A 90,341-nucleotide genomic window follows, 5' to 3' on the forward strand; every position below is an offset into this window, starting at 1 on the left:
GGCGGCAACCCCCTGCATTACCACGACGACTTCGCTGAAGAATTTACCTGTCTGGAAGGCGAGTTGAGCCTTCAGGTCGGTAATCAGATCCTACGACTCAACCCCGGTGAGAGCGCCACCGCGCCCATCGGTAGTAAACACCGGTTCTTCAACCAGAGCAGTCAGTCGTGCCGTTTTCAGTGCCGGATCGCTCCGGGCTGCCCAGGTTTCGAGCAGACGCTTCAGATTACGTACGGACTGGCGCGCGATGGTCAGTCCAATGCGCAGGGTATGCCCAAGAGTTTGTATGCTCTGGGCTACACGGTTATGATTAGTGGCACCTACCTGACCGGCTGGATGGCGGTGATGCAGCCTCTACTGAACTGGCTGGGTCGTCAGGCCATTAAAAAAGGCATAGCTGCTGAACTGCAACGCCGATACTGCACCATCTGGTAAAGGAACCGTAAATTTTTCCTCGATTCGGCGTCTGTCGCATTTCTTCAATACTGGGCGTATCGCTTGCTCTACTTTTGTCCAGGCGTTCGGAAAGCGCTTAACGACAAATATCTCTCTTAAAAACTAAGAACAATGCAAAAATCAATGATCAACCCCTGGCAGTGGCAAGACCAGTTAGGGTACGCCCAGGCCGTTGAAGTATCACAGTCAACTCACACACTCTACTGCGCCGGGCAGGCCGCAATGGACGCCGAAGGCCGCCCCGTTTCCGCGGACATGAGCGAGCAAATCAAGCTAAGCTTCGACAATCTGGAAACGGTATTGACGCAGGCCGGCTATGCGATAGCCAACGTAGTACGGCTCAATTTTTACACCACTTCAGTCGCGGAATTCTTTGCTGCCTATGGGCAGGTACTGGCTCGGGTGAGTACAGCGAATGGAGTACCCGCTGGTACGCTTGTAGAAGTGAAGGCTTTGGCATTTCCGGAGCTTATGGTCGAAATTGAAGCGATAGCCGTTAAATAAATCTCTCTAAAAATCATGCAGGAGCAACGCTATAACGTGTTTAATCAGATTCACAAAGGGTTACGGAGTATGCTGTATGATACAGCACTTCGATTGCAGCGCACCGACTTCGGGCAGTCCGACGAAGCGAACGCAGCCGTTGAGCAACTCGAACAGATACTCCATTTGTTCGATGAGCACGCCGAAAATGAAGATCAGTTCATTCTGCCGCATATCCGGAAGCATAACGCGCAGCTTATCGACGAACTCGAAAGCGATCATGAGATCGACCACCGCCTGACGCAGACCCTTTTCGGCCATATTCAGGAATGGAAAACCGCCGACCGTACGGCACAGAAAGAAGCGATTGGGCAACGTATCTTTTTTGCCTTCAACGAGTTTATCGCTTTTAACCTGTACCACATGAACAAGGAGGAGAACGTATTGATGTACCTGCTCTGGACGCATTATACCGATGCGGAAATCCGGCAGATGGAAGGCGGGATTCTCCAATCGATTCCCCCGCAAACGTTGCTGATCGAGAGCCGCTGGATGATGCGCTCAATTAACAACAAGGAAGTGGTCGGGTGGCTCTCGGGCGTAAAACAGGGTGCCCCAGCGGAGGTATTTAACCAGTTCCTACAACTGGCTGAAGACGAGTTGCCTGCCGACCGGCTGACTAAAGTTCGTACCTCGTTAGCGCTTGCATGACCGTTTGCGCAGATGTCGCTTTTTTTCAATATAAGCCAGTAGAGTCGTTTTACTTTTACGTACCATTCACAACGTGCTACTGAACACTAATGAACACGAGTTATCAGGAATTTAAGCCTTCTGCGGCACTCCAACCTTTTGTTGAGTGCTACTGGCTGCACCATTTCAAGACCAGCGGTCAGGAAGAATCACCCGTCCAGCGCTGTCTGCCGTTTGGAACCCTGGAGCTTATCATCCATTTAGACGATAACCGCGCCCATGTGTGTTTCAACGACACCTGGCATAAACTTCCCCAGGCGTTTTTTGCAGGGCTTTATCAGGATGCAGTGCACTGGAAGTCAATAGGAACGGTACGTAAGTTCGGGATTCAGCTCAAACCCGAATGCCTGCCTCAGCTGTTTAAAGTACCAGTAGCGTCGCTGTTCAACAACTTTACCGATTTGGAAAGCCTGTTCGGTAAGAACATCAACCGGCTGGTGGAGGACGTATATGGGAGAGAGGATATTAACCAGGTGGTCAGAATGGCCGAGTCGTTTTTGCTGGCACAGCTCCGGAACGTAAGCAACGAACGGAACTACGTATTCGAGGCATCGCGCCTGATCCGGGAGTCGAAAGGCAGTCTGTCTATTGAAGCGCTAAGCGAACATTTGTTTATCAGCAAGCGCCAGCTGGAGCGTAGTTTTAAGGACAACTACGGCACTACGCCTAAGATGTATCAGCGTATCATTCGCTTTCGGAACGCGTTTGAAGCTTTGCAGGAAAAGCCAATTACGCCTAACTGGCTGGATGTTTCGTATAGTTTTGGTTACTCCGATCAGGCGCACTTCATCCGTGACTTCAGGCAGTTTGCCAGTGACGCGCCGACCTCGGTGTTCCAGAAAAATGCCCACTATTACCGGACACCCAGCAAGCAACTGATCAGGATGCACGCCTGAGCCATATCTCTTTTTCTTTCCGTTTAATTCATGAAGTACGGTACGCCAGGCTAACGCAAGTGTACCGCAGGGAACCCCTTTTACTAAAAAACAACAATTGCAACATGACGAAATGGATGTATCTGGCGGCTACGGCCGCCATCGGGCTAACGTGTGCCTTTACAATTCCCCAGAACACACCGAAACAGGTGAGCCATCCGGGTCCGGTCCGGAAGTACGCCCATCAGGACCCTATGATCAAACGCGGAGAGTACCTGGTCACGATTATGGGCTGCGCCGATTGCCATGCGCCCAAAAAGATTACTCCACAGGGGCCGGCCCCCGATATGGACCGCTTTTTATCGGGCTACAACAGCGCCGAGCCGTTGGGCGATTACGATAAGAACCTGGTCAAAACCGGCCAATGGATAGTATTCAACGGGCAGAACACGGCTTTTATGGGTCCCTGGGGCGTATCGTTTGCCGCTAACCTGACACCCGACGCAACGGGTATTGGCAACTGGTCGTTCGAGCAGTTTAACAAGGCCATGCGGAAAGGAAAGTTTAAGGGATTAGACAATAGTCGGCCTTTGCTACCGCCCATGCCGTGGCCGAACTACACCAATATGGCAGATGCCGACATGAAGGCGGTGTTCGCCTACCTGAAATCGCTCAAGCCCGTGAATAACGCCGTGCCTGCCAACATTCCACCTGCTCCCTGATACGTAGTGTTCATGGGTGAAAGGCAAACAGTCCTCTAGTCATATAAATCAAAACCTCTTTTTAATCATGGCAATACGCCAAATTTTATGAAAAACGTAACCCTGTTTAGTGCCATTGCTTTAGCAACATTATTGTGGAATTGTAAACACGACCCGGTCGATCCTACGGTTGATGCCTATAAACTGGATGATAAAAAGTCAGTAGCGGAATGGAAAGGCAGCCTGCGTACCGGTTATTTTAACGAAGGTGCGATTACGGTAAAAAGCGATCAGTTGCTGGTACAAGACGGCAAGGTGACCGGTGGGTCGTTTACCATTCCGGTTTCGTCGATCGTTAACTTCAACCTGCCCACCGAAGAGGTGAAAGAGCAGTTGATCCACCATCTGCAAAGTGCTGATTTTTTCAATATGGCTTTGCATCCCAACATTACGTATGCCATTACCAGCATTACGCCCTATACCGGCAAGGAGGGCGTTGCCGGAGCGAATTACCAGGTGAACGGAGAACTGACGATGCTGGGCAAGACGAATGCCGTAGCTTTTCCGGCCAAAATTCAGGTGGAAAACGGCCAGTTGTCGGTTGAGGCAACACTCGAAGTTGACCGAACCAAGTGGGGCATAAACTACGCTACCGATCCTGAGCTGCCCGACGAAGGGTACATCATGCCTGCCATTGGAATCCACCTGAAACTGGCCGGTAATAAACAGTAGATGAGGCTAACGTAACAGCCGCCTAACGCTGACTTCGCCGGTCGAGTGTTGGGCGGCTGTTACGTTTATGGGCTGATTCTGTGGCAGATCAGTGCGGTGTTGTTTCAGGAATAGACCGCCTACTAAAGCGGCTATCAATTTAAGATATGTTCATTGGGCCACTCAGGAATAATTGTGGATATTCGTAGTTGTCGTCAACCGTACAGACTGAAACCAGTCGGTTTTCATCAAGCTTATGGCTCAATTGTTTCGCCGGTCGTTTCAAGGCCTTTCGCTCAGGCTACCGACCCAGAGTATCTGGATTTTGCTCGGCCTGGTGTCCTGGACGGTTCCGCTGGGGAACTACGTTTGGCTCGGCGACCGCTATTTTTCCGACTGGCGCGTGTTCCTGATCGCGTCGGCGAACTCCTATACGGTTTGCACCCTTCTCCTGGTGCTTCAAACAGCCATAATCCAGCGGATTATGAAGCGGTACCCGGAGTTATCTCAAACGCCGTTGCGGATGGTACTCGAATTTCCGGTGTTCTTCGTTCTGACGCTGGCTACTTCGGTCATCTCGTTCGTTGTATACAGCTTCATTCCGTTTTTCAATTTCGAAGCGTCCCACACCAGTAAGGTCATTATTTTCTGGATAGGAGCAGGCTCAAACATCATTTCTCTGTGCATGTACGAACTGTACTATACGCTGACGAAGTGGCGGGAGAACAGCATAGCCACCGAAATGTACAAGCAGGAAGCCTTACTGAACCAGCTCAACGTATTGAAAACGCAGGTTAATCCGCACTTTTTGTTCAACAGCCTGAATTCGCTGATTACCCTGATCGGCGATAACCCAAAACAGGCCGAGGTATTTGTGGAGGAACTGAGTTCGGTATACCGGTATATTCTTCGGGCCAATGAGCAGGACTTGACTCAATTGGATACCGAGCTGGACTTTATTCACTCCTACGCGCATCTGCTTAAAACGCGGTACGGTGCGGGGTTTCGACTGGTTACGCATATTGATCCTCAGTTCAGTCGGTACCAGCTTCCCTCACTGACGCTGCAACTGCTGGTCGAGAACGCCGTCAAGCATAACGTCGTGATGGCCAGCAAGCCGCTGACCGTAGAGATTCGCACCGATGAATTGGCCAATTTGCACGTAATCAATAACCTCCAGCAGAAAAAACACGGCGTCATTTCCAACGGTGTAGGGCTTACCAACATCATCACTAAATACGAAATGCTGGGCCAGCCTCAACCTATCGTGCGCGAAGAAGCCGGGCAGTTCAGAGTGGCCCTGCCGCTGATGCCGGCTCAACCGCTTTAGAGATCAATACGGACGAAAGCATACCATGAAAAAGCGTTCATTTTATCTTGCCTTATGAAACAGTGGGCCAAATTCGATCGCTACGATGTGCTGATCTACCTGCTCAATTATCCGGCATTGATCATTGCCAACTACGTGATTTTCGGAGCGGTGTATTTTCAGGATCGGTCGTTGTTTGTACCCACCACCCTGATTGCCAACGCCTGGGGGCTGTTTGTATTTGTGACGCTGACGATGTGGATGAAGTACATGCGATTCCGTTACGGTGCGCCCGATGAGTTTGGTCAGCGGCTGCTGTACTCCATGCTGGGATACGTCTTCGTTCTGATGTCCGTGATTTTAGTGATCTACTGGACGTATGACCAGTTGGGTTATCCCTATAAACCGGAGACCATCCCCTGGGTACTGATGATTGGCTTTGTCACGAACGTTACGTCGGCGGGGAGTCACGAGTCCATCTTTACGTACAATCAGTTGCGGGAAAGCACCCGGCGCGAGTATGAGTTGAAGCAATTGCACATGCAGCAACAGATGGACGTATTGAAGCAGCAGGTCAATCCGCACTTTCTGTTCAATAGCCTCAACTCGCTGATTGCGCTGATCAGCGAAAACCCCCAGCAGGCCGAAACGTTCGCCGAAGAGCTGAGCTCAGTGTATCGTTACGTGCTTCGGGCCAACGAGCAGAATCTAACCGATCTGGATACCGAACTGGAATTCATTCGCTCCTACGCGCATCTGCTGCGTACACGCTATGGCGATGGCTTTCGCCTGGTTACGCAGATCGGCAAACAGTTTGGCCGCTATCAGCTTCCGTCGCTAACGCTGCAACTGTTGGTCGAGAACGCCGTCAAGCATAACGTCGTGATGGCCAGCAGGCCATTGACGGTCGAGATTCGGACCGATGGGCTGGCTAATCTGTACGTACGTAATAACCTTCAGCAGAAAAAACAGGGCGTCGTGTCCAATGGCGTCGGATTAAACAATATCATTGCTAAATACGAGATGCTGGGTCAGCCTCGCCCGACAGTACGTGAAGAAGCCGGTCAGTTTGTGGTGGCGCTTCCGCTTATTACAGCCTGAATGCGTAAAATCGGGTGCCGGATTAGGCGTTGTTTTAACGGGTTCAGGCAACGTATTGCTGGTTCGAGTCACGATGCTGTTGAACGAGCCAGCATAGCGTAGTTACTTTAAGGTTATAATGCGTGAGCCCCTTAGCCGCGAATGAATTCTATGAATGTCTTACTTATCGAAGATGAAGAGTTGGCCGCCCGCCGACTCAGTAAGCTGCTGGTTGAGATTGATCCTAATATAGAGATCGTCAATACGTTGGCCAGTGTGGAAACAGCGGTTGATTACTTAAAAACGAACCCCGCCTTGGATTTGATTTTCATGGATATTGAACTGGCCGACGGGCAGAGTTTCGAGATCTTTGAGCAGACAACGGTATCGGCCCCGGTCATCTTTACTACGTCCTACGACGAATACGCCATCAAAGCGTTTAAAGTCAACAGCATCGACTACCTGCTGAAGCCTATTAAGCAGCCTGAACTGGCGGCCAGTTTGCAAAAACATCACCAACTCAACCGGAAACCCGAAGCGCCACCGATTCAGGTCGTAGCCATCGATGCTCTTGTGCATCAGTTGCGGCAGCAGTCGCAGGCAACGGAATACAGAAGCCGGTTTCTGGTACGTTACTTATCGCAGTGGCTACCCATCGAGGTCACGGATATTGCGTACTTCCAGGCTGAGGAACGCGTTACGTTGTTTCGCACGCGCTCGGGGCAACGGTACACAGTTGATTACAAACTGGATGAGTTAGAGACCATGCTCGATCCGGCGCTCTTTTTTCGCATCAATCGGCAGTTTCTGACGAACATCAACTCCATTCAGCAAATCCATTCGTATTTCAACCACAAGCTTAAGCTGACCCTGCAACCAGCCCCAACCGGTGAGGTGCTGGTGAGTCGGGAGCGGGCTACTGATTTCAAAAAATGGATGGGTAAGTAAACCCAGCCTCATAAAGCGCTCGACTCTTGTGAGCGCTTTTTTTGTATCATTGCGGCATAACCGCCCGAGTCATGCGCCTGATTTCTGTTTTCAGTACGTTGTTGATGTTGGTATTGAGCAGTTGCTCTACCACGACTGTGTACATCGTTCGCCATGCCGAAAAAGTGGATGAGACCGACTCGACCGACTTAAGTCCGGCTGGGCATCAGCGGGCGCAGGCGCTGGCCGATACACTTGCCAACCGGGGTATTGACTCTATTTTTACAACGCCCTACCGACGCACCCGACAAACGGCCGAACCACTGGCTAAACGCATCAAGGTTCCTTCGGTTGACTATGCGCCCAAGCCGCTGGACGCGATCAGCAAACGAGTCAGTGGGCTTAAAAACAAAACTGTTCTGGTCGTTGGCCATAGCAACACCATTCTGGAAATTGCTCGCGGATTAGGCGCTACGCCAAGCCTGGCGAAAATCGAATCAGGTGATTTCGATAATCTGCTGCGGGTGCGCATTCAGCGTCGCGTGTTTGGTACGTCAGTCGACATTTCGCAAACCACCTACGGTCAGCCCACCCCTCCCTGATCGTTGCTCTAGTTGCTTTCGGGTTCTCTAACCCGGTTTGGCAGCAAACCGGTCGACGTTTGCTATCCGGTTGACGCTGGTTAAATGACGGTCAAGGCCCTGCTTTTTACAAATCATACAAATAGCGTATTGATGGGCCTGGGCGTGGCCTATACATTTGTTCCGGCGTACTTATCAAACGTATCCGGAATGAACGCACGTTGTATCTCCATTACCCTGCTGGTTCTGTTGCTGAATCAGGTCTTGGCACCGGCACAAACGCCCATTGCTTCGGCTGACCGCGTGCCGGCGGGTCGTAAAACAGCTTCTGCCGTGACTCCCGCTACGTATACCGGTCGCCAGGTTATGGTCGGGAGCGGGGGCGGATTTACGGGCGCTTCCACTACGTATTACCTGCTTGACAATGGCCAGCTCTTCGGCCGTCGCAGCAGCGATTCTCTGTACACATCCCTCGGCCGCCAAACCGCAACGGCCACGAAACGGGTATTTACAACCGTCGAAAAGACCTGCAAAATCAAGACAACGAAGTTCAACAAGCCCGGCAACCTCTACACCTTTGTGCAGTGGCGCAAGGGCAAAGAAACCTACAGGGTGGCCTGGGGCGCACCGGGAACAACGGTTCCTGAGCGCTATCCAACATTCTATAGGTCGTTCCTGAAAATGATTCCGGTTTCGGTTCAGCTTAAATAAGTCTTCTATCCAAATGAAAACACCTCTTCTTTTTTTAAGTCTGTGCGTGGCCAGTGCCACATGGGCGCAGCAACCCGGAGCGGGGTTCAGGCAAAAGCTCAAAACGACGGCTCCTACGCCGGGTTTAGCCGAGAAACTCAATGCCACGATTATCAACAACGCGAAATCTTCCGCCAACAGCCAGGCCCGGCTGGCAGCGGCTCCTTTAGCGTTGTCTGTGCATCCAACGCAGGTTAAAGTTGTGCGGGATTCATTAACGAATTTGCCCGTCTTTATTGAACGCAACGTAGTCAGGTCGGGCACGGCTACTTCCGCAAATAATCGGGGGGCACGGCTATCGGCAGCGGCAATTACGTCGTCGACGTATCAGTTTATGAACCAGGTGCGGGGCTTGCTTAAAGTGAACAACCCCGAGTCTAATTTCACCGTTGCCCGCACCGAGCAGGATGAACTTGGGCAGACGCACGTTCGGCTGACGCAAAGGCACCGGGGTATTCCCGTCCTGAACTCTGAATTGGTCGCCCACCTGACCGATGGCGAAGTGACGCTGCTGAACGGCCGGTACAAGCTGGTGCCGGAAAACCTGTCGACTACGCCAAGACTGACCCTTACCCAGGCATCAGCCCTGGCGTTGAAAGACGTCAACAAAACATCGCCGGTACGTTCGTTTGGCGATAACCTCTTCAAGTTGAACCAAGCAAAAGGTGATCTCTGCATTTTTCCGACCAGGCAGGGGGCAACCCGGTTAGCCTATCGGCTCACCGTGCGGCCGAACCTGATGGAGCGCTGGGAATACGTAGTCGATGCGCAAACGGGCGAAATCCTCAATAAATACGATAACACTTGTACGTTCGTTGGACCCGGCAGCGTGAAAGCGTCAGCTAAGGACCTGAACGGCGTGATGCGCTCGTTTCAGACGTACCAGCAAGGCAGCAAATATTACATGATCGACGTATCGCGGCCGATGTTTAATGCCGACAAGTCGATCATGCCCAACAGTCCGGTAGGAGCGATTATAACCGTTGATGCCAGCAACAGTAAGGAAACCGACGCTAAGATTAAACGCAATCAGATTGTATCAACGACCAATACGGACTGGAGCCCAACGGCTGTATCGGCGCATTACAACGCCACTGTTGCCTATGAGTATTATAACAAAACCTTCAAGCGAAATGCGCTGGACGGTTCGGGCAGTACCATGTTTTCGGTCATCAACATCACCGATAAAAACGGGAAAGGGCTCGACAACGCTTTCTGGAACGGGGAGATAATGGGCTACGGGAACGGAAATCTGCTGAAACCACTAGCCGGTGGATTAGACGTAGCGGGCCATGAAATGACGCACGGTGTGATCGAGAAAACGGCGGGGCTGGTGTATCAGGGCCAGTCGGGGGCGCTCAACGAATCGTTTGCGGATATTTTCGGCGTGATGATCGATCGGGCGAACTGGACATTAGGCGAAGCCGTAACGCCAACCAGCGTTATTTCGACGGGTGCACTCCGCGATATATCAAATCCGAACCAAGGCAAAGCACCTAAGGCCAGAGGGTATCAACCCGCCACCATGGATCAGTTTGAGCAGCGCGAGGATGACGACGACAACGGTGGGGTGCATAGTAACAGCGGTATCGCCAACTTTGCGTTCTACAAGTTTGCAACGGCCGTTGGCAAAGAAAAAGCCGAGCAGGTGTATTACCGTGCGCTGACCACGTACCTGGTTGCTTCGTCGCAATTTCTGGATCTGCGGCTGGCCGTCATTAAAGCCGCGGGCGACCTGTACGGGGCTAACGGAACCGAAGTGGCTGCGGCCAAACAAGCCTTCGACGCCGTTGGCATCACGGAAGATACCCAGACAACGCCGGGTAAGCAGCCCGATTTACCGGTAGCGTCGGGGCAGGACCTGATGCTGTTGACCGATCTGAAGGGGTCGAATCTGTATTCAACCAATATAACGCAGCCCAACGCTACGTTCGATCAGAAAACAAAGACGGCTTTACAACACCGGCCGAGCGTTACGGATGATGGAAAAGTGGCGTATTACGTATCGTCCGATAAACGCATTCGCTCGGTTAATCTGACAGGAGCGCCCGAAGAATTTATCGTCTCCGACAAAACGATCTGGGATAACGTAGCGATTTCGAAGGATGGTACGAAACTAGCCGCTTTGACGGCTGACCGTGATGCGTCGATTTACGTCTATAGTTTCGCGAAAAAGAAATGGGCAGAGTTTAAACTGTATAACCCTACATACACAGAAGGTGTCGTAACAAATAACGTACAGTTTGCCGATTCATTTGAGTGGGACTACTCGGGGGAGCAGCTCGTGTACGATGCGTATAACTCGACCGGCGACGAGACGGGGTACTGGAACGTTAGCTTCATCAACGTTTGGGACAACAAAGCGGATGATTTCGCGGACGGCAAAATTCAGGGGTTGTTCTCAAGTTTACCCGAAGGCATTAGCATCGGTAATCCCTCGTATGCGAAAAACTCCCCCGGCATTATCGCGTTCGATTATTTCGATCAGGATAACGACGAGTATTTTATTGTTGCCGCCGACCGGAGTATTGGGAAAGCCTATGAAGTGTTCGAAAACAATACATTAGGCTTTCCCAGCTACTCACGCCTGGATGATAAATTGGTGTTCAGCCACGAAGTCGACGGAAACGAAGGGATTTCGGGCGTCGTTCTGGGGGCCGACAAGGTATCGTCTTCCGGGAAAGCCGTTGAGCTGTACACCGGTGCCAAGTGGCCGGTCTGGTACACGCAGGCAACACGGACTGCACCCGCCAAAACCGCGCAGACCATTACGTTCGGTGCGATTGCTGACCGGTACACAAATCAGGGCGATATGACTTTAAAAGCGACGTCGTCGTCGAACCTGCCGGTGAGTTTTCAGGTACGTAGCGGACCGGCGAAGCTCACCGGCTCGAAGTTAACGTTTACCGGGGCAGGAACGGTTACGGTTCGGGCTATTCAGGAAGGCAACATGCAGTTTGGCGCGGCTGTTCCTGTCGATCGAACCTTCAAAGTCGTGGCGGTTACGGGCCTGGAGCCAACCTGGTCAGACGCGCTGCTGGTGTACCCCAACCCGGTTCAAACCACGTTGACGGTTGAAGTACCCGCGAGTGAAGTTATTCAGAACGTATCGCTTAAGACGCTGACCGGCGCTACTATACTGCAGCCCGCTATACCGGCTCGCCAGCACGCAGCAACGCTTGATGTTAGTGAACTGCCAACGGGCGTGTATCTCCTGCACATTCAAACGCCGAGCGGTGTTGCCAATCGAAAAGTCGTGAAAGAGTAATACTTACACAGGTGTGTAGCCCTCCCAGCCTCCCCTACAAGGGGAAGCCGGGAGGGCTACTTTCATTAGTTCGTCGTGACCGCAACGGTTGCCGTGCCGTTGTCTTTACTAACATCGACACGGCTGATCTTATTAGTTGGTATGGCCTCGACCTGTGCTTTAGTCGCCGTTTTGCCATTGATAGTAAAGGATTTTACCTTGTCAAGGCTCGATGATTGAGTCTGGCTGCTGGGAACCGGTGGTGGCGGAGGGGGAGCGATCGCTTCGTTGGTTTGATTCCCCGGATCGTTCAGGGTGAAGTTGATGGGTAGGTTAAACTGGGTATTCACCGTATGGCCATTCTGTAGCCCTGGCTTCCAGCGGGGCATCAGGCTGACCACCCGAATCGCTTCTTCATCAGCACCAAACCCAATTCCCTTCAGAATGTTGACGTCTTTGACGTCTCCGTCCTTTGTCACGATAAAACGGACAAACACCCTACCCTCAACCTGTGCTTTTTGAGCCTTTCTCGGATAGCGTAAATTTTGCATGATGAACTTACCTAGTTCGCTCATGCCACCTGGAAACTCGGGCTGCTGCTCAACAACCATGAAAATTTCACCGTTGATACCGGCTTGACGTAACGGCTGATGAACGGTAGGTCGTCTCCCTTCGGTTACAGCTTGGTCGGGCTGAGTGCACATAACCAGAAGCCCGGCTAATGGCAGTACAAGGGCGTAGCTTACCAGCGCCCAAGGTTTGGATTGGGGTTTTTGAAGCATAACGATACGTTGTTTTAGGGTTGATACAGAAGCAAAGGGCGTAGTAAGGGCCGTTGACGGGACGTTGAGCGCGTAAGCCACTAACTGACGGGCGTAGTCGGGTTGGGGAGTTTTCAGCACTGCCCGATCCGCTAAAAATTCATGAACTTCCTGGATCGACTGTTTATACAGCCACAGCACCGGATTGAACCAGAATCCGGCACGTACCAACTCAATAAATAGCACATCGCTGGTGTGGCGCTGGCGAATGTGTGCTTCTTCGTGCCGGATGAGAGCATCCGGTTGGCTACCGGCGTCGCTCTGGTTTAGCACCAGATAGTGTCCAAACGAAAACGACGGAGTTGAGTCGTTGGGTAAGCAGACGAGCGTGTAGTTGCGACGAACTTCCTGCCTGCCCTTTTTAACGAGTCGTAATACCGCCAGCAGGTTTATGATAAGTCGCACGAGCATAACCGAAACGCCCAAGCCATACAAGAGCCAAAGCCATTGGTCCACCGTTACGTCATCGGTTTGACGAGTGGCCGTTGTGCCAACACCAAAAGTTGGCAGGCTGATGGTGCTGATCGGTAACGACTCGGCAGCGCGATCAGGCAAATCAACTAGTGGAAGCAGCAGCGACATGCCTACGGAGAAGAGTAAGTAAGCCCGATTGAGCGCGAAAAACGTAGTTCGGCGCAGGAGCAGCCTGTAGCAACCGTAGAACAACAGGAGGAAGAGACTCACAGTGAGCAGGTAAGATAAGCCGTTCATGATTTCTTCGTGGTTATGATAACGACTCCATACTTGCCTTTTTCGCCATAGATCGCCTGTGCCGATGCATCTTTCAATACGTCGATGGATTGAATGTTTCTGCCATTAAGGTCTTTAACCACTTTGTCAGAAACTTCTGCCCCATCAAGAATATAAAGAGGGCTCTCGCCTAATGGCCCCAGCGGACCTACACCACGTATACTTACCGTAGAAGGTCGCTTCCATACTGAATCAATCGCTGGGTACGACTTGGCTTTTGTGTCACCGTACAAGGTGTATTTAGCGTTTTTAGTGTTGTCCAAGATGATATTGAAACCTTGTTTCGCACCTGAATCTGGTTTCGCAGCTGGGGCGCTTTCTTCCAGGGAAAACAGCACTGGCAAAACGTACTGTGCTGATACCGGCTTTCCATTTTGCTGGCCTGGAATCCACTTAGGCATTTGCTTCACTACACGCATAGCTTCTTCATCACACCCGCTGCCAATGCCTTTTCTTACTTGTACAGGACCAATTTTTCCGCTTGGAAGCACCACAAACTGGACAAAGACAGTTCCTTCTACACCCGCCTTCTGGGCACTAGCAGGGTAGCGTAGCGTCTGCGCTACATACTGCATCAAGCCTGGTATACCCGTCGGAAAAACAGGGGGCTCCTCTACCGCTGTGTACACCCTACCGTTAATTATTTCAGAAGAGGGCGGTGTCCTGACGGGCATGTTCGGATTTGGTTTGATGGCTTTGTAGACAGCCGTAGAACCCATTGCTGGCAGTTCAGGAGCCTCTTGAGGAGCTAAGGCTACATTAACGACAGACTGTTTATCAATCGGAACAATTACTGTCTCAAAGCCGACGAAGCTGATCGATAGCCTATGCGAGGATAAGACGTTCTTTAATTGGTATCGCCCGTTGGCGTCGGTTGGTATACCCTTACCGGTGTTGGCGTCTGTCACAATAGCCCCCGGCAAAGGTTTGCCATCAACAGCACTGACAACCCGGCCTGTTACGGTCTTTACGGGATCATCCTGTTGGGTGAAAGCCGTTGTAATCTCCTCCCGAGCCGTTGTCATCGCCAGCAGCCCGAGCGCTAAAGGCAATACCAGGACGTATTTGCTCAGTGCCCAGCGGGTTGTAGCGGTTTGGTGCAGCATCTGAATGCGTTGCTTCAGCAGTGACGGGGTGAAAAAGCCGTTGGCAATGGGATAGTGTCCAGCTTCAGTGGGTTGTAAACCAAAGGCGTAGGCGACCAGGAATTGAGCGTAGTTGTTTGGCTGGTTCGCTTCCCGATCGGCCAGAAATTCATGGACCTGACGTAGCGCCCGTTCGAGTAGCCATAAGGCCGGGCACAGCCAGAAGACAGCTTTGAGCAAAGCCAACGCCAAGACATCGAAACTGTGAAGCTGACGAATGTGCACGAGTTCGTGCTGGATAATTAACTCGTTTCGGCGGTCGGCGGGATTGGCAACCAGATATCGAAAGAACGAAAACGTCTGTACGGCTCGATCACTGGATTCGACCAGTACATAACCATCCTGAACGTATTGGGTCGATTGCCGGATCAGGCGCAGCAACCGGCCGATTTGCCGCCCTAACCGAATCAGTAAGACCACCGCCACCAGGCCATACGCCCACTGGCCGATCAGCATCCAGTCCAGACTCGTTTCAATGGGTGCGGGGGCGGCCGCTATTGCCGTTGTGGGTAGAGCGATAACGCCTACTGGTAGGGGGAGCGTTTCGGCAGTCTTGGTGGGCAGGCTTAGTAGCGGTAACATCAGCGTCAGCATGACCGATACTAGTAAATACGCCCGGTTCAGTCCAAAAAACGTATGCCGACGTAGTAACAACCCGTAGCAGCCCACAAACAGCAGACCATAGAGGTTAGCTTTCAGGAAATAGTCAAGGGCGTTCATTGGTCTTTCTTTTTGTTTAGGAGGGTAATGATCTCGTCGGCTTCAGAAAGGCTGATGTTTTTCTCCTGTACGAAAAACGAAACCAGCTTTTTCAGCGATCCATCGAAGTAATTCGTCATCAGTTGCTCGGTCTGGTACCGGCGGTACTGCTCTTCAGTGATGAGCGGGTAGTACTCATGCGTTTTGCCGTAGGCCGTATAACCCACCAGTTCCTTTTTCTCCAAAATCCGAATGATGGTCGACACGGTATTGTAGGCGGGCTTAGGCTCTGGCAGCTCGGCCAGTACGTCTTTGACAAATCCTTTCTGAAGTTGCCAGAGTACGCGCATAATCTCTTCTTCGGCTTTGGTCAGTTCACGCAGTTGCATAAAATTAAGTACGAAGGCTGATGATATTCGAAAGGTATGACTAATGATTTAGTTTTACAACTAATATATTAGTTGTTTGTTTCAATTGTTCGCTTACTCGGGTAGTATTATAGCTACGCTTTATTGAATGGATGTAGTGTATTTGTGATTTGCCCGAAGCGGTAATTGAGCCATAAAAACAAGTCTGCCTGCGTCGGAGAGCCACACTTTATCCCGAATCTGGTCTGCAGGGACTTGATCGGCTTTTTGTTGCGTAGTGAAATCGCCAGATGAAGCGGTATAGAATTTTTAGGAAAGAGAATAGCATTTCGCCCTGTTCGAACAACTGACCTAATTTACTTTATCCTTATTTTTGGGGTTGTAAATCATGGGTATGCCTTCTCAATTTCCTATTCTTCTGATCGATGACGATCCTAATGTGGCGGATATTCTCATTCGGGCCGGTGAACAAGCTTTCCCTGAAGCTATATTTATGCACGTGAGCAGTTTTGCTGAGGCTGCTACGTATCTGGATGATTTAACGGGTAGAGGCCCGCGGCTAATTCTGTTGGATATTGATTTACAAACGGGTCCCAACGGGTTTGAGTTTTTGTCGTTGATTCGGGGGCACGCGCAGGGGAGCTTACTTCCAGTAATTATTCTTTCGTCAAGCCAGGAAGAACGCGACACCTGGGAAGCGTATCAGCGGGGCGCTACAGCGTATACTCAAAAACCGTTCGATTACAAAGAATGGAAAACGTACATCAAACAAATCCGCAGCTATTGGTACGAGACGGTTACGTTGCCCCAACTCTGGTTTAACAAAGAAGCCTAATCCTCGCTGTCGGGAGAATCAGATTAATAAGCTGGGTTTGTTGCTTAGACCCAGGCTGAGCCAGTAAGTTATTGACTGCTGGAGTGGGGGAGTCATGCTGGCTAAGAGCTGGAACCCGATGCCAGATACAACCTGATCTGCGCTTTATAAACCAGTTCATGGATAGCTCTTGTGTGCTCAATCAACTTCCGGCAATGCAGTTTATAAGCTGCAGGATTGCTTTCATCCAGTCGGTCAATGTCGGTCAGCAGGGTTTTTAATTCAGTCTGTATGGTTGTCGCCAGTGATACAAGTGCCTCGGCCGGACACTGCCCTGCATACGGAACTGTAGTTATCGAGCTCGTTTTCAACTTGTTCTTATACCGGGTTAAGTCGGTATAAACGGTATGCAGAGCTGACATAGCCTTATGCCACTGAGCAAGAATGGATTCCAGATTGTACTCATCATCAGATGGATGATTTTGTGGTGAGTAGTCATCCATGATTTCGTTTTGTTTAATCTTTACATTGATATCAGCAGTTTATCCTCTACAAAAATCGTACTCAATTTTTGCTTTATAGGAAAAAAGTGAACTAAAAGACCTATTCAATTAGACTACTTCTCTGAATTGGCGAAGATGACTCAGTTTCATAAGCATCATCCATCAGACCGTATGATTAGAATAAAACGATAACTATATCAAACTAATAGGCTATAAGGTTTACTAGTGAATCATCTTAGTAAATCAGATAGTCACATGAAAAAGGCAATAATGACCGTCGCTTTGGGCGTAGCCATCGCCACGGGAAGTGCAATGGCCCAATCCGGATCAGGAAAATCAGGGGGCATGAGTCCAGCTCAAAAATCAAACACAGCTACGAACAGCCAGTCGAAGACTGGACCAAGCAATGGTCTTCAGCAGTCGAACAAAGGTGGCTCTACGTCGGGGCGGACAACGAACGGGATGGGCAGTATTGGCGATCAGCGGGGGAGTACCACCCAACAGGGATCATCGAACAGCAAATCAGGGAGTTCCACTAAGAAATCAACGACCAGCTCCGGATCTAAAACCGGAAATCAGTAGGACGATACGTTCCCCTGAGAAATTTGGGTGATTTATCGCACCCTGGCAAAAGGTACCCAAAGATATGCCTGTTCGTTTGTACACGCGGCTCTTTGGGTACCTTTTGCTGTTTTGTCAATGCATATCCTTCAGGTTCAGGGCGTACAGGCCGATGAACATCAAACTGAAAAATACGCCGAAGGACGTATTCAGGGCCCCAAATCCGGCTAACGTAATGGGTAAGATGATGCCAACGAGAACACCCACGACGTATATCCAGAAACCCATCCGACGAAGCCGGAACATCAGTACGGCTCCTATCAGCGTCAGCAGAGAGTAGGCGAACTGCGCGATGGACAACGCCCTGATTTCGTTGGTATCACCCGGCATCGGCTCGTCGCCCGACGCGCGGTCTTCGAAGTATTGCTTGGGTAGCGTCTTTTGCTGTTCGGGGGTGTAGGTACGCTTGATGTATTGCGTTTGGGATACGGCGTCCGTGTGCATAAACGAGACAACGGCATCGACCAGGCCCACCGCGCAGCTAAGAAAGGTGAGAATACAGAGTACGGTTAAAAACTGAGAACGCATTAAGGAGATGCGGGCGGGCCCGCTTTTTGTCGTTTTTAGGATAAGCAAACTGGCTTGTTTGTGCAGGCTGACCCCTTGAACTTAAAAACCTTATTTTCGCGGCAGAGTTTCCTTACCAACTAACGAAATCACAACAACATGACTTTGCAAGAACTAACCGAACAAATTCGGAATAAAGCCACTCACGCCGACAGCCTGAATGCCAGCGCAAAAATCGTTACGGATCAGGGCGTTGTGTACATTGATGCGAAGCAGTCGCCCGTGACTGTCACCAACGAAGATAAACCTGCTGACTGCGATCTGCACGTCAGTATAAACGATCTGATTAAAATGGGAACGGGTGATCTGAATCCCATGATGGCCTTTATGTCGGGAAAGCTAAAAGTAAAAGGCGATATGAGCGTGGCTATGAAAATGGGTCAGCTAATGGCGTAAATAGCTGTTTATCTGTTTGGTTGTTTGCGTGTTTGTCCGTTGATTGCACGTACCTAAATACCCGAACAACCAAACAGATACCAAACATGGCTAAGCCCTCTCGTCGTAAATTTTTGCAAAGCAGCGCGCTGTCGGCGGCTGCTTTTTACATTGTGCCCCGCCACGTATTAGGTGGTAAAGGATTTGTGGCACCGAGCGACAAGCTCAACATAGCCGCCGTCGGCTGTGGCGGTAAGGCCGATGTCAACATCCGGCTGGCCTATAACAAGGGCTCCGATAACATTGTCGCCCTGTGCGATGTCGATGATCGGCAGGCCAAAAAATACCGGGCTCAGTTTTCCAGCGCTCCTTACTTCCAAGACTACCGCGAGCTGTTCGACAAGGCCGGAAAGACCTTTGACGCCGTGATTGTGTCGACACCGGACCATATGCACGCGCCAATTGCTATGGCAGCTATGCAGCTTGGTAAGCATGTGTACGTCGAAAAGCCCCTGACGCACGACATTTATGAGGCTCGTATGCTCACCGAAGCCGCCCGTAACTACAAAGTCGTTACGCAGATGGGTAATCAGGGCAGTTCGGGCGACGCGACCCGGATCATTGAAACGGCGATCAAGAACAAGATGATTGGTCATGTGCATACGGTCTATTGCTGGACTAACCGTCCCGTATGGCCCCAGGGCGTTCGGTCGCCCAAAGACAAAGGCGAATCGCAGCCGGTACCCCCCGAAGTTAACTGGCCGCTCTGGCTGGGTACTGCCCCCGCCCGCGACTATCACGAAGCGTATATGCCGACCCGTTGGCGCGGATATTGGGATTTCGGTACCGGTGCGTTAGGCGATATGGGCTGTCATTTTATGGACGTACCGTTTCGGGCGCTCAATCTGAAGTACCCAACCTCCGTTGAGTGTAGTGTCGGGTCCGTCTATTCCGATTTCTTCAAGGAAGCGTTCTACGACGATGTTTGTCCGCCATCGTCGGCTATTCATTTGACCTTCCCGTCGGAAGATCGGAAAGTAAAGGAAATCAGATTCTCCTGGTTCGATGGCGGTATCCGGCCTCAGTTGCCCGAGGGAGTGGAGTATGACGAAGTCTTTCGGGAGATTGACGGCGGGATGCTGTTCATTGGCACGAAAGGCATGCTTACCGGTGGCCTGTTCGGGAACAACCCGAAGCTATTACCCTCATCTAAATTTGCCGATAAAGCGTTACCTACCCCCGAAAAACCCCTGGTTGACGGCAAAACCGAAGGGCACCAGCAACAGTGGGTAAAAGCGTGCAAAGAAGGGTACGGTACCTATACATCGTCGTCATTCGATCAGTCGGGGCCCCTGACCGAAACGGTGCTGATGGGTAATCTGGCCACGCGTTCGTATCTGGCACGCGAAGGCGGAAAGTTTACCGGTCGGAAAAAGCTGTTCTGGGATGGAGTGAACATGAAAATAACAAACTATGACTACGCCAATCAATTTGTTCGTCGTCAATATCAGGGCGGCTATACGCTGTAAATCAGCGACTAAAAAAGGAGTAGGGCCGCTTATGTCCGGTCTTACTCCGTATACCAACCTTGCTTGAGAAGCAATTCCGGTCTACTTTAGTGGGATACCTGACCCCCAATGAAACCGCTTGCCCGACTTATATTCGTCCTGTTGAGTAGTTGGTTGCTGGTGATCCAGCTGGCGACTCAGCCCCTGAGTGCGCAGTCGGTTGTTATTTTATCCGCGGATCAGGACCGAATTTCGCTGGAAGGCAAATTAGCGTATTACGTTGATTCTACGCGATTTAGAACCTTCGCCGATATTAGCCGTGTCACCATCCAGGCGGCCTTTCAGCCCGTCACTACGCCCGTCCCCAATTTTGGCTACATTACCGGCCTGAAAGCCGCCCGCCCGGTGTGGTTGCGGTTCAATGCCATAAATCCCAGTGGTCAGGATCAGACGTTGCTGGCTGAAATTGACTTCTGGTGCTTTGATGAGTTGCAGCTTACTGTGGTCGATAAGCAAAATCGAACCTTGTCTGTATCGCCGGTTATTGGGTGGAAAACGCCCGTATCGCAACGTATTAAACAGCATCGCTATTACTGGTTTCCGTTTACGGTGCCCGCCAATCAGGAGGTAACGGTGTACCTGCGGATGCTAAAACGGCGGGGTACGCAGATTGTGCCGATCGAGCTTGTTCATGAATCGGCTTATGAATCCATTGTTCAGAAAGGGTACCTGTTCTGGGGGGGCATTCTGTTCACGCTGACGTTTGTCGGCATCATGAGTTTATTCTTCTTTCTGGCAACGCTCGATCGAATTTATTCAAAATACATCTTCTGCCTGCTCGGTCTGCTGGGATTCTTCTTTATCAACGACGGTTTCATGAACCAGTTTGCGTTCAACGAGCAGTTCTGGTTGCCGGGACAGAACGTTTATTTTTTGTTTCCGCTCGTGCTTTTTTATTCGCAGTTGACGTTTGTCCGGTCATTTTTGTCGCTGGAGCGGACACCTTCCCACCGCTGGCACACCATCGGAACCATCGTGTTGTGGTCGGGGCTGTTGTGCCTGCTGACGCTGACGGCCGAGTGGATTGCTCCGCTTACGCCCACAACGGAACTGGTTTTAATGCGCATCTTCTCGGTCATTTACTGGTTTCCCATGCCCGTGATTGTTGCTTACATCATCATCAGCATCGTTCGGCGGTACCACATCCGCGAAGCCTGCCTGTACTTCGTAGCGGTGACGCCTTTTTTCGTACTGAATCTGGGGCAGGTGTTCGGCAACTTCAGGGTTATACCGACCTACCAGCCCGTTGCTGATTTTACGGATTATGCGTTAGCGGGTCTGTTTGAGGTATTGGTATTGACGTTTGGTCTGGCGTACCGGTATAAAATGGACCGGGATCAAACCGAACAACTAATCAACGAGCGCACGCTCCAGCAGCAGCGTACCTACGAAGCTGAAGTACAAACCCTGGCGATGAAAAATAGCCTGTTGGTCGAAAAGGAACGTATCGCCCGCGATCTGCACGACAATGTAGGGGCGCATCTGGCCTTCGTAGTGACGAACCTCACGCACATCAGCGATCAGGCCGAAAAAAAGACGGTAACTGACAGTCGGCAGTGGGCGAGCCAGCTCCGCGTGATTGTGACACATACGCGTGAGGCTGTTAAACTGCTGCGGGAAACCATCTGGGCGATTCATCGGGAAAGCTTCACGGTGGAGGAGTTTGCCGAACGCCTGAATCAGTACATCAACCGCTATTTTCAGGAAACCAACGGGCTGCATGTCGACGTGCAGGTGACGGGGGTATTGAGTCAGCCGTTGTCATCTAATCAGGTGCTAAACCTGTTCAGAATTGTACAGGAGGCTCTGAACAACGTAGTGAAACATTCCCTGGCCACCCGGGCCGTCGTGCAGTTAGAGGTTCAGTCGGCCGGTCATATCCGGCTTCGTATTGAAGATAACGGGCGGGGCTTTACGTGGGCGGACGGAGCGGTATCGGAGCAACATTACGGTATGAAAAACATGCAGAGCCGGGCCGAAGAGCTGGGCGGTACGTTCCGCGTATTTGCCGAAGAGGGCACCACGGTAGAAGTAAACGTCGGGGAGTGAGCGAGAGCGTATCGATTCTAGCTTGACTACGAGATAGATCTTTTAAACAGAAAATCCCGGAGATACGCAACTTTCTTAGGTCGCATCTCCGGGATTTTTTGATGTCATACCTTTGACTTACTCCATTGACATCTCTACATGGGCGGGTGTTTCAATCTTCTTGCCGATAAACAGCAGCAGCAGTGGCACGCAGATCATGAAGAAAGCGCCGATCACCAGAAACGCATCCGCATACGTCATAACGAGCGCCTGCTTGATCACGGCACCCTGCATAACCCCGTAGGCCTTACCCGTCGCGGTAATCAGGGCGTCGCCTTTCGACAGAAACAGGTTGGTATATTGCCGTAGCCGCTCGGCTGATAAGGGATTGTAGGTTGAGATATTGTCGGCTAAGCGGGAACTGTGAAACACGGTACGGGTCGAAATGTAGGTCGTCATGATGGCCGTACCGAACGTACCACCTAACTGGCGGATCATACCGGTCAAAGCTGATCCTTGTGGGATTTCGATATTATCCAGATCAGCTAACGTAACGGTGGTCAGCGGGATAAAGATCAGTCCCATTCCAACACCCCGAACAATGAGTGGCCAGAAGAAGTAATCCGGGCCAGCTTCGAGGCTAATTGCCGACAGATCGAAGCAGAAACCGAAAAATAACACGAAACCGATGGCCGCGTACCAGATTGGCGAAACGTAATTCTTACGTAACAAACCGCCAACGATTGGCATCATAAACCCGGTCATAATCGAACCTGGCATTAATAACAAACCGGTTTGGCTGGCCGTGAAACCCAGAATCGTCTGGCAAAAAACGGGGATAATGAACACGGATGCAAACAGCCCGAAACCCAGAATGAAGTTAAACAAGGTACCCACCGCGTAACGACGCCGACGCAACAACCGCAGATCAAGAATCGGCAGTTTAACGGCTAATTGACGCCAGATAAAGCCAACCAAACCTACCCCGGCGGCAAGCGACATGCCGACGATAAAGCCTGAATCGAACCAATCTTTTTCCTGACCTTTTTCCAGGATGATCTGTAAACCACCGATCCCCATAATCAGCAGAATCAAGGCCAGCCAGTCCATCTTACCCGCTATCATTTTTTCGGCGGGTTCTTTAATGTAGGCGTAAGTCAGTATGGTTGCTATAATACCGAATGGTATATTGATGTAGAACACCCAGTTCCAGGACAGGTTATCGGTAATATAACCGCCCAGCGTTGGACCAATCGATGGCCCGATGATGACCCCCACCCCGAAAATGGCGTTGGCGATACCCAGATCTTCTTTGGGAAATGTTTGAATCAGAATGGATTGGGCAGTTGTCAGTAAACCACCGCCCCCAATACCCTGCACCACCCGGAAAAACACCAGTTCCCAGACGTTGGTCGACGTACCGCAGAAGATCGACGCGATGGTGAACAGAATGATCGACGCGGCAAAGTAATTCCGGCGGCCGAGTTTGGCCGTAAGCCAGCCCGACATCGTAATCATAACTGCACTGGCGGCAGCGTAGCCCGTTACGACCCAGCTTATATCGCCCAGCGACGCGCCTAGGTTACCCATCATCTGGTTCAACGTAACGTTGACGATCGACGAGTCGATGGTTTGGAGCAGGGCCGCCGTTGTTACGGTGATCACCACAATCCATTTATCAAAGCCTAATTTCATAGTTTTATTAAGAGATAGGCGTTAGGAGCGGGAAGCGAGCAAACTTTATGCGGAACCTACTCACTTCTCGCTCCTAACTCCTGACTACTTAGTTCTTATTTCCCCTGTAAATCAACCGCTACGTTAGCACTTAGGCCGGGACGTAGTTTGGCGTACAACGGACTGTTTTTGTCGATTTCGATACGTACTGGTACGCGTTGTACCACTTTCACGTAGTTACCCGTCGCGTTGTCGGGAGGCAGCAGCGAGAATTTCGCGCCGGTAGCGCCAGCGAATGAACTGACATGGCCCGTCAGTTTCTCGTCGCCGAAAGCGTCGACATCAATGGTAACTTGCTGACCAATCTGCATTTGGTTCAGCTGCGTTTCTTTGAAGTTGGCCGTTACCCACAGATTCGAGTTGCCAACAACCGAGCAGAGTGCCTGGCCGGGCTGAATAAGCTGACCGACTTGTACCGACCGCTTGGAAACAACGCCCGAAGCGGGCGCACGAACAATCGTATACGAAAGTTGCAGGTTCGCCAGATCAAGTTCGGTCTGCCGCTGCTTCACGGTGGCCTGCGCTACGGAAATCTGACTTTCGGTGGTCCGGCGCTGCGAACTCGTTACGCCCGTTTGGCTGCTAGCTGCGTTTACCTGCGACTGAGCCGTTTGAAGCTGCGCCTGAGCGGCCTGTAACTGTGCCTGAGCCGCATCGCGCTCTGCCTGAATCGCATCAAACTGCTGCTGCGGAACGGTTTTCTCGGCCAGCAGACGCTGATAGCGCTCAAAATCCTGGTTGGCCCGACGCGCCCGAGCCTGAGCGGCCACTACGTTCGCCTGCGCCGTTACCACTTGGTTGCGGGCGGTTTGCACGCTCGCCTGCGAACTCTGGATGGTCGCTGCAGCCACGCTCACGTTCGTCCGGCTTACGCCCGCTGCCGCCTGGGCACTTTGTAAAGCGGCTTCGGCCTGGGCAACCCGGATGCGGTAATCGGCATCGTCGATCACAAATAACGTATCGCCTTCTTTTACCGATTGATTGTCTTTAAAGCGAATCGCTTTAACATAACCGCCAACTTTCGGCGTAACGGGGTCAACGTCACCGTCGATCTGAGCATCGTCGGTCGTCTCGTAACGTTGCAGGTACCGGAACTCGGTAAAGCCAAAATAGAGCGCAGCGACTAGAACAATAAGGCCACCTACGCGAAGTAACATCTTGGTATTCATGGGAACTGTTTGATAAGAAGTCGTATGTGATTAAAGGTTTGTGCCCGTAGCTCTCAACAGGCGCTGATACGCCAATTGCGCATCGACCGTAGCATTGATAACGTTCAGCTGAGCCTGAATCAAGAAGCTGTTCGCTTCCAGAAAATCCGTTGAGCCAACCAGACCATTGCGGAACCGCGACTCAGTTAATCGGTAGTTTTCCTGCGCTTGTCCGAGAGCGGTGCGGATAACGTTTTGCTGTTCAAGGGCTAGCTGATAGTTGTGATAGGCCGTAACAACTTCGGAGCGAATCTGATCGGTTTGCTGCGCGCCCTGCAGATTGGCCTGGTCGATGGCAGTTTTGGCCGTATTCAACCGACCCTTCAGGTTGTAAAGCGAGCCAATGTTGTAGCTTAAACCGGCGCCCACATTCCAGGCCGAGATGAACGAGTTGCCCTCCGGAATCAGACTGGCGGTTGGGTTGATGTAATTGTAGCCCAGCGATACGCCCAGGTGCGGATACTTACTGCTCTTTACGTTCTTCAACTGCGCGTCGGCGGCTTGCACCCGTAGGACGTTTGCCTGCACTTCGGGGCGTACCCGAACCGACTGATTTAGAAAACTTTCCAGGGGCTCCAGCGTTGTAGCCGGGTTGCTTAACGTCGTATCGACAGCTACCACCTGATTGTCGGGCAGGCCAATGAGCAGATTGAAATTATAGAGCGCCGTCTGACGAGCTTTATCGGCCTGTAGGCGGCTGAGTTGAAGGTTGTTTTTCTGCAACTGAATCTTCAGCACCTCGTTGGCGGTTACAATCCCTTCCTTCTCCAGATTTCTGGCTTCCCGTTCGCGTTCGTCGAACTGCCGGATGTTCTGGTCAATGACGCGGGTCGACCGGATCAACTTAACAATGTTGTAATACGCATCAGTAACGGTATACACGAGTTCCTGCCGGTTGCGCTGGGCGTCTAACTGGCTGGCTCGTGCCAACAGATCGGCCGATAACCGGGCCGACTTTTCGGCAAAACCACCGAATACTTCCTTACTGACGGTTGCCCCGCCCATGGTCGTATTAAAGGCACCAGCGGGGATGCCGAAGAGCGGTTTACCGTCTGTACCTTCACCAAACGCAAACGGTCCCGTTAAGCTGTAGCGTGAGTACGCCAACGATGCATTCGCCTGCGGCAGGCCACGATCTTTCGTTTCCTGAGCGCGGGCTTCAGCGGCCAGCGTACGTGAATCGGCCAGTTTAATGCCTTTGTTGTTTTTCAAGGCCAGTTGAATGGCCTGATCCAGGGGCAGGTTCGTAGGGATAGTCTGAGCGGATACTCCACCGAAACTGAGACCCCACAAGGCAAGCCCTACCAGAGACTTTTTCATTTTATTTGGTTCTGATTTTATCCAGGAGTGTATTCAATGTTCGTACTTCGCCTTCGGTCAGGTGACTAACGATGGATTCAAAGTCGTTGAACTCAACCGCCACCGTTTCCACAAACCGATTCGATTCTTCGGTCAGTCGCAGGTTCACACGCCGTCGGTTCTGCGGGTCAACTTCGCGCACGATCAACTGCTTCGCTACCAGACGATCCACGAGCCGGGTTAAGTCTGGATTTATATCCGTCATCTTCTCTTTCAGTTGCCCCGCCGTGAGGCTGTCGGGGTATACTTTTGATAACAGACGAAGGACAATGTATTGTTGAACGGATAAATCGAACGGCGCTAGCTTCTGGCCGAAGTAATTGAAAATGTAGCCATCCGTTTTGTGCAGATTAGCGATCAAATAGTGGTACTCGTTGCGAAATTGCTTTTCCATAGCCGTACAGAGGCATCTAAAGAGAAAACTAATATTTGTTTAAACGAATTTCGTTTAAACGAAATTTAATCATCTTTTAACCCGGCTAGGGTGACTTAGTTTGTTATGAATTTTCGTCAGGGGAGGAAGTTTGCCAGCGCCTTAACGTATTGATCGGGTACCTGAATGTGAGGAATGTGCCCGACACCGGGCAGCTCAACCAGCCTGCTTCCTTTGATCTGCTGAGCGGTACGTTTGCCCAGAGTGGGATACTGGCCATATTGATTTTGTTGTTCTTTGGACAGCAGCGCTTTACCGACCAGCGTTCGGTCGGCCTGCCCGATAATGAGTAGAGTCGGGACGGTAATCCGGTTGAACTCGTAACAGACGGGCTGCTCATAAATCATCTGATACGTAACAGCATTCGCCCAGGCTATGTCGTTAAAATCCGGCTTTTGTAAGTCGCTGGCCTGAACCTTTACGAGGGCCTCGTATTCTGGCTTCCAGACGGGGTAATAACTCTCTTGGTACTGCTTGTAGGAGGCATACGTCGCCTTCCGTTCCTTTTGGTACTGCTGCTCGATGGTCTGGTAGGGGACAAAGGTCTTGTAATCTTCAAGACCAATTGGGTTTTCGAGAACCAAACGATTTACCCGTTCGGGATACATGAGCGTGAAGCGGGTGGCCAGCATACCACCCATCGAATGCGCCAGCACGAAAACCTGCTTAATGCCCAACGTATCGAGCAGATGCTTTGTGTTGGCCGCCAACTGGTGAAAACTATAGTGTACGTTCGGGTGCGACGATTTGCCCCAGCCAACCTGATCGGGTACAATCACGCGGTAGCCGCGTTTGCTCAGCCATTGAATGACATTCGTCCAGTAATAGCCGTTGAAGTTCTTGCCGTGTAGTAATAGGGCCGTATAGCCATTCGGTTTGGCCGGTTTTACGTCCATGTACGCCATCTGCACTGGCTTCGCTTCAAGTGTTAACCCAAGATACTGAACCGGATACAGATACTGGATTGAGTCTGCATCCTGAGCCGTGGCGGGCCGTAGGCAGGTCGCCCAACCCAGCAATAAACACCCAATCAGCTGATAGAATCGCATGAGTACGTAACGAAAGCTTCGTTAACGCAACTCAAAACGCCAGTGATTGTTGATCTTACTGATTAGTAGGGCAGATTGTAGTACTACGTTACTCTAAAAGGGGACCAGCCCGTTCTGCGGCTGGTCCCCTTAGTTGGTTATTCGTCCCGGATCAACCCTTTGAGTTGGCCAGCCATTTCCGGGGTGACCGTTACACCGTGAACAGTCTGGGCATGCTCTGCGGCCTGCGTTAATACGTCGTCGTCGGTGGTGGCCCGGATGACGCCTTCGCAGTCAAAACCGGCGTCACGGCAGTGGAGCGTTTTCATGAATCAGAAGAGGGTTTAGTGTTTGTCTTAACTAGTAAATAGTACTGATACACAAGGTAATAAAGGAATTAACTAGCTTTGTTAACGAATGAGTTATCGGTCAAGGCTGCCTCGTTGGTGATTATAGTACGTACAGAACGAAACATGAGTAAGCTTAAGAAGATAGTGACGACATTAGTGATGGTCCTGGTCTGGGGCGTTACGTTAACCCTTGCCCTTGGTACGTCGAACTCCAGAGGTTTATGGTCAATACTGGGTACCGGCATTGCGGTTAATGTTCTGCTTGCCATGTACTACAGCTGCATCGACCGCCAGCCAACCAGCTTTCGGGAGTGGTTGAGCCGGTGAAGGCATTTCCTGTTTGCAGAAGAATCGGATTTGGGCTAGAAAGGAGCGTAACGGCCTAACGGCGGTTGAGGTTGCCTGATCTTGCCCGGCACCGTATATTGCAAATAGGTTTGTGCTTCTGGTTTACGCCTAATTGTCTCCCTACTTGGAACGCCCGAATGACATATGGCTTCGTGCAATTTTCTTGCCGCTGGTAATTCTGGTGGTCAACCTGCTTTTTCTTGCCGATGAACACTTTACGCTGGCTAGGTATCTGATCTGGTCGGGAGTTGGGATTGCTTATGGGCTACTGATGTGGGAGATTTCGATGCGGTGGCTGCTCTACGTCCGGCGACGATATACGGAGATTCAGCAAACCCGCCGACGTGTGTTGATTACGTTTGTCGGCTACTTACTCATTACGTCCTCATTGCAGGCATTTATCATCTGGTTTGCCGATATCACCCGTGCCAATTCGATTCCGATTACCGGGGCTGTATACATTAAACTCATAGCGGTTGGTTTTTTCAGTGTGCTCATTATGGGTGCCGTTTTTGAAATTATCTATTATTTTCAGAAATACCGCGAGGCCGTTCAGGAATCCGAAGCAGTCAAGAAAATAGGCTTACAGAACCAGTACAACACCCTCAAGAATCAGGTTAATCCGCACTTTCTGTTTAACGCACTCAACTGCCTGTCGGCGCTGATCGCCGAGGATCGTCGGAAAGCCGGTATGTTCTTAGATGAGTTGTCGACGGTATATCGGTACCTACTGCAGGCAGGGCAGCGCCCGTTAGTGACCATAGCCGATGAAATCGCTTTTCTGCACGCCTACCGCTACCTGCTCGATACGCGCTTCGGTCAGGCTCTGCACTGGTACATTGCCGTTGACGATTCGTTCATGAATTACTCGCTGCCCCCACTGACCTTCCAGACGCTTGTCGAAAACGCGTTACGTCATAACAGTTTGCTGGCCGACGAGCCCTTAACGCTGTCTATAACGGCTCGTCGTGACGGAATGCTGGAGGTGAGCAACAATATTCAGCGCAAAAAAGCCGCTGCCCTGCCTCATCAGCCCGGCGGGTTGGCCATGCTGGCGAGCCGCTTTAAGTCCCTGGGCTTACCATCGCCCATTATTGAGGATAACGGTGAGCAGTTTACCGTGCGGCTGCCATTGGGGCAGAACCAGCCAGTGCATGCAGTGGCATCGCTACCCAATACATCCAGATCTGATCTATGAAAGCTTTCCGCTACTCAAATCAGGATGAAGCCATGCAGCTAGTATCCATCCCGGTTTACATAGGTATTCTGAATTCTATTCTGCTGGGGAGGACGTACTGGAGCAACTGGCGCGTATTTCTGTTTGCAACGGCGCTGACGCTGGTTGTTGCGTATGTCAACTGGTTAATTAACAACAGTGTTGGTTTATTCATTAGCCGACAGTACCCTCTTGTTCGGCAGACGGGTATTCGGCTTCTGTATTTGTTCATTTGGTGCTTATTCATGGGGGGCGTAGCCTGCACGTCAATTTATCTAGCCTACACTCAGGTTTCGTCGCCCACGTTGCCACTCAATCCGGGTCGGCTGCCGTGGGCGTGGCTTTTCAATGGGTTAACAGTTGTGTCCATTATTTCGTTGTACGAAGGGATTTTGGCGTTCGAACGCTGGGAGCGGACACTTCGCGAAACGGAGCAGCTTAAAAAGGCGAATCTGCAAAATCAGTTTGAGAGTCTTAAAAGCCAGATTAATCCCCATTTTCTGTTCAATAGCCTTAATACACTCTCATCGTTGATTGAAGAAGATTCGCAGCAGGCTGAGCAGTTTGTGGAAGAGATGGCCAGTGTGTACCGGTACCTGCTTCGCAGCAACGAAACTCAGTTGGCTACACTGGCCGACGAACTGGCGTTTGCCCATTCGTATTTTCATTTGTTACGTACCCGTTACGGTGAACACATTCAACTGGAGCAGACCGTCGATCCGCACTATCAGCATTATCTACTGCCCCCGCTGACGCTGCAACTCCTATTGGAAAACACCGTCAAGCACAATGTCATTCTGCCCGAGCAACCGCTGCACATTGCCATCGCGACTCAACCCGACGGGCGCCTGATGGTCCGCAACAATCTACAGCGGAAGAACAGCCGGGTGCTGTCGAATCAGGTGGGGCTGGCTAACATCGCGACGCAGTATGAATTGTTAGGTGGGGGCCAACTGAACGTAGAGGATGATGCTCAATATTTTACCGTTACGTTGCCCCTGCTTCGGCAGCCGTAATGTTACGTGACCGGGTTTGGTCTGTTCATTTCCGGACGATGGCCGTTTGATCGGTTGTTTCTTCCGTTTCGTAGGGATACTATTTGGAATAGCCTGTAGGCACCCGGCAACTTTATCGGGTAAACAACACACTACGCTATGGCTTTCCAGAACAAATTCATTCGCAACACTTTAACTGGCCAGTCGTTCCGGTTTTTGAAAACGGCTCAGGATACCAACGGACAACTGCTGGAAATAGAGTCGGCCTACCGGCCAAACAGCAGCGAGCCTGCGCCCCACTTTCACCCGCAGCAGTCCGAAGATTTCACCATTCTGTCTGGCGAATTAACGGTTCGTATAGACGGCCGTGTAACGGTTTTCAGAACCGGTGATAAGCTGCACGTACCGCCTAATACAGTGCATTCGATGTGGAATGCATCGAGAGCAGAGACGGTCGTAAACTGGCAGGTTAGACCGGCGATGGATACGGAATTCTTCTTTGAAACGCTTACTGGACTGGCTAATGATGGAAAAGCGGGGTCTACGGGCGTACCACCTCTACTACAAACGGCACTGACGGCCCGACGTTTCTCGCAAGTTTTCCGATTGGCTAAACCGTCCCCTGTCGTTCAAAATGTCTTGTTTGGCGTCCTGTCGCCCATAGCCCGGCTGGTAGGTTACCGACCCACGTACGACAAGTACCTGAACTGACATGAATTGTAAAAGGCTGGCACATAGCTCCGCTACACGTCAGCAATACACACGGAGTTAACTGACCGGCTTGTGAGCAATCCATACTATATGTGAAAACCTTCTGATTGATTGTCGGTGCCACAAGAAACCGAAACAGTAAGTTGAGCTAGTAAAGTAATTTTTAGTCTGTCTCTAGCTATCTTGCTGATGGAACGGCCCGGTAGGGCACTAGTCAGCAAATAGTTTGTGTTTCATGCTTCGATTTATTCTTATTCTTCTCGTTTTATCGGGTAATACGCTGGTGTCGGCGCAACGGTTGCGCGCCGTTCGCTGGACGGATAACGGGAACAGTTACCTCTCCATCAAGGACGGCAGCCTGGTGCAGACGGCTATGGTCAGCGGCCAAACAACCGTTGTTGTACCGAAAGAGATACTCATCAATCCGACGACGAGCCAACCCATTCAAATTGCCAACTATGAGCTGTCGGCGGATCGGTCGGTAATGCTGGTCTATACGAACACGGCCCGCGTCTGGCGACAAAATACTCGTGGCGATTATTACGTCGTGCGAATGAGCGACAAACAGGTGCGGCAGGTAGGAAAAGATCGGCCAGCGAAGTCGCTCATGTTCGCCAAGCTTTCGCCCGATGGTCGGCAGGTGGCGTATGTCAGTGAACACAACGTATTCGTTGAGGACGTAGCGACTGGCCAGGCCCGGCAACTAACAACTGACGGAACCCGCAAGCGGATCAACGGTACGTTCGACTGGGCGTACGAAGAAGAATTTGGCTGCCGCGATGGGTTCCGGTGGAGCCCCGACAGTAAACAGATTGCGTACTGGCAGGTCGATGCAACGGGTATCCGGGATTATTTGATGTTGAATAACACCGATTCTACGTACTCGTTTACAATACCCGTAGAGTACCCCAAAGTAGGCGAAGCACCATCCCCGGCCCGTCTTGGCGTGGTTAACGTAGCGGGCGGGGCAACGACCTGGTTACCTATACCGGGCGATCCGCAGCAGCATTACCTGGTTCGGATGGAGTGGTTGCCTAATTCGCCGGAGGTGATTGTGCAGCAACTGAACCGGAAGCAGAACCAAAGCATCATCTTTGTTTGTCCCGCCAACGGTGCGGCTCCGCGCTCCATTCATACCGAAACCGACAAGGCCTGGGTTGACTGTAAGGATACGTGGAACGGGGGCGACCCGTCCGGCTGGGAGTGGGTCAACGGTGGAAAAGCGTTTCTGTGGGTATCGGAAAAAGACGGCTGGCGACATGTATATCGCATAAGTTTGGATGGTCGCGAGACCCTGTTAACGCCCGGTCAATACGACATCGCCAACATAGAGCTAATTGACGAGAAGGGCGGATACGTCTATTTCCTGGCTTCGCCCCAGAATCCCACGCAGCGCTATCTGCACCGCGTTCGCATGGATGGCAAGGGCAAACTGGAACGTATCACGCCAACGGAACAGGTGGGCACGCACGACTACGACCTGTCGCCAAACGGTCAGTGGGCGCTGCATTCATTGACCAGCCATACTATACCGACCTCGCGGGAGTGGCTTCGGCTTCCCGATCATAAAGCGGCCGCGGTAACGGACGGAGCCGTTGCGGCTAAACCCGCCAACCGGCCGAATCTACAATTTTTCACCGTCACTACCGACGAGGGCGTAACGCTGGACGCGTGGATGGCGAAACCAACCGATTTCGACAGTACCAAAAAGTACCCGGTTTTATTCTACGTATACGGCGAACCTGCCAGCACGACGACAAACGACGTCTTTTCCGCTGGCAGCAATAACCTATTCGCTGGCGACATGGCTAAAGCCGGATACTGTTACGTTGCTGTTGACAATCGGGGAACCCCAACGCTGAAAGGAGCGGCATGGCGTAAGTCGATTTACCGTCAGATTGGTCGACTGAATGTTCGTGATCAGGCCATGGCCGCGAAAAAACTGATGCAGCAACGTAGCTATCTCGATACGAGCCGTGTGGCCGTTTGGGGATGGAGCGGGGGCGGTGCTACTACCCTACATTTGCTGTTCCAGTATCCGGATATTTACAAGACGGGTATTGCCGTTGCTGCTGTCGGTAATCAGTTACTGTACGATAACATTTATCAGGAGCGATACATGGGCTTGCCGCAGGAAAACCGGGAAGATTTTGTGGCTGGTTCTCCGATTACCTACGCTAAAAATCTCCGGGGTAACTTACTCTACATCCACGGTACCGGCGATGATAATGTGCATTATGCCAATGCCGAGCAGCTTATCAACGAGTTGATTAAGCACAATAAGCAGTTTCAGGTAATGCCCTATCCAAACCGCAGTCACGGCATTTCGGAAGGGGCCGGTACGACAGAACATCTACGTACGTTGTACACAAAATACCTGACGCAGCACTGTCCTCCCGGTGCCCGATAGAGATTGGTCCCATGGTTTCGAGCTTATCATTAGTTACCCTGCATGAATCGTATTCTTTGCTTTGCGCTTGTTTTTTTGCTGCCATACGTTGTTCGGGCCCAACGGTACGAGTTTACGCATGACGATACGTTGCGGGGTTCTATTACTCCCGAGCGGGTATGGTGGGATCTAACCTTTTACCACCTGAGCGTTCGGGTTAAACCCGCTGATAGTACAATCAGTGGCAGTACAGCCATTACGTATAAGGTGCTGAAACCGAGTCAAGTACTCCAAGTGGATTTGCAACGACCACTACGGGTGTCAAAAATTGAGCAGGACGGTCAGTCACTGACCTTTCGGCAAGATGGGGATGCGTATTTTGTTACGTTAAAAAAGAAACAGCAACCCGGCGCAACCGAACGCGTAACGGTTCATTACAACGGTAAACCTCGTGTCGCGAAAAACCCGCCCTGGAACGGGGGTTTCGTCTGGGCGCGGGATACGACGAAACAATGGTTTATTGCCACAGCTTGCCAGGGGTTGGGCGCAAGCTCGTGGTGGCCCTGTAAGGATCACATGTACGACGAACCCGACAGTATGCTCATCAGCATAACCGTGCCGGAGCCGCTGATGGACGTTTCGAATGGGATGTTACGCCGAACGGTGAAAAACGATGACGGTACGCGAACCTTCGACTGGTTTGTCGCCAACCCCATTAACAACTACGGGGTCAACATAAATGCCGCCCAGTACGTCCACTGGTCCGATTCTTACGTGGGTGAGAAAGGAAAACTTGCCTTAAACTTCTATGCGTTGCCGCAGGATGAAGAACGGGCGCGCGCTCAGTTTAAGCAGGTTCCGCTGATGCTAAAAGCGTTTGAGCATTGGTTTGGCCCGTATCCATTTTACGAAGATGGCTACAAACTCGTGCAGACACCGTACCTAGGGATGGAGCACCAGAGTTCGGTTACGTACGGGAACAAATTCAGAAATGGGTATTTAGGACGCGATTTGTCCAAAACCGGCTGGGGACTTCTGTGGGACTTTATCATTGTGCACGAATCGGGACACGAGTGGTTTGCCAATAACATTACGTACCGCGATGTGGCCGACATGTGGATTCACGAAAGTTTTACCAACTACTCGGAGAATCTGTTCGTGGAGTACTATTATGGTAAGGAGGCTGGCGCGCAGTACGTGATTGGATGCCGCAATAACATTCGCAACGACAGCCCGATTATTGGCTATTACAACGTCAATAAGTCGGGCTCGGGGGATATGTACTATAAAGGTGGCAATATGCTGCACACCATCCGGCAGATCGTGAACGACGATGCGAAGTGGCGTCAATTACTGCGGGGGATGAACAAGACATTCTATCACCAGACTGTCACGACCCAGCAGATCGAAACGTACATGAGCCGACAGGCGAGACGGAATCTGGTTAAAATTTTCGATCAGTACCTACGCGATGTGCGCATTCCAACCTTAGAATACCGGCTGAAAGACGGCGTGGCTCAGTACCGCTGGGCTAATTGCGTTGCGGGATTCGATATGCCCGTGCGGGTTTGTCTGGATGAATCCGCTACGTATCAAAACCTGCAGCCGACCACTTCCTGGCGTACATTTCCCGCTAAAGGAGCTACTTCGCTGAACGTCGACGCCAACTATTACGTCAACGTCCGGCAGCTACCTTAGGCGTCTGATTAGAGCTCAGGCAATTCGTATGAAAAAATCATATCTGGTATTACACGTTGCTGTAATACTGGCTGGGTTCACCGGCGTCTTTGGGAAATTAATCTCTTTGAATGAAGGTCTTCTTGTCTGGTATCGCGTATTCTTTTCCGCAATCTGGCTCTTTCTCATTCTAAAACTGTTCAAGGAAAGTACGCGAATTTCCCTCCGAGAGAAGTTTGACATTGCGAAGGTTGGACTTTTTATAACCGTCCACTGGGTATTTTTCTATGCAAGCATAAAGTACTCGAACATTTCGATTGGGGTGGTTTGCTACTGCCTGACGAGCTTCTTCACAGCGGTCTTTGGGTCATTCATCCGGAAGAAGGTTGCCGTTACCGAACTGTTATTAAGCATGCTCACCCTATTTGGCATCGGCTTGATCTTCCATTTCGATACCTCATATCAGCTAGGCATCGCGCTGGGTACGATCTCGTCGGCCTTTGCCGCTCTGTACACGATTTATAATGAGCGCCTAGTACGACGGTATGATAGTACGCGTATCAATTACTATCAGATGATCGGCGGTACTATCGGACTAGGCATCCTACTACCTGTCTATCTGCATTATTTCCCGGTTGCCAGCCTGATTCCGAGTTTGCAAGACACCTTCTACCTGGTGTTATTGTCCCTGTTTTGTACAGTAGGCCTGTATATTTTATTTGCTGAGTCCCTAAAGAGAATACCTGCCTTTACGGTGAACCTGAGTTTCAATCTTGAGCCGATTTATGCGATCAGTATGGCCTTTCTCTTCTTCGGCGAAAGCAAGACGGTGAATGCATCATTCTACGTCGGCCTGCTGTTTGTCATGTCGTCGGTTGCGTTTCAGAGTTTTATTTCCATCCGAAAGGCTGTGCCGCAAGTAGCCGGAAAAAGCTGATTGGGTATTACGTATAGCTGACGCTCGGTAAACTAAGCTAACCCAATACTAAAACCGATTTGGACTAAAGGCCGCAATGTCCAGGCTGGAGACGTTCTGGTCAATCACTTCGCTGACCAGTTTGCCCGTGGCAGGTCCCAAACTCAAACCCATCATGCCGTGGCCGGTAGCCAGTACTACGTTGTCGAAGCGATCAGAGCGACCAATGTAGGGCAGGCCATCGGGTGAGCATGGTCGCAAACCACGCCAGACCTTGTCCACCGTTGGCAGCTCAACGGGTAGCTCTGGATAGTATTGGTTGATCGACTGAGCAATGCCGCGAACCCGGTTCATGTTGATGGTCATATCCGTACCGGCTACTTCGAGCGTACCAGCGAAGCGTAAATCCTGGCCCATGGGCGTAGCGGTGGCCCGCGCTTCGAGCATGATGGCGGGTACACGGATGTTGTTCGTTACGTTCCGAAGCATAAAGCTGTAGCCCTTGCCACCCTGCAACGACAGATTCAACCCCAGTTGTTGCGCAATGACGGGTGACCAGGCTCCTCCGGCAATCACCACCGCGTCGACCGGGTAAGCGCCTTGAGCCGTTTCGACGGCTGTAAGGTGAGCACCTGATTTGCTAAACCCCGTAACCGAATGATTTTCCAGGATCGTTACGTCATTCCTGCGGAGATAACCTACTAGTGAGCGGACCAGCTCGCCGGGATTGACATGTGCATCACCCGGATATAACACACCCCCGCGTACGTCGACTCGTGTGGCTGGTTCCAGGTCCTGAACCTGCTGGCCAGTCAACACCTGCGCTTCGACCCCGGCTCGGTTGGCTACCGTGGCTTCTTCGGCCATCTCGTGTTCAGCCGAAGCGGTTTTGTAGAGCATCAGCAGGCCGCGTTCCTGCCATTCGAACGATAAATCACCATTGGCGGCTAAATCCTGAAAAAGTCGTTTGCTGAGCAAACTAAGGTCGCGCAGGACCGGTATTGACCGTTCGACGTGTTCGGCGGTAGCATGACGATAGAATAACCAGCCCCACCGCATAAGGTCCATATTGAGTCGCGGTTTAACGTAAAATGGACTGGTCGATTTCAGCATCCACCGCATGCCTTTGGCGATCATACCAGGCTGCGCTAGAGGAATGATGTGGCTGGGCACGATCATACCGGCGTTACCAAACGAACAACCGTCGGCAATAGGCCCCTGATCGAACACGGTTACCCGATGCCCCGCTCTGTGCAGATAGTACGCCGAACACAGTCCGACAATGCCCCCGCCAACAATACCAATGTGTGCCATTTTGCTAAAGAGCGAATGAGTGAATGAGCGAATTGGTTTTCAACCATTCCCACCTCCTCGATCTGGGTTTCTAGACGATAGGCGCAGGAGTGAATTGGTTTTAAACAAGTCTCCAGCTCGTTTATATGACTTGAAAGCCGTGGACGTAAGGGTCTTCTTCGTCCAGTACGATGTGGTTGTAACCGTAGATGCGGGCCCACCCTTCAATGCTGGGAATAATGGCCGGTTTGCCTGCCAACTCCGTCTCCGCTTCAATACGTCCGTTGAAGATCGAACCAATGATGCTCTCGTGGACAAACACATCGCCCGGCTTCAGCCTGCCTTTGGCGTACCATTGTGCCAGACGTGCCGATGTACCCGTACCACAGGGGGAGCGGTCGATGGCTTTATCGCCGTAGAACACCGCGTTACGTGCCGTTGAGGTCTCGTTCAGCGGTTTCCCCGTCCAGAGGATATGGCTTAAGCCATTAATGGTCGGGTTTTCGGGATGCACAAAACTGTAGTGTTCATTGAGTCGTTGGCGCATCACCCGTGCCCAACCAATGAGCTGTTCGGCTTTATAATGCTCCAATCCCGGAAAGTTTGGCTGTGGATCTACGATCGCGTAGAAGTTACCGCCATACGCTACGTCTACGGTGAGCGTTCCTAGGTCAGGGCAGTCGACGGTCAGATTTTCCGCTGCCAGGTATGACTTGATGTTCGTGATCTTAACCGACGTAACTTTCTTTCCCTCCTGTACGTATTCGGCCCGAACCAGTCCCGCAGGCACTTCCAGGTTTAAGACGCCCGGCGTTTTAGGACGAATCAGGTTTTGCTCAATGGCTACCGTAACGGTGCCGATGGTACCGTGGCCGCACATGGGCAGGCAGCCCGATGTTTCAATGAACAACACCCCCGCGTCGTTGGCCGGGTCGGTAGGAGGATACAAAATACTGCCCGACATCATGTCGTGCCCACGTGGCTCGAACATCAGGCCAGTCCGGATCCAGTCGTATTCGCGGAGGAAATGCTGACGCTTTTCGCTCATGTTGGCCCCCTGCAAAAACGGAATACTACCGCCCGTTACAACCCGTACCGGGTTTCCGCAGGTGTGGGCATCTATACAAAAGAAATGATATTCAGCCATAACGTAACGCGGGTAGAAACCCGCACGTATGCGTTTAAAAAGCGCGGGTTTCCACCCGCGTTACACCAACCGGCCGTTTTGCTAATGCCGTTTCAATGATATTTAGCACCTGTTCGCGTTCTGCACCCACGAGTGGCAGACGAGGTGCGCGTACATACTCTGAACCAAGACCCGTTGCCGTGGCGGCTAGTTTGATGTATTGTACCAGTTTAGGATGAATATCCAACTCAAGTAGTGGCATAAACCAGCGATAGATGTCCAGCGCTTCGGCAACCTGACCGGCTTTAGCCAGCTCATAAATAGCAACCGTTTCCTGCGGAAAGGCGTCTACCAAACCGCCAACCCAGCCGTCGCAACCCAGCAGAAGACATTCTAACGCCAATGTGTCAACACCACCCAGTAGCTTGAAGCGATCGCCAAAGGCGTTGCGCATACGCGTTACGTTAGTTATGTCACGGGTTGACTCCTTCACTGCCTGAATATTGGGTAGTTCGGCCAGTTCCTCGAACATGGCAACGGTCGTCATGATCTTGTAATCGTACGGATTATTATAAATCATGACTGGCAGTGAGGTTTCGCTGGCTACCGCCTTAAAGAACGTAACCGTTTCGCGGGCGTCGGCTGGATAGCGCATGGGCGGCAACAACATCAGGCCGTCGGCACCGTTAGCTTCAGCCTCCTGAGCACCGGCAATCGCTTGTTTAGTCGCCTGCTCGGCAATGTTGACCAGGACGGGTACGTTACCGGCCGAAACCGCCAGCGCTGAGGTGAGCAACTGAATCTTCTCCTGATTGAGCAAGGTGCTGGCTTCACCTAAAGAGCCGCCAATAATGAATCCGTGCACACCCGCGTCGAGCTGGGCACGGAGGTTTTTCTCAAAAAGTGGGATGTCAAGCGCATCATTAGCGGTAAACGGAGTCAACAGCGCCGGGTAAACGCCCTCCCATTTGACGGGTACATGCATAGCTTTTGCCTTTATATGATCTGCCAATTTTTCGTCAAAGGTACTCGTTATGAGCATCCTCGAGTTACTCATAATTAGTGAAAACTGACACTATTTTCACTTCAATGAGGATTAGCGTTGCAGATCATCAGCTAGCCGATAAGGCGCCGGGAAAGCAGGAAGCAATAGCGGTATTATTAGATTATTTCAAAGTACATGCGCTATGTCACCCTCTCGACCTCCCCTGCAGGGAAGGCTAAGAGGGTGACAGTAGCGCAATACGTATCAGAAACCGGCTTTACAACAGCTTGTTGAGTTGAATCGGCAGTTCGCGTACCCGTTTCCCGGTGGCGTGGTAAATGGCGTTGGCAATGGCGGCAGGCATGCCCACAATACCAATTTCACCTACTCCCTTAATGCCGAGCGGATTTACAATGTCGTCGTATTCTTCTACGAAGATGACGTCCAGATCGTGAATATCGGCACAAACCGGTACGTGGTATTCGGCCAGGTTATGGTTCATGATCCGGCCGAAGCGGTGGTCCATAACACTTTCTTCTTCCAGGGCTTTGCTGATACCCCATACCATACCGCCGATGATCTGACTGCGGGCCGTTTTAGGGTTCAGGATGCGTCCGGCCGCTACGGACGTAACGGCTCTCGTTACTTCCACCGTTCCCAGGTCTTCGTCGACCTGAACTTCAACAAACACCGCCGAATGCGCGTAACGGGTATACTTGGCCTGTTTCAGCGTATTGGTAAACGAGGTCGCCGTTTCCGTAATCGCCCGCCCACCGTTTTGATCGACGATTGTCTGTACCGGAATCGATACCGACGGGTTTTGCTTCAGGCGAATCTGTTTGTCAATGAAAAGAACGTCCTCGAAGCTGGCTTTGGCAAACGGCGAGCCGGGCATTTTCTGTGCCAGCTTCAGCAACGTTTTGCCTAACTCTTCGCAAACGATTTTCACCGCTGAACCGACCGTACCGGCTGTGAGCGACCCACCCTGGAACGGTGCCAACGGCATCTCGGTATCGCCCAGCCGGAATATGACGTCTTCTAGTGGGAAGCCGAGTGTTTGCGCAGCTATCTGCGTCATGATCGTGTACGTACCGGTACCAATATCGGCGGTCGCGCTGCTTACGCGTAGTTTGCCATTTACCGTCAGCACGGCTTCGGCCCGGGCGGGTAGCTGGTTCGCATCCCATACCCCGGTAGCCATGCCCCATCCGATCAGATTGTGGCCATTACGCATTGAACGCGGCTCTGGATTCCGGGTCGACCAGCCAAACCGTTCGGCGGCCTGCCGGTAGCATTCGCGTAGCTGTTTGCTGGAGAACGGACGCTTTTCGTCGGGATCGGTTTCGGTGTAATTTTTTAAGCGAAGTTCGAGTGGGTCGATACCGAGCTTATACGACAGCTCGTCCATAGCACACTCAATGGCCGATACTCCCGTTACGCCCCCCGGTGCTCGCATGTCGAGCGGAGTGTGTACATCTAAGGGAACGACTTTATAACCGGTCAGCGTATTTGGCGAATAGTATAAGCCCGTCGACCAGTTAACTACCGTTTCGATATAATCCTCAAACCGCGAGGTCTCGCCAATGGCGTTATGGTGCATGGCATCGAGTGAACCATCCGGCTGAGCGCCAAGCTCCACCGTTTGAAGCGTGGCCGGGCGATGGCCAAACGAAAACATCTGCTGCCGCGTTAGCGATACCCGAACTGAGCGTTTGAGCTCCCGAGCCGCCATTACGGCCATAAATAGCTGATACTGCGGCCGCAGGCCCGATCCAAAGCCTCCCCCGACGTAAGGCGAGATGACCCGTACATCGTTGAAAGGTATGCCAAATACCTGCGCTACGTAAAGCTGGCTGTTGGGGGCACCCTGGGTTTTGTCGTAGATGGTGAGTTTGCCATCCGGCTCATACACGACCGTGGAGGCAAACAGTTCCATTGGATTGTGGTGTTCAAACCCGTGGTTATACGCGACCGAAAGCTTGACGGGGGATTTGGCGAAGGCTTCTTTAAAATCACCCCGTGGCTTCGGTGGCGGTGGTTTCAGGAGCGTTGCCAAACCAATGGCTGGTTTCCGGGCTTTGTCGACGTGTTTTTGCAAATCGGTTTCGTGTTCGACTTCCTCGTACTCAACCCGAACTAAGGTCGATGCGTAGCGGGCCAGTTCGAACGTATCGGCCACGACCAGCGCTACTGGCTGGCCGTTGTATTTGATTTTGGCGTCGTGCAGCGGTCGAAACGGCGAGCCTGGCGGGGCGTCCAGGTCTTTGTAGTTCATGTCGAACCAGGCCAGATTCGGGCGATTCTCATGCGTAAAGACTTGTAATACACCATCCAGCGCCAGCGCTTTGCTCGCATCAATGTTGGTGATCCTGCCTTTGGTGATAGTACCTGAAATAACTACGCCGTACACCAGATCGGGTACGTTAAACTCAGCGGCATATTTCGCTTCGCCCGTTACTTTCGCCCGGCCGTCGACGCGGTTAATGGGTTTTCCTACTACGTTGCTCATACCGTTGAGTTTATTCGGTTGGTTCGAGTTTAGCCGCCTGGCCCAAAGCCCGGACAATTGCCCGTTTAGCCAGTTCAATCTTGAAATCGTTGTGCCCATAGCCGCGCGCGCCTTCCAGCAGGGCGTCGGCGGCTAGTTGAAAGGTTTCTTTCGTGGCGGGTTTATCAATTAGTAGAGCTTCGGCTTCGGGTTTACGCCAGGGTTTGTGCGCTACTCCCCCCAGCGCGATCCGGGCGTCGGTGACTACTTTATTGTCATCTAACTCCAGGGCCGCGGCCACCGATACGAGCGCAAAGGCGTAAGAAGCCCGGTCGCGAATTTTGAGGTACATGTGGTAATCCGGAAAGCCTTTCGCGGGCAGGTCAATAGCGGTTACCAGTTCGCCCGGTCTTAACGTATTATCATACTGTGGTTGATCGCCGGGCAGCCGGTGAAAGTCCGCAATGGGTACGGTACGTTCGCCATCCGGACCAGTCACCCGTATAACCGCTTCGAGGGCCGCCAGCGCCACAGCCATGTCGGAGGGATGCGTAGCGATGCAGTGGTTGCTGGTACCCAGAATGGCGTGAATGCGATTATAGCCGCCAATGGCCCCACAGCCCGAACCGGGTTGACGTTTATTGCAGGGCATAGCGGTATCATAAAAATAATAACAACGCGTGCGCTGAAACAGATTACCCCCGTTGGTTGCCATGTTACGTAGCTGGGCCGATGCTCCCGCCAGAATGGTTTGTGACAGTAACGGGTAGCGCTGTTGAACGAGTGGGTGATAAGCCGTATCGGCATTGGTGACTAACGCGCCAAGCCGCAGGCCTCCATTCTCCAGTTCATCAACGGTCGTTAACGGCAACCGATTTATGTCGACAAGTTTGCTCGGCCGCTCCACGTTTTCCTTCATCAAATCGATGAGGTTGGTACCCCCGGCGATGATTCTGACTTGTCCATCGTGCTCCATCGACTCGGTAACGAGCTCGCTAACGGCAGCGTCGACTCCTTTCGGACGAGTATAGGCGAATGGATTCATGGCTTGGGTGGGGTCTGGTTTAGTTGCATTACTTCACAAATGGCGTCGACAATGTGCGGATAAGCTCCACAGCGACAGATGTTGCCGCTCATCAATTCACGCACATCAGCCACTGTTTTCACCTGCCCCTCCTGGATCATGCCCACCGCCGAGCAGATCTGCCCTGGGGTGCAATACCCACACTGAAACGCGTCGTGGTCGATAAACGCCTGTTGCATAGGATGAAGCGGTCCACCATCAATCGGAGCCAGGCCCTCTATGGTCGTGATTTCGTAATCTTCCTGCATAATGGCCAGCGTCATACAGGAATTAATACGTTTGCCATTCACCAGCACCGTACAGGCTCCGCATTGCCCATGATCACAGCCTTTCTTGGTGCCGGTCAGGTTGCAGTATTCCCGTAAGGCATCGAGCAGGGTTGTCCAGGGCGCAACAGTAAGTTGCTTTTGTTGACCGTTAATGGTTAACGTAATGGATTGGGATGGCGGCAGCGGGTTGGTTCGCTCGGCGCGGGGAGGGGCATCGATTAGCATAGTTTAACGCTGAGGTTGAAAGAGTTCTATACGTAAACTATTACCTGCCTGTTTGTCTGCGTAAAACGAGCGTATGTTATTTTATGGGCATACTCCTGGACTTTATTACGGAATTGGACGGGTTTGCAGTGCCCTGAATTGTAAAATTCCTGCTACATTATACCCGCAAAAAGTACACGAATGGAGAACGTAGAAAAAGCAAAGAAAGAAAAGAAGGAAAAACCCAGCCGAACCATCGAGACCATGTTTCGCACCACGCTGTCGAGCCATGTTCAACTGAGCGGAATGGCCGATAAGAAAGCGGGACTGATGATTTCGATCAATTCGATTGTGCTTTCGGTCATGACTTCGTTTCTGGTGAATAAGTTTACCGAAATTCCTTATCTGATTATTCCGACCAGCTTGATGGTGATTGTGTGTCTGGTAACGATCACGTTTGCGCTGCTGGCCACCAAACCAACGACGCGGTCGCAGAAGAACCTCCAGGTACCCGTTGATCAAAGTCAGATTGACCCGCTCTTTTTTGGGGATTACCTGACAATATCCGCCGATAGCTACCGGGCTCACATGAAAGAACTAATCGCTGACGATGAGTTGATGTATAACACGATGCTCGACAACATCTACGCGCAGGGGCGGGTGCTTTCTAAGAAATACCGAATGCTGACCATTGCTTACACCATTTTCATGTACGGCTTTCCGGTAGTTATCCTGAGTTATCTGATTACGTTGGTTCTGTACTCGTGGCATTAATTCAGTCCCCGGATGGTAATGACGTGCTGCGTGTTTCGTTTACCCTGTTCGATGAACTGCGCCTGAATCCGTTCCTTATCCGTGATCTGCCGGTAAAAATCATCCAGATACGCGATTGTCCGCCTTACGTAGGTTTTGTCGAGGTATTTGTTCTGCTGGTACAAAGCATAAATGGCTGACTTCTGGGCAATGAACCGGTCAAACACCTGCTGAAATACCGCTTCCGGATAGACGTAACCCCGATACAGCCGCTCCCGAACGGACTCAATATTCAGTTGCTCGGCAGGCTGGGCATAAGGCGCTTCGACAATACCGGCGTGGTCGAAATCGTATGGGATGGGAATGGGTAACAAAACGCCTGGCTTTCTAACCAGCTTAATATTGTGCAGAAACGGCACGGACCAGTCGGTGTTGCCGATCATGTATTCGAAGACAGCAACGGTAGCCATATTGACCGAGTCGATATTGGCCATGTTGAGCTTTTTTATTTCGACAGGGGTCGTGCCATTTCGTTTCGCCACCGACGTAGCATCTTCGAGCAGGAACGCGAATTTGGTTTGAGGAGACCGTTTGCCGGTCGAGTCTTCGTAGGTGACCTGCGCCAGACGTGCCTTGAAGCTGTGGTTGGTCAGGAGGTTATACACCTGATAGAGTACGTATTCACGAACAACAAAGTCTTCGTTCTGGCAGTGCGTAACGAGCTTTACTCTGTTCTGATTCGCAAATAGGGTACTTTTTCCTTTTTTCTTGGGAAAGTCGATCAGCAGGGGCGGAAACGAACAGTTGTTAACGTTGCGCCGGAAATTTCCGCGCACTTTTAGCTTAACCGGCAAACTGGCTGCAGCTGCATCGCGACCATGCACCAATACGCCCGAATGGTTGACGGGTGTATCCCCCCGGTCTTTCAGTAGCACCCGCATGTTCGCTCGCAGAGTGAGTTGTATCAGCTCGTCGCTCTCGAAAAGTGGCTCCCGCTTCGCCTTGGTTGAGTCGGCTGCCGAATGAATCAGCTTATCCGGATTGGATCGGGTGGTAGGTATTGGAGCGGTTGGGTTGATGGTCAAAATGCCGCTCGTCCAAACGCTTAGGACAAAGGTGGCCAACGAAAAAAGGTGCATAGCGGAAGATCCGAATGGTCAGCAGTTCAGGATGGTTAAAGATACACAGGGGAAGCGAAACGGCCACAGCGCGGTCATCGACCCAATCAAATTTAAGGGGACGTAATGAATGGCGAAATCCAGACCCTCGACTTCTCGTAATGTCCATCACTCCTAGTATAGCCAGGCTTACTATAGCGCGTTAAGCGGCCTGCCACAGTTGTTTCAGTTTATTGAGGTCCCGTTTCATGGCCTCAAAAACGATCTTTTTATCAACGGTAATGTTCGTCGCTCCGTTTTCGGCTCCGCCCAGTGGATACTCCAGGTGGACCGATATAGGCACCTGAATCTGATATTTCTTCAGCAGTTGAAAGTAGGTGGTAAAGTCAATCATACCCTCACCGATGGGCGTGTTTTCGACTTCCCACCGCCCGTTTTTCTTTGTCCATCGGAAGTCTTTCAGGGCAATGGTTTTAACGCGGGACTCGAGCAAACGTAAGCCGTTTTTCCAGGAAAGACCCCCTTCAACGGTCGCATGACGAATGTCATATTGCACACCCGTATGCTGCGGATCGGCATTCTTCAGCATCTCCCAAATTTCCCAGACCGAGCCGCCGACCAATTCGCCGGAGTGGTTCTGATAACATCCAACTAAGTTCAGTTCTTTGTTCAGTTTGCCCAGGCCAATCATTTTTTGGGCGTACGCCTGTAGCGTTTCCGGCATCGGCTTATCAGGTAAATACCGGTACCAGTTCATGCGGTAATACCGGAAGCCTAACCCGGCTGCTGTCTTGAGCAGCCGCCGGTCGGTAGCATCATTGCTATCGCCCACCGCCGTTGTCATCATACTCGTTGACAAACCGGCTTTTTTAACGGCGTCGACCATTTTAGGTAGATCAGTCTCGACTCGGTCGGGCAGTACGTGCCCATTCGGACGTACCGTCCAGTCTAATCCGTCAAAACCAAGCTCCGCAGCCACCGATGCCGCTTCGGTGTAATTCAGGAATTGCAAGTGTTTCGAGAAGATGCTGAATTTGGGCATCTCAGCCGTGGGGGTACTCAAGGCAGCCGCTTGGTCAACGGGTATGAAGGGTAGCGCAGCGGCTACCGCAGATTGCTTTATAAATTGTCGGCGGGAAGGGTTCATGATCAAATGCAGTTTAGCCGGATATATGCGCTTATTTCCAGTCAAGCCATACTTTCATGCGGCCCGGCTGGCGGTTATCCCAGGCGTAGTATGGAATCAGGGTATACGTACCGGCCTGGTTTGTGGCCTGAATGGCGGTTATACCGTTTAGCATGTCAGGGCGGTTCTGCGTAACAAAGGTCGTTTGCGTCGACAGGGTCGCCTGATCAAACGCAGCGCCGTTGTTATCCGCTTCTTCCAGACAATACACCAACGGGCCGCGCTGGATGGCTCGCTTACCTATATCCGCTTTCACACGTGGGTCAGCGGCAACTATCTCTATCGGCATATCAAGCGATAACGTAACGACATCGCCTTTCTTCCATTTCCGGTTTAGGGTCAAATACCCTTTATCAACGTTTGCATTTACGGTTTGTCCGTTCACCATGGCTGTATACGTTTTGCACCAGCCCGGAATACGCATTTTCACGTCAAAGTTGGTGGCCTTGTCTGGGTTGACAGTCAGTTTGATGGTGCCGTCCCAGGGATAGTTCGACTGCTGCGAAATCTGAACAGAACGTCGGTTAACCTTGGCGGTAGTTTCGCTGCTGACGTACAGGTTTACCCACAAGGCATCTTTGGAGGTGTTGTAGACGTAGCCGCCCAGCGAGGGGAGCAATCGCGATACGTTACTGGGGCAGCAGGCCGTACCGTACCAGGGTTTGCGGTGGTGCGACCCGGCAGACGCCAGCGGGTTAACATAGAAGAATGATTCGCCCGATAGCTGCACCCCAGCCAGCGCTGCGTTGTAAAGCGAGCGTTCCAGCACGTCGATGTAGCGGGCGTCGCCGGAGTACAGATTCATCCGCTGATTCCAGAGCACCATCCCGACCGACGCGCAGGTTTCGCAGTAAGCCGATTCGTTGGGGAGGTCGTAATCTTCGGTAAAGCCTTCGTTATGCACCGACGAGCCAATGCCGCCCGTTATGTACATGTTACGTCCTACAACGTCGTCCCAGACCCGGCTCGTAGCGTCCATGTACCCGCGATCGCCGGTCTCGGCGGCTACATCGGCTATGCCGGTATACAAATACATGGCCCGCACGGCATGGCCTTTGATGTCGGTGATCTGGCGAACCGGTACGTCGTCCTGGCAGTAACGAGGTCCCCACGCCTTATTATCCCAGATGGCCCCTTTGCCAAAGCCTTTGCCGCGTTGCTCTAGGTACCAGTCCGCAAGCTTCAGATAACGGTCATTGTGCGTAGCGTGGTAGAGTTTAACCAGCGCTAGTTCGATCTCCTGGTGCCCCGACACCCAGGGGCGGTTGGCTAACCGAAACGTACTGTCGATGTGATTGGCGAACCGAATGGCTACGTCCAGCAGCTTACGCTTGCCGGTTGCGTCGTAATAGGCGATGGCGGCTTCGAAGAGATGTCCGGCATTGTAGTCCTCGTGCTTTTCCATGTCGGTCCAGCGTTTGCTGAGGTCGCCGAGGGTGTAATACGTATTGAGGTACCCGTCGGGCAGTTGGGCTGCGGCAATTTTATCAATCCATTCGTCGGCTTTCTGTTCGAGGCTAGGGTTGCGGTTCGTCTTGAGCGTATACGCCATGCCTTCGATGACCTTATACACATCGGAATCGTCGAAGTAAATGCCTTCGTGTTTACCCGAGTGGGCAGCGGCTCTCTCGAAGTTCCGGATTCGGGCGGTTTTTACTTCGGTCTGTTCGATACAAACGGGCAGCGTTGCCGTTTGCACTCGCTCGATCCGAGGTCGCCAGAACTGGTCGGAGATCGTGACCTGCGAAAAGTTTATTGGCCGGATGCCCCGTTGCGCTTCCGCTGATCCGGCTACCAGCAGCAGGCTTGTCAGCGCCAGATAAAGACCGTTGTTGTTCATAGAGTTCAGGCTTTCCATTGACCACAATACGTGATCTAAAAAGAAGAGCAGGCTCCACAACTACCGGTTTGGTCTGTGCCGGACGTCATTCGCTTACACGAGTGTGGGCGATGAAATGAAGTTTAGAAAGGCGTGCTGCTGTTCGCGGTATTTCTCTTGATCCAATGAATATAGCAGCCCTTTCTTCGTCACCGATTTATCGTCTTTCTCACCCGTTCGGACGAGCAGGTTGGTCGACAGGATTTTTCGGCTAAAATTTCTCCGGTCCATGGGCGCATCATAAATGGCTTCGTAAAGTTTCTGGAGCTGCGGTAACGTAAACTTTTCGGGAAGCAGCTCGAATCCAATTGGATGGAGGGCCGCTTTGTAGCGAAGCCGTTGCAGCGCCACCGAAACCATCTCTTCGTGGTCGAATATTAACCGGGGATGATCGGTCAGAGGTAACCAGTAGGCGTTGTTCCGTCGAGCGAGTTCTTCGTTATGGTGCTCAATATTAATAAGGGCGAAATAGCCAACGGAGAGCGTACGTTCGGCCGGGTCACGGTCAACCCGGCCAAACGTTTGCAACTGCTCCATGTAGACGTTCTCAAGCCCAGTAAGTTCGAAAAGAATACGCCGGGCGGCTTCTTCCAGATCCTCTTCCCGATCCAGAAAACCACCCATCAACGACCAGTTGCCGCGCTCCGGTTCGAAATTTCGCTTGACGAGCAGCAGCTTCAGCGTTTCGCCGTCAAACCCAAAAATGATACAATCTAACGCAACCGAAATACGGGAGGAATCGGAGTAAGGCATCGATGTCGGCAAAAAAATTCTAAATAGAAAGGAATACTGCCCGACCGCTTACCGCTTTGCGCTGAAAAATTGATATGTGCCCAACAGAAAGTCGCTGATGCCCTCGCCGTGATCTTTGCCTTTCAGAGGGATAAACTCAACCGGCGCACCCCGTTTCTTCATGGCGTCGTTCGCATCGACGGAATTGAGGTAAAATACCTGCCGATCGGCGTCACCGTGGTAGAGTTGAGTGGGCGTGCGGGGCTTCCAGTCGTAAATATCATTGTCCTTAACCGCGTTCAGAAATTGCGTATCGGTTCCCGCATTAACCCCCGCCCGGAAGGCATCGGTGAGTGATTCGTTGAAACTAATCGGAATATTACTGCCAAAAGGATCGCGCTGAACGGCGGCTGCGTAGGGTTCGTTGAAATAAAATGACAATGGCCGATTAATGCCATAAACCCGGTTATAGGTCGACAGCACCATGGTGTACAACCCATTGTACTGCGGAATGCCGTGCGTTTTCTGGTTGAGTAGCGTATTCATGAAAGCCGAAACGTGGTAGGGCCCGGCTCCGCAGCTGGACGCAACGAGGTTAAACTCCGTCCCGGTTTCTTCTTCGATCTTCTTTTGCAGGGCCATCGTGGCATAACCACCGAGTGAATAACCGGCAATAAACAGCTTCTCATTCCAGTTCACCTTCTCCTGTTTAATAAACTCCCGGGAAGCCCGAATCATATCCAGCGAGGTCGAGGCTAGCGTAGCGCGGTGTATATAAGGATGGGGCAGGTTTTTGGATTCGCCATAGCCGATGAAATCCGGCAACACCATGATGAAGCCGTTGGAGCCCAGCAGCGAACCCGTGAAATACGTTTCACTGCCTTCGTTGTTATAAGACGGCGCATCTTCGTCGGAACGGATGGTACCATGCTGTTCGCTGACCATCGGGAAGCTCAGGTTTCTGTCCGTGGAGTTCGGGATAACAATGGCTCCTGATGCCTGAACGTCGGTTCCGTCGGTGTTTTTCGTTTTGTAAACAAGCCTGTACACCTTAACAGGATGGTTGAGCAGGAATGAAACAAAGCCACCAAGCTGGCTAGCCTGACCGGTAGTGAACCGGCTGGTCAGCTGACTCTTGGAATACTCACCCAGCAACGTACTGCTGACCAGGTATTGATTGGTGGGGGTAGGGGCGGTGTCTGTGTTTTGCTGACAACCGGCGAGCCAGCCAGCCCACAGCAGCAGGCAGACAAGACGTATGGTTAAGCGAGAGGAATGCATAAGGCGCGTTGTTGACCGACGTAAGGTCCGGTTTCAACAGCGAAAATAAGTCTTTATATCAAGTCTACCACCTACTGCTTCTCATTCCTCGGGGCTCTATACGTTGATGGTAACGTTCGGAACGTAGCCGGCGAAAACGATACGTAGCGTACACGGCTGATTACACAGGCCCGCCGACGCCTTTCGTGCTGTACTCGACAGTATCGAGCAGGGCCTGTAGGTGATGGAATTCATCCGCAGCCAGGTGATGACCCCATTGACTCAGCTGTTCCCGGAACTGATTCCAGCGATCGCCCGGCAGCACAATGAGTTCAGTTGTAAAGTTTACCTGGTCAGCCTGCGTTTCGGACTGAGTGAGGTCCGTGAAGGCAGGCTGCCGAATAACCAGATGCGGCTTTATGGCTGCGCTGATTTTCTGGAGCAGTTCTTCCCGAACGAACCCATCCAGAATCGAAGCGGGAACGCGTCCCGACGTATCGGCTTTTTTTAAGTGAACAGACGCTTTGTATCTCATGCTAAAACGCGGATGGGAGTTCGGGATTCGTCTACGGCCACAAACGTGAAGGAGCCGTGAATAGCCCGGTGGCGTTCCAGGGCGTACATTTCCTCTACGTAGATTTCTACCTCAATTCGTATGCTGGTGTTGCCAACGTGTTCGACGCGCCCGACCAGCTCGATGATCGTGCCGGCCGGAATAGGCTGGGCAAAATTGATTTTATCGGATGAAACCGTCACCATCCGCTTGCGGGCGAAGCGGGTAGCGGTGATAAAGGCAACCTCGTCCATGAGTTGCAGCGCCGTACCGCCGAACAACGTATCGTAATGATTAGTCGTGTTGGGGAAAACAGCTTTGAAAATGCGGGTTTCGGCAGCGGCAATTCGTTCTGCTACTGACATTATGTCGTTAATGGCCATGTAATAAACGGTTTAGGTTCTGCTGATGGATCATCTGATTATATTCGGTTCGCACCGTCAACAAACAATCACTACATAAGCAGCCCTGATACATTGAACTAACGTACTGTTGCTGGGCGTCGGTCAACCGAATGGATTGACACTGACACAAATTGATGCTGCCCACCTTGCATTCAAAGATGCGCTGGCAACGCGGGCATGCCACATGATCATGCTTCGGAATCATAGATTCGTTGAAAAAAGGTGGCTGTTTGATAGAGGTAAAGACGGTCTTCTGCCACTGGCAGAAGACCGTAGACGATTATACCGACTCTGCCACGACCTCACGGGCCGCCTGGGCCGCTTGCACCATGTTTTTCAGCGCTTCGGTGGTTTCCGGCCATCGCCGTGTTTTCAACCCACAATCGGGATTGACCCACAAATTACGCGCGGGTAAGACAGTAGAAGCTTTCTGAAGCAGTTCGACCATTTCTTCCACCGTGGGTACGCGCGGACTGTGAATATCATAAACACCGGGACCAATTTCATTAGGATACGCAAAGCGGGCGAAGGCATCCAGCAGTTCCATTTGCGAGCGGGATGTTTCGATGGTAATGACATCGGCATCCAGATCGGCAATGGCCCCAATAATGTCGTTGAACTCCGCGTAGCACATGTGGGTGTGAATCTGGGTATGATCCTGCACTCCCGATGCTGCTATCCGGAAGGCCATAACCGCCCAGTTCAGATAAGCCGCCCAGTTTTCCCGGCGAAGGGGTAGGCCTTCCCGCAACGCAGGTTCATCAATTTGAATGATGCCGATACCGGCCGCTTCCAGATCAGCCACTTCATCATGAATGGCCAGGGCGATTTGCAGACACGTATCCCGCCGGGGCTGGTCGTCGCGCACGAATGACCATTGCAAAATAGTAACCGGTCCCGTAAGCATCCCTTTTACGGGTTTCTGGGTTAGTGACTGCGCGTATTGCGCCCAACGAACGGTCATGGGTTGGGGCCGCTGTACGTCGCCATAAATGATCGGAGGTTTCACACAACGGGACCCGTAGCTTTGTACCCAGCCGTTTTCGCTGAAGGCAAAGCCATCGAGCAACTCCCCGAAATATTCGACCATATCATTCCGTTCAAACTCGCCGTGCACCAGTACGTCCAGGCCAACGTCTTCCTGCCAGCGGATGGCCTGTTCTGTTTCCGACCGGATAAAAGCTTCGTACTCCTCCAGCGTTTTTTCGCCTTTTTTGAACTTAGCCCGATTGGCCCGCACGGCATCGGTCTGCGGAAATGAACCAATGGTCGTCGTAGGAAACACCGGCAACTGAAGCCGTTGGTGTTGCAGGGCCTGACGCTGGGGAAAGGCATTCGACCGGTTGGCGTCCTGCTCACGGAGTTGACGTAAGCGTTGCTGCACTGCTGGTCGGTTAATCTGACTTGACTGCTGGCGAGCGAGTAAGGCGGCTTGATTGACGGCCAGTACGTCGATGGCCTTCTGATTCGCTGGCTCCAGGCTAAGCGTCGTCAAAACAACGACTTCGTCGAGCTTCTGGCGGGCAAAGGCCAGCCACTTTTTAGTATCGTTCGTCAGGCCTGTTTCCTGCGTTTCAGTCGCCAGGTCACAGGGAACGTGCAGTAGCGAGCAGGATGGTGCAATCAGAACCCGCTCAGCACCAATGGCCGTCACCACGCGCTGAATCGTTGCCAACGAGGTCGTCAGGTCATTAATCCAGATGTTCCGACCATCGACAACGCCCAGTGATAAAGCGGTTTTCCGGTGAACAAAATCAGTTTTTAGAATATCGTTCAGCTGGGTCGGGCAACGGACCAGATCGAGGTGCAGCGCGTCAACGGGCAGTTGGAGAACCAGATTCAGGTTCGCACCGTAACATTCAAAATAGCTGGCCAACAGCAGATTCAGCGCCGGGAATTGATTGCGCAGACGCCGATAAACCATATCCAGCATTTCGCGCTGGTGCACTGTTAAATCCAGGGACAGGCAAGGCTCATCGAACTGAATCCAGGTGGCACCAAGTTGCTGTAAGCGGCTAAGCAGCTGTTCATAAACCGGTACCAAACGGTCGAGTAGGTCCAGCCGGTCGAAGCCCGCTTCCTTCTCTTTGCCCAGCAGCAAATACGATACGGGACCTAACAAAACGGGTTTGGGCGTGGTCGTCAGGGTTTGTCTGGCTTCTTCAAATTCCGTGAAGATTTTTTCCGAAAGCAGCGAAAACGACTGATCGGCCGAAAATTCAGGAACGATGTAATGGTAGTTCGTATCAAACCATTTTGTCATCTCCATCGCTTTCAGATCCAGTCCATCCTGCTGGTAGCCCCGGGCCATAGCAAAATAAAGACTCAGATGATCGGGCTCCGGTTTGTCGAGCAGCGGTTGAAATCGCTTCGGTACCGCACCGACGGTCAGGGACATATCCAGTACCTGATCGTAGAACGAGAAGTCATTGCAGGGAACCAGCGAGATGCCTGCCTGCTGCTGAGTCAGCCAGTTGTCCCGGCGTAGCTGCCGACCGACATGCTGAAGCTGCTCAGTGGTGATTTTGTTGGCCCAGAACTGTTCACAGGCCTTTTTGAGTTCGCGGTGGCTACCGATTCGTGGATAGCCGAGATTGTGTGCGATCATGTTGTAAATAAGATAAAATGGTTGATCGCGTTCGATGCCGAACTCCATACGCCTACCACTCGATCTGTTCTATACACTACATGACACACCTGACCCGGCCTCGCAAAGAAGCAGGAATGAAGTAAGTCAATCGTGATGAAACCCAATCGCGTGTGGGCGTAATCAGCAACGCTAAAGGCAAGTCTCCTGGCTTGTGACGGTATCTGCCGTCCTTCTCACCCCAGGGCAACGGCGAACCGCTGGTGGGACAATGGACATCGAGGGCAAACCCTTTTTTAATTAGTCACTGACAGTAGCAACGTCTGCTCGTGATTCTCACACGATTCCTTTTTCATTCCCTGAACCTCTCAGGGAAACCATTAGCATGTTTGACGGAAAACAAAGAACGTTGGAACAAACTAACCGCATTCTGGCGGCAAAAACAAGGTGTCGCCTGTCAATCAGTCCATCGGATTGGTTCGTCCCATTCAACCTGGCGCGATAAGCAGGTCAGCGTGAAGCGGATGAGTCAGCGTATAGCTCCTGCAACCGTGGTCAGTTCTAAGCATGATTGAGAGTCTGTTTTTACTGGCATCGTATGGCTGTTCGTTACGTTAACGACGCTCCTTATCGCAGCGGAGCTAGAATCAACGATAAGGTTTGCGGCCGCTTTCAGCAACGTAACACGACTTCGGGCTAAGCGCCAGCCGTTTCCCTATTACATTAACATACACGACCAAAGAGGCCTTTTCTGACTAGTTAGGGGGCAGCCACTACTTTTTTTCGTTCGATTGTAGTTTTTTAGACGAGCCGGTTACTAACTGAGAAAAGGCAAACGGAATTCAGTACAATGGCTACATCCTCCGAGAAAATCTTTCTTGAACACCTCAACCGGCACATAGGCATTGCGTATAAGATTAGCCAGGCTTATCAGCCCGACGCAGACGAACGGGCCGATCTGCTTCAGGAAATGATTTATCAGTTGTGGCGGTCGTATCCGTCTTTTACGGGACAGTCGAAGTTTTCGACCTGGATGTACCGCGTTTGTCTGAACACCGCTTTAGCCGACCGGCGAACTGCCCGCAAACGGCAACATGAACCATTGGCGGTCCGCCATGAGCAGGTTCCCGACCCACCACCGGACGACCAGCAGGAGGCTATTCAGTGGCTTTTCGACGCCATTGCTACGCTCTCGCCCCTCAACAAAGCCATTATGCTGCTGTATCTGGATGACCTGAGTTACGAAGAGATCGCCAGTATCACCGGACTGTCGAAAGTCAACGTGAGCGTCCGGCTAGTCCGTACCAAGAAAGAATTAGAATCACGCTTAACGGCAAAATCATAAACCAACCTAACCGATGGCAACACTGGATGAATTGAAGAAGAAGTGGAATACGGACGCACCGAGCCTATCGGCATCCGCTCCGTATGATCAGGCGGGTTTACTGGCGATCACCAGGGCGAGAAGTGCCCGGCAGGTCAACCGTACCATCCGGTATTTCTGGGCATCGCTAACGCTCCAGATCATTGTCTACGGCTTACTAAGCCACCTGTTTATCCGATTTTGGGGTGTTTCGACCGTGCAATGGCTGTGCCTGGCCGGGGTACTGCTCTACCTTCCCTTTACGATCGTGCTGATGCGGCAGTTTAAGCGGGTTGCCCTGGCCAGTCCTGTCCAGACGGATACAGACGTTTCTGTTCAGGCCCGTATCCAACAGCAATACAACAGCCTGACAGCATTTTACCGGTTCAAACGAAGCTATGAATACGTGCTCGTTCCGCTGAGTACGGCCCTTGGCGTGTGGTTGACCTTTATGCTGTTCGTGCCAGGGGGAGTGTTGCAGCATCCAGCCGGAGCGGCTGTGACTTATCTATTATCTCTGCTGAGTTGTGTCTGGGCGATTCGACAGGAGAACCACAACCAGTTTAAACAGCCGCTGCAAAATCTTGAAAAGATTCTGAATGAGTTTAATCAATAACCTTTCATCCCATTAATGAACATGAAAACATGGCTTATTCTGGGCCTAGTGGTAAGCTTATGCTCGTGTGGCACCCTGAAGCAGGGGCATAAGGCGTCTCAGCGTCAGGCAGGACTGGTCAGCAGCAACGGCATCACCCTGGTCTACGAACGCTTTGGTTCCCCTGAACAGGAAGCCATTCTACTGATTGCGGGGACAAATAGTCAGTTGACGGGCTGGTCTACTGCTTTCTGCGACTATCTGAGTCGCCAGGGTTACCAGGTTATTCGGTTCGACAATCGCGACGTGGGACTTTCTACTAAGTTTACCCAGGCAGGCTTGCCCGATTGGGCGGCTATCGGTCAGGCGTTGCAGGCTAACCAGCCGCCACCGATTCCTTATTCGCTAGATGATATGGCCAACGATGCGGTTGGCCTGCTGGATGCGCTGGCCATTAGCAAGGTTCATGTCGTCGGTGTATCGATGGGTGGCATGATTGCCCAACGCATGACTTATAACCATCCCCAGCGGGTTGTAACGCTGACTAGTATTATGGCGGGTGGCGGTAAGGCCGGGTTTCCGTTGGTTGCCAAACCGGAGGTCTTAGCCAGTATACCGGCACCGGGGTCACCGGCCGACACGGCAGCTTACATCCGGCGCGAAGTAAAGTCAATGATGGTGCTGAGTGGCACCATTTATCCGATGGATTCTTTGTCCGCACAAACCTTGGCTGAGGCAGATGTCCGGCGATCGTACTACCCGGATGGGCTGAGTCGGCAGGGAGCCGCTTCGCTGGCGGGTTTCTATGCAGGGCGGGAGCGTCAATTACAACGTATTAACGTACCTACCCTCGTGATCCATGGTAGTATCGATCCGCTCGTTACCCCGGATGCCGGACGCGACGTAGCAACGAACGTACCGAACGCTCGATTTGTGCTGGTTGAAGGCATGGGCCACATGATTGCCCCGGCGCTTACTACCCAGGTAGCCGATCTGATCCTGAGTAATGTACGAAAGAGTCATTGACCGACTCGTTCAGGCGTGCAGGACAGTAGTCAGCCAAAATGCTTTCAGGGCACACAGCCAGGCCAGTAACGTGAGCGCGTTGCGGAGGTAATTGAAATTAAGCCATAACCCAACCAGACGACTGACCTGTGAAGACGGTAACCGATCAGCAGTTTGCAGTTTAATCGCTGTTGGAATAAAGAACGAGAAGGTGCCAATCCGTTCGAGCAGCGTGATCAAGGCCGCAGCCAGCCACCAATCCTGGACAGGAGGTTGCGACTGCCAGGCAAAAGCCAGGTTAGCCAGGGTGAGCAAGGTAAGCGGTATCGTTGTTACAAACGCCCAGAACTTTCGCCCCGAATCGGTTTCGGTCATAGCCTGCGTGTTGACCCGATAACCAGAGCCGGCAGATTTGGGAAACCACAGGGGAAGAATAATTTTCGTTTCGTACAGGCCGGCCCCGAAGGCTACGCCCAGGTTCAGGATAAACAGCGGTAACAGCAATTCGACAATAAAACGCATGATCGCAAAAATTAGGTTTGATAGGTGTAAAGACGTATCAAACCTAAAGGCTTACCGAACCTGATGCCGTTAAACAAGAGTCAATTTACTGAAGTACAGGACGAACAGGGCGAATCTGGCGATGGATTCCGTTTACTGCTTCTCAATCCAGACGGTTTTGATGTTCACGAACTCCTTGATACCGGCTTCGGATAGCTCGCGGCCAAAACCAGATGTTTTGATGCCACCGAACGGTACGCGGGCGTCGGACCGCATCAGACCATTGACGAATACTGAACCGGCTTCAAGCTGGCGCGCGAGCCGGGCCGCTTTGTCTAAATCCTGCGTCCAGATAGCGGACCCCAGACCGTAGTTCGATTGATTGGCTAGTCGGATGGCGTCGGTCTCGTCCTTGGCTTCGATCAAAACGGCGAGTGGGCCAAAGGTTTCTTCGTCGAATGCCACCATGCCGGGTGTTACGTTGTCTAGCAGCATCGGCTGGACGTTGCAGCCCGACCGTTGCCCACCGGTTAGGAGCGTAGCGCCCTTAGCGACCGACTCACGACATTGCCGTTCGATGTTATCGGCCAGATCGAGTCGGGCGAGCGGACCCATAGTCGTTTCATCGGCCATCGGATCGCCCTGTTGTATTTGCTCAATCTGCTGAAGAACCAGTTCCGTGAACGTTTTTTTTACCGATTTCTCCACAATGAACCGTTTGGCCGCTATACAGCTTTGTCCGGCATTTTGCATACGGGACTTTACCGCCACTTCGGCGGCTTTTTCCAGGTCCGCATCCGCTAAAACGACAAGCGCGTCAGAACCGCCTAACTCTAGCACCGATTTCTTGATCTGACTTCCGGCAATGCCCGCTACCGACGCGCCCGCCCGACCGCTGCCGGTCAACGTAACGGCCTTTACCCGACGATCCTTCAAAAGCCCTTCTACGGCGGGCGTATCAATGATCAGCGACTGAAAAACACCTTCGGGTACACCCGTTTCGCGGAACGCTTCTTCGATCGCTTCCGCGCAACCGAACACATTCGGCGCGTGTTTGAGCAAGCCCACATTCCCGGCAATCAGACCCGGAATGGCAAAGCGCATCACCTGCCAGAACGGAAAATTCCACGGCATAATGGCCAGTACCGCGCCCAGCGGCTGATACGTAATAACGCTGCCCGCTGCCGGGCCGGTCTTGTCATCGGCCTCAATGGATTGGTCGGCCAGGAACTGCTCGGCATGGTCGGCATAGAACTTACAGGTTGCGGCACATTTCTCGACCTCAGCGATGGCTTCCTTGCGCGTTTTCCCCATCTCGGCCGTAATCAGCTCGCCGTACCGTTGTCGGTTGGCGGTCAGATACGTACCAACTTTGCGCAAATAATCGGTGCGGACCGCTAATGACAAAGCCGACCAGTCTGCAAAGGCTTGGTCGGCTTGTTTCAACTTACGCTCAATAGTCGCTGCACTATCGGCGGAATATGTGTTGATGGGCTGCTGCGTGTATGGATTGACGGACGTAAACATAGCATGAGGCTATAGACTGGAATGAGTCTATGCTGTTCATACACCAGATGCCCCCTTATTGTTCTTCTTTTTCGAGTTCGCTCACCAGCTGAGACATCGTATCGATCACTTCTTCCATCCGCTGGTGACCAACAATGGCGTCAAACTTATTGCGCGCTTCCTGCATGCAGGCTTCGAGGGCAACAAACAGTTGCTTACCCCGGTCGTTCAGGAAAATAATGCTTGACCGGGAATCCGTGGGGTTCTTCTGTGTATAGATATACCCTTCTTCTTCCAGCAGCCCCACAATCTTACTCATCATCTGCTTGGTCACGCAGGCCCGCTTAGCTAATTCATTGTTAGTGATCCCATGCTCATCAATATTCGATAAGAACATCAGATAACTCATCTTAAAATCGGTATAGCCACGGGCGTGCAAGCGGGGTTCAATATAGCTGCTGGTAAAGCGTTTAAGCCGCCAGAACAACCGCCCGATCGACCGCTCCCGGATGAGCCGGAACTGGTTGAAATCAAAGGAATTGTTATCTATTTCCATGATAATGGAGCAAAATAAAAAATCTTAAAACAATTCTCAGATAAAGAATGTACAAATATAGTCAACCAGCTTGACTTTATAGTCAACCAAGTTTACTTTTGCCCGCCTATAGTCAAGCAGGTTGACTACATGGTTTGTTCATCTAGAAAAGAGGCTTATGCCTTCATCGCTACTGAAAATGGCAACGACAACACACGAAATGGCAGCCACAGACGAGAAGAGTGGGATTCGCACGTACTTACCCCGTATTATCATTGCGCTTGTTTTACTGGTCGGCGGTTACTATGGTTATCAGGCGTTCCGCCATGGTCAACTGTACGAATCAACTGATAATGCACAGATTGAAGGCAACTCGGCGCCAGTACTGGCGCGGGTCGCGGGGTACGTACAATCGGTAAACGTGGATGATTACGCGACGGTTAAGAAAGGGCAACTGTTGGTTACGGTCGACCCGCAGGAATACGATGTGGCCTTAGCGCAGGCCGAAGCCGACTATCAGCAATCACAGGCCGACCTGCAAAACGCCCAGGCCGATCTGCAAAACGCCCAGGCGAATGTCCGGAACGTAGCGCAGAACTTACGGGTCGCTCAGTCAAACGCCGAGGTGCAGGCCTCCCGTCGCGACAAAGCGCAGCGTGACCTGCAACGCGATCAGAACTTATATAAGGAACAGTCGCTGACGCAGAAGCAACTGGAGGATTCGCGGAATGCGGCCGACGTACAGGCCCGCCAGTACAACGCAAACGTTGAACAGATCAATCTGGCCAGAACGTCGCAGGGCGTCGCACAGGCTGGCATTGCTAAGGCTCAGGCAAACATTCAGAAAATTCAGGCGGTACTGAAAGTCAAGCAGGCCGCCATTGACAACGCGAAACTGCGCGTTAGTTACGCGCGCTTAACTGCGCCCATCGACGGCAAGATTGGCCGTAAGAACGTAGTGGTAGGTCAGTACGTGCAGCCCGGTCAGAACCTGTTTACGATCGTTGCCGACTCGACCTTCTGGGTGGTGGCTAACTTCAAGGAAACTCAGCTCGAACACATGAAGCTCGGTCAGGAAGTAGACATCAAACTCGACGCCTATCCCGATCTGGCCATTAAAGGACGCGTCGCTTCCTTATCGGAGGCTACCGGTGCCCGTTTCGCCTTGCTCCCCCCCGATAACGCATCGGGAAACTTCGTCAAAATCACCCAGCGGGTGCCCGTGAAAATCGAGATCCTGAACCCCGAAAAGTACCGGAATGCACTTCGGGCGGGCCTTAGTGTAGATGCGGAAGTAAAAGTTCAGTAATGAGGAGTTAGGAGCGGGAAGAGCGCAGGCCACTGATTGCCGCAGTCGGTTCCCCGACTGTTACGTGCTCACTTGTCACTCCCGACGATTATCTCCTTCTAAGCTATGGCACAACCAACAGGATTTCGCCGGTGGATCGTCGTCGTTACGGCAATCTCAGCGGCCATCATTGAATTAATCGATACGTCTATCGTCAACGTCGGCCTGACGGACATTGCCGGTAACCTCGGCGTAACGATCGAAGACGTATCGTGGGTAGTAACGTCCTACGCCGTTGCGAACGTAATCGTTATTCCCATGACGAGTTTTTTGCAGCGTTACTTCGGGCGGAAAAACTATTACATCGGCTCCATCATTCTCTTCACCATCGCTTCCTACGGCTGTGGCTTTGCCGATAACTTATGGACGCTGGTCGTATTCCGTTTCTTACAGGGAATTGGCGGTGGGGCCTTGCTTTCTACTTCACAGGGACTGATGTACGACGCCTTTCCGCCCTCGCAGCGGCCGGTAGCGTCGGCGTTGTTTGGCATGGGCATCGTGCTTGGCCCAACGCTTGGTCCAACGCTGGGCGGCTACATCATCGACAATTACCACTGGAGCTGGATGTTCTACATCAACGTACCGATTGGTATCGTCGCGGTGCTGCTCAGCTTGGCGTATATCGACAAGAAAGAAGACGAGATTAATATCAACCGCAAGGCGATCCCGATCGACCAGCTTGGAATTCTCCTGCTGGCCGTTGGTGTGGGTAGCCTGCAGTACGTACTGGAGCGGGGTGAGGCCGACGACTGGTTCGACGATTCCATCATCCTATACCTCACCGTGGCCGCCGTGATCGCCATTCCGCTGTTTATCTGGTGGGAGTTGCGGGGTACCAAAGAGCCCGTAGTTGACCTCCGAACGCTGAAGAACCGGAACCTGGCAATTGGCGCTATTTTAGTCGTAGTGGTGGGGTATGGCTTGTTTACTTCGGTACTTCTGTACCCGTTGTTTGCCCAGCGAATCGTTGGATTGACCGCCACGCAGACGGGTAAGCTTTTAATGCCGGGTGGCCTGGTCACCTTGCCGATGTTTGCCCTGGTCGGGCGGCTGCTGGCGAAGGGCGTATCGCCCCGGCTGATTGTTATTGGCGGTTATGTCGCTTTTGCCGTCTTCTGCTTTACCATGTCTACGTATAACGCGGACACCTCAAACGGCGATTTCATTGTGGCGCTTATCGTGCGGGGTATTGGCCTGGCTTTTCTGAACGTACCACTCATCAACCAGTCGGTGTCGACGCTCGAACCCCGGCAATTGCCGACTGGCATTGCCATCGTCAATATGATGCGGCAGATTGGGGGCGCCTTCGGGGTTGCTATCACCAATACGTACGTAACGCAGCGTTCAGCCGTGCACCGGGGCGACCTGGTGGCGAACCTACGCCCGGAAAATCCGCTGTTCACCGACCGGCTCAACGCACTTACACAAGGGCTGACCGCTCGGGGCGTAAACGCCTTTGATGCGGTAACGGGCGCTTACCGCAACCTCGATCTGATCATTACGAAGCAAGCTCTGATGATCTCCTACCTTGATACGTTCCGGCTGGCGGGGCTGTTTTTTGTTGTTACGTTCCCGCTGTTGTTTTTGCTGAAGAATAAAAAGATGGATGCGGAGGCCGCCAAGGCGGTCGCTGATGCCGCCCACTAAATTGAAGCGGCACGCACCTGAGACCTTCGTACAGGTCTGTCGCATACAGAGAACTGAACACGCACTGACCATGAAATCAAACCACTTTATTATAGTTACGCTGCTGGCGATTGGCGCGGCCAGGGCGCAGAACCAGCCAGTAACGGTACCCGATGACCTACGGACGCTCGTTCAGCAGGCGACTACCAACTACCCCGTGCTGAAACAGCAGCAGGAGCAAATTCGGGCGGGTGAACTGCGGGTCGATGTGGCCCGGACAGCTATGCGGCCAAACGTTGGTCTCAACGGTAGCTACACCTACATTACACCCGTGCCGCAGTTTGCCGTACCCCTCAATGGGCAGGAGGTCGTGGCAAAACTGGCACCGAACAACAGCATCAATACCAACGTAGCGATTGGTCAGACGATTTATGATTTTGGCCGCACCGAAGCTGCTGTCCGGCAGGCGCAGGATAATGTGCAGGTACTTCGCCGAGGTCTGGAAATCACGCAGCAGAATCTGGGGTATCAGGTGGCCGCGGCCTATTACGGAGTTGGCTTTTTGCAACGGAGCCTGGCCGTTCAGGATTCGGTCATTAAAACGGCTGGCGCAAACGTTCGCCTGCTGACCACACGTCTGCAAAATGGCGATGCGCTGGAGTACGACGTATTGACGCAGGCGGTACGTGTCAAAACCGCGCAGAACCGCCGGATCGAGATTCAGAATCTGCTGGAACGGCAACTCGCCACACTGACCTTTCTGACCGGTAATGCAAACCCGGATGTGAGTCAGGCGATTCAGCAGTTTGATCTGGAATCCGTGGGCAACGTAACAACTCAGCCCTTTACGCTCGATGGTGATCTGTCGGCGGTGCTGGCGGGGAATAAAGATGTACAGTTGGCGCAGGATCGTCTTCGGGCCGCTGAAACCGATATTCTGGTTAGCAACCGGGCGGGTAAACCGAACATTGGGTTCAGTGCCAATGCTGGCTATAAGAATGGATATCCACTGAATGTAGAGCAGTTACGCGCCAACTTCGCCGGTGGGGTAGCCGTGTCGATTCCACTGTACGCTGGCAAACGCTATCTGTTGCAGAATCAGGCTGCGCAGGCGAACCTGAACGCGAGCCGCTACGCCGTTGAAACGGCCAACGCTCAACTCCGCCAAAGTATCGCCCAGCTCAACGCCGACATTCGCAGCAACCAGACGCGCCTGGCTAACCTCGAAACGCAGGTATTGCAGGCGCGTAAAGCGCTGCAAATTGCCAATGCTCGCCTACGTAACGGCGTAATCACCAATGTTGAGCTGCAAAGTGCTGAAACCGGCGTTGAAGAAGCCGAACTCGGCCGCCTGAATTTCAAATACCAACTACTGCTGAATCAGTTAGAGTTGAAGCGGCTCTTGGGTGAGAATTTGTTGTAAGGATCGAGTAGGTACCCCTCCCGGCCTCCCCTAAAAGGGAAGGAGTTTTGCAAGCTATTTTAGTTTTGCTCCTCCCCTTTTAGGGGAGGTTGGGAGGGGTACTTCAAAATAACAGAAATCTACCGCACCTCCATGCTAACCAGTGCATTCCCGCGCAGAACAGGAATGACATCGTACAGGTCGTGTTGGAGGCAGTACGTAATATCTTTCTGGATGCCCAGCCGCTGAAGACGCCGAATGTGCGACGCATTGGCCATGTAGCCAACCAGATTGCTCTTTCCGTCGCAGTACAGTCGTTTCGCCATCATGGCGCTGTCTTCAGCTATGGCGTAGCTATCCTTCAGGCGTTCAACCAGAGCACCGGCAAAAAGGGTATCTTCCAGGTTGACCCGGCCTTTCCAGCCTGCACAGAGCACCATTACGTCATACGGTTCGCTTTGCAGGTAGTGCGCAATCGCATCCAGATTCAGGAATGAACCAACCAACACCTTTACCGCCGATCGCGAACGAGTGATGGCCAGTGTACCGTTCGTCGTGGTCATGGCGATGTTGGCACCACGAATCTGCTCGGTCATGTACGTAAACGGTGAGTTATCGAGCTCGAAGCCGTCTACCTTGCGGGCGTTACGTTCGGCCGCGGCCAGGTAACCGCGCTCCTGCAGGAGCCGACACTCGTCGACGGTGGCAACGGGAATAATACTGTTTACGCCGTACGCGAAGGCTGTGACCATACACGATGTTGCCCGAAACACGTCGGCGACAACCACAATGGTATTTTCGACCGTGTGCAGATGCAGGAGGTCAGGCGTTAAACAAACGTCAATTTGTTTCATGGGAGGCTGTCCGGACCGGGATTAAACTGATTTTCCTTGATGTAGCTGATCGCCTTCGGCATTTTACTGAAAGCAAATCAGATTAATCTGGAAAAATCAGCTCGATCCCGGTTCAGATTATTTTTTTACGAAAGGAAGCTTAACAACCTGCGCTTTGAGGAGTCGATCGCGCACGTTTACAAATAGTTCTGAACCGGGTTTGCTGAAGGCGGTGGGTACGTAACCCAGACCGATGCCTTTGCCGAGGGTGGGGGATTGGGTTCCTGATGTCACCTCACCAATCTTATTGCCATCAGCGTCAGTTAATGGGTAGTGCCCACGCGGAATACCCCGATCAATCATTTCGAAGCCGACGAGCTTATTCGCCACACCCTGCTCTTTCTGCTGCTTCAGCACGTCAGCATCAATAAAGTTATGCGTGAATTTGGTTACCCAGCCTAAACCGGCTTCCAGGGGCGAAGTTTCGTCGGTGAGGTCGTTGCCGTAGAGGTTATAGCCCATTTCGAGCCGTAACGTATCGCGCGCACCCAGCCCGATTGGCTTGATGCCGTACGGTTTCCCGGCTTCCATAATGGCGTTCCAGACACCCTCGGCCTGATGGTTCGACACGTAGATCTCGAAACCACCCGCGCCCGTGTAACCCGTTGCCGACACAATCACATTCGCGTAACCGGCAAAATCGGTTTTCTCGAAGGTGTAATACGTCATTTCCAAATCGGCGGGGGTAAGTGATTCGAGTGCTTTAGCGGCCAGCGGTCCTTGTACGGCGAACAGGCACATGCCATCCGAAATGTTCACCATCTCGACTTCGTTGGTGTTATGGCTTGAAATCCAGTCCCAGTCTTTGTCGATGTTCGATGCGTTGACAACGAGCATGTATTCAGCTTCGCTGATGCGGTACACCAGCAAATCGTCGACGATGCCGCCCCGGCCGTTGGGCAGGTAGCTGTATTGGACCTTGCCATCGAACAACGTACTGGCATCGTTGGCCGATACGCGCTGAATAAGATCGAGCGCACCCTCGCCTTTGAGGATGAACTCACCCATGTGCGATACGTCGAAAATGCCGACGCCATTCCGGACGGTGTTGTGTTCGTCGAGATCGGAGGTATAGCGAACGGGCATCTCGAAGCCCGCGAACGGCACGATCTTCGCGCCTAGTTGCTGATGAATGTGATGGAGAGGTACTTGCTTGAGCGACATCTGCGCAGAGGTTATCCCGCAAATTTACCAAAATGTCTGGAAACGCCCGTTGTCAGCACGTTAAACCCGAAACAGATTGGCAGGCTGAAGTCGACACAGACTTTCTCTCTGTGCAGGCGCTTGATTCGTTAATGGAGAAGCAATTCGTCTGTTTAAGTTTTTGTTTTGTGCATGATTTTGTCATTCCGACGCCAGGAGGAATCTTCTCATGAGACTAAAACCTCCGGCTGGAGAAGATTCCTCCTGGCGTTGGAATGACAAAAACGCTACATATCTATCTTTTTTATGTGATCCTAAACAGGTTCAATCAATGGTATGTTGGATACCATTCGGGAGGAAACAGAAAAAAGTCAGGTCCTTCGACATACGTAGTCAGGCAGTCGATGCTGCGTTTGGGGTTATGCTGGCACCTGAACAACTCATAATCTCTTTTGTAAGCCCTTTCGACCTCGGTCCAAACTCCGCCTTTTGTATTTGTCGGGCCTACTACGTACTGTCGATAAATTAACCATTTACTTTTCTCGGCTTTACCCTGACTTTGCTGAGGTACCCACTTCCCGTTTAGGTCGATTAACTGTTTTTGAATCGTTTCGTAGTAGCCCTTCGGTACGTTACCCGATACAACAAGGGTATCTAAAAAGCCCGTCTCAGAGATTTTGAATTTAACCGTTACGACAGTTGCGCTGTCTGGTTCCTGGCTGAAACCCGCGTACAGGTTTACTCCGGGGGTATGCTTAGCCTTTAGTTGTGGAGGGTAAACTTGATCAATTTTTTGACCCAAGCAAATCCCATCAACAAATGCTAATAAAATAAGAAGATTAGTTACAGTCTTGACCTTTTGCATCGTGTTCGCATTGCTTATTGCCCAACGTAGCACTTCGTGTCCGGTTTATTGGAAATTTTTCCGATTCACAACCCTAGAACGTTTCGCCGACAAACGGTTGCTTCTCTACTAACTTCCCTTTCTTGAAGGCTAATTTCCACTCTTCAGGATCGTGTTTAAACGAACAGGGAATTGCTGTTGGTTGCGATTAATGTGTAACCAACTGCGTGTTATCACAGAGGTCACGTTGAAGTACCTTCTTTAAATTGATAAGCCATGCTTTCGGTTTTTTGAGCAGGTGCTCCGTTTCATCATAGATCAACACAAGCCGGTTTTCAACATAGCCATAATTAGTCGGCGGATTGTCGTCAACCTGAGAAAGAAGCGAAAACATCGTGAGAACAATGTCACAATCGTTGGCTCCCCTTCTGGAAAGAATTAATACGGGAACTCCTCGTGTTGGGGCACTTAATTGATTTTTCTCAACGTATTCCTTGAAAAACGCAGAAGAGGACGGATCCACGAAGGAAATCGCATTTCCGCCGTCATTCTGGGCAAATGCAAAGGTGTGCGATAAGATGAGAACACAAACGCACACGAAACGTAAGCGAATGTTCATGGACGATGATCAAGCAATGTGCAGGAACACGAGTCAATTTAAGAAGCTGCTTGCTAATGCAGAATTTTTAGTGCTCAACTAATTGAACGCAAAGTTGATAGGCATGCTATACCTGACCTTGATCGGCTCTCCGCGTTGAATGCCAGGCATCCATTTACCCTGCGTCTGATTGATAACTCGTACCGCTTCCTCGTCGCAACCAAAACCTAATCCCCGTAGCACTGAAATATCCCGGATAGCCCCGTCCGTATCGATAGTGAATGTGAGGAATACTTTGCCCTGGACATTAGCTCGTATGGCCTGGTCAGGGAAATGCAGGTTCTTACTTAAGAAGAAACCCAGCGCATCCATTCCTCCTTTAAATTCGGGCTGTTGCTCAATCTTCGTGTAGCGGAGTGTGTCACCTCCAGCCCGAATGGCTTTACCACCTTTACAAATCCCCTTGTCGTACTGCTCCTCGTAGAAGTATGATTTATCCGTATAGCGGCCCGTCCAGACGCCCTGCTTAAGACCATTCTCGTACGTGCCCTGCTCGATGAGTTGTGTCCGTAATCCTGCATCGGTGCGAAGCATTGTATTAAGACGAGACGTAACATCTTCTGAGCTAACGATGCGGCCAATGCCATCTTTTATCAACTGGCGACCTGCGCTATCCCAAAACGCAATAAGCTTCTCCGGCTCCCTCAACGTACCTCCTCTTGGTTCAATACCTTTTTTTACTTGCTTGATCTGACCATTCGCGTACCAGGAAGTTACGCTATATTGGTCGTTTGACTCTTCTTTACGTTCAGCGACTAACCCATTGTCATGATACGTTAAATCGAGTCCTTTAGCGATGCCCTCTTCGTAATAAGACCGACGTAGCAGCTTTTCGGACCGTTGACCTATGGTGTAAACAAGGCCTTGCCATACGCCCGTATTAGCCCCTATATAACCAAGCGAGTAAGAGGGTTGATCAGTGAACCGACCCCAATTCCTTTCGGCTCTACGAACTAGCGACAGACGGTTATATTCTTTCCAGCCTCGATTCGTTCGTTCAAGGACGAGTACGTCACCCGTCGGTAAGCCGTTTGTATCGACGGGTGAGACTTGCTTGTAACGAACCCGCTCATTACTATCGGGAAGAGGTTTTCGGTCAATATCATAATAACTTACCCGCGTGCCATTCGCATACGTAAAGGGCGGATTAGGCTTGAAGGTAATCGGGATCGTGACGAGCTGCCGAACGGCTTGTCCTCCTTTCTGGGCGGGCTTCCAGGCGTTGAAGCCTTTGAAAACACGTAGCGCTTCCCGGTCGCAGTCGGGGCGGAACCCCTGCATAACTTTAGCGTCGGTAAGCCGCCCGTCCGGCTCGACCACGGCACTAACAATGACCCGGCCTCCAATGCCTTTGGCTTCCGCCTGAATCGGCTTATGTAGATTCGCCTGTAGATAAGTGGTTAAATACGCCATGCCACCCCGGGGCTCGGCGGCTGTGTCAACCTCGAAAGGTTGATAAATAGATTGTTGGCTGAATGCCGGAAGTTGTAAAAAGAAAAGGAACGCTAAGAGATAGGTTTTCATAAATGAGTTGACGAATAAGGTCTCCAAATTAGATAGAGAAAATCTTATTTGTCAAGGCTATTATGTAAACAGTTAGCTGAAAAAGGTGATTACGTGCTTATCGATCAATTGAGTGGGCTGAACCAGGCTCATAACGCAGGCAGAGCCGTTCGACACTAGCCGCGACGAGTTGTTCCTGCTGCTCCTGTGTTGCGCCATTGGCGACGATCTTAACACCCACCGATTTCGGTACGTCCCGGCGAAACTGTAAAGCCGATTCCAGCGAGAAAGGCGGGTTGAGGGCACCAGTTGCGTTTTTGAGGAAGTCGGCTCCGGTATCGGCAGCCAGTTTAATCATCTTCTTTGTTTGCTCTGGATCGAGCAGCGACGTTTCCAGGATGACTGTAAACAACTTTTCCTGCGCGTGGATAAGACTAACGAGCTTGGCAAGTTCGATTTTTAGCCAGACGGAGGCAGGGGAAAAGAGCGCGGACGTATTCAAAACCACTTCAATGTCGCTGGCACCGTCTTTCAGAGCCCACTCGACTTCGGTTTGTTTGGCTTCGGTACGTTGATACCCAAACGGATAACCAACGACCGTCGACAAAGTTACTGGGTGGTTATCACCGAGTTCACGCCGAAATTTCTTCACCCAGAACGGAGCTACCGTTAGCCCGGCCATGCCTAGTTGCGTCACTTCATCGAGCGCATCGTATTGCTCGTTGAGCGTTACGTTCGGATAGAGTAGTGTCCGTTCGATATAGGGGAACAAGTGATTCATTGTATAATGAGTGAATTAGTGGATGAGCGATTGATGAAGAGAATTGTTTATTTAACTGATAATCGACGGGTGTGGCTCCAGTGCTGCGCTTGGATGATCTGGTTATTTGATTTTTATTACGTTAGGAGGGATACGTTCACCAAAACCCAGCTACCATTTCTCTGGTCCGATGTATCAAAACTAGTATACTGCCATAGGTAGTCACTTTTTTGCTTGAAAATCAAGGCGTGTATGGTATTCGAATTTGTAACCAATCCAGGTTTTAACTTTTTAACCAGCTTCGGCGAAAAATACGGCATTCCGGTTCACGGCGATACCTTACACCTGCCTCCCGCGATGGGTAAGGGATACGTCCGGAAAATTGATCTGAACCCTGAGTTCAAATTACTTATTCATCACTATACACTGCATGAGGAGTTTGTGATTAAACGTCAGCCTGCCGAACAATCCAGCGAATTAGTCAGCATCATCTTTCACAGTAATGAAGAACCCGCTTCGCTGACCACATCGGGCGAGGAACAACAGATTCGACTCGCCAGGACCTCCCAGTTCGCCATCCAGATTGCTTCCTACGATCTGGAATCCGTCATTCGTTTTCCGGCACATACGGCCATTAGTTTTGTGGTCATTGGCGTTACGGCATCCCGGCTGAAGAGCTTACTCGCCATACAGAACCCTAACCCCGTTATCCAGACAATTCTGAGTGGGTCGCCGGGCTTTCTGTACTACGAAAGTATGGGTCCCGACGTACAGAAAACGCTCAGGCAACTCACCGAAGCCCGCCAAGACGGCGAGTTGAGTGGCCTGTATTACAGCATTAAAGTACAGGAGCTAATGCTTCTCGTTTTTCAACAGCTACTTAAGCGCGACGCGGTTCGCCATAGCCCGGTTTATAAGGATGACATCGACAAACTGTTCATCGTCCGAACCGCCGTGTTGGCGGATTTGAGTCAGCCACCCCACCTGGCTCATCTGGCTAAACTGGTCGGCATGAGTGAAACTAAATTGAAAGACCTTTTCCGGCAGGTGTTTGGCGACAGCATCTATAACTATTACCAAAAGGCCCGAATGGAAGAAGCCGCCTTCCTGTTGAAGCTGGGGGGCTACTCCGTTACGGATGTAGGCACGCAGCTCGGCTTTACGAACCTGAGCCATTTCAGTCGGCTTTTTGAAAAACACTACAGCCTTACGCCCAAGAGATACGCTTCCGGCGGATAGGACTATTTATGCGTCTTTTCGAGTTATTTTAGGCGCAGATTATGGCGAACCTTTGTGGTATACTAATAACCACAAATCATGAATAAGATTCTGACGCCGTTTTCCAAGCGCGGGCTAAGCCTGAAAAACCATTTGGTGATGGCACCCATGACGCGCAGTCGGGCCATCAATAATCTGCCCAATGCGTTAATGGCTACGTACTATGGGCAGCGTACGGGAGCTGGCCTGATCATCACCGAAGGTACCGCCCCTACGCCCGAGGCCCTGGGTTACCCACGCATCCCCGGTATTTTTTCTTCAGAACAGGTCGAGGGTTGGCAAAGCGTTACGTCGACGGTTCACGCCGATGGGAGTAAGATTTTTGTGCAGTTGATGCACACCGGCCGCATCGGTCATGAGCATAACCTACCTAACGGAGTTAATTTGGTAGGCGCTTCTGCTATAAAAGCCGCCGGGCAAATCTTTACCGACACAGCGGGTCCTCAGGATCACTCGCAGCCGAAGGCCTTAACGACCGATGGAATTGCGGAGGTAATCCAGGGGCATGTTATCGCGGCACGAAACGCGCTCAAGGCTGGCTTTGATGGGGTTGAACTCCACGGCGCGAATGGCTACCTGCTCGAACAGTTCCTGAATCCGGGGGTCAACAACCGAACGGATGCGTACGGAGGCAGCGTCCAGAACCGGGCCCGGCTGATTATCGAACTGGCTAAAGCCATCGCCGATGCGATTGGGGCCCAAAAGGTAGGTATTCGATTTTCACCCTATTCAACGCTCGGCGACTTGCCCTCCTATGCCGACGATGAGGTTAATGAAACCTACCGATATCTGGCTCAGGAACTCGATAAGGTCGGTATTGCCTACGTTCATATCGCAGTCAACGCGCCTATTCCGCAACGAACGTTCGATGCCATCCGCACCTCTTTTGCCGGTACCATCATCCTGTGCAACGGCCTAACGCCCGAAACCGCCGAAGCGGCCTTGCACGACGGTTTCGCCGACCTGGTTGCTTTTGGACGGTCTTTTTTAGCCAACCCGGATCTGGCCGAGCGCATTGCCCAAAGGGCTGAGCTAAACCAGCCGGACTACACTACGCTCTACACGCCTGGCGAAGAGGGCTATACCGATTATCCTACACTTATTGAATCAACCATTAAATCAAATTGACATGAAAGCAACTGTTTTGACCAACTATGGTCCCGCTGAAAACTTACGGTTTCAGGAGATGACCACGCCGACGCCCGCGGCAAACGAGGTACTGATTCACGTTCAGTCTTCCGGCGTGAATAAGCTGGATATACTAAAAGCATCCGGAGCGATGCAGGCGGTTTTCCCACTGCCACTTCCGTGGATTCCGGGCATCGATTTTGCCGGCGTCATCGAAGCCGTCGGCGCGCAGGTACAAGGCTTCAGCGTGGGCGATGAAGTATACGGAGCCAGCCTGTTTGGGGGTGCCCATGCCGAATACATAGCTATAGACCCGCAGTTTATTGCTTTGAAACCCCGCTCGTTACCTTTTGTCGAAGCGGCTTCTGTACCTGTAGCCGCCGAAACGGCCTGGCAGGTGGTCTTTCAGGATGCTCAACTGAAAAGCGGCCAGACTATGCTGATTCATGGTGGGGCCGGTGCAGTGGGTTCCTACGCGGTCCAGTTCGCTCATCAGGCGGGCGCGAAGGTAATCGTAACGGCAGCCGCCGACGCGGAAGAGTACGTAAAATCGTTAGGCGCTGACGTGTTTATTGATTACAAAACCGAGTCATTCGAATCGATTGCCGGTCAGGTTGATGCGATTATTGATTTAGTTGGGGGCGAGGTGCAACAGCGTTCGTACGGGCTCGTTAAAGCGGGTGGACATCTGGTCTCGACTACCCAGCCGGTTTCGGCCGACCTGGCCGCCCAACTGAACATTCACGCTACGTTCGCGCAGTTGCAGCCTTCTCAGCAGGGACTGACTCGGATAGCCGCGCTGATTGACGAAGGAAAACTGACGATTAACCTCGGTGAGGTATTTGCTTTAGCCAGAACGGCCGATGCCTGGAATGCTTTACTAGGAAATCCTGCTACGCCAATCCATAAAAAGTACGGACGAATTGTGTTGAATCATGCTTAACTTCAGGAACAAGTAAGATGGAAGACAACAAGTTAATTACGGTTGCCGCTGACCAGGGGACGTATGTATCGGTGGTAGGTGATACCTATCGACTCGTTATCACGGGCGAACAAACCAAGGGCGCTTACGCAGTTATTGATATGCTTGTACCGCCTGGTGGTGGGCCGGGGCCTCATGCCCATCCTCACTTTCAGGAGTCATTTTACGTCCTCAATGGTGAAATTGAAGTCAAAACCGAATCGGAGACCTACATCGCCCGCAAAGGCTCTTTCCTGAATATTCCAATAGGGGGCGTCGTGCACAGTTTTAAGAATAAATCGGACCAGATCGCCCACTTGTGGTGTACGGTAGTACCGGCTGGTTTAGACGATTTTTTCAAAGAAATTGGTCAGCCTGTCGCTGCCGGTGCGTTCTTGCCTCCTCCGGCAATGGGACATGATGAGATAGAGCGGCTACAGGCCATTGCCCAGAAGTACGGTCAGCAAGTATTCCCACCGGATTACTTAGGCTAGCCCGGTAAATCAAAGCCCAGATAAAACAAATGCGTCAATGAGCAATTTGCAGTTGCTCATTGACGCATTTGTGCATTCACACTTTATCTTCAGTTAAAGTACTTCAGCTTCACCACCTCTTTAGGATCGAGGAAGCGCCACTTGCCGCGGGGTAGGTCTTTTTTGGTAAGACCCGCGTACGTAGTGCGGTCGAGTTTGGTAACCTCATACCCCAGATGCTCAAAAATACGGCGGACAATGCGATTGCGACCCGAGTGAATCTCAATGCCAATAACGTGCGCATCGGGCGTAACGATGCTTAGCGCATCGGGTTTGATCAGGCCATCTTCGAGCTCAACACCGCGCTTAATCGCTTCGAAGTGCTCGTCGGTGATGGGCTTGTCGATCTCGACCTGATAGATTTTGCGGACGTTATGCGACGGGTGGGTTAGCTTATCAGCCAGTTCTCCGTCGTTAGTCAGCAGTAGCAGCCCCGTTGTGTTCCGGTCCAGGCGGCCTACCGGATACATCCGGAAGTTACCCGCATCGGCTACCAACTCCATCACGGTTTTCCGTTCTTCGGGATCATCCGTAGTGGTGATGTAATCCTTCGGTTTATTCAGCAGGACGTACACGAACCGTTCGGGATTCAGTGTTTTCGTGCCATACTTAACCGTATCGCCTTCTTTTACTTTGTAGCCCATTTCGGTCACGACTTTGCCGTTAACGGAAATGTCACCTCTGGCAATGAGTTCATCGGCTTCCCGGCGTGAACAAACACCTGAGTTGGCGATATAGCGGTTCAGACGCGTCAGGCCATCATCGGCAGCTTTACGTTTAGGCTGATCGCCTTCCTGGCGCTCCCGTCTTTGCATGGGGGCATTATGCCGCTTCTCTTCCAGATCGTAGTTGGGCGCTTTGGTATAGAAACCCGTGCGCCGTTCCCCCGATTCCTTCCGCTGTTCGGGGGAGAATCTCTTGGGCTCATTACGTGAGTTGCGACGGTCATCGCCACCGAATCGGTTGCGCTCGTCAGCGTCGCGCTGAAAACCACCTACCCGTTTGAATGCTGGCTTATCCTGCCGGTCGTTTCGGTCGCGTGACCCGGCAGGCCGGTTTGGACGATCGTTATCCCGGTTAAAACGAGGTCTTTCTGAATTGGAATTGTCGGAACGAGGTTCGCGGTTGAAACGGGTAGCCCCCGCATCCCGGCGATCGCCATCGCGCTCGAATCGGGGCCGGTCGTTACGTTCAAATTGGGGTTTATCATCTCTCCGATCACGATCGTCCCGATTGAAACGAGGTCGGGCTTCATCGTCGCGGTCCCGGCGGTTTGTAAAACGCTGGTCGCCCGGCCGGTTATCCTGGTTGGGACGGTCGTTGCCGCGGTCGAAACGAGGTTTGTCTGAATTGAAATTATCGGAGCGGGGTTCGCGGTTAAAACGAGGACGGTCCCCATCAGGTCGATTTCTATCGAAAGAAGGACGACGATCACCGGAACGGTTCTCATCGCGGCCGCGGTCGAAACTAGGGCGCGAAGGACGCCGGTCTGTCCGGTCGTTGTCGTCCCGGTTAAAGCGCGGACGAGTTCTATCGCCTGCATCGCCACCACGGCTGTTATCCCGGTCGAATCGGGGACGGCGGTCATCGGCACCACCTGAGCGATTGTCGGTCGGCCGATTCCGGTTAAAGTCTGGGCGAGGACCATCATTCCGGCGATCGATGGGCCGGTTGGGGCGGTCGTTGTCCCGGTTATAGCGGGGCGCTGAAGCATCCCGGCGGTCAGTGTTGCTGCTCCGGTTAAAACGTGGGCCGTCATTCCGGCGCTCTCCGCGGTTGCGGTCGTCATCCCGACGACCCGATGAACGACGATCACCGTCCCGGCTGTCGTTCGAGTCAAAATCCTGATTCATGGAATAATCCAGTAAATTGCCTTGTTTTATTTCTATGAAGTGCTGATTATCAGCGCGTGGGCTGAAATGTAGTTCAAAAGGGACGCAAAGTTACGGCTTTTCGCCGGAACCCTACTATGCCCAACATGTCTCCAACGCTTTTTCGGATAAAAACAATCCGCAGACCACAGAAGTCGTTACTAACTCGTGAGTTTCTGTGTCCGCGCCCCCTGTTAACCCGCTAAAATCTGGTTGGTGTACCAGTAGCAAGTGCCGACCTGAGACTCAAACCTACAACCAACTGGATCATGTCTCGCCCAACCCTGACGCCTTTATACACTCCCGACCGACGCGCCATCGAGCAGTCGATGATGAAACAGTACATCAACTGGTTATTTATTAAGAAAGGCTTGTATTTCCGGGATTACGACGACCTCTGGGATTGGTCGGTGACGGATCTTGAAGACTTTTGGGAGAGTATCTGGCAGTTCTTTGGCGTTCAGAGCCATACACCGTACCACCAGGTTTTTTTTAAACCGAATCCCCGGGAGATGATCGGTACCGAATGGTTCACCGGCGCGACGCTCAACTATGCCGAACACATTTTTCGGCATAAATCGACATCCCGCCGAACGGATGGAGGACGTACCGACGGGGCACCGGCTCTCTTATTCGCATCGGAGCGGCAACGGCTGAAAGCGATCAGCTGGGACGAACTGGAAGATCAGGTTGCGGCTGTGGCCGCGTACCTGCGTTTGCAGGGCGTTGGAGTCGGCGATCGGGTCGTATCCGTGTTGCCGAACATTCCGGAGGCCGTTATTGCATTTTTGGCGACTAACGCTATCGGGGCCGTCTGGTCGAGTTGTTCACCTGATTTTGGTACAGCCAGTGTACTTGACCGGTTTCAGCAAATCGAACCCAAAGTGCTCATTGCGGCCGACGGGTACACCTATAACGGTAAGGCCATTGACAAAACCGAAGCTACCCGTGAGTTAAGAATCAATCTGCCCACACTTCAGCGCGTGGTGTGGGTGCCGTACCTGAACCCCGATAGTCGACTCGAACGGGCCACGCTCTGGCAGGATGTACTGAACACGCCCGCGCCCGATGGACTGACGTTTGAACCCGTGCCGTTCAGCCACCCGATCTGGATTTTGTATTCGTCGGGTACAACCGGTAAACCCAAAGCCATTACGCATAGCGTTGGGGGTTGCCTGCTCGAACACCTGAAGGCGCTGGCACTGCATCAGGACGTCCGCGTGGGTGACCGCTATTTCTGGTATTCGACCACGGGCTGGATGATGTGGAATTACGCGCTTGGCTCGATGCTGGTTGGCGCTACGTTGGTGCTCTACGACGGCGCTGCGGGCTATCCGGATCTGAATGTGCTCTGGAACCTGGCCGACGAAGCCCGAATCAATCATTTCGGGGGCGGAGCGGCTTATCTGCTGGCCTGTCACCGGGCGGGAATAAAACCTTCTCAAACAAACCGGCTAACGTACCTGCGCACGATCGGTTCTACGGGTTCGCCCCTGCCGCCCGAAGGGTTCAGTTGGGTCTACGAGTCAGTTAAGCCGAACGTGTGGTTGATTTCGTTAAGTGGCGGTACCGACGTATGCAGCGGCTTCGTGGGCGGCAATCCGCTGCTGCCGGTCTATGAAGGCGAAATTCAGAGCCGGTTGCTGGGGTGTAAAGTCGAAGCATTTGACGAACATGCTAAGCCGGTTCGGGGTGCCCTGGGCGAAATGGTTATCCTGGAACCCATGCCGTCTATGCCGATTTACTTCTGGAACGACCAGAATAACGAACGGTACCGAAAAAGCTACTTTGAGGAGTACCCCGGAATCTGGCGGCACGGTGACTACATCCGCATTACCGAACGGAACGGCGTGATTATCTACGGACGCTCCGATGCTACGTTGAATCGGGATGGCGTTCGGATCGGGACAAGCGAGATTTATAGCGCCGTGGAGCAGTTGCCCGAAATTGCGGATAGCCTGGTGGTAGGGTTGGAGCGACCCGGCGGTCGCTATTTTATGCCTTTATTTGTGGTTTTGCGGGACGGCTTTACGTTAAACAACGACCTCATCACGCGCATCAAGCAAACGTTACGTAGTCAGTTCAGTCCGCGCCATGTTCCCGACGCAATTTATCCGGTTAGCGACATCCCGTATACCATCAGCGGCAAGAAACTCGAAACGCCGGTCAAGAAGATTTTAGCCGGTGTAGATGCTTCTCTCGTCACCAGCAAAGATACCCTCCGTAACCCGGCGGCTTTAGACCAGTTTACCGAGTTTTCGATGGAGCAATAAGGTCTGCCGCAAACATGAAATGGGCTGAAATGCAGGCTGATTACCCGCTTTTTATATATTCCTTAAATTTTTATACCGTACAAGACCTTCTGGCAAACATTTCGCTATCTTCTGCTCGTTTAGGGGGTAGATATTATCTGATGTAAGGAGGGCTAGAACAGAATGGAAGCAGGACAACACGTCAACGATGAATCGGCCGGGCAGAAAGGCACCGGGCGCCCGGGCGCTAACAGTCAGATTCAAAACGATAAAGCAACGGTTCGATTACCTATGCTGCTGGGAATCACCTTAGCCGGTGGTATGCTAGTAGGCGCCACATTTTTTGGGGGCGCTAAAAGCATTAATAACATTGGGCGTGGCTATGCCAAATACCGCGAAATTCTGCAACTGATTGAAAACAACTACGTTGATACGGTCAATACGGATGAATTAGTGGATTTCTCGATCGAGAAAATGCTGCATAAGCTCGATCCGCATACCGCCTATATGAACCCGCAGGACGCGGTAGCCGCGCGGTCGCAGCTGGAAGGTGGATTCGATGGCATTGGGGTCGAATTCAATATCTATAAAGATACCGTTTACGTGGTGACGCCCCTGGCGGGTGGGCCGTCGGAGGCTGCCGGTATTCAGAGCGGGGATAAGATCATTAAAGTGAACGATACGCCCCTGGCCGGTGGAAAAATAGAGAATAGCGCGGTGTTCAAAGCCCTCCGGGGCAAACGCGGTACGGAGGTGAAAATGACCATTCTGCGCAAAGGCGACAAAGAGCCCAAAGTCTTTACCGTGACCCGCGAACGGATTCCGACTTACTCGGTTGATGCGGCTTATATGGTCGACGGAAAAACGGGATACATCAAAGTAAATCGCTTCTCGGAAACGACCTATGATGAGTTCAAGTCGGCGCTGAACACCCTAAAGGCGCAGGGCATGACCCAACTGATGCTCGATTTGCGAAATAATCCGGGAGGCTACATGGACCGTGCGACGAGTATAGCCGACGAGTTCATCTCGGGCAATAAGCTGCTGGTCTATACCAATGGCAAAGACAGTCGCTACGATCGCCAGACGCACGCGCGGGTGACGGGTCAGTTTGAAGAAGGGCCACTGGTGGTGCTGATTGATGAGGGAAGTGCTTCGGCTTCGGAGATTGTAGCGGGTGCTTTGCAGGACCACGACCGGGCGTTGATCGCGGGTCGGCGGTCGTTCGGGAAAGGGCTGGTGCAGATGCCGGTTCAACTCTCCGACGGTTCGGAGTTACGCCTGACCATTTCCCGGTATTACACGCCGAGCGGACGTAGCATTCAGAAGCCCTACATACCCGGTCAGGAAGGGGACTACGAAAAAGACCTTGAACTACGCTCGAAGCGGGGTGAGTACTACATCGCGGACTCTATCAAAAACGATCCGAAATTGAAATTTAAGACCGACGGTGGCCGGGTTGTTTACGGTGGGGGCGGCATTACGCCAGACTATTTTATCCCACGCGATTCGAGCTGGCAAACACCGTATCTGTTGCAACTGTACGGCAAGAACATCATCCGCGAATTTGCGATGGAGTACGCGAACGACAACCGGAAGAAGCTCGACAAACTTTCATTCGATGAGTTCAACCAGGCCGTAAACATCAACGATGAGCTGCTGGCCCGGCTGGTGAAAGACGCTACGGCCGAAGGCATCAAATACAATGAAAAGGAATTCCAGCGCTCGAAGAATTACATCCGTACGCAGGTAAAAGCTCTTGTGGCTCGGTACGTATATCAGAAGAACAACAAAGCCGGACAGAACAATGAGTATTTCAAAATTGCCGGTGAGGTCGATGATACGTATCAGAAAGCCCTGAAACTCTTCGACCGGGCTAACAAGCTTGAACACGGTACGTTTACGTACAATCAGCCCGAGCGGAAATAGAGCTGAGAGAATCGGAAAATCGAAGTGCGTGCAGAAGGTAGAACCAATCTATCTTCTGCACGCACTTCGATTTTTAGGCGTTTAGTTGAGCGTTTGTTTCTTGCTGAACTGATACACCAGCCCAAGAAACGATTGCAGGTTACCCGTCTTGAAGTCTTTGCGGGCGTATGGGGCAAGCTCAAACGCAACCCGCAGGTTCGGTACAAACGGAATAGGCTTAATCCGTACGCCAACATGCAGCGAATAGCCTTCCAGTACGTCCCGATCGTCGATGCTGTTCAGAAAATTGAACCGAACGCCCAGGCCCGTGTAGTAGTTGACCTGTTCTTTACGGACAACGTTCACCATCGGGCAAAAGGTGGTGCTGAGCGAGCCGAACACCGTATTCGTTTGAACACGGGCGTCGAGCCAGAGGGCGCGGTCAGCATTTGAACTGACGGAAATAAGGTTGTTGAACGGATAGTAGGCCACCGACGCCTGACCAAAGGCGGATGCGGCAAGGCTAACCAATAGCGCAGTTAATACGTGTTTCATGGCCGCAAAGCAACGACTTTCCGGCTACAAACAAAGCCAAAGGCTGAGCCGCTCAGTCAAAATCTGAGCAAAGAGCTATCAGTAATACATTGGCTCGCCTTAAAAGAACGGAATAAGACGCGTAACGTAGTGCGTTCGTGCATGAAGCACGAACTACCCATTGCTTAACGGCCTAGCCAGTCTTTAAACTCCGACAACCGGCTCATACTAACAAACACCTCGTGGCGAGACGCGGGCGACAGATCAAGTTTGAATTTTCCGGCTGAATAGGCATGAACCGTCTGGAGGGCAGTGCGCGCGACGATAAACTGGCGATTCACCCGAAAAAAATGGCTTGGGTTCAGCAAATCCGATAACTGGTCGAGGCTGTATTCGAGCGGTAGCAATTGACCGGCTTTGGTCAGCATGAACGTAGCTTTCTCCTCCGAAAAGAAGTACGCAATGTCGGTTACCTCCACGCTATGTATTTTGGTGCCGAGGCTAACCATAAACCGCTCTTTGAAGCCACTCGAAGGGGATTTCTGGATATACTGGAGCAGCGTAGTCAGGTCTGGATGCGCCGGTTGGCTACGTAGCGTTTTGAACTTCTCAAGAGCCGCGACCAGCTCGTCGTAGTCAACCGGTTTGAGCAGATAATCGATGCTGTTCACCTTAAACGCTTTCAGGACGTACTCATCGTAGGCAGTCGTGAAAATAACCGGCAGGTTGATCGTTAGTTGGTCAAAAATGCGGAAAGCAAGCCCGTCTTCGAGGTGAATATCCATAAATGCCAGATCGGGCATCGGGTGGTGGGTAAACCACTCCACGGCTTCGTTTACCGAGGGGAGCTGGGTCAGAATATGGATCGTTGGGTCATATTTCTTCAGCAGTCGCTCCAGTTGGCGGGCGTTGCGATCTTCATCTTCAACAATGACGACGTTCATCATAAAAGAGGGATTTTGACAAAAAACGATTGGTCCTGCTGGCCGTACGTTACGGGCCGGGAAGTAAGCAGGACGTAACGGTTGACAATATTTCGTAACCCTACACCCGTAGACGTTTCGGGTTGATCGCGCAGTAACAGCGGGTTTTCCACCACAAGTACGTCTGCCTGACAGTAGATCCGAATGTGAAGAGGAGCTTTTACCGACATTCGGTTGTGTTTGATCGCATTCTCGACCAGCAGTTGAAGCGCTAAAGGCGCGATTCGGTACTGCTCCTGCTGGGTCTGATCGAGTTCGATTGAGACGTTGAATTTACGCTCAAACCGGATTTCCAGCAAAAACGTGTAGGCCTGAATGAACTCCACTTCCGTTTTAAGGGAAACGAGTTCCTGATCCCGCTGCTCAAGAATGTAGCGATACACCTTGGAAAGCTGTTTTATGTATTTCTCGGACAAATCCGCGTCCTCATGCACCATCGACATCAATATGCTCAAACTATTGAAGAGGAAGTGCGGGCTGAGTTGGTGTTTCAGCGCTTCGACCTGACTTAAAGCCGCTTCTTTTTCCGACTGCTCGGCCCGAAGCTTCACCTCTTTCAGTTGCTGGTAGGAGCGGGATATAATGGTCAGGTAAAAGGCAGATAACATCACGACGAGGTTAAACACCTTGTTCACCCGCTGCAAATAAGCGAAAACGTCTGGGCTAAACGGAGGGGGATGGGGCTGTGTCTGTTGCTGTGGCTCAATCACGAAGGAAAAAATCGCAAAAATGATCCATTGAAAAACCTGAGCGTAGAGCAGCGCCAGCCCGAGCGAAATAAGCATGCTCAACACGAGCGCCCCCCAGTTGAAGTCCAGTAGGAAATCGTCGCCAAAGAGTCGAAACAGCTGGAGTTGCAGCCAGTCTGTGATAATAATCCAGACGAAATACAGGCCCAGGGCAACCAGAACAATAATGCTGATAAACGGCAGAATCTCCACCAGCTTAGCCGGGTTGCGAACCGACTGAGGCAGGTTGATATAAAGCAGTAAGGGTGAATACAGCACGAGTAACCGAATGGCCAGTTGCCATTTTTGTCGGTACGTAAGCGTTGCGACCATGCTACGTTGTCAAAGGCAAAGCAACCCGGCGGCTACTACTGCTGAGCGTGAAAAAAGAGTCGAACCGTTCAGTTGGTTTAGTAAGGAAGCTGGTTTTTGTTCGTGTCAGGATTGGCTAGCTAGTTTGCTTTCCGTATGGTTTGGCCAATACGTATTGGCCAAACCAGTAGCCTTCTCAGGCATTAAGATTCCTGAACGACGAAACTTTCGTGAGGGGCATCCTGCACAACAAACGTTCTAACGAAGGTTTCTTTGTCGGTTTTCAGCGTCAGCCGATACGTACCGGCGGCTAGATTCGAGAAATCGAATTGGCGACTCAATCCGTTTTGAAGGGCTACAGTTGCATCGTAGACCGGCTGACCTTCGGCATTCAGGATGGCAAGCTGACCTCTGGTTTGATTCGGTTGAACGTACAGCTTGATTTTATGTTCGGGCGTCATCACCAGATGGGCCTGAGCGGTTGACGGTTGTGGGGTTAGTTCCGCAGCGAAGGATGCCGTACTGGCTACCAGGCCTAACATCAGCATTAAGACTTTTTTCATGGCTTTTTGGAGTAAGTAGTTGTTTATCTCGTTCGACCGGTAGACCTTATCGGCGGCCGGTGAAACAAAATTGCCATAAGATTACCAGGTCAGAAACAAAAAGGCGATGAGTGTTCGAATCCGGCCGATGAGCGTGAGGTTTTGGGAGCTGAGTGATGCTCGTTGTTTACGGAATTTCTTCCGATGTAACTGGCTATGATAGACTTATCTCCATAAGCTGAACTAGAACGTAACAACCTGTCGAATGGCTTCACCGTTCGCGAGTCGGTCGAAGCCGGTGTTAATCTGGTCAAGCGGCAGTGTGTGGGTCAGCAACGTATCGACCGGCAGACGGCCGGATTGGTATAGCGCGATGTATGCCGGAATGTCGCGGGCAGGAATACAGCTTCCCAGATAAGACCCCTGTAGCGTCCGTTCTTCGGCCACCAGCTTCAGTGGAGACAGCTCCAGGCGTTTGCTGGGGTGGGGCAGACCGGCGGTTATCGTTTTGCCGCCCCGAGCCGTTGCATTAAAGGTAAATTCTAAAGCAGCTACCACGCCGGCAAATTCAAGACCGACATCGACACCGCCCCTTGTGCAGTCTGTTACCTGTTCAAGAGCGGTTGGGTCCGACGGGTCAATGGCGACATGCGCACCGAGCGCCAGCGCCTGCCGACGCTTCTCGGGGTTGATGTCGGCAACGAGAATCTGACTGGCTCCGCTGGCAATAGCGCCCAGTAAAGCCGCGAAACCTACACCACCCAGCCCCGTAATCAATACGGTTTGCCCGAGCATTAGTTTCGCGGTGTTGACAACTGCGCCTACGCCCGTAATAACAGCGCAGCCAAACAAAGCTGCAATCGTAAATGGTAGGTTCTTGTCTATTTTTACCAGCGAGTGACGGGAAGCTACCGCATACTCGGCAAAGCCCGATACACCCAGGTGGTGAAATACGACCTGATGCCGATTGCCGTGCAGGCGTATACCACCGCTCAGCAACGTACCCTGCGTATTGGCCGAAGCACCCGGCTCACACAGCGCGGGTCGACCCGTTGTGCAGGGCAGGCAATGACCGCAGGTCGGCACAAACGAAAAAACGACGTGGTCGCCAACGGCCAGATCAGGCACGCCAGGACCACATTCAACCACTTCGCCAGCGGCTTCATGGCCTAGAGCCATCGGTAGCGGCCGTGGTCGAGTTCCGTCAATGACCGACAGGTCGGAATGGCAGAGGCCGGCCGCGTGAATCTTTACCAATACCTCCCCAGGCTGAGGTCCTTGTAAATTGAGTTCCTCAATGCGCAGGGGTTGGCTTATGGCGTAGGGGCGCTCAAGACCCATCTGGTGTAAAACAGCCGCTTTGATGTGCATACGAATCGCGTTTAGTACCCGCCCAAGTGAAGGCTATTCTACATAAAGGGTCTGTAGTACTGTTCTTAACGTATCAGGGAGCGGAACCGGCCGTTGTGTCTGGCGATCGACGTAAACGTGCACAAAGTGTCCCTGCGCTGAAGCTAAATTGGCCTCGTTTCTGAAAATGCCGACCTCGTAGCGAACGCTGGACCTGCCCAACTTACTGATCGATAGGCCAGCCGTGACTTCGTCAGGAAAAGCAATCGACGAAAAATAGGTGCATTGCGTTTCGACCACCAGGCCAATAATCTCACTTGCCCGGATGTCTAGTGCGTTGTTGGCGATCAGAAATTGGTTGACGACCGTATCGAACCAGCTGTAATAGACAACGTTATTAACATGACCATACGCATCGTTATCCATCCAGCGCGTAGTGATGGTTTGAAAATACTGAAAATCGCTCCTTTGTTTGGCGGTTGCTCGCATGGTTTCTCGTCTGGATTGCTTTGGTAGTCTAAGCAGAAGTATGCCTGCAAAATACAGGAATCAGAACAATGGAGTGCTTAAAGGCCTATAAACACGCGGGCGGTTCAGAACTGAGTCCGAACCGCCAGCGCGTGTGGTACGGTGTTGTAAAAGGCTATTTATCAATCATAATGTTTGCTGCGCCGTTGGCCTCGAACGTATTGATTGTCGCTGCATCGGCGTTCAGCACGCAGTTGTAGCCGACGTAAATACCGTGACCGGTGCTGCCGCTAATTTTCGTGTTTTTGATCGACATAGCGGCTTTGGCTCCATACACCGCAATGTTTGTTTTCTTACCCGATACAATTGCGTTGCTGCCGGCATTGCTGATTTCGGCGTATTCGATAACGTTCTGCGGGCTGGTTGAGTAACAGATCAGCCCTCTCCAGTAGCCGGGTGTGCGGCTTGCTCCCGTGATGGTAATTTTCTCCGTTGCGGTGCCTTTAGCCGACATGTAGCCCTCGCCGTTAATCCGGATAGCTGCGTCGCGTCCTACTTCAATCGTAACGCCGGGATTTAACTTCCAGCCCGTATTCACGGTGAGGTCGCCATTCAGCCGGTACGGTGTTTTGTCGGTAAAACCAGGCCACACCGTTTCGTTTTCTTGCCCATCTTTAATAGCTGATGCGCTTACTTCCACAACATTACGTCCATTGCCACCCGTGAATACGGATGCGGCATCGAGTTTAATTACGTTCACCGCATCGAGTAAGATACCGGCTTCGGTGTTGTTCTTGAACGAGTTGGTGCTAAACTCCCGCAGAATCGACCCTTCATTGACAAAAAGGCCGTAGCCGTCGTTATCCGCGAACAGGCTGTTTTTCAGCGCGATCTGAGCTTTGCCGTTGCCGAAAAGCGCCATACCCGCTTTAACGCTACTGAGCAAAACCCGGCTGCCCGCGTGGTGCACTTCAATATTCTCAAATACGTTTGCGTTGCTGCCTGAATACACCATAATACCGACCCAGAATCCTTTGGTTTTCTGAACACCTACGAACTTGATTTTCTTATCGGCTTCGCCTTTTGCTACGATGAGCCCTTCGCTGTTGACGTCCAGACGGGCGTCCCGCTCGAAGGCGATTACTACGCCAGGGTTGATGGTCAGTTCCGACGTAACGGCTATGCTCTTGGTGATGATGTAGTCAGGCAGTTCGGGATTGAGGACGCGGTCCGTTAAAACCGTTTTAACCGTAATGTTCTGGGTGATGGCCAGCGGCTCGGCAACGGTTGCGGTTACCAGGACTTTGTCGGTACTACGGGCCGTACCGTTTGAAACGGTTAGTTCCAGTTCGTATTCGCCAACTTCGTCAGGAGTGAACGTAGGCTTAGGCGTTGTCGGGCCACCCAGTGTTACGTTGCTTATGGCAGGTTTACGGATGAGGTTCCACTGGAATGTAAGCGGTTTGCCCTGGTTGTCGGCTGATGCGCTTCCGTCGAGCGTAACGGGCTGGCCAACCTGAACGTTCTGATCGACACCGGCCGCTGCGAGCAGGGTGCTGTCGGGCACTATTTCGGTTTCTTTTTTACAGCCCGTTACCAGAATAGTCGTGGCAAAAAGTAAGGTAAAGAATCGGCTGAGCATCCGAGCCGGTTTAAACGTATTCGTGTTGGAGAGGAAGGAAACAGAGGGTTTCATTAGTATTATTTTGCGTTGTGTTTTGGTTTTATTGACCCAAAATTGAGAGAGCGAACTTCCTTACCCCATCTGATTAGGGGCGAACAGGAATAAATGATCGATTAACCGTCACAATGGATCAACAAAGCGAGATGTCTGCTGGAAGGCAGACTGCGTGGAAGACGATGATTCGTGCGCTTTGTTTTGCTTCGACCACCTGATTTCTTTGTACCTTTACGCCCGTTTGCGGCAGGTAGCCTGTAGCTGCACTTAATCCGACTACCTGATAACAGGCCGCTCATCAACTGTCTAGTTCAACTATGTCTTGGTTCGTTAGAAAAGATAAGGGCATTCAAACCCCAACCGAAATGAAGCTGGAGGCTCCTGACGGTCTGTGGTACCAGTGTCCAAACTGTAAAAAGGTGATGCACACGCGGGAACATAAGCTCAATGCCTACACCTGCGTGCATTGCAACTACCACGAAAAGATTGGCTCAGACGCCTATTTCTCGATTCTTTTCGACGATAACGAGTTTACCGAGCTTGATCAAACCATGAGCTCGGCCGATCCGCTCGGCTTCGTCGATACAAAGCCTTACCCTAGCCGGGTGAAGGCAACCATCGAAAAGACGGGCCTACGCGATGCCGTTCGGACCGCCTATGGTACCATGAATGGTGTGGACGTAACCATCGCCGTCATGGACTTTAATTTTATCGGCGGCTCAATGGGATCGGTTGTGGGTGAGAAGATTGCCCGGGCCATTGACCACGCCATGAAAACCCGAACGCCATTTCTGATGATCTCCCGCTCGGGTGGTGCGCGGATGATGGAAGCGGGATTTTCGCTCATGCAGATGGCAAAAACCTCAGCAAAACTGGCCTTGTTATCACAGGCGAAGCTGCCTTATATCTCGCTGCTGACTGACCCGACAACCGGGGGCGTAACGGCTTCGTACGCCATGCTGGGTGATTTTAACATCGCCGAGCCCGAAGCGCTTATTGGCTTTGCCGGGCCGCGGGTCATTCGCGAAACGATCGGTAAAGACCTACCCAAAGGGTTCCAGAGCGCGGAATTTGTGCTGGAACATGGCTTCCTCGATTTCATTGTCGATCGGAAAGACCTGAAAGACAAGCTGGCGAGCCTGTTCCGGATGTTGCAGTAACGAGGGATCAGGAGCGAGGAGATAGGAATGAGCCCTATTTATGTGTCTATTTCTTTCAATAAGCGGAGCCTTCTCACTCCCATCTCTTCGCTCCTGATTCCCCCAAAGCCATGCGTCTCGTCTCCCATCCGGTTCTGTGCAACTACTACGTTACGTACCGCTGCAACGCGGCCTGTGGTTTTTGCGACATCTGGGAGCGCCCCTCGCCCTACGTTACGCTCGACAGTGCCCGCCAGAATCTGCGTGATCTCAAAAAGCTGGGCGTTCGGGTCGTGGATTTTACGGGGGGAGAGCCCTTGCTGCACCGACAGTTGCCCGAACTGCTCACCGAAGCCAAAGAGCTCGGCCTGATTACGACCGTTACGACCAATGCGCTGCTGTATCCCAAACAGGCGGAACGCCTTCGGGGGCTGGTCGATATGCTTCACTTCTCCCTCGATTCGCCGGTGGCCGACGAGCACGACCGATCGAGAGGAGTCCGGTGTTTCGACAAGGTTATGGAATCCATCGCTATCGCCAGGCAGTTAGGCGAACGGCCCGACATCTTATTCACCGTTTTTGAGCATAATGTGCACCAGATTCGGCAGATGCACGAAGAAATCTGTTTGCCCAACGATCTGGTCCTGATCCTGAATCCGGTCTTTGAGTATAACGCGGTGCAAACCGGCGAACGCTTCTCGGAAACGGCCCTGCAGCAAATGTCGTGGTGGGGACGGCAGAAAAACGTGTACCTCAACGACGCCTTCATTCAGCTCCGGCGGGATGGGGGCAATCATGTTGACGATCCCATCTGCCGGGCGGCCAGCACCACGATTGTCATTTCGCCAGAGAACATGATCGTACTTCCCTGCTACCACCTGGGCCTCAAAGACTTTCCCATTAACGATAATCTGTTTGACCTGTATCGCTCCGAGGAAGTTCAGAAGCTAGTAGCGCTGGAAGGTCGCTTACCCGCCTGCGAAGGTTGCGCGATCAATTGTTACATGCAGCCGTCGTTTGCGGTAGAGATGAACAAATACTGGTGGAAAGCCCTACCCAGTACGTTGAAATACAACTGGGTGAAGGGAACCTGGAAGCAGCTCTTGTAACTACCGCTTAACCACTTTTCGGACCAGCGACCGTCCGCCTACTTCAGTACGTACTACGTACTGACCCGGTGCCAAACTACCCATGCTAATCACCTGCTCGTGCTGACGGGATGCTTTTGTGAACGCAAGCTCATGTAGTAGCCGACCTGTAGCATCTATCAACTGAAGGGTTGCCGGTGAAGCCTTAGCGGTTTGTACAACCACCTGCAAACGGTCGTCGACCGGATTCGGAAAAACGGTAAGCGTTACGTCATCAGTGGCATATTCAGGAATGGCCGTCACAACGGCTTCGACCGCAGCCGGTTCATACCCCGGAATAACGGCCGGTGTGCCCGGCTGATCAACGACTAGTACGCTAATCTCTTCGACGGTCTGGCTAATAAGCGTACCCCGTCTGAACTCACTCACGGTTACGGCAATGCTGTAGGCGCCTTCTTCAGTGGGGGCATTCCAGACCAGACTGCCCGTGCGGCCGTTCAGTTTAAACGTACCCCGGCGCGTTACGTCATTGGGGAAGCTATACGAGTCAACCGGCTCGCGAAGGCATTGATCCGACGAGTGGCTGGTCGAAGGCGTGGCTAAAGCGTATACCAGGCTATCACCTTCGGCGTCCGTGGCCGAAAACGCAATGGTTGCGGGCTGATTGACACTCAGTCTGAATCCGTTCTGAGGAAAGGCTAAGGTTGGGGTAGTATTTGGCGTTTGCGTATTCGTGGAAATAGACGTAGTGAGGAGCAGCGGCAATTGATCGGCGCGGGTTATGTTTCTGGCGGTGGAGCGGTTTTGTATGGATGTAGACAACACGTAGTTCCCCGGACCGGCGTAGGTATGGACAATCTGGTATGTATTCACACTAAGCGTATTATCGCTTGTTCGTACGCGTGCTACTCGGGTAACGTTCGAGCTGGTTCCATCGCCGAAGCAAACACTGATCAACTGCGCCTGGTCGGCGGCTGCCAGTCCCGACACTTCATCGAGGTAGACCGTTACGGTTACTTCATAGCTGGTTGTTGAGCCAGAAATGGCTTTGGCCTGAATGTAGCCGCCCCGCAAATGCGTAGCGAGTGCTGTCTGAACGCTCAACAGCGTCAGGCATAGGAGCGTAAATGATTTCATAATGGCGTTACCGGAAGAGAAGCTGAACTTTACCGGATAACTGAAAATGGCTACATACCCATATACCGATTTCAGAACATTTCGTAAGCGGTCGTAATTACAAAAGGTAGGGCACTGGCCATCTGGCAAAATTTCCTTGTACCTATACTACCTCATTGTTGACAGTGCACATCTACAGGCAATTTTTTGCCGACTAATAGAGATAGCCGTCGTTGGAATGCTCCAGGCTATATCTCACATAGTCAAGCGTGTGTCTCATGTCATGTCCTAGAATAGGTTTACAGCCCGCAACTGAGCTGTAACATGAACAAACGACAAAGAGCCGTACGAGAATACTTACTGGGTGGGTGCACCT

At 52.0% G+C, this 90,341-nt stretch carries 83 protein-coding genes and 1 riboswitch (1 of these 84 only partly in view); of the genes, 39 read left to right on the top strand and 44 right to left on the bottom strand.

Annotated elements, in window-relative coordinates; translation table 11 throughout:
- From ACYVIY_RS21365 to ACYVIY_RS21420, 12 genes are all read left to right on the top strand, one after another.
- Nucleotides 1-435, top strand: the 3' portion of a protein-coding gene (locus ACYVIY_RS21365; protein WP_460978428.1) for a cupin domain-containing protein. The gene continues 126 nt to the left of window position 1, outside the view; the window shows 435 of its 561 coding nt (coding positions 127-561); its start codon lies beyond the left edge, outside the window; the stop codon is at nucleotides 433-435.
- Between the two features lie 132 nt (nucleotides 436-567).
- Nucleotides 568-960 carry a RidA family protein gene (locus tag ACYVIY_RS21370; RefSeq protein ID WP_460978429.1) on the top strand — a complete coding sequence of 131 codons (393 nt, stop codon included), beginning with the start codon at nucleotides 568-570 and terminating at the stop codon, nucleotides 958-960.
- Nucleotides 961-975: 15 nt separating this feature from the next.
- Nucleotides 976-1,650: a hemerythrin domain-containing protein gene (locus ACYVIY_RS21375; protein ID WP_460978430.1), complete on the top strand. Its 675-nt coding sequence runs from the start codon at nucleotides 976-978 to the stop codon at nucleotides 1,648-1,650.
- Between the two features lie 89 nt (nucleotides 1,651-1,739).
- Nucleotides 1,740-2,585, top strand: a complete 846-nt coding sequence (locus ACYVIY_RS21380) for a DUF6597 domain-containing transcriptional factor (protein ID WP_460978431.1) — start codon at nucleotides 1,740-1,742, stop codon at nucleotides 2,583-2,585.
- 104 nt (nucleotides 2,586-2,689) lie between these two features.
- On the top strand, nucleotides 2,690-3,286 hold the full coding sequence (locus ACYVIY_RS21385) for a diheme cytochrome c-553 (RefSeq protein ID WP_460978432.1): 597 nt from the start codon (nucleotides 2,690-2,692) through the stop codon (nucleotides 3,284-3,286).
- An 87-nt stretch (nucleotides 3,287-3,373) separates the two neighbouring features.
- On the top strand, nucleotides 3,374-3,997 hold the full coding sequence (locus tag ACYVIY_RS21390; RefSeq protein WP_460978433.1) for a YceI family protein: 624 nt from the start codon (nucleotides 3,374-3,376) through the stop codon (nucleotides 3,995-3,997).
- Between the two features lie 235 nt (nucleotides 3,998-4,232).
- Nucleotides 4,233-5,306, top strand: a complete 1,074-nt coding sequence (locus ACYVIY_RS21395) for a sensor histidine kinase (RefSeq protein ID WP_460978434.1) — start codon at nucleotides 4,233-4,235, stop codon at nucleotides 5,304-5,306.
- A gap of 54 nt (nucleotides 5,307-5,360) precedes the next feature.
- Nucleotides 5,361-6,386, top strand: coding sequence for a sensor histidine kinase (locus ACYVIY_RS21400; RefSeq protein WP_460978435.1), 1,026 nt, complete (start codon nucleotides 5,361-5,363; stop codon nucleotides 6,384-6,386).
- 150 nt (nucleotides 6,387-6,536) lie between these two features.
- Nucleotides 6,537-7,313: a LytR/AlgR family response regulator transcription factor gene (locus tag ACYVIY_RS21405; protein ID WP_460978436.1), complete on the top strand. Its 777-nt coding sequence runs from the start codon at nucleotides 6,537-6,539 to the stop codon at nucleotides 7,311-7,313.
- Nucleotides 7,314-7,384: 71 nt separating this feature from the next.
- Complete coding sequence (locus tag ACYVIY_RS21410; RefSeq protein ID WP_460978437.1) at nucleotides 7,385-7,894, top strand: SixA phosphatase family protein; 510 nt, start codon at nucleotides 7,385-7,387, stop codon at nucleotides 7,892-7,894.
- A 189-nt stretch (nucleotides 7,895-8,083) separates the two neighbouring features.
- The gene (locus ACYVIY_RS21415) at nucleotides 8,084-8,584 is read left to right on the top strand and encodes an FAD-binding oxidoreductase (RefSeq protein ID WP_460978438.1); all 501 of its coding nucleotides are present in this window, start codon (nucleotides 8,084-8,086) and stop codon (nucleotides 8,582-8,584) included.
- Between the two features lie 13 nt (nucleotides 8,585-8,597).
- Nucleotides 8,598-11,891, top strand: coding sequence for a M4 family metallopeptidase (locus ACYVIY_RS21420; protein WP_460978439.1), 3,294 nt, complete (start codon nucleotides 8,598-8,600; stop codon nucleotides 11,889-11,891).
- Between the two features lie 65 nt (nucleotides 11,892-11,956).
- On the opposite strand, the gene ACYVIY_RS21425 is transcribed toward ACYVIY_RS21420, so the two are convergent.
- The 3 genes from ACYVIY_RS21425 to ACYVIY_RS21435 are packed head-to-tail and all read right to left on the bottom strand — an operon-like array spanning nucleotide 11,957 to nucleotide 15,674.
- Nucleotides 11,957-13,402: a M56 family metallopeptidase gene (locus ACYVIY_RS21425; protein ID WP_460978440.1), complete on the bottom strand. Its 1,446-nt coding sequence runs from the start codon at nucleotides 13,400-13,402 to the stop codon at nucleotides 11,957-11,959.
- Nucleotides 13,399-15,306, bottom strand: a complete 1,908-nt coding sequence (locus ACYVIY_RS21430; protein WP_460978441.1) for a M56 family metallopeptidase — start codon at nucleotides 15,304-15,306, stop codon at nucleotides 13,399-13,401. Before ACYVIY_RS21430 ends, ACYVIY_RS21425 begins: the two co-directional genes overlap by 4 nt.
- A complete protein-coding gene (locus tag ACYVIY_RS21435; protein ID WP_460978442.1) occupies nucleotides 15,303-15,674 on the bottom strand; it encodes a BlaI/MecI/CopY family transcriptional regulator in 372 nt (123 codons plus the stop codon). Before ACYVIY_RS21435 ends, ACYVIY_RS21430 begins: the two co-directional genes overlap by 4 nt.
- A 373-nt stretch (nucleotides 15,675-16,047) precedes the next feature.
- On the opposite strand from ACYVIY_RS21435, the gene ACYVIY_RS21440 reads away from it, so the two are divergent.
- Nucleotides 16,048-16,488 carry a response regulator gene (locus ACYVIY_RS21440; RefSeq protein ID WP_460978443.1) on the top strand — a complete coding sequence of 147 codons (441 nt, stop codon included), beginning with the start codon at nucleotides 16,048-16,050 and terminating at the stop codon, nucleotides 16,486-16,488.
- 101 nt (nucleotides 16,489-16,589) lie between these two features.
- Here ACYVIY_RS21440 and ACYVIY_RS21445 read toward each other — a convergent pair whose 3' ends face one another.
- Nucleotides 16,590-16,970 (bottom strand): hypothetical protein, encoded by a 381-nt coding sequence (locus tag ACYVIY_RS21445; RefSeq protein ID WP_460978444.1) that lies wholly within the window; start codon nucleotides 16,968-16,970, stop codon nucleotides 16,590-16,592.
- Nucleotides 16,971-17,225: 255 nt separating this feature from the next.
- On the opposite strand from ACYVIY_RS21445, the gene ACYVIY_RS21450 reads away from it, so the two are divergent.
- The gene (locus ACYVIY_RS21450) at nucleotides 17,226-17,552 is read left to right on the top strand and encodes a hypothetical protein (RefSeq protein WP_460978445.1); all 327 of its coding nucleotides are present in this window, start codon (nucleotides 17,226-17,228) and stop codon (nucleotides 17,550-17,552) included.
- A gap of 114 nt (nucleotides 17,553-17,666) precedes the next feature.
- Here ACYVIY_RS21450 and ACYVIY_RS21455 read toward each other — a convergent pair whose 3' ends face one another.
- Nucleotides 17,667-18,119, bottom strand: coding sequence for a hypothetical protein (locus ACYVIY_RS21455; RefSeq protein WP_460978446.1), 453 nt, complete (start codon nucleotides 18,117-18,119; stop codon nucleotides 17,667-17,669).
- Nucleotides 18,120-18,257: 138 nt separating this feature from the next.
- Between ACYVIY_RS21455 and ACYVIY_RS21460 the strand changes: the two genes are divergently transcribed.
- The 3 genes from ACYVIY_RS21460 (at nucleotide 18,258) to ACYVIY_RS21470 (ending at nucleotide 22,150) form a co-directional block, all read left to right on the top strand.
- Nucleotides 18,258-18,554, top strand: a complete 297-nt coding sequence (locus ACYVIY_RS21460) for an SCP2 sterol-binding domain-containing protein (RefSeq protein WP_460978447.1) — start codon at nucleotides 18,258-18,260, stop codon at nucleotides 18,552-18,554.
- An 86-nt stretch (nucleotides 18,555-18,640) separates the two neighbouring features.
- Nucleotides 18,641-20,062, top strand: a complete 1,422-nt coding sequence (locus ACYVIY_RS21465; protein WP_460978448.1) for a Gfo/Idh/MocA family protein — start codon at nucleotides 18,641-18,643, stop codon at nucleotides 20,060-20,062.
- A 108-nt stretch (nucleotides 20,063-20,170) separates the two neighbouring features.
- Nucleotides 20,171-22,150, top strand: coding sequence for a sensor histidine kinase (locus ACYVIY_RS21470; protein WP_460978449.1), 1,980 nt, complete (start codon nucleotides 20,171-20,173; stop codon nucleotides 22,148-22,150).
- A 117-nt stretch (nucleotides 22,151-22,267) separates the two neighbouring features.
- Here the strand turns inward: ACYVIY_RS21470 and ACYVIY_RS21475 are convergent, their stop codons facing one another.
- From ACYVIY_RS21475 to ACYVIY_RS21500, 6 genes are all read right to left on the bottom strand, one after another.
- Complete coding sequence (locus ACYVIY_RS21475; RefSeq protein WP_460978450.1) at nucleotides 22,268-23,824, bottom strand: DHA2 family efflux MFS transporter permease subunit; 1,557 nt, start codon at nucleotides 23,822-23,824, stop codon at nucleotides 22,268-22,270.
- 95 nt (nucleotides 23,825-23,919) lie between these two features.
- Nucleotides 23,920-25,032 (bottom strand): HlyD family secretion protein, encoded by a 1,113-nt coding sequence (locus ACYVIY_RS21480; protein ID WP_460978451.1) that lies wholly within the window; start codon nucleotides 25,030-25,032, stop codon nucleotides 23,920-23,922.
- A 30-nt stretch (nucleotides 25,033-25,062) separates the two neighbouring features.
- Complete coding sequence (locus ACYVIY_RS21485; RefSeq protein ID WP_460978452.1) at nucleotides 25,063-26,391, bottom strand: TolC family protein; 1,329 nt, start codon at nucleotides 26,389-26,391, stop codon at nucleotides 25,063-25,065.
- A gap of 1 nt (nucleotide 26,392) precedes the next feature.
- Nucleotides 26,393-26,824, bottom strand: coding sequence for a MarR family winged helix-turn-helix transcriptional regulator (locus ACYVIY_RS21490; RefSeq protein WP_460978453.1), 432 nt, complete (start codon nucleotides 26,822-26,824; stop codon nucleotides 26,393-26,395).
- A 116-nt stretch (nucleotides 26,825-26,940) separates the two neighbouring features.
- Entirely contained in the window at nucleotides 26,941-27,912 is a 972-nt protein-coding gene (locus ACYVIY_RS21495) for an alpha/beta fold hydrolase (RefSeq protein WP_460978454.1), read from the bottom strand.
- 137 nt (nucleotides 27,913-28,049) lie between these two features.
- Nucleotides 28,050-28,220, bottom strand: coding sequence for a DUF1059 domain-containing protein (locus tag ACYVIY_RS21500; RefSeq protein WP_460978455.1), 171 nt, complete (start codon nucleotides 28,218-28,220; stop codon nucleotides 28,050-28,052).
- A 144-nt stretch (nucleotides 28,221-28,364) separates the two neighbouring features.
- Between ACYVIY_RS21500 and ACYVIY_RS21505 the strand changes: the two genes are divergently transcribed.
- From ACYVIY_RS21505 to ACYVIY_RS21535, 7 genes are all read left to right on the top strand, one after another.
- On the top strand, nucleotides 28,365-28,568 hold the full coding sequence (locus tag ACYVIY_RS21505) for a hypothetical protein (RefSeq protein ID WP_460978456.1): 204 nt from the start codon (nucleotides 28,365-28,367) through the stop codon (nucleotides 28,566-28,568).
- A gap of 145 nt (nucleotides 28,569-28,713) precedes the next feature.
- Entirely contained in the window at nucleotides 28,714-29,787 is a 1,074-nt protein-coding gene (locus ACYVIY_RS21510; protein WP_460978457.1) for a sensor histidine kinase, read from the top strand.
- Entirely contained in the window at nucleotides 29,784-30,821 is a 1,038-nt protein-coding gene (locus ACYVIY_RS21515; protein ID WP_460978458.1) for a sensor histidine kinase, read from the top strand. The genes ACYVIY_RS21510 and ACYVIY_RS21515 overlap by 4 nt, the downstream gene beginning before the upstream one ends.
- A gap of 138 nt (nucleotides 30,822-30,959) precedes the next feature.
- Nucleotides 30,960-31,511 (top strand): cupin domain-containing protein, encoded by a 552-nt coding sequence (locus ACYVIY_RS21520; protein ID WP_460978459.1) that lies wholly within the window; start codon nucleotides 30,960-30,962, stop codon nucleotides 31,509-31,511.
- Between the two features lie 235 nt (nucleotides 31,512-31,746).
- Nucleotides 31,747-33,921 carry a S9 family peptidase gene (locus ACYVIY_RS21525; RefSeq protein ID WP_460978460.1) on the top strand — a complete coding sequence of 725 codons (2,175 nt, stop codon included), beginning with the start codon at nucleotides 31,747-31,749 and terminating at the stop codon, nucleotides 33,919-33,921.
- A 42-nt stretch (nucleotides 33,922-33,963) separates the two neighbouring features.
- On the top strand, nucleotides 33,964-35,598 hold the full coding sequence (locus ACYVIY_RS21530) for a M1 family metallopeptidase (protein WP_460978461.1): 1,635 nt from the start codon (nucleotides 33,964-33,966) through the stop codon (nucleotides 35,596-35,598).
- Nucleotides 35,599-35,626: 28 nt separating this feature from the next.
- Nucleotides 35,627-36,514 carry a DMT family transporter gene (locus ACYVIY_RS21535; protein WP_460978462.1) on the top strand — a complete coding sequence of 296 codons (888 nt, stop codon included), beginning with the start codon at nucleotides 35,627-35,629 and terminating at the stop codon, nucleotides 36,512-36,514.
- 48 nt (nucleotides 36,515-36,562) lie between these two features.
- On the opposite strand, the gene ACYVIY_RS21540 is transcribed toward ACYVIY_RS21535, so the two are convergent.
- The 6 genes from ACYVIY_RS21540 to ACYVIY_RS21565 form a co-directional block, all read right to left on the bottom strand.
- Complete coding sequence (locus tag ACYVIY_RS21540; RefSeq protein WP_460978463.1) at nucleotides 36,563-37,807, bottom strand: NAD(P)/FAD-dependent oxidoreductase; 1,245 nt, start codon at nucleotides 37,805-37,807, stop codon at nucleotides 36,563-36,565.
- Nucleotides 37,808-37,928: 121 nt separating this feature from the next.
- Nucleotides 37,929-38,933, bottom strand: a complete 1,005-nt coding sequence (locus ACYVIY_RS21545) for a 4-hydroxyproline epimerase (RefSeq protein WP_460978464.1) — start codon at nucleotides 38,931-38,933, stop codon at nucleotides 37,929-37,931.
- A 34-nt stretch (nucleotides 38,934-38,967) separates the two neighbouring features.
- Nucleotides 38,968-39,897 carry a dihydrodipicolinate synthase family protein gene (locus tag ACYVIY_RS21550; RefSeq protein WP_460978465.1) on the bottom strand — a complete coding sequence of 310 codons (930 nt, stop codon included), beginning with the start codon at nucleotides 39,895-39,897 and terminating at the stop codon, nucleotides 38,968-38,970.
- 277 nt (nucleotides 39,898-40,174) lie between these two features.
- Nucleotides 40,175-42,406 (bottom strand): xanthine dehydrogenase family protein molybdopterin-binding subunit, encoded by a 2,232-nt coding sequence (locus ACYVIY_RS21555; RefSeq protein ID WP_460978466.1) that lies wholly within the window; start codon nucleotides 42,404-42,406, stop codon nucleotides 40,175-40,177.
- Between the two features lie 10 nt (nucleotides 42,407-42,416).
- Nucleotides 42,417-43,430: an FAD binding domain-containing protein gene (locus ACYVIY_RS21560; protein ID WP_460978467.1), complete on the bottom strand. Its 1,014-nt coding sequence runs from the start codon at nucleotides 43,428-43,430 to the stop codon at nucleotides 42,417-42,419.
- Nucleotides 43,427-43,963, bottom strand: a complete 537-nt coding sequence (locus ACYVIY_RS21565) for a (2Fe-2S)-binding protein (RefSeq protein WP_460978468.1) — start codon at nucleotides 43,961-43,963, stop codon at nucleotides 43,427-43,429. The genes ACYVIY_RS21560 and ACYVIY_RS21565 overlap by 4 nt, the downstream gene beginning before the upstream one ends.
- A 180-nt stretch (nucleotides 43,964-44,143) precedes the next feature.
- Between ACYVIY_RS21565 and ACYVIY_RS21570 the strand changes: the two genes are divergently transcribed.
- The gene (locus ACYVIY_RS21570; protein WP_460978469.1) at nucleotides 44,144-44,716 is read left to right on the top strand and encodes a Pycsar system effector family protein; all 573 of its coding nucleotides are present in this window, start codon (nucleotides 44,144-44,146) and stop codon (nucleotides 44,714-44,716) included.
- Here ACYVIY_RS21570 and ACYVIY_RS21575 read toward each other — a convergent pair.
- From ACYVIY_RS21575 to metE, 9 genes are all read right to left on the bottom strand, one after another.
- A complete protein-coding gene (locus ACYVIY_RS21575) occupies nucleotides 44,713-45,834 on the bottom strand; it encodes a hypothetical protein (RefSeq protein WP_460978470.1) in 1,122 nt (373 codons plus the stop codon). The genes ACYVIY_RS21570 and ACYVIY_RS21575 overlap by 4 nt on opposite strands.
- Nucleotides 45,835-46,015: 181 nt before the next feature.
- On the bottom strand, nucleotides 46,016-46,960 hold the full coding sequence (locus tag ACYVIY_RS21580; RefSeq protein ID WP_460978471.1) for a sugar phosphate isomerase/epimerase family protein: 945 nt from the start codon (nucleotides 46,958-46,960) through the stop codon (nucleotides 46,016-46,018).
- 31 nt (nucleotides 46,961-46,991) lie between these two features.
- Nucleotides 46,992-48,839 (bottom strand): glycoside hydrolase family 127 protein, encoded by a 1,848-nt coding sequence (locus ACYVIY_RS21585; protein ID WP_460978472.1) that lies wholly within the window; start codon nucleotides 48,837-48,839, stop codon nucleotides 46,992-46,994.
- A gap of 93 nt (nucleotides 48,840-48,932) precedes the next feature.
- The gene (locus tag ACYVIY_RS21590; protein ID WP_460978473.1) at nucleotides 48,933-49,631 is read right to left on the bottom strand and encodes an NUDIX hydrolase; all 699 of its coding nucleotides are present in this window, start codon (nucleotides 49,629-49,631) and stop codon (nucleotides 48,933-48,935) included.
- 48 nt (nucleotides 49,632-49,679) lie between these two features.
- Nucleotides 49,680-50,891, bottom strand: a complete 1,212-nt coding sequence (locus ACYVIY_RS21595; protein ID WP_460978474.1) for an alpha/beta hydrolase family protein — start codon at nucleotides 50,889-50,891, stop codon at nucleotides 49,680-49,682.
- Nucleotides 50,892-51,051: 160 nt separating this feature from the next.
- Nucleotides 51,052-51,405, bottom strand: coding sequence for a hypothetical protein (locus ACYVIY_RS21600; protein ID WP_460978475.1), 354 nt, complete (start codon nucleotides 51,403-51,405; stop codon nucleotides 51,052-51,054).
- Nucleotides 51,402-51,788, bottom strand: coding sequence for an acyl-CoA thioesterase (locus tag ACYVIY_RS21605; RefSeq protein WP_460978511.1), 387 nt, complete (start codon nucleotides 51,786-51,788; stop codon nucleotides 51,402-51,404). Before ACYVIY_RS21605 ends, ACYVIY_RS21600 begins: the two co-directional genes overlap by 4 nt.
- A gap of 7 nt (nucleotides 51,789-51,795) precedes the next feature.
- Nucleotides 51,796-52,032 carry a cysteine-rich CWC family protein gene (locus ACYVIY_RS21610; RefSeq protein ID WP_460978476.1) on the bottom strand — a complete coding sequence of 79 codons (237 nt, stop codon included), beginning with the start codon at nucleotides 52,030-52,032 and terminating at the stop codon, nucleotides 51,796-51,798.
- Between the two features lie 75 nt (nucleotides 52,033-52,107).
- Nucleotides 52,108-54,435: a 5-methyltetrahydropteroyltriglutamate--homocysteine S-methyltransferase gene (gene metE, locus ACYVIY_RS21615; protein WP_460978477.1), complete on the bottom strand. Its 2,328-nt coding sequence runs from the start codon at nucleotides 54,433-54,435 to the stop codon at nucleotides 52,108-52,110.
- A 159-nt stretch (nucleotides 54,436-54,594) separates the two neighbouring features.
- Nucleotides 54,595-54,811: riboswitch (cobalamin riboswitch) on the bottom strand.
- Between the two features lie 453 nt (nucleotides 54,812-55,264).
- Between metE and ACYVIY_RS21620 the strand changes: the two genes are divergently transcribed.
- From ACYVIY_RS21620 to ACYVIY_RS21630, 3 genes are read left to right on the top strand one after another with little or no spacing between them, the layout of a single operon-like run.
- A complete protein-coding gene (locus tag ACYVIY_RS21620; RefSeq protein WP_460978478.1) occupies nucleotides 55,265-55,759 on the top strand; it encodes an RNA polymerase sigma factor in 495 nt (164 codons plus the stop codon).
- A gap of 13 nt (nucleotides 55,760-55,772) precedes the next feature.
- Nucleotides 55,773-56,393 carry a hypothetical protein gene (locus tag ACYVIY_RS21625; protein ID WP_460978479.1) on the top strand — a complete coding sequence of 207 codons (621 nt, stop codon included), beginning with the start codon at nucleotides 55,773-55,775 and terminating at the stop codon, nucleotides 56,391-56,393.
- A 21-nt stretch (nucleotides 56,394-56,414) separates the two neighbouring features.
- Nucleotides 56,415-57,398 (top strand): alpha/beta fold hydrolase, encoded by a 984-nt coding sequence (locus ACYVIY_RS21630; protein ID WP_460978480.1) that lies wholly within the window; start codon nucleotides 56,415-56,417, stop codon nucleotides 57,396-57,398.
- Nucleotides 57,399-57,407: 9 nt separating this feature from the next.
- Here ACYVIY_RS21630 and ACYVIY_RS21635 read toward each other — a convergent pair whose 3' ends face one another.
- From ACYVIY_RS21635 to ACYVIY_RS21645, 3 genes are all read right to left on the bottom strand, one after another.
- Nucleotides 57,408-57,899, bottom strand: a complete 492-nt coding sequence (locus ACYVIY_RS21635) for a DUF1772 domain-containing protein (RefSeq protein ID WP_460978481.1) — start codon at nucleotides 57,897-57,899, stop codon at nucleotides 57,408-57,410.
- 132 nt (nucleotides 57,900-58,031) lie between these two features.
- Nucleotides 58,032-59,405: an NAD-dependent succinate-semialdehyde dehydrogenase gene (locus ACYVIY_RS21640; RefSeq protein ID WP_460978482.1), complete on the bottom strand. Its 1,374-nt coding sequence runs from the start codon at nucleotides 59,403-59,405 to the stop codon at nucleotides 58,032-58,034.
- 55 nt (nucleotides 59,406-59,460) lie between these two features.
- Nucleotides 59,461-59,940, bottom strand: a complete 480-nt coding sequence (locus tag ACYVIY_RS21645) for a MarR family winged helix-turn-helix transcriptional regulator (RefSeq protein WP_460978483.1) — start codon at nucleotides 59,938-59,940, stop codon at nucleotides 59,461-59,463.
- Between the two features lie 178 nt (nucleotides 59,941-60,118).
- Here ACYVIY_RS21645 and ACYVIY_RS21650 point away from each other — a divergent pair, with 178 nt between their 5' ends.
- The 3 genes from ACYVIY_RS21650 to ACYVIY_RS21660 all read left to right on the top strand — a co-directional run bounded on the left by ACYVIY_RS21650 (nucleotide 60,119) and on the right by ACYVIY_RS21660 (nucleotide 64,316).
- A complete protein-coding gene (locus tag ACYVIY_RS21650) occupies nucleotides 60,119-61,228 on the top strand; it encodes an HlyD family secretion protein (protein WP_460978484.1) in 1,110 nt (369 codons plus the stop codon).
- 105 nt (nucleotides 61,229-61,333) lie between these two features.
- A complete protein-coding gene (locus tag ACYVIY_RS21655) occupies nucleotides 61,334-62,914 on the top strand; it encodes a DHA2 family efflux MFS transporter permease subunit (RefSeq protein ID WP_460978485.1) in 1,581 nt (526 codons plus the stop codon).
- Between the two features lie 70 nt (nucleotides 62,915-62,984).
- Complete coding sequence (locus ACYVIY_RS21660; RefSeq protein ID WP_460978486.1) at nucleotides 62,985-64,316, top strand: TolC family protein; 1,332 nt, start codon at nucleotides 62,985-62,987, stop codon at nucleotides 64,314-64,316.
- A gap of 119 nt (nucleotides 64,317-64,435) precedes the next feature.
- On the opposite strand, the gene ACYVIY_RS21665 is transcribed toward ACYVIY_RS21660, so the two are convergent.
- From ACYVIY_RS21665 to ACYVIY_RS21690, 6 genes are all read right to left on the bottom strand, one after another.
- Nucleotides 64,436-65,149: a 2-phosphosulfolactate phosphatase gene (locus ACYVIY_RS21665; RefSeq protein WP_460978487.1), complete on the bottom strand. Its 714-nt coding sequence runs from the start codon at nucleotides 65,147-65,149 to the stop codon at nucleotides 64,436-64,438.
- A 117-nt stretch (nucleotides 65,150-65,266) separates the two neighbouring features.
- Nucleotides 65,267-66,352, bottom strand: coding sequence for a glycine cleavage system aminomethyltransferase GcvT (gene gcvT, locus ACYVIY_RS21670; protein WP_460978488.1), 1,086 nt, complete (start codon nucleotides 66,350-66,352; stop codon nucleotides 65,267-65,269).
- Between the two features lie 307 nt (nucleotides 66,353-66,659).
- Nucleotides 66,660-67,196, bottom strand: coding sequence for a hypothetical protein (locus ACYVIY_RS21675; RefSeq protein ID WP_460978489.1), 537 nt, complete (start codon nucleotides 67,194-67,196; stop codon nucleotides 66,660-66,662).
- Between the two features lie 187 nt (nucleotides 67,197-67,383).
- The gene (locus ACYVIY_RS21680) at nucleotides 67,384-67,794 is read right to left on the bottom strand and encodes a hypothetical protein (RefSeq protein ID WP_460978490.1); all 411 of its coding nucleotides are present in this window, start codon (nucleotides 67,792-67,794) and stop codon (nucleotides 67,384-67,386) included.
- A gap of 78 nt (nucleotides 67,795-67,872) precedes the next feature.
- Complete coding sequence (locus ACYVIY_RS21685) at nucleotides 67,873-69,357, bottom strand: energy transducer TonB (RefSeq protein ID WP_460978491.1); 1,485 nt, start codon at nucleotides 69,355-69,357, stop codon at nucleotides 67,873-67,875.
- A 97-nt stretch (nucleotides 69,358-69,454) separates the two neighbouring features.
- Nucleotides 69,455-70,117 (bottom strand): deoxyribose-phosphate aldolase, encoded by a 663-nt coding sequence (locus ACYVIY_RS21690; RefSeq protein WP_460978492.1) that lies wholly within the window; start codon nucleotides 70,115-70,117, stop codon nucleotides 69,455-69,457.
- 231 nt (nucleotides 70,118-70,348) lie between these two features.
- Here ACYVIY_RS21690 and ACYVIY_RS21695 point away from each other — a divergent pair, with 231 nt between their 5' ends.
- The 4 genes from ACYVIY_RS21695 to ACYVIY_RS21710 all read left to right on the top strand — a co-directional run bounded on the left by ACYVIY_RS21695 (nucleotide 70,349) and on the right by ACYVIY_RS21710 (nucleotide 73,957).
- The gene (locus ACYVIY_RS21695; RefSeq protein ID WP_460978493.1) at nucleotides 70,349-71,335 is read left to right on the top strand and encodes a helix-turn-helix transcriptional regulator; all 987 of its coding nucleotides are present in this window, start codon (nucleotides 70,349-70,351) and stop codon (nucleotides 71,333-71,335) included.
- 78 nt (nucleotides 71,336-71,413) lie between these two features.
- Nucleotides 71,414-72,502, top strand: a complete 1,089-nt coding sequence (locus tag ACYVIY_RS21700; RefSeq protein ID WP_460978494.1) for an alkene reductase — start codon at nucleotides 71,414-71,416, stop codon at nucleotides 72,500-72,502.
- Nucleotide 72,503: 1 nt separating this feature from the next.
- Nucleotides 72,504-73,445 carry an NADP-dependent oxidoreductase gene (locus ACYVIY_RS21705; RefSeq protein ID WP_460978495.1) on the top strand — a complete coding sequence of 314 codons (942 nt, stop codon included), beginning with the start codon at nucleotides 72,504-72,506 and terminating at the stop codon, nucleotides 73,443-73,445.
- A gap of 17 nt (nucleotides 73,446-73,462) precedes the next feature.
- Complete coding sequence (locus tag ACYVIY_RS21710) at nucleotides 73,463-73,957, top strand: cupin domain-containing protein (RefSeq protein ID WP_460978496.1); 495 nt, start codon at nucleotides 73,463-73,465, stop codon at nucleotides 73,955-73,957.
- An 89-nt stretch (nucleotides 73,958-74,046) separates the two neighbouring features.
- On the opposite strand, the gene ACYVIY_RS21715 is transcribed toward ACYVIY_RS21710, so the two are convergent.
- Entirely contained in the window at nucleotides 74,047-75,849 is a 1,803-nt protein-coding gene (locus ACYVIY_RS21715) for a pseudouridine synthase (RefSeq protein ID WP_460978497.1), read from the bottom strand.
- 287 nt (nucleotides 75,850-76,136) lie between these two features.
- On the opposite strand from ACYVIY_RS21715, the gene ACYVIY_RS21720 reads away from it, so the two are divergent.
- Nucleotides 76,137-78,140, top strand: a complete 2,004-nt coding sequence (locus ACYVIY_RS21720) for an acetoacetate--CoA ligase (RefSeq protein WP_460978498.1) — start codon at nucleotides 76,137-76,139, stop codon at nucleotides 78,138-78,140.
- Nucleotides 78,141-78,410: 270 nt separating this feature from the next.
- Nucleotides 78,411-80,048, top strand: a complete 1,638-nt coding sequence (locus ACYVIY_RS21725) for a S41 family peptidase (RefSeq protein WP_460978512.1) — start codon at nucleotides 78,411-78,413, stop codon at nucleotides 80,046-80,048.
- An 81-nt stretch (nucleotides 80,049-80,129) separates the two neighbouring features.
- On the opposite strand, the gene ACYVIY_RS21730 is transcribed toward ACYVIY_RS21725, so the two are convergent.
- From ACYVIY_RS21730 to ACYVIY_RS21760, 7 genes are all read right to left on the bottom strand, one after another.
- Complete coding sequence (locus tag ACYVIY_RS21730) at nucleotides 80,130-80,582, bottom strand: hypothetical protein (protein WP_460978499.1); 453 nt, start codon at nucleotides 80,580-80,582, stop codon at nucleotides 80,130-80,132.
- Between the two features lie 164 nt (nucleotides 80,583-80,746).
- Nucleotides 80,747-81,505, bottom strand: coding sequence for a LytR/AlgR family response regulator transcription factor (locus ACYVIY_RS21735; protein WP_460978513.1), 759 nt, complete (start codon nucleotides 81,503-81,505; stop codon nucleotides 80,747-80,749).
- Complete coding sequence (locus tag ACYVIY_RS21740; protein WP_460978500.1) at nucleotides 81,505-82,605, bottom strand: sensor histidine kinase; 1,101 nt, start codon at nucleotides 82,603-82,605, stop codon at nucleotides 81,505-81,507. Before ACYVIY_RS21740 ends, ACYVIY_RS21735 begins: the two co-directional genes overlap by 1 nt.
- Nucleotides 82,606-82,787: 182 nt before the next feature.
- Nucleotides 82,788-83,147 (bottom strand): T9SS type A sorting domain-containing protein, encoded by a 360-nt coding sequence (locus ACYVIY_RS21745; protein ID WP_460978501.1) that lies wholly within the window; start codon nucleotides 83,145-83,147, stop codon nucleotides 82,788-82,790.
- Nucleotides 83,148-83,369: 222 nt separating this feature from the next.
- A complete protein-coding gene (locus tag ACYVIY_RS21750) occupies nucleotides 83,370-84,497 on the bottom strand; it encodes a zinc-dependent alcohol dehydrogenase family protein (RefSeq protein WP_460978502.1) in 1,128 nt (375 codons plus the stop codon).
- 33 nt (nucleotides 84,498-84,530) lie between these two features.
- Entirely contained in the window at nucleotides 84,531-84,965 is a 435-nt protein-coding gene (locus ACYVIY_RS21755; protein WP_460978503.1) for an acyl-CoA thioesterase, read from the bottom strand.
- 154 nt (nucleotides 84,966-85,119) lie between these two features.
- Complete coding sequence (locus tag ACYVIY_RS21760) at nucleotides 85,120-86,640, bottom strand: PKD domain-containing protein (protein ID WP_460978504.1); 1,521 nt, start codon at nucleotides 86,638-86,640, stop codon at nucleotides 85,120-85,122.
- A 299-nt stretch (nucleotides 86,641-86,939) separates the two neighbouring features.
- Here ACYVIY_RS21760 and accD point away from each other — a divergent pair, with 299 nt between their 5' ends.
- Both accD and ACYVIY_RS21770 read left to right on the top strand, forming a co-directional pair.
- Nucleotides 86,940-87,782 (top strand): acetyl-CoA carboxylase, carboxyltransferase subunit beta, encoded by an 843-nt coding sequence (accD, locus tag ACYVIY_RS21765; RefSeq protein WP_460978505.1) that lies wholly within the window; start codon nucleotides 86,940-86,942, stop codon nucleotides 87,780-87,782.
- A gap of 110 nt (nucleotides 87,783-87,892) precedes the next feature.
- On the top strand, nucleotides 87,893-88,870 hold the full coding sequence (locus tag ACYVIY_RS21770) for a radical SAM protein (protein WP_460978506.1): 978 nt from the start codon (nucleotides 87,893-87,895) through the stop codon (nucleotides 88,868-88,870).
- Here the strand turns inward: ACYVIY_RS21770 and ACYVIY_RS21775 are convergent, their stop codons facing one another.
- Nucleotides 88,871-89,986 carry a T9SS type A sorting domain-containing protein gene (locus ACYVIY_RS21775; RefSeq protein WP_460978507.1) on the bottom strand — a complete coding sequence of 372 codons (1,116 nt, stop codon included), beginning with the start codon at nucleotides 89,984-89,986 and terminating at the stop codon, nucleotides 88,871-88,873.
- Between the last annotated feature and the right edge of the window lie 355 nt (nucleotides 89,987-90,341).

This window comes from Spirosoma knui (assembly GCF_054780635.1).

Bases quoted from the DNA above. Each gene is read 5' to 3' on its own strand.
- ACYVIY_RS21445 (WP_460978444.1), bottom strand. From the start codon at position 16,970: ATGGATGACTACTCACCACAAAATCATCCATCTGATGATGAGTACAAT.
- ACYVIY_RS21635 (WP_460978481.1), bottom strand. From the start codon at position 57,899: ATGCGTTTTATTGTCGAATTGCTGTTACCGCTGTTTATCCTGAACCTG.
- ACYVIY_RS21770 (WP_460978506.1), top strand. From the start codon at position 87,893: ATGCGTCTCGTCTCCCATCCGGTTCTGTGCAACTACTACGTTACGTAC.
- metE (WP_460978477.1), bottom strand. From the start codon at position 54,435: ATGATCGCACACAATCTCGGCTATCCACGAATCGGTAGCCACCGCGAA.
- ACYVIY_RS21755 (WP_460978503.1), bottom strand. From the start codon at position 84,965: ATGCGAGCAACCGCCAAACAAAGGAGCGATTTTCAGTATTTTCAAACC.
- ACYVIY_RS21665 (WP_460978487.1), bottom strand. From the start codon at position 65,149: ATGAAACAAATTGACGTTTGTTTAACGCCTGACCTCCTGCATCTGCAC.
- ACYVIY_RS21450 (WP_460978445.1), top strand. From the start codon at position 17,226: ATGAAAAAGGCAATAATGACCGTCGCTTTGGGCGTAGCCATCGCCACG.
- ACYVIY_RS21390 (WP_460978433.1), top strand. From the start codon at position 3,374: ATGAAAAACGTAACCCTGTTTAGTGCCATTGCTTTAGCAACATTATTG.
- ACYVIY_RS21710 (WP_460978496.1), top strand. From the start codon at position 73,463: ATGGAAGACAACAAGTTAATTACGGTTGCCGCTGACCAGGGGACGTAT.
- ACYVIY_RS21605 (WP_460978511.1), bottom strand. From the start codon at position 51,788: ATGTCAGTAGCAGAACGAATTGCCGCTGCCGAAACCCGCATTTTCAAA.
- ACYVIY_RS21695 (WP_460978493.1), top strand. From the start codon at position 70,349: ATGGTATTCGAATTTGTAACCAATCCAGGTTTTAACTTTTTAACCAGC.
- ACYVIY_RS21440 (WP_460978443.1), top strand. From the start codon at position 16,048: ATGCCTTCTCAATTTCCTATTCTTCTGATCGATGACGATCCTAATGTG.
- ACYVIY_RS21630 (WP_460978480.1), top strand. From the start codon at position 56,415: ATGAAAACATGGCTTATTCTGGGCCTAGTGGTAAGCTTATGCTCGTGT.
- ACYVIY_RS21435 (WP_460978442.1), bottom strand. From the start codon at position 15,674: ATGCAACTGCGTGAACTGACCAAAGCCGAAGAAGAGATTATGCGCGTA.
- ACYVIY_RS21430 (WP_460978441.1), bottom strand. From the start codon at position 15,306: ATGAACGCCCTTGACTATTTCCTGAAAGCTAACCTCTATGGTCTGCTG.
- ACYVIY_RS21385 (WP_460978432.1), top strand. From the start codon at position 2,690: ATGACGAAATGGATGTATCTGGCGGCTACGGCCGCCATCGGGCTAACG.
- ACYVIY_RS21525 (WP_460978460.1), top strand. From the start codon at position 31,747: ATGCTTCGATTTATTCTTATTCTTCTCGTTTTATCGGGTAATACGCTG.
- ACYVIY_RS21560 (WP_460978467.1), bottom strand. From the start codon at position 43,430: ATGAATCCATTCGCCTATACTCGTCCGAAAGGAGTCGACGCTGCCGTT.
- ACYVIY_RS21690 (WP_460978492.1), bottom strand. From the start codon at position 70,117: ATGAATCACTTGTTCCCCTATATCGAACGGACACTACTCTATCCGAAC.
- ACYVIY_RS21410 (WP_460978437.1), top strand. From the start codon at position 7,385: ATGCGCCTGATTTCTGTTTTCAGTACGTTGTTGATGTTGGTATTGAGC.
- ACYVIY_RS21460 (WP_460978447.1), top strand. From the start codon at position 18,258: ATGACTTTGCAAGAACTAACCGAACAAATTCGGAATAAAGCCACTCAC.
- gcvT (WP_460978488.1), bottom strand. From the start codon at position 66,352: ATGTCGCTCAAGCAAGTACCTCTCCATCACATTCATCAGCAACTAGGC.
- ACYVIY_RS21715 (WP_460978497.1), bottom strand. From the start codon at position 75,849: ATGAATCAGGATTTTGACTCGAACGACAGCCGGGACGGTGATCGTCGT.
- ACYVIY_RS21485 (WP_460978452.1), bottom strand. From the start codon at position 26,391: ATGAAAAAGTCTCTGGTAGGGCTTGCCTTGTGGGGTCTCAGTTTCGGT.
- ACYVIY_RS21400 (WP_460978435.1), top strand. From the start codon at position 5,361: ATGAAACAGTGGGCCAAATTCGATCGCTACGATGTGCTGATCTACCTG.
- ACYVIY_RS21760 (WP_460978504.1), bottom strand. From the start codon at position 86,640: ATGAAACCCTCTGTTTCCTTCCTCTCCAACACGAATACGTTTAAACCG.
- ACYVIY_RS21520 (WP_460978459.1), top strand. From the start codon at position 30,960: ATGGCTTTCCAGAACAAATTCATTCGCAACACTTTAACTGGCCAGTCG.
- ACYVIY_RS21475 (WP_460978450.1), bottom strand. From the start codon at position 23,824: ATGAAATTAGGCTTTGATAAATGGATTGTGGTGATCACCGTAACAACG.
- ACYVIY_RS21415 (WP_460978438.1), top strand. From the start codon at position 8,084: ATGAACGCACGTTGTATCTCCATTACCCTGCTGGTTCTGTTGCTGAAT.
- ACYVIY_RS21730 (WP_460978499.1), bottom strand. From the start codon at position 80,582: ATGAAACACGTATTAACTGCGCTATTGGTTAGCCTTGCCGCATCCGCC.
- ACYVIY_RS21725 (WP_460978512.1), top strand. From the start codon at position 78,411: ATGCTGCTGGGAATCACCTTAGCCGGTGGTATGCTAGTAGGCGCCACA.
- ACYVIY_RS21735 (WP_460978513.1), bottom strand. From the start codon at position 81,505: ATGAACGTCGTCATTGTTGAAGATGAAGATCGCAACGCCCGCCAACTG.
- ACYVIY_RS21395 (WP_460978434.1), top strand. From the start codon at position 4,233: ATGGCTCAATTGTTTCGCCGGTCGTTTCAAGGCCTTTCGCTCAGGCTA.
- ACYVIY_RS21550 (WP_460978465.1), bottom strand. From the start codon at position 39,897: ATGCATGTACCCGTCAAATGGGAGGGCGTTTACCCGGCGCTGTTGACT.
- ACYVIY_RS21700 (WP_460978494.1), top strand. From the start codon at position 71,414: ATGAATAAGATTCTGACGCCGTTTTCCAAGCGCGGGCTAAGCCTGAAA.
- ACYVIY_RS21645 (WP_460978483.1), bottom strand. From the start codon at position 59,940: ATGGAAATAGATAACAATTCCTTTGATTTCAACCAGTTCCGGCTCATC.
- ACYVIY_RS21680 (WP_460978490.1), bottom strand. From the start codon at position 67,794: ATGAACATTCGCTTACGTTTCGTGTGCGTTTGTGTTCTCATCTTATCG.
- ACYVIY_RS21745 (WP_460978501.1), bottom strand. From the start codon at position 83,147: ATGAAAAAAGTCTTAATGCTGATGTTAGGCCTGGTAGCCAGTACGGCA.
- ACYVIY_RS21640 (WP_460978482.1), bottom strand. From the start codon at position 59,405: ATGTTTACGTCCGTCAATCCATACACGCAGCAGCCCATCAACACATAT.
- ACYVIY_RS21610 (WP_460978476.1), bottom strand. From the start codon at position 52,032: ATGATTCCGAAGCATGATCATGTGGCATGCCCGCGTTGCCAGCGCATC.
- ACYVIY_RS21405 (WP_460978436.1), top strand. From the start codon at position 6,537: ATGAATGTCTTACTTATCGAAGATGAAGAGTTGGCCGCCCGCCGACTC.
- ACYVIY_RS21775 (WP_460978507.1), bottom strand. From the start codon at position 89,986: ATGAAATCATTTACGCTCCTATGCCTGACGCTGTTGAGCGTTCAGACA.
- ACYVIY_RS21425 (WP_460978440.1), bottom strand. From the start codon at position 13,402: ATGAACGGCTTATCTTACCTGCTCACTGTGAGTCTCTTCCTCCTGTTG.
- ACYVIY_RS21570 (WP_460978469.1), top strand. From the start codon at position 44,144: ATGGAGAACGTAGAAAAAGCAAAGAAAGAAAAGAAGGAAAAACCCAGC.
- ACYVIY_RS21465 (WP_460978448.1), top strand. From the start codon at position 18,641: ATGGCTAAGCCCTCTCGTCGTAAATTTTTGCAAAGCAGCGCGCTGTCG.
- ACYVIY_RS21655 (WP_460978485.1), top strand. From the start codon at position 61,334: ATGGCACAACCAACAGGATTTCGCCGGTGGATCGTCGTCGTTACGGCA.
- ACYVIY_RS21535 (WP_460978462.1), top strand. From the start codon at position 35,627: ATGAAAAAATCATATCTGGTATTACACGTTGCTGTAATACTGGCTGGG.
- ACYVIY_RS21705 (WP_460978495.1), top strand. From the start codon at position 72,504: ATGAAAGCAACTGTTTTGACCAACTATGGTCCCGCTGAAAACTTACGG.
- ACYVIY_RS21455 (WP_460978446.1), bottom strand. From the start codon at position 18,119: ATGCGTTCTCAGTTTTTAACCGTACTCTGTATTCTCACCTTTCTTAGC.
- ACYVIY_RS21675 (WP_460978489.1), bottom strand. From the start codon at position 67,196: ATGCAAAAGGTCAAGACTGTAACTAATCTTCTTATTTTATTAGCATTT.
- ACYVIY_RS21685 (WP_460978491.1), bottom strand. From the start codon at position 69,357: ATGAAAACCTATCTCTTAGCGTTCCTTTTCTTTTTACAACTTCCGGCA.
- ACYVIY_RS21545 (WP_460978464.1), bottom strand. From the start codon at position 38,933: ATGGCTGAATATCATTTCTTTTGTATAGATGCCCACACCTGCGGAAAC.
- ACYVIY_RS21490 (WP_460978453.1), bottom strand. From the start codon at position 26,824: ATGGAAAAGCAATTTCGCAACGAGTACCACTATTTGATCGCTAATCTG.
- ACYVIY_RS21720 (WP_460978498.1), top strand. From the start codon at position 76,137: ATGTCTCGCCCAACCCTGACGCCTTTATACACTCCCGACCGACGCGCC.
- ACYVIY_RS21555 (WP_460978466.1), bottom strand. From the start codon at position 42,406: ATGAGCAACGTAGTAGGAAAACCCATTAACCGCGTCGACGGCCGGGCG.
- ACYVIY_RS21585 (WP_460978472.1), bottom strand. From the start codon at position 48,839: ATGAACAACAACGGTCTTTATCTGGCGCTGACAAGCCTGCTGCTGGTA.
- ACYVIY_RS21580 (WP_460978471.1), bottom strand. From the start codon at position 46,960: ATGAACCCTTCCCGCCGACAATTTATAAAGCAATCTGCGGTAGCCGCT.
- ACYVIY_RS21380 (WP_460978431.1), top strand. From the start codon at position 1,740: ATGAACACGAGTTATCAGGAATTTAAGCCTTCTGCGGCACTCCAACCT.
- ACYVIY_RS21515 (WP_460978458.1), top strand. From the start codon at position 29,784: ATGAAAGCTTTCCGCTACTCAAATCAGGATGAAGCCATGCAGCTAGTA.
- accD (WP_460978505.1), top strand. From the start codon at position 86,940: ATGTCTTGGTTCGTTAGAAAAGATAAGGGCATTCAAACCCCAACCGAA.
- ACYVIY_RS21660 (WP_460978486.1), top strand. From the start codon at position 62,985: ATGAAATCAAACCACTTTATTATAGTTACGCTGCTGGCGATTGGCGCG.
- ACYVIY_RS21620 (WP_460978478.1), top strand. From the start codon at position 55,265: ATGGCTACATCCTCCGAGAAAATCTTTCTTGAACACCTCAACCGGCAC.
- ACYVIY_RS21540 (WP_460978463.1), bottom strand. From the start codon at position 37,807: ATGGCACACATTGGTATTGTTGGCGGGGGCATTGTCGGACTGTGTTCG.
- ACYVIY_RS21420 (WP_460978439.1), top strand. From the start codon at position 8,598: ATGAAAACACCTCTTCTTTTTTTAAGTCTGTGCGTGGCCAGTGCCACA.
- ACYVIY_RS21470 (WP_460978449.1), top strand. From the start codon at position 20,171: ATGAAACCGCTTGCCCGACTTATATTCGTCCTGTTGAGTAGTTGGTTG.
- ACYVIY_RS21750 (WP_460978502.1), bottom strand. From the start codon at position 84,497: ATGCACATCAAAGCGGCTGTTTTACACCAGATGGGTCTTGAGCGCCCC.
- ACYVIY_RS21565 (WP_460978468.1), bottom strand. From the start codon at position 43,963: ATGCTAATCGATGCCCCTCCCCGCGCCGAGCGAACCAACCCGCTGCCG.
- ACYVIY_RS21590 (WP_460978473.1), bottom strand. From the start codon at position 49,631: ATGCCTTACTCCGATTCCTCCCGTATTTCGGTTGCGTTAGATTGTATC.
- ACYVIY_RS21495 (WP_460978454.1), bottom strand. From the start codon at position 27,912: ATGCGATTCTATCAGCTGATTGGGTGTTTATTGCTGGGTTGGGCGACC.
- ACYVIY_RS21375 (WP_460978430.1), top strand. From the start codon at position 976: ATGCAGGAGCAACGCTATAACGTGTTTAATCAGATTCACAAAGGGTTA.
- ACYVIY_RS21505 (WP_460978456.1), top strand. From the start codon at position 28,365: ATGAGTAAGCTTAAGAAGATAGTGACGACATTAGTGATGGTCCTGGTC.
- ACYVIY_RS21500 (WP_460978455.1), bottom strand. From the start codon at position 28,220: ATGAAAACGCTCCACTGCCGTGACGCCGGTTTTGACTGCGAAGGCGTC.
- ACYVIY_RS21370 (WP_460978429.1), top strand. From the start codon at position 568: ATGCAAAAATCAATGATCAACCCCTGGCAGTGGCAAGACCAGTTAGGG.
- ACYVIY_RS21530 (WP_460978461.1), top strand. From the start codon at position 33,964: ATGAATCGTATTCTTTGCTTTGCGCTTGTTTTTTTGCTGCCATACGTT.
- ACYVIY_RS21480 (WP_460978451.1), bottom strand. From the start codon at position 25,032: ATGAATACCAAGATGTTACTTCGCGTAGGTGGCCTTATTGTTCTAGTC.
- ACYVIY_RS21575 (WP_460978470.1), bottom strand. From the start codon at position 45,834: ATGCACCTTTTTTCGTTGGCCACCTTTGTCCTAAGCGTTTGGACGAGC.
- ACYVIY_RS21650 (WP_460978484.1), top strand. From the start codon at position 60,119: ATGGCAACGACAACACACGAAATGGCAGCCACAGACGAGAAGAGTGGG.
- ACYVIY_RS21740 (WP_460978500.1), bottom strand. From the start codon at position 82,605: ATGGTCGCAACGCTTACGTACCGACAAAAATGGCAACTGGCCATTCGG.
- ACYVIY_RS21595 (WP_460978474.1), bottom strand. From the start codon at position 50,891: ATGCATTCCTCTCGCTTAACCATACGTCTTGTCTGCCTGCTGCTGTGG.
- ACYVIY_RS21600 (WP_460978475.1), bottom strand. From the start codon at position 51,405: ATGAGATACAAAGCGTCTGTTCACTTAAAAAAAGCCGATACGTCGGGA.
- ACYVIY_RS21625 (WP_460978479.1), top strand. From the start codon at position 55,773: ATGGCAACACTGGATGAATTGAAGAAGAAGTGGAATACGGACGCACCG.